This window comes from Microbulbifer echini (assembly GCF_041447225.1).
Lineage (GTDB): Bacteria > Pseudomonadota > Gammaproteobacteria > Pseudomonadales > Cellvibrionaceae > Microbulbifer > Microbulbifer echini.
This window is the reverse complement of record NZ_JBGMEL010000017.1, coordinates 1-94,134: the sequence shown is the minus strand read 5'-3', so window position 1 is coordinate 94,134 and position 94,134 is coordinate 1. Positions and strand designations below refer to the sequence as shown.

The following is a 94,134-nucleotide window of genomic DNA, read 5'->3' as shown; positions in this document are numbered from 1 at the left end:
TTTACTTGATCGTGTCATAGGGCACCTCTGCTGCGTAGTTTATCGCTTAAGAGAGTGTCCGTCGTTGGTGGGTAGGATCAGAGCGATTGGCCAGATAAAATGTGGTTGTCCTTGTTGATTGCTCCGGTTGGTCCTGCTCTTTCTTAATGAAGCCGAAAGTATGTTATTTCGACGTGAATATTCTGCTCTGAGCCTATTTTTTCTTAAGAGCAGTTTGGACTTGGTGCAACCGCATTTAGATTCGGTGCAGTTGAGGCAGGGTTGAAAATTGGTGCTTTATTGACCGGCACTAAGGGTTTAAGGGCGCTTGGGAAACAGTTTTAGGAAGATCTAGACTAGAAATAGATGGCGTACCGAATGACTATGTAAAGAATAATCCGCATAGAATAGTTAGAAGTGAGTCGCCTGCAATTTATTGGATATACCGACAATTTGTTTTATTCAAAGTTAAATGAATCTGTGGGGCTTGGGGTAATAAACTACAAACGATACTATGTCACTTATTGTCATTGGGGCTTAGGAAGCACCAGATGCTGGAACAATACAGCTTATGGCTATGGGATAAAGATGAGCTGGGCCTTTGTTGGGGGAAACGTTCGCGAGAAAAATGGGGGCAGAGTGAAATATTGACACCAAATTATACCTATACCAGGTGTGTGCGCTGCACCGCTGGCATCCCCCCACGGCTTGATTGCCCACGATCTCTATGGTTAGAAATTTATACTTTACAGCTGATAAAGAAAGTCGCTCAAGAATAATTGCTGTCAGAGTAATATTTTGTCATAAAATTATATTTCTCCTCCATGTGCGTAGGCGGTATTCATGCCTTTAGTTTGCCAGTCTTTTGATTCAAGCGGCTGGAGTCTCTTTTCTTCTGTGCTGGCTAAAGAGAGCAACTCAGAAACGATCTATTAAGTGAAAGTTGTCAAACCGATGGCGCTGCCTAAGCTGTCGAATAAATGCACGCCTCAATATCTAATTGACGGTTGAGATAAGGCTTGCAGATTAACCAAGTCATCCTTTTAAGTTCGCTCTGTAGATCAAACCAAAGAGTGTCAGCGCCTGTGTTTTATGCGGTTTTTCAACATTCAGCCGCCTGGGGCAACTCAATTTGTAAATAGGTGACACATAGTGTCACGTTTATACCTTTCTTGATAATTGCCTCATAATGTAATTTATTAAGTGCTGCACAGAAATAATTTGTGACCCCGCTAGAATGCTTTTCTTATTTTCATTTCGCGACTTAATTGGAACTTAATTCTAGTTCGATACCTAACACCAAAATTAGAAAAAGAAGGTACTTTGGCAACTATGGACATATTCTTGAGCAAGAGACTATTGGTATTGGCGTTTACAGCGGCCTTGGCTGCTTGCGGAGGTAGCAATGGTGATACGAACAGTGGTGGTGACCAGGGAGCGGGCGGTGGGTCTGATGATACCGGGGGGGATACACCAATCCCCGATAATGAGCCTTCAACGGTAACAACTGGGGAGGTGGCGAGATCAGAGCTGGAGTTTGCCACGATAACAGCGACGGACATCACGTTACCTAACGCAATGATCAATGCACAGGAAGTTTACCAGCTGGCGCACTATATCGGTCGTACAGATAGTGAACAGGATGAGGAGAATATCGACATTCCTATCCGAAGCTATACGGCAACTTGTGCTACAGATACGGATAAGCCACGGATGTTTGTATCTACGACCTTATCCGAAGGCCAGAAAGCATCAGATACTACCTACGGTTCTGTTTACGAGCTTCAATACAACCCTGAAACTTCCAGCTTTGATCAAACTGGTAATACCACGATTCTAAAGCAGTGTTATGAATCACACGGTATTACAGCCAGTGCAGATTGCTCAAGAGTTGCTGTTTTATGTAACACCGAATACAAGGCTAGTGAGCGCTACGATGTTCAGAAAGACCTAGTAGAGGAGCATGGCACTAGCTGGATGAAAATTGAGGACAATCTCTCCAGTGTTGAAGGTACGGATAACGAAAAGAAATACAACGATCAGATTTGGTTAATGGAGTGGGATAAAAAACCCTTATCCGAAGTACCCAGTGCCTACGTAGTTAACAAAATGCATGGTGGGACTCACTTAGGTGCTCAAGAGCTGTTGTACGTTGAAAATGACAGTAAAGGACGTACGAATTATGCATTCTCCGTCACTGCACGAGTACTTGTTAGCGGTTCCCACTATTCAGCTGGACTGACTGTTATCGAACGAGATGATTGGTCTTTGAACATGTCTGGAAGTGATAATAGGGGTTGGGACTGGGCATGTGGGCATGGACACGTGCTTAATATCCGAGCTTTCTATAACCCTGGGAATGAAATGTTTGGGGCGCTTTGTACCAGTGACGGAAATGAGTACCATCCCTCACCTGGTTTGAAAGCGATTGCCATTAAGATGGAAGATAGTGACTCCTTTGAGGGTACCTATAGCCACGTGGTCCCTACCACAAGTGCAATGATCTCGAATGGCGGAGGGCATACGGTCGTTCCGGTGGATACTAATACCAATCTCTCAGTGGTCGTTTCACCGAAGTATATCGAAGATGAGAATATGAATACATTCTTACAGGATGTGCTTGGTATTGATACCAGTGGAGATGGTCCCTTTGATGACCAGTGTGCAGCAAATGATTATAAAAATTGCTTCTTCGCATATCTTGAGGATAACTATTATGGTGGGGATTACCCACTGATTACCAGACAGGACCTTTACTCTGGTGGCGCCCTGGATAAATCATCCTTAACTCGCGTAGGTATCGCTAAAGTTGATAGCCGAGGCAATATAGAGGGGAATGGCATGAAGTGGCTGGCGGAAGACTCCGATTGCCAAATTAGTGATCCGCAGTTGGTGGATCTGAAGAATGGTCGCTACTTGTTTGGTTACGCACAATTCCAGTGTATTTCCGATAACCTTCCCTACAATCGCAGTTACAACAAGAAAGGCGAGGCCATGCGGATGCTGGTGCCTAAAGCCTTCTATGTGATGGAGATTGATGCGGACTTGAATGTGCTAGAAGGGCCGGTAAGGCTTACCGATTACGGGTGGGGTGGACTGGATGAGCCGATGTATCTAGGTAACGGGAAAGTGGCCTGGAGCTATATCAAGAATCCTACCTTTGAGAATTATATCGGCGGTCAGCAAAACGTGTGGCAAGCGATTGTTTACCACTCTAAAAGTGTGAACTAGCTGTAATCAACCAGGGCAAGGTTATCTTTGCCCTGGGCTTATTTCCATGTAGAGAAAAAGTGGCAAATATGACCTTCAGCTGACAGTTCTTTTCCAGATGCATTAACTAATGCACTTCAGAGTTGAATGCAGATAATAAAAAATCGGTTTGATCTAAATGTCTCCTCCCTTAGTGATCCTGAGTGGGTTGTGCAGTACTGTCTAACTAGGTTGTCTGAACTGAGAATTTATAGTTCTGGCCTTAGATGTATTGTGATTGATGGAGGATTTAGTGGGGATATTGAGTGGGGAGTCCACCGGTGGGATATACATGCCGAGCACGATTACGGTATTTCTGCCAGATTTCAGGGGTACAGGTTTTATGTTGGGCCAGAAGAAACTGGATTGGATAAGGATATAGAAGGATTTATACCTGATGGCCAGTTAAAGAATTTATTAATGGATTTATCCAGTTGGTATATAAGCAAGCATCCAGAAAGGAGGGGTGAGGTGTATGAAGCCCTGATCGATATAGGATATATGAAGAAATAAATAGGGCCAGAAATAAGTACTGGGCTCAAAGTTTACTTTTTTCTTATCGAATGGACGAGCTGCATTGCTGGCAGCAGCCCACAGTTTGATTTCTCATCATCTCTATGGATGGAAAGTTATACTTTCGCCATTGTCAAATATAGCGACCCAGCAGTAATACCCCTCTTCTGGCTCATTCGAATGAAAATAGGTTTGCAATCCTAAGGTTACTGACTATCTCCTGCTTTTCGAGGGCAAGAGTTAGAGTGGGGAATAGGATAGCGTGGTTCGAATCGTGGGTTGTAGCACAAAGGCGTCTATCTAAAAATGGATGATGTTGATTGACCTGGTTTGGGAGGAAGTACTAACAAGATAGCTTCGACAATCACATAACCATGTGGCCTAGTGTTAGTGAGCCTGCATGCCGTTCAAGTAGGAACTAATCATGCTTAACTGTACGTAATCCTGAATTTTAGTCGCCTAATGTAGTGCCGTGACACTTTCTAGGTTTAGGGCTATGTGACACGCAAGCCATCAGCCTCGCAGCAAGAAGACCTTTGTGAAAAAACCTCGCTCCTTGCTCCTTGGTTCTGCTTTTCGGTTTGTGGGTTTTTTTCATTTTTCAAAAATGGACGGTGGTTCCAATACGAGCGTTGTGCTATCGCTGGAAACTCCTCAAAATAAAGAGGTAGATTATCGATCTTGCACAAAAGGGTCGTAGATGTGACTCTATCATGTGTAGGTTTACAGGAGGTTGATTTGTTTGATTCCGTCTTTGGTGTTTAGAGTGAGTGGGTTCAATTATTTCAGTTTGAGACGTTCCATCGCCTAAAAAATTTCCTTGATAATGGATGGCGCAAAAGTCTTATTGCGAATACAGAGGTTGACTTTTTCTGGGAGGTTGAGCGCTATATCATTCTCGATACTAACCAGATGACTATCCCGGTTGCTGTAATTGTATCGAAGAAAGTAAAACCTGAATTCTTTCCTAAATATAGGTCCTGGCAAACGGAGATAAATGAAGTAATAAGGGGTTTCCCGGGGTTTTTGGATTTTAATATTACAAGACCCGTTGAAGGGGGTGCCGGATGAGTGGGTCATCGTGTTTCGATTTGACTCAAATACACACCTGGATAATTGGCTCTGCTCCGTTGAGTGTCAGCATTTGATGTCTCAAGTTAAAGAGTTTTTGGAGGGTATAAGTCTTAAGCGTATCAGTCATGGTTTTGAAGGCTGGCTTGCCAGCACGGGAGGTAAAAACTCTATTTCGGTATCACAGTGGAAGATAGCTATGCTGATTCTATTGGTTTTATACCCAACCGTTATGGTAACCGCAGAGTGGATATCATCGCTGGTCGATAACTGCTCGAGGGCGTATTCAATGTTTTTAACAGGCACATTTGTTGTCTCTGTGCTCACTTGGGTGGCGATGCCTGAAATAACCAGAGTTATTGGGTTTTGGTTATCAATTAAAGCTACAAAGGATTCGAAGAGTAACTTATATGGGGTGCTTTCCATTATTTTAATTTATGTAATATTAGTGTTCACCTTTAATTGGTTACAAAAGTAATTTGCGTACTGTACGATGCAATAGGCTGATTGGGCAATTTGCGGAATCAAGATTCCCTTAGGAAGTGTATAGATGGCCTAAAGTGTTGGGGCGCAGGGTTTTGTCCGGAAGGATTAGACCACTACAGTCTGAAGCGGGAATGGTTAACGGGAGTCTTCTATGCAACCAGAAAAGATGTAATAACCGATGTGAGAGTCTATATAGATTATTGCAGCTCACACAGAATGTATACAGCATTGGGGGATGTGATCCCTGTCGAATTAGAAAAATGTATTAAAGAGGTGTCCAGTTAAGATTGACCACAACAGTGAGGTTAAGTTTGGTGCCTTTGCGCGAAAAATTAAATTTATTCGATCAATCTTTCAGTAGGTTCTATTTGGTGTCAGAATTGTACTGAATCCCATTGATCTCCCAAATTATAATGTGTGAAATTTATGCTGTTGTTTAATGGCATATAGTTCCTCTTGTCAGGGGAGTGATTTGGTGAGCATGAGATGAGGAGGAATAAGCTTATTAAAATCTACAGCTTATAATTTGGCATTAAAAGAAACGTGGTGTTCGGTTTTTGCGTGCACATGTATCGGTGGTTGTTTTAACTTGCAGGTGAAAAATTAAAATGATTTACTGGGTTCCCGCAAAAAAGTTAATTGCCGCAGTAAAAGCTGAATTGCTTGTAAGCTCTCTATCACAATTTTTTTCTGAGGGTTAATTGGCACGGCTGGGGGTAAGGCGGGGTATTACATTGGATTCACCTTTTCAAGGAATTGGAATGAAAAATATTTTATTTATTTGCTTATTAAGTCTAATCTCTTCTGCCGTATTTTCACTGCCTCAGTCAGCGCTGGAGAATACATATTACGCAACTAGCGAAAAGCTTATCCCTGTAGGTTATGAATATTATAGCTGTATTGCGAGTGGGAGCTATCGTACAGGTTACAAAACACCATTTAGAGAGCAAGTTATATTGTATCCTTGTGGCGTGGGGGATAGTGAGGGTGGTCGGGCATCTTGTATAAGTGATGAAGTGTGGGGTGGGAGTAGCCTACAAGAAGCTTTGGATGCATGCCCATAATTCTACTGTGGCGGGTGTTCTGCGGGTATGACCTGTGGAGCACCCCGCTTGCACCAGAAGCGGTTACACGACTTGAAATCGGCTTTCCTTACACTCTCATGGAATGCAAAGGCCAGTAAGCATGAGTAGATTTAAGTAAGAATTAAATGGCTGGCAGCGGAAATTGATTGATCCTTGTATTTCCAAGCTCAAATCTGGAAGATACGGATCGAAACCTATTGATGACCTATTTTGTGTTGAGGGTATCTAGTGGATTATACGCTCTGGCGCACGTTGGAAAGACCTTCCTTCATTTTAACTTTCACTAAGCGCTTGTTGGAGGAGGTCTCAGTTTTGGAAAGAGGATCTTGATGGTGGCAGCTTTGCTAGTTAAAAATGAGGCTGACGTCACGTTGAAAAAGCCATAGGGAATAATTGGAGCCTGAGTAAACTATTGACACTAAGTTATAATTTTCATCGGGTGAGTGAGCAGAGTTTTATTTTTCTGTCCACAGTTTGATAGCCTCATCTTATCAGTAGTATAAAAGCTCCACCTTTACAGTAACTATAAAAAGCAACTAATAAATAATAAGCTTTCAATGACATGGTCGATGTGTAATAAGACGCGCGCTTTTGAATTACTTGCTACTCCTTTCTTAATAGGAGCAGGAAGTGCAATATTGAGTCAGTGTGGATTGCTGAAATTTGGCCAGATGTGAGTATTAAAAGGTTCGATGCAAGCAAAGTTCCACAATAATAGACGAATAGGTAAGTTAACTGGGAGTAGATCCAGCCCCGGAAATAAAAATAATCAGCAGTTGACGGCGTTCACCGCGAGTCCGCCGAGGGAGGTTTCCTTATATTTGCTCTGCATATCGATACCGGTCTGACGCATGGTTTCGATCACGCTATCCAGCGGTACGATATGGGCGCCGTCGCCGCGCAGGGCCAGGCGTGCGCCGTTGATGGCTTTGACTGCGCCCATGGTGTTGCGCTCGATGCAGGGAACCTGCACTAGCCCGCCAATGGGGTCGCAGGTGAGTCCCAGATTGTGCTCCATACCGATCTCTGCAGCATTTTCGATCTGTTGGTTACTGCCGCCTTCCACGGCGGCCAGGCCGGCGGAGGCCATAGAGCAGGCGACACCAATCTCGCCCTGGCAGCCCACTTCGGCAGCGGAAATGGAGGCGTTTTTCTTGAATAACATGCCGATAGCGCCGGCGGTAAGCAGAAACTTCACCACCTGATCTTTGAGTTCACCGTGTATTTCCGGATCGTGTACAAACTCTACGTAATAGGCGATGACGGCGGGGATCACTCCGGCGGCGCCATTGGTGGGGGCGGTGACGATGCGTCCGCGCGCGGCATTTTCTTCGTTTACCGCGAGGGCGAAAAGGCTTACCCAGTCGAGAATGGCGAGGCCGCGATTACGCTCTTCGGTAGTTTGTTTGCTCAGCTCCCGATAGAGCTCAGCTGCGCGGCGGCGAACCTTCAGACCGCCAGGCAGAATGCCATTTTGTTGGCAGCCCCGCTCGATGGAAGCATCCATGACTTTCCAGATATTCCATAAGCGGTCTTTAACTTCCTGTTCGCTGCGAAAGGCTTTTTCGTTTTCCATGGCCAGTTTGGCGATGGTCCAGCCGTGGCGTTCGCAGACATCCATCAATTGTTCGGCATTGTTGAAGTCGTAGGGCAGCAGGGTGGCGATCTCCTCTTTGTGGGCGAAGTCTTCCTCCGAGAGAACAAAACCGCCGCCGATAGAGAAGTAGCTGCGCTCAAAAAGCAGCTCTTCGCCGGAATATGCTTGGCAGGTCATGCCATTCGAGTGCTGGGGAAGAAACTCCTCCATGTGGAAGAGCAGATCGCCATCGCGCACAAACTGAATTTTATGGTCCCCATTGAGGGGCAGGGCTTGCTCCCGGTGGATGGCCTCCATTCTTTCCTCGATGCTATCGACGTCGATCGTATCGGGGGATAGGCCCTGAAGTCCCATAAGTACAGCCATATCAGTACCGTGGCCGACGCCTGTGAGGGCCAGTGAACCGTAGAGGTGTACCTGGACGCGGTCGGTTTTGGCGAGCTGGCCGCGCGAGCGCAGATCCTGTACAAACTGGCGGGCGGCAACCATAGGACCCACTGTGTGGGAGCTCGAGGGGCCAACACCAATTTTGAACAGCTCAAATACGCTAATACTCATAAAATTTCTCTGCGCTGGGCCCGCACGTAATTGCGGCCCTCCCTAAAGGATATAGTTGCACCATTTGGGGGCGCACTTTGCCTCACAAGACGCAACAATCAAGATGGCAGCGGCTATTCCGTACAAAATTCTATTTGTAATGGCTTTTGCGGAATTTATGAGTTCTCAGGCTCTGGCAGTGATACAAGCTACGGCGCTTCCGCGACCAAAACGGCGCGTTTGGGCGCGGGGTGACCTTCCACCGTTTTGTCTGGCGATTGCGGATCGAGGAAATCTGCCAGGGATTCAAAATGCATCCAGTCGGTGCGGCGCTGCTCCTCCAAGGTGGTGGTGTTCAAGTCTACCGTCCTGGGGTTGCGGAAACCGCATTTACGCAACCAGCTCTCCAGGGTGGCACAGCTGGGGAAGAACCACACATTGCGCATTTTTGCGTAGCGGCCCTCGGGCACCAGACAATCTCCCAGCTCACCATCAATCACCAGGGTTTCCAGTACCAGCTGGCCGCCGGGACGCAGAGTGTCGCGCAGTTCGCGCAGGTGATCCATCGGGGAGCGGCGGTGGTAGAGCACGCCCATAGAAAAGGTGGTGTCGAAGGTGCGCAGGTTGGGCGGCAGGGCCTCAATACCGAGTGGTAACAGGTCCACCGGTTGGTCCTCGCCGAGGTATTTTTTCAACGCGTAAAACTGCGCAACAAATTTTGCTGAAGGGTCTATGCCGATCACCCGCCGCGCGCCGGCGCCAAGCGAGCGCCAGCAGTGATAACCGTTGCCACACCCCACGTCCAGTACCAGCCTGTTTTGCAGGGGGGTCAAGTGCGGTAGCACCCGATCCCATTTCCAGTCTGAGCGCCATTCAGTATCGATGGGCAGGCCGAAAATTTCCCAGGGGCCTTTCCGCCAGGGGTGCAGTTTTCTCAGTTCCCGCTCCAGTTGCAGCAGCTGTTCGGCTGTTGCATCACTGGGGTTGCCGATACGCACGCTATTGGCGAGCTCAATTGCGGAGGGCGTAATATCCGGTAAGGCTTCAACCGCCGCACGCCAGTCGGGTAGGTCGCCCCAGCGGTGTGGGCTCAGGTTCTCGGCCACCTGCTGAGGCAGTTGAGCCAGCCAGCTGCGTAGCTCCGGGATGTGTTGCAGGCCTTGGTAGAGTTGGGTGTAGTCAATCACGGGGTACTTACTTGTCGGGGCTGCCCTTGATCGCGATCAGGGAGGCAAAGTTAAAACACTGGAACCAAACATCCACACTGGTAAAACCAACACCTTTCAGGCGTGAGCGATGGGTGTCGAGAGTTTCAGGGATCAGCACGTTTTCCAAGGCAGAGCGCTTTTGTGCAATTTCCAGGGCGCTGTAGCCATTGGCGGCTTTGAAGGAGTGATGCAGCTCAATCATTAGTTCATTGTGGGCCCTATCGGCGAAATCCACCTTTTCAGAAATGATCAAAATACCGCCGGGGCGAAGGCCCTGGTGGATCTTGCGCAAGATTTCTTCACGCTCCTCAACGGGAATAAACTGCAGGGTAAAGTTCAGCACCACGACAGAGGCATTTTCGATCGCTACGTTTTGTAGGTTGTCACAAATGAGCTGAACCGGGACTTCGCCACTGTCGGCGGCGAGAACTGTGCGCGCTTGCTCGATCATCGCCTGGGAATTATCCACGGCGAAGATTTCACAATCCGCTGCAGGGATACGGTGGCGCATGGCGAGTGTGGCTGCGCACAGGGAGCTGCCCAGGTCATAGCAGCGGCTGCCCGCTTGGGCGTAACGCTCTGCCAGGGTGCCGATCATAGCCACGATGGTGGTATAGCCGGGTACCGAGCGCTTGATCATGTCCGGGAAAACTTGCACCACGTGGCGGTCGAATTCAAAACCGGCTACCTGGCCCAGTGGGTTCGCGTAAATATTGTCTTGTTTGCTCATCGGAACTTCGCTAGAGGATAACGGCATTTAACCGGTGCAACCCACCCTGGCGAGTGCTTTTGGGTGGAATGCCGGTAAAACGGGGCACCCCTCCGGCTGGAAATCCAACTGGAGGGTGCTGGGCTCAATTACAACTTTTCTTCCTGTAGATTGAGTTTTGCGGCCGCGTCACTGCCCTGGGGGCCGGTGACGATGGCCGTACTGGCCTTACTCGGCGCCAGGTAAGTGGTGCCAACGCGTTGCAGATCCTGCAAAGTCACTTCGGTCACTTGCTTGCGGAACTGCTGGCGCACGGCGTGGCTGCGCCCGTACAGACTGGAGTGGAAATTCTTCTTGGCCTCACCGGCGGGGGAGCCGGGTTTATCCAAGCCACCAACCACGCCGAGAATAGCTTCTTCCACCTGCTCCTCTTTGTGATTGCCATCGGCCAGCCACTGCACAGAGGCATCGAAGTCTGCCAGGGTTTCGCCCATGCGTGGGTCACGGTAGGAGTAGAAGCGGAATACCCCGATATTACTGTCGTGCCCGGCACCTCCGCCGTAGGCGCCGCCTTGCTCGCGGATGGTGCGATGCAGGAAGCCGTTGCGCAGGAAGCCACTCAATACGGAGAGGGGCGCGGCATCCGGATGGGACATGGGTACCGTGGCGTAGGCCTTGGAGCAGAAGTTGACCTGGCTGTTGGCTACCCAGAGCTCCTGAACCTGTTTGCGCTCAAAGGGCGCGTTCGGGTTGGCTGCGGCAGCACTGGGGGTGGAAATCAGTGGCGACAGGGCCTGGCTGAAATCGCCCAGTTTGTCCTCTTCGCCAATCAGTAGGAACTGGCGCGGGGCAGCGAGGATTTTCTGGTGGATAGCTTGGAAGTGTGCGGAGAGTTTTTGCAGGCCGTCTTTTTCATCCAGACCCAAGACCAGTGCTCTCAGGTTGCGCAGGCCGAGAAGGCCGCCGCTGGCGTGGCTCTCCCAGGCCGCGCGGTTATAGCCGGCACTTGCCGCCGCCATCGCCAGGGCATGGCCGTTGCCGACAACCCCCTGCTCGCGGCGGGCCAGGGTCTGCTGCAGCAGCTCTTTGATACGTGCGTGTTCGTCGAAACGCACTTGCGCCATGGTGGCCTGCATCAGCTCGGTAAGCTCGCCCTGGTTACGCGAAAGCGCTTTCCCCGATAGGATAAAGTGGCCGGACAGGTGGTCCAGATCATTGATAGCTGTACGGCTGCTGGTAAAGCCGTGCAAGGCACCGGCGACACGGGTCTGCCACTGCTGCACGTCCAGGTAATCTTTGTCTGCGAGACCAACCTCACTGAGCACCTGGCAGTAATAGGGCACCAGGGCCTTTTCCTCTTCGGTGAACTCCGGTAGGGCGCAGACCATTTGCTGGTAAACCAGGCCATTGGTACCGGCGCTGTAGCGGGTAAGTTTTTGTTCACCGAGAGTGATCGCCTCACCCTCGGCGTCGGGCATTTCCGCAGGGATATCTTCCACGCCCACTTTGGGCAGGATGGAGGCGTCGTCTTCGCGGTTCTGACGGTCTGCCAGGGCTTTGGCGGTTTCAATAATCTGCGCTTGTTCCCGCTCGCTAAGGCGTTCCTTGATTTGTGCCAACTGGTCTTTTTCCGCTTGCTCACGGCGACCTGCCAGTTTGTCGTCCGGGCTCATTACCAGGCGCACCCGGTGCTGGTTTTCCAGCAGCAGTTCGCGCGCTTTGTCGGCGATAAACATCGGGTCCTTGATCTGCTCGCGGAGTTTCTCGAGGGTGGCATCAATATTCAACAGGCCAACCGCATCGCCGCGGTGGGTAGCACCAGTAAGCGCGGTGAGAATCAACTGTAGGCCGTAGGGGAAACCATCGCCGCCGATCTCACGCTGTTGTAGCTCTAATTGATGTAGGCTGGCCGCTACCTGTTCGTAGGGGATGCCTTTTTCGGCAACGTCTTCCAGTACGGCGAGGACCTGTTTTTCCAGTTCGTCGGCGCGTTCGCGCTCACTGCCTTCGATACCACAGACAAATACCAGTTCGCGCTGTGAATCGTCCAGCCCCACCAGAGGAGAAGGGGAGGTGCCCAGGTCGGTGGTTTCCAGAAGCTTCATCAATGGGGAGGCACTGTTATCCAGCAGTACACCGGCGAGCAGGTGCGCGGTGAGGGCCTCTTCGAGATCGGTGACATCACCCAGTAGCCAGCTCAATACAATGTGGGCTTTGGCTTCCAGGGCTTCGCCGCTCAGGGGGTAGTGCTCTTCCACTTTAAGCGGGGACTGGTAGCGGTCTTCGCGGCCGACTTCGATCGTCTTGTTCAGCTTCTCAAATTTATGCAGCGCTTTTTCTTCAAAAGCGGCTTGGTGCTCGGCAGCGGGGATATCGCCGAAGGTCATAAAGATGGCGTTGCTCGGGTGATAGTGGCTGCGGTAGAAAGCCACCAACTCTTCATAGCTAAGCTTGGGAATATCCGCGGGCTCGCCACCTGAATTGTAGTGGTAGGTCGTGGTGGGGAAGAGGTATTTACTCAGGGTGTGCCATAACTGTGAGCTGACCGAGCTCATCGCGCCCTTCATCTCGTTAAATACCACGCCCTTGTAAACCAGTTCGCTGTCGGCGTTTTCCGTTTCAGAAAATTCCAGGCGGTGCCCTTCCTGGGCAAAATCCAGTGGGTCTAGAGTTGCGAAAAATACCGCGTCCAGATACACATCAAGAAGGTTGTTAAAGTCCTTGCGGTTCTGGCTGGCGAAAGGGTAAGCGGTCCAGTCTGAACTGGTGAAGGCGTTCATAAAGGTGTTGAGTGAGCGCCGAATCATCATGAAGAAAGGGTCGCGCACCGGATATTTATCACTGCCGCACAGCGCGGTGTGCTCGAGAATATGTGCCACGCCGGTGGAATCGTGGGGCACAGTGCGCAGTGCCACCAGGAAAACATTTTCCGGATTGTCGGCGGCAATGTGCAGGTGTTGAGCACCGGTGGTGGTGTGGCGGTATTCCTCGACGCGCACGCCGAGGGAATCGATTTCTGCGCTGGTAACCAGCTCAAACGCTGGATGTGAGTTGTTCAAAAGACAGCTCCCGGGAGTTATAGGTAATTTTCTGGCCAGACAGTGCAGCCGGCGAAAGGGCGCTATTCTACCGCTTGCGCACACCGGAAAGACAGTGTTGACAAGGATGTCAGCAAGGCGAAGACTTCACCTGCCGAAGCCCCGGCATAAATGTAGACGAACAGGGAGATAGAGGTTGTCCTGGTTGGATATCGCCAGCGTCACTGGCTTTTTTATTACATGGGTGGGTTACACCGTATTTGCGCGAAAAAAAGCTAAGGAAACCTGGTGCCTTACTTCTTCTCTGCAATGGTATCGGGTGGAGTGGATGCTGCGCATGCTCGATCGCGATATGCGCATGGCGGATACGGCGATTCTGAGTAACCTGGAGCGGGTGATCGGTTTTTTTGCCTCTACCAGTATCCTTATCCTGGCTGGCCTGGTGACAGCCCTGACGGCGAACAAGGCTGCCATCGAGGTGCTGACCAGTTTGCCGTTTGCCGAGCCCACCACGGTTGAGCAGTTTGAGCTCAAAGTGATGTTGCTGATCCTGATTTATATTTTCGCCTTTTTCAATTTCACCTGGTCGCTGCGTCAGTACTCCTTTGCCAATGTGTTGATTGGGGCCGCGCCGCCACCCGAAGCGGGCGAGCTCTCGGAGACCGAGCGCCGTCGTTTCGCCATCAGTACCGCCAAAGTGATCGATCACGCCGGGCACAGTTATAACTACGGCCTGCGCTCCTACTACTTTTCCATGTCGGTATTGGGTTGGTTTATTCACCCGTTGCTGTTTATTGTCGGTTACGTCTTCGTGGTTTGTGTGCTGTATCGGCGTGAGTTTATGTCGCGCGCGCTCAACTCCATTTTGGCGGCGCGAGAGGGCGGTTTGGAACGCCAGCAGAGGAAGAAGTTTAGTGAAAAACCGTGAAATTCTGGCGCTCTTTAATGAGCTTGCCGGAGTACGGGGATGGGAAAACCTACATCCCGCAAAAAATCTGACCATGGCATTTTCGGGAGAAGTGGCGGAATTGGGCCGCCACTTTCTTTGGCGCAATCAGTGGTATGACAATCGTGAATTTGCCCCCCTAGTGGATGGCGAGGGCAGGGCTCCGGTAATGGATAGGCCGTTGGCGTTGCGAGAAACAATTGAAGAAAATTGGTGCCGCTGTGACGAAGTGGCTGTAGGTAGAAGCGCCCATGAGTGATACACGGTACCGCGATAGAAATTTTGATGATTTGGCACACCGCTTTCGCAATCGTATTTACGGCGGTCTCAAGGGGGACATACGCCTGGCCGTCTTGAACCGGGATCTCGCTACGATCGTCAGTCAGGCCTCGCGCACACTAAAGGTTGTGGACGCCGGTGGTGGCCAGGGACACTTTGCCATGGATCTGGCGGCCGCGGGGCACCGGGTGTACCTGGCCGATATATCGGCACAGATGTTGGAACACGCCGCAGCGGAAATTGAGGCGCGGCATCTGCACAAGCAAATCACGCTTTTACACGAGCCCCTGCAGGGGTTGGCGCAGATGGAGGCGCTGCGGGATACAGACCTGGTGATTTGTCATGCAGTATTGGAGTGGCTGGAGGAACCGCAGCAGGCCCTGCAGCAGCTGCGCAGTCTGCTTAAGCCGGGTGGCCACTTGTCGCTGACCTTCTACAATCGGCGCGCGCTGGAGTTTCGACTGTTGCAGCGCGGCAGCTTTCGACAGTTGGAACGCAATATCGGTGAGAATTATTGGGGCGGCCACTCGGGCAGTCTTACCCCGCAAAATCCACTGCTGTTGGAGTGGGTGAACGAATGGCTGCAGCAGGCCGGATTTGAAGTGACCTGTCACAGCGGCATTCGCTGTTTTCATGATTTTATGACGCCGAGTATTCGCGAGAAGTTGCCGGCTGCGGCAATCGTGCAAAAAGAGTTGGAGTACTCACAAGAGGACCCCTATCGCCAGCTGGCGCGTTATGTCCATCTTCTCTGCCGGGTGCCCGAATAAAACGGAGTCGAGATAGGCATGCCGTGATCAAGGAGAGCGTTGATCACAAGGTGCGCAGCAGCAGCTCTTTGGCGGCGTTTACTCGCGAAGCCAGATAATCGTTGCCGCCACGATCTGGGTGCAGCTTCTGAATCAGTTTGCGATGAGCACCGACAATTTCGTCGCGTCCGGCGCCAGGGCTGACTCCCAAGATCCGCCGCGCCTCGTATTCACTCAGGGGCGGACCCTGGTCGGCTTGGGTGGTCTTTTGTTCTGACTCGGGTTGTTCCTGCTCCCGGTGGGGCTCCTCTTGTTGCTGCTGGTCCTGATATTGCCGATTGCGTGCATGCCGTTCAAAAAATGGCGCTAACCAGGGCATCAGGCGTGTCAGTTGGTTCAGTAGGCGGCCCAGTACCGGCAGGATCAGCAGCACCGCAGCGCCAACCCAGTGCAGTCGCCCGCTGACTGCCAGGAGTACTACGACCACCGCAGCGATCATTATGGTAATAAAGAAAATTTGCTTGCGCTTGTTTCCCGCTGAACTCGATTTGATTTTTTGCCAGACGTACCAGGCGGCGATTACGATAAGCAGCAGAAGAATTAAACGTGCCAATGGCGGCTCCTTAAGTTTTACACTTGCCAAGATTGGGTCTGGGGCTTAAATATCTCTCCGACCCGTTGGATCGTCGGGTTACCATAAGCCGAATCGGGCCCCCTCTACTCTGGGCGTATTCGCGGCTTGTGGCTATCCTGATTGAAGAAAAATTCAGCACTTGAGATAACAGTATGCAATACGACAAATTTCAGATTCCGGATGCGGATCAGATTTTGCCCGGCCGACCACAGCCGATGGAAATTACTGGCGTTCATTATGTCAATGGGAACCCTATTCAGGAACCATTCCCCGAGGGCATGGAGACCGCGATATTTGGCATGGGATGCTTCTGGGGGGCGGAGCGACTGTTTTGGGAGGTCGATGGTGTTTACGCTACGGCGGTGGGCTACACCGATGGCGCTACGGAAAATCCAAATTACGATGAGGTGTGTAGCGGCCGCACTGGGCACGCCGAAGTGGTTAAGGTGGTCTTTGACCCCAAGCGGGTAAGCTATGTGGAGCTATTGAAGACATTTTGGGATATGCACGATCCTACCCAGGGTATGCGCCAGGGCAATGATGTTGGTTCCCAATATCGCTCCTGTATTTTCTGCACCCATGAAGGGCAGCTGAAAGAGGCGGAGGCCAGCAAGGAGGCTATACAGGCGGCTCTGGATGATAAACAGCAGGGTAAGATCACCACGGAAATCAGCATGGATCAACCATTCTATTACGCCGAGGAATACCACCAACAGTACATGGCAAAAAATAAAGAGGCTGTTTGCCCGATCCTGCGCAACCCCATACATAAATAATAATGATGCCTACCTGAGCGGCGCTAGGAGGGCGGTGAATGGATTCCGCCTTCCTCACCCTCAGAATTTTACCTGTCAAAATCCTTTCTGAAGTCCCTTTCGATTCCATCGGTGGCGATCGAACGGTGTGGATCAAGCCGTGCGAATCTTAAATGTCTGGTTCACTTTCCACTCCGCTGGTGAGCACACCAATCGCTCCAGCTACCGGGGTAAAGCTTGGAATCCTGGCGGCCAGCCAGATACTGGGCAAAGAAATTCACGCAAGCGGTTACGCCGGAGCCACAGTAATTCAGAATGGGGCGCTCACCGGCGAGGGTGTTCCATAACGCGCCGAGCGTGGCCGGCGATTTCACTTTACCCCTCTCGTCGGTTATTTGCCGCCAGGGCTGATTGATGGCACTGGGAATATGTCCGGCAATAGGATCTATAGGTTCGCGTTTGCCCGCAAAGCGATCTTCATCGCGGGCGTCCACCAATTGCCAGGGCGCAGTGCCCAGTGAGGTTTTGAGTGTTTCGTAGTGGACTAGGAGATTGTCCTTCGGCTTGGCCGTGAAATCACCTTTTTCCGTCGGTGCTGGCGCAGTGGTGTCCAGTGGCAAGCCGGCCTCGAGCCAAGCTTGCAGTCCGCCATTTAGAACCTGCACTTGGGGGTGGCCAAAGAAAAAAAACAGAAACCAAGCGCGTGCGGCAAAACCCAGGCGATTGTCGTCGTAGACAATCACCGGGGTGTCGCGATGGATCCCGAGCTTGCGGGCATATTGTTGGAACTGAGCGCTGGGCGGCATAGGGTGGCGCCCGCCAAACTGCTGTGTTGGGGCGGATAGGTCCCGGTGCAAGCTCGCGTAGTGGGCGCCGGGAATATGTCCGGTGGCATAGGCCTGGGCACCGCTCTCTTTATCGGCAAGGTCGTAGCGGCAATCCAGGATTACCGGGGCCTTGGCTGTGATCAGTGCTTGCAGGTCTTCCGCTTCAATAAGCGCGCTACTGTGATTTCTCTCCATTTTTATCCCTTTGCTGTTCCATTGCCGGCGATGTTCTAGGGACTACTTTCTGCGGCTGGTATCCCCACGGAAGGGGCCTGCGTATCGTCGCTTTGGGGCGGCGTCTCTTGCTCTTCCTTCACCTGATCGGCCAGCTCCTGCTGGCGACAAAGTTTAGTGGGTTCTGTCTGGTCGCTTTTAGGGTTGTCGAGAAAACGCGCGGCCGCTTTTTCTGCGCAGCTGCTGGCGGAAATAATATCGTGGGCCAATTGCGGAAATAGCAGCCACTGATGATTGGGTAGTGCTTTGCGGGCGGAATCCACATCGTCTGCGGACAGGACCGGGTCGAGCCCGCCGTGGAGCACCATCACCGGGGCCGGAGTGGCAATTGGCTGGGATTCCAGCAGTGGCGCGGCGGGAATTGCCCAGATGCGACACTGTAGCTGTAATAAGTTGAGATCTGAGCGCACAGCGCCACCGAGGATACCGGTGCTTGCAGCACTTGCGCGGGCCTGGTCGAAGTCGACAAAAGGGGCCTCCTCATAGCAGAAATGGCTGACGCCGGCGGCGTCGCCAAAGTAGGGGTCGAGCACTATTTCCATAAAGTGGCCGATGGACTTCTGTGCGGGTTCCAGGCCTTCATCGCCAGTATTTTCCAGCCCCTCGATTAATTTCGGCAGCTCACTGTAAAAGTTCTCGTTATACAGTGCCTGGAATAGCACGCGCAGCAGGCGCTGGCCGGTGAGGACAAAGGGATAGGGCTGGTTTGAATAGCGGTGCTTGATGGAAACAGTGCGCGGTTTTTCATCGAGGGTCTGCACTAGGTTTTCCAGGCGGCGACGCAAATCCGGGTAGCGGCTGTTGCACTTTTTGTCCTCGATGCAATGTTTCAGGCCGCGCTCATAGGCCGCTAAAGAGTCCTGGGCCAGCTGCTGGGTGTAGGCAATATTCGGGAATACGGCGCTGTTGAGCACCAGGGCACGCACCGAGTCGGGGTAATCCCGCGCATAGGTGAGGGCGTAGCGGGAGGAGTAGGAAACGCCGTAGAGGTCGAGTTTGTCGATCTTCAACCGTTTGCGCAGTTCATCCACATCGCGGGCGATGACCGAGCTATTGTACTGGGCCATATCCGCGTCCTTGCTCAGGCGGCTGTAGCAGCGCTCCATACTGAAAGCGAATACCCTGGATTCCTCTTCTGGGGAGAGTTTGCGCTGAAAGGCGGTTTGCGCGTCGTCAATAAATTCGCTGCAGGTGAGACGCGGTCGCGCCATGCCTGTGCCGCGGGGGTCTATCACGATCAGATCGCGGCCATCCTCAACAGTCATAGCCGCGTAATTTAGCCACAGCCAGTCGCTGGCATTTTCTGGTTCGAGGCCCATGCTGGCTCCGGGCCCACCGGCTCCGAGGTGCAACAGAGGCGTCTTGTTCGGGGCTGGGTTGTTGGCGCGAAAGCGAATAACTGGGAAGCGAATTTTCCGCCGGGTGGGGTGAGCGTAATCCTCCGGCACTTCCATCATAAAACACTGGGTGGCGGGCCAGCTGTCGTCGGTTTTAAACCAGCAGGACCTGGAAACCAGGCGGGTGTGGCTTTTTGGCGCTTTTGTCTCTGGTGAGCCTGCCTCCGGCTCAGACCGTTCACAGGCGCCGATCAGCAGGCTGAGAAAAATGATTGAGGCGGTCAGTGGGCGGAAATTTCGCACTAAAAGAATTCCTATGAGCAGAACCTGTAAGCAGAAAAAGGTTCAGGTGTTTTTGAGTTGGGCCTGGACCCGATCAATGATTACCGAATCGAGCGATGGGTGCGGAGAGGTTCCATCGCAGAGCGGCCAGACGGATCGATAGGGTGACCAATACGGCTATGGCGATGACTAAATCTCCCGGCAACTTGCCACTGGCATCCAAAGCAACCAAAACGGCGGCCCCGCTGAGGGCTGCGGTGGCGTAGATCTCGCGCCGCAGTAGTAGGGGAATATCGCCAGATAGCACATCGCGTATTACTCCACCGAAGGTGCCGGTCATCATGCCCATAACGATGGCGATAGTGGGAGAAAAACCCAATTCCAGCCCTTTTTGTGTACCGATTACCACAAAAACCGCGAGACCGATGGCATCTGCCACCATCAACAGGCGCATAGGTACCTGTAAATAGCGTATCAGGTAAAAACTGACCACACCGGTGATTACCGCGATCCACAAATAGTAGGTGTCTTGCAGCCAGAATACAGGGATGTTGAGGATGATGTCCCGAATGGTCCCCCCTCCAGTGGAGGTGGCACAGGCGAGTACCACGGCGCCGAATAGATCCATTTGCTTGTGCCCCGCGGCCAGTACACCACTGAAGGCAAAAACCGCTATGCCGATCAGGTCGAACCAGTGCAGCAGCTCATCCATATCGTCTTAACATCCACAGGTTGGAAAAGCGGGGAGAATAGCATTACTGATTTGGCAAGGGGAGGGAGCGATCGACGCTGCAGGTTAAGAGACAAGCCGTCTAACCGGACGGATTACGACATTTCCAAATCGGATACTCGGGAATCAATGGAGAGGGGCGCACCCGCTGGTTGCCGGTGCGCCTCAGTGGACCTTAAACGAACGCCTGCAGGCCGGTCTGAGCGCGGCCCAGGATCAGGGCATGCACGTCGTGGGTGCCTTCGTAGGTGTTTACGGCTTCCAGGTTCATCACGTGGCGAATCACATGGAATTCGTCGGAGATGCCGTTACCGCCGTGCATATCGCGGGAAATACGTGCAATATCCAGGGCTTTTCCACAGTTATTGCGCTTCACCAGAGAGATCATGGTGGGGTCGAACTGCTTGTTCTCGTCCATGATGCGACCAACGCGCAGGGACGCCTGCAAGCCCAGGGTGATCTCAGTTTGCATGTCGGCCAGTTTTTTCTGGAAGAGCTGGGTCTGGGCCAGCGGGCGGTTGAACTGCTTGCGGTCCAGGCCGTACTGGCGGGCCGCGTGCCAGCAGAACTCACCGGCACCCATGGCACCCCAGGAGATACCGTAGCGGGCGCGGTTTAGGCAGCCGAAGGGACCGCGCAGGCCGCCGACTTCAGGGAATTTGTTTTCTTCGGGAACGAAGACATTGTCCATCACGATCTCGCCGGTGATGGAGGCGCGCAGGGAGAACTTGCCCTCGATCTTCGGGGCGGATAGTCCTTCCATGCCTTTCTCAAGCACAAAACCGCGGATGATATCTTCGTCATCCTTCGCCCAAACCACAAAGACGTCGGCGATGGGGCTGTTGGTGATCCACATCTTGGCGCCGCTGATACGGTAGCCGCCGTCCACTTTTTTAGCGCGAGTCTTCATGCCGCCGGGATCGGAACCTGCATCGGGCTCGGTCAGGCCGAAGCAGCCGACCCACTCACCGCTGGCGAGTTTCGGCAGGTATTTCTGTTTCTGTTCTTCGCTGCCGTAGGCGTAGATGGGGTGCATGACCAGGCTGGACTGCACACTCATGGCGGAGCGGTAACCGGAGTCTACGCGCTCGACTTCCCGTGCTACCAGGCCGTAGGAAACATAGTTGAGACCGGCACAGCCATAGCCTTCGATGGTGGAGCCCAGCAGGCCCAGCTCACCCATCTCTCGCATGATTTCGCGGTCGAAAATTTCGTGGCGGTTGGCCTCCAAAACCCTCGGCATCAGCTTGTTCTGGCAGTATTCGCGCGCGGCGTCGCGCACCATACGCTCTTCGTCGGTCAATTGCTGATCCAGCAGCAGGATATCGTCCCAGTGGGCGAGTGGCTGATGTTTACTCATGGCTTGTCTCTTCTACTTCCGTTATTAATCGGCACCGGGGCCCGCCGCCAGTCCGGCAAAACCTGCTGGATTTTGACAGGGGCCTCGGCAAGAGCCCCGCGACAAATCCCGGTGACCATTCAGTTATTGTGGCGCATCATACCTAAGTCGCCGCGCCGGGGCACTCCCGCAGGCGGCAAAATTTAAGCTGAGTTTAAAGTCACTGTGTAAACAAGGGTAAAACGCATTGCGAGGTATTTTGACGAGCGGATAATGCACGCAATAATTCCCTGTTTTTTCTAGATTTAAATTCATTTACGGTGATTTTTCTTGCGCTTTCCCCGTGTTTTGGCAATTTGTGTTCCGCTGTTGGCCAGCTGTACAACAGCACCTCCCGAAGCTGTTCCGCCGCAAAATATTTTGCCGCTGCCAGTGGCGTTTAGTGATAGTGGCAGCGTGGTGGCCGAGGTGCGCTGGTGGCGCGGGTTTGAAGATCCTCAGCTCGACCAGCTGGTGGCGCTGGCCCTGGGGGACAACCCGAATCTGCAGGCCAGTTACTGGCGCCTGCGCCAGGCGGCCGCCGCAGCGCGTGGGGCCCGCTCCGGCCTATGGCCGAGGTTGACCGCGCGGATTGAAAATACCGAGCAGCGCTACTCTTCCGGTGAATTCACCGCCCCCTCGAACGAGGGCAACAGCTGGAGCACCCGTATCGCCGCCAGTTACGAGGTTGATCTGTGGGGGCGGGTGCGCGCTGGTGCCAGTGCCGCCGAAGCGGGTTTCCTGGCCCAGGAACAAAATTTACAAACAGCCTCTTTAAGCCTCGCCGCGGAGGTATCGTCCAACTGGTTGGAGTTGCGCGAACAGTGGGGGCAGCGCGACCTGCTGCTACAACAACTGGAAACCAATCGCCAGTCCCTGCAAGTGCTGGAGTTGCGCTTTGGGCGAGGCGTCAGTGATGCCGCCGATGTACTGCAGCAGCGTCAGCTCATACAGCGCTCTGAACAGGAGCTAGAGCAAGCCGGTGCCAATATTGATGTGCTCGAAGTGCAGCTGGCGACTTTGCTCGGTATTACCCCCTCTCAATTGCACAGTTATATCCACAGGGAGGCGAACCTGCCTCTGTTACCAGCCCTGCCCGATACAGGGATTCCCTCCCAGTTACTACTCCGGCGCCCGGATGTGCGCGAAGCGCAGCGCAAGCTGTTGCAAGATTATCACCTCGCCGATCAGTCCTGGGCGAACCGCTTGCCGACGTTGAGCCTCTCCGCCGTGGCCAGCAATGGCACGAGCCTGATCAGTGACATTACCGAGAACTGGTTACTGGCGATTGCCGCCTCTATCGAAGGGGTCATCTTCGATGGCGGCGCACTGGTTTCGGCACGAGAGCAACAGGATGCGGTGTTACAGGAGGGCTGGGCGCAGTATCGGGAAACGGTAAATCAGGCGCTGTCAGAGGTTGAGCAGGCCCTGATTCGCGAGCGTGCTTTGTCCCAGGAACTGGCACACTTGCGCGAGCGCGAGCGGTTGTCTGCTCTGATCGTGGAGCGGCGCAACCGGGCCTATATCCGCGGTGCTGTCGATTTTCTCAATCTGCTCACGGCAACCATTGAACAGCAGAGCCTGGCGCGGGAAGTGTTGTCCGCCGAGCGTCAGCGATTGCAAAACCGAGTCACCCTATATCGCGCACTCTCCGGGGGATTGCCCCAGGAAGACCTGCCCGCGCCGGGGCCTGTAGATCTGGAGCTGTACCTGGAGGGAAATAGCTGATGTTAAAGAAGTTCAAACCGCGCCTGTTGATACCGGTTGGCCTGCTGTTATCAGCATTTGTACTGGCCAGCTGGATGATGCAGGAGAAGCCTAGGGTCACTCGCGGGGAGCGCAAAGCCCCACCGCCGACGGTGGACATCGCCGTGGCCGAGCAGGGCAGCTTCCCGGTTACCCTGAGCGCACTGGGGAAGGTGACCGCGCGCGAATTGGCGGAGTTACAGTCTTTAGTGGATGGGCAGGTGGAGTGGCTCGACTACGACCTGGGACCGGGAGCGGTGTTGCCCGAGGGGCAAATCTTGCTGCGCATAGACACTGAGCCCTATCAACTGGCCCTGAAATCCGCGCAGAGCACCCTGGCCGGGCGCCGTGCGGAGCTGCAGCAGGAAAGAGGACAGCAGCAGGTGGCACAAGAGGAGTACGCGCTGCTCGGTAGCACGCTCGGTGATGCGGACCGCGCATTGGTACTGAGAGAGCCGCAGCAGGCCGCAGCTGAGGCCGCCGTGCAGGCGGCAGAGGTCGAGGTGGCACTGGCGCAGCGCAATCTCCGTCTCACCGAATTGCGCGCTCCGTTCGACGCCTTGGTAGTGGAGCGGAATGTGGATGTGGGTGATCGCGTCTCTCCGGGCAATACGCTTTACAGCCTGGCCAGTGCCAGCCGCTTCCAGATTGCTGTTGAAGTGCCCGCTTCGCAGCTACACCGCTTAACCAGTGGTGATACAGAGGTGCGTATTTATGGAAGCCAGTGGCCTGCCGGCATCTATCGCGAGGGAGAGTTTGTTCGGGTGATTCCGGTCCTGGAGGAGCAGGGGCGCCTCGCGCGGGTTTTGGTCGAGCTGGATGACCCCCTGTCGGTATTGAATCCCTCCCAGCCGCAGCTCTTACTCAACGACCTTGCTCGGGTGGACATTGTCTCTCGAAGCGAGGAGGCGCTGGTGCGTATCCCCCTGACCGCTTTGCAGGATGGCAATCTGGTCTGGGTAGTGCGGGACAACCGTACAAATATCCTGCCTGTTGCTGTCGCTTATATCAGTGACAACTTCGCTGTACTTGAGAGTGGCCTCAGCGGTGGTGAGGCCCTGGTAACTACCCGCCTGATCACGGTCACCGATGGTATGCCGGTGCGGGTTGCTGCGGATGCCCCGCGGGGCGAGGGTCTGCCCGCGGAGGCCGCCGCCTCAGTACCCAAGACTTCGGAGCTCGGTCCCCAGGGGCGGAAAGCCGGAGGCGCCAATGACTGAGCGCAATAGAAATGAGGCCGGCATAGACACTCGCCGCGGCGCCATTGCCTGGATGGCGCGCAACCATGTCACCGCAAATTTGCTGATGCTTGTTTTGATTGTCGGTGGCCTGGCCTTTTCTCTGGTGGTCAAAAAAGAGGTCTTTCCCGAGTTCAGCCTGGATATGGTGTCGGTTTCTATCTCCTATCCCGGCGCCAGTCCGGAGGAGGTGGAGCGGGGCGTGCTGGTGGCCGCTGAGCAGGCGGTACAGGGCATTGTGGGAATTAAGGAGATGCGCGGCGCTGCCAATGAGGGCAGTGCCTCTTTAATCTTGGAGCTGGAGGGCGATGCGGACGCCAACTTGGTTTATCAGAACATCCAACAGGCTATCGATTCGGTCTCAACCTTTCCCGGCGATATCGAACGCCCCCAGGTAAGCCTGGCCGAGCGTAAGCGCGATGTGCTGGATCTTGTCCTGCACGGTGATCTGGATGACCGCAGTCTGCGCGCCCTGGCGATGCAGGTATACGACAAGCTGGAGGCCCACAGGGGCATCACCCAGCTGGAGACGCGCGGTATGCGCAACCTGGAAGTGGCGATTGAGATTCGCCGCGATGACCTGCGGCGCTACGGCCTCACCCTGGCCGAGGTGGCTGCCACGGTAAAGAATGCCGCGGTGGATATTCCCTCCGGCAGTGTGAAGTCCGATGCAGGCGAGATTCTGGTACGGGTCACCGAGCGGCGTGATTGGGCGCGGGAGTTTGGCGATGTGGTGGTCACCCGCGGCAGCGGTGGAGGCCCAGTCTATTTGCGCGATATGGCCAATGTCAGCGATGCCCTCGAAGACGAGGCGCGCAATATGGTGTTTAACGGTGAGCCCGCGGTCAGTATCAAAGTGTATCGCGTGGGCGATCAAACACCGATGAGTGTCAGCGAAGCGGCGCGGGAGGTGATCGAGGATGTCAGGGAAAACCTGCCGCCGGGGGTGACTTTGACCATTCGCGATGACGATTCCGAGATCTTTAAAGAGCGCCTCTCCCTGCTGCTGAAAAACGGTTTTATCGGCCTTCTATTGGTGTTTGTCGTGCTCGGTGCCTTTTTGGAGCTGCGCCTGGCGTTTTGGGTCACGCTGGGTATTCCCACTAGTTTCCTCGGGTCGCTGTTGTTCCTGCCCGGGCTGGACGTCTCGATCAGTATGGTGAGTATGTTCGCCTTTATCATCGCCCTGGGTATCGTGGTGGATGATGCGATTATCGCCGGGGAGAATATCCATGAGTGGCGCCAGAAGGGCTATAGCAACCTGGAGGCTGCCATCGCCGGTGCGCGCCAGGTGGCGGTACCACTCACTTTTGCCATCCTCACCAATATCGTCGCCTTTATTCCCCTGATGGCGTTACCCGGATTTATGGGCAAAATTTTTGGGGTTATTCCCTTTGTGGTGGGCTCGGTATTTATTATTTCCTGGGTGGAGGCGCTGTTTATTCTGCCGGCGCATTTAGCCCACTCCCGCCGTCACTATAAGAGCCCGCGGGCCCGGCGTTTTGCCGCACGGCAGAAACTGTTGGCGCGAGGGCTGGACCGCTTTGTACAGCGGCGTTTCCGGCCGTTTCTGAATCGGTGTGTGGCGCACCGCTATAGCACCATTGCCGTGGCTATTGCCATTTTGCTGGTGGTTGGAGGCTACGCGGCCAGTGGTCGTATGGGCTTTACCCTGATGCCGAGAGTGGAGCGGGATTCCGGCCGTTTTGCCGTGACCTTTCCCACTGGCACCGCCCAGTTTCAGTTGGAGAAGGCGAGGGCGCAGATTATCGAGGCCGCCGATAAAGTGCTCGAGCAGTATGACCGCGATCAGGTTTTTCTCGGAAGTCGAGGTTTGATCGGGGATGATGCGGTTCAGGTGGACACCTATTTTGTTGCAGCGGATCAGCGCCCCTTCTCAACCGGGGAGTTTGTGCGCCAGTGGCGCCGGGAAGTGGGGCCGATCGCGGGCTCGCTCAGTGCCATCACCGCCTCTGATCGCGGCGGACCCGGTGCCGGCTCTTCCCTTACCGTAGAGCTACGCCACACAGATACTGATATTCTGGAGGGGGCCGCATTGCGTCTGGCCAGTGAGCTAGAGCAATTCCCCAATGTGAGCGACATCGATGCGGGTATCTCGCTGGGTAAAACTCAGCTGGACCTGACCCTGACAGAAACGGCCAAGAGTTTGGGCGTTTCGGCCGAAGAAATCGGTCGCCAGTTGCGCGCCGCTCTTTATGGGGCCGAGGCACTGCGTCAACAGCGCGGTCGAGATCAGGTCAAGGTGATGGTGCGTTTGCCGGAGAGCGAGCGGATCACCTTGGACGATGTACACAATATTATGATCCGCGCGAATAATGGTCTGTGGTTGCCACTTCTTGATCTTGTCGAGATAGATCAAGGGCGTGCCTATGCCAAGATTAATCGCCGCGAAGGGCGTAGGGTAACTACGGTTACCGCCAATGTGGAGCCCAGCGACCAGGCGGCCTTGGTGATTAATGCCCTGGATAACAGCGTGATGCCGCAGTTGCAGGCAGAGTTTCCCGGCCTCGCGATTTCCTATGAGGGCCGCCAGGCGGATGAGCGGGAAGGGCTCGCCTCGCTGGGGCTCACTTTCCTGCTGGCGATGGCCGTGCTGTACCTGCTTTTGGCAATTCCGCTGAAAAGTTATATTCAGCCGCTTATTGTAATGATCGCCATTCCTTTTGGGGTAATTGGCGCTTTACTCGGTCATTTGGGCATGGGTTACGGCCTCAGTATGGTAAGCCTGCTGGGTATGGTGGCGCTCGCGGGGGTGGTGATCAATGACACTCTGGTAATGATTGAATACAGCAATCGGCTGCGCAGCGAGGGGGTTGATCTGGAGACGGCAATTAAGCGCGCGGCGGCACGCCGCTTCCGCCCGATCGTGTTGACTACGGTGACCACATTCTGCGGCTTGATGCCGATGATTTTTGAAACCTCGGTGCAGGCGCGCTTTATGATCCCCATGGCGATCTCCCTCGGTTACGGGATTCTAGCCGCCACCGCTATTTCGCTGTTGTTAGTGCCCTGTCTGTATTTGATGCTCGGTAAAGATATCCCATGGCTGCTGATGCGTTTGAAAAATGCGGCTAAGTCCCTCTCCGGATTGGTTCGGGCGTGAAGATGATGTGCTTCTGCTGATTCATGGCGTCAACTGCGCAGGCCTCTCCTGCGCAGTGTGTCCTAATGGAGATTGTACAGGGAAGATGCATGATCAAGATTAACCGCTAAGGGATACGTGAATCACACCAACCAGTTCAATGAGCGTTAGGGAGTTGTCTATAGTACGGAACTAGAGAGTGGGTTAGTTTTTCTTCCGTCATAAGTGGTCAATCCGAGAAAAGGCAGTGAGCACGATCAACCCTCTGGTGACCGAATCTTGGGTATAAGCGTCGTTTTGTCGGACGTGACAACAATTATTTCGATCGAGAATCAACTTAGCTTACAGGCTAGGCAGCCTTTAATAAGTCTCAAAGGATTCCGTTGGCAAGTTATTGTCGAGGGTGACAATGAAAATTCTAATTTCAAGCTTGTCGATATCAGGTGAGCGTCCCATAGCCGGTCTTCTGTATTTGCTTGGTACAGCGGTAGCCCTGTCACTGAGCTTGCTTTTGAGTTTCCCTGTAGTCTCGGTTGAAGTCGGTGCCACGGAGCGGGGTCAGGATAACCCCTCCACCGGTGTCCCCGCGGATTTTCTGCGCAAGGAGTTAGCGGGCCGGGAGAACCTGGTTTGGACGGGGCATACAATCCCCGATACCGACTCGTTTGCTGCAAGCTTGCTCGCGGCCTTTATTTACGGGGGCAAGCCAGGGCTGCCCGGTGCACTTAACCCGGAATCTCGTTTCGCGATTGACGAGTGTGATGTCGACGAGCCTGAGGTCATTGAGGATTTCTCTGGTATGACGATGGGGTTGGTCGACTTCAATCAGAGCACACAGTTACCACCCGGCACTGATCCGGACTCGATCGCAGCCATCATCGACCATCACGCGATCGGCGGGTCGCCGATCAATATTCCGAATGTGATTACCATTGAAATCAGACCTTGGGGATCGACGGCAACAATCTTGGTGGACCATGCGCAGAAGCTGGGCATTGAGCTACCGGTTCCGCTCGCGTGTATGGGGCTTGCGGCGATTCTTTCGGATACGGTTAACCTGACATCACCGACCACTACTGTATACGACAAGGCTTATGCCCAAAAACTGGCAAAGAGAGCGGGCATAACTGATATCAATCAGCTTGCAGAGCGCATGTTGCTCGCGAAGTCTGATTTAGGTGGATTGTCGGCCAGGGATATCGTTTTACTCGATTACAAGAATTTCGAGTTCGGTGGGAAAAAGGTCGGCATTGGCGTTGCTGAAACGCTGACCGCTCAGCAGTTGATTAACCGGCGATATCAACTTAAATCTGCCATAGAAGCGCAGAAAAAAGAGAGTGGTGTTGATCACTTGTTCTTTGCGATTGTCGATACCCGAGACAATAAATCTTATTTGCTCTGGGGTGATGATGAGGACAAGCATATCGTGGTCTCGGCTTTTGGTGGAGACATCAAGGACGACATGCTGGTTGCTGACGGTGTGATCTCGCGCAAACGCCAAATTGGACCCTCTATTCAAAGAGCCGTAGAGAAACTAGGGGCCGATTGATTGGGTGTGCTGCGGCAATTGTGCGGAGTTAATCCCTGCGCAGTTCGTCCTTGGTGGCAATGGGATTGGGGAAGTTCATCACCACAATGTAAGAGGAAACCAGAAAGGTCAGAATGGCGGTGGCTTGTATTAAGTGAGAGGCCTCGCTCCCGATCAGGTTCTGACCAAAGGCGAGCAGGGCTATCAGCAGGGAGAATTCGCTGATCTGCCCCAGGCGGAAACCGATATCCCAGGCCAGTAATTTGAGCTCACTGTGCCCCCCCAGTAGGTATCGGAAGACCACCGGCTTGGCCAGCAATACCACGGCTGCGGTCACCAGCGCCGGCAGCAGAATTTCTGGCAGCATGGCGAGTTTAAACTGGGCGCCCAAGCTAAAGAAAAACAGGATTAAAAAGAAGTCCCGAAGGGGTTTCAGGTTGAGGGCAATGTATTGGGAAATACGGCTTGCCGCGAGGGTAATGCCGGCGATAAAAGCGCCGATCTCCCGCGATAGCCCTAAGGTTTCAGCAAGCTCGGCCATACCCATGCACCAGCCCAACGCCATCAAAAATACATACTCGTGAAAGCGATCGAAACGGCTAAACAGCGGCAATAGCAAGTACTTCACCACGACCCAGGCAAAAGCCACTAACAGTGGTAGGGCACCGAAAGACAGGGCTATCTGCCCAAGGTGCACATCCCCACTGCTGTCGCTCAGCAGGATCATCAAGCAGACGATGGCGACAAAATCCTGGAATAACAGCAGGCCCACCATTAACTCTCCGAGTTTCTTGTGGTGCAATACCGTGGTGGGGAGCAGTTTGATACCGATAATCGTGCTGGAGAACATCAGGGCCATACCGATGATCCAGCTTTCTGTAGTCGTAAAACCAAATAATTGGCCGATGCAAAAACCAATTCCGAGAAAAATGGCACAGCTCAGAATGCCTACAAAAGTGGCTTTGCGCAGCACAGAGGCCAGTGCTTGCGGCTGCATATCCAGCCCTAAGAGAAACAATAGGAAAATGATCCCCACGCTGGACATATCCGAAAGTAGGCGCAGGTTGTCGATCACCGCCAACCCCGACGGTCCCAGTAAAACACCGAGAGCGATATAGGCAACGAGTAAGGGTTGGCGTCCAAAAAGCGCCAAGGTGGCGACAATTGCCGCGCCGCTAAAAATCAGAAAGAAGGATTGAAATAGAGAGCTGTCCGCCACAGGTCATCCTTGAGAGTGAGCGAGATCTCATCATTATCCACAGATGGGCGAACAGCTAAACCCTTCGCGATGCGGCCCCCTCGGAATTACTCCGGATTCTCCGAGGGAATAGGTAACTCAGTGGTACTTTTGATTTGCTCCAGGGCAAAGTTTGAAATGATATCGCTGATGCCTACGTGCCGGATCAACTCCTTGTAAAAGCGGTCATAGGCGGAGATATCGCCCACAACCACCCTGAGAAGGTAGTCGTAATCTCCAGCCATGCGGTAACAATCCACCACCTCAGGGAGCTGTGCCACATGTTTGGAAAAAGCATCAGCCCATTCCGGCGTATGTTGGTCGGTTTTGACTTGGGCAAAAACCGACACCGGCAAGCCGAGTATCTCCGCATTGAGCAGTGCGACTTTGCGGCGGATGATGCCGCTTTTCTCCAACTTCTGTACCCGGCGCCAGCAAGGAGTTTTGGTTAGACCTACACGCTCGGCCAGCTCCTCAATCGAAAGGCTGACGTCCGATTGCAGAATAGCGAGCAGGTGCCTATCAATCGCGTCAAGTGAGGACATAGTGCTACAGCGCTCCCATAACCAAAGGCCTTGTGTCCCTGCGTATCCTTTCGGGCCATCACTGGCATTGCCCCGGCGGTAATTTGATGTTCTGGGTGGTTACAAGGCTGGCAGGTCGTTTGCCTCCTCCTTTACCACCTGACGTAACGATAGGCTCAGGGCAATTGCGCCGGTAGTGGAATTTTCCCCAAGTGCAATGTGAATGAGAGCACTTTGTGCAAAAGGGAATCGGGGGCTGGCGGGTGGGTGAGGGTAGTACTGTTTCAATCAAAGAGACGAACCGGGCGCCACGGTGGCGCCCGGCCAATGCGTCAGGCAGCGTTCTTTGGTGGGAAGCGGGGCTCGAACAAACCGAGTTGAATGGCCTCGCGCACCTTGGCCATCAGATCGATTTCGGTGAGTTCCTGCAGCTGCTGTAGACTGCTCAGCACATAGTAAATCGGCTGTACTATATCGATACGGTACGGCGTTCGCAGGGCATCGATCGCAGTAAAGTCGAAGCGCTCAGGCTGATTACTGAAGGCGTACAGGGTTTCCTTGGGCGAGGAAAGGATACCACCGCCGTAGATACGTAACCCATCCTCGGTGTTGAGTAGGCCGAATTCCACGGTAAACCAGTAGAGCCGTGCCAGGTAGGCGCGTTCTTTGGGGCTGGCCTTGAGGCCCAGCTGCCCGTATTTCTCTGTGAAATTGGCAAAGGCCGGGTTAGTCAGCATGGCGCAGTGGCCAAAAATCTCATGGAAAATATCCGGCTCTTGTAGGTAATCGAACTCCTCAGGGGTGCGAATAAAGGTGGCAACCGGAAATTTGCGATCGGCGAGCAGGCCGAAGAAGGTTTCGAAGCCGATCAGTGCGGGCACCCGCGCCACTTCCCAGCCGGTCTCCCGGCGCAGTACTGAGGAGACTTCCTCGAGTTGGGGGATGCGATCACGGGGCAAGTCGAGCAGCTCAAGACCGTGCATATACTCATCGCAGGCACGCCCCGGCAAAATATCCAGCTGGCGCTCAATCAGGCGCTGCCAGGTTTGGTGTTCCTGCTCGGTGTACTCGATAAAACCTTCAGTATTGGGCTCTCGAGCCACATACTTGGTGCTCTTCTTGGCGGCTTCATTTTTCATAATTTTGTCTCCTGCGACCCACCAGTCCGATTAGTGACGAGGCTTGTGGCTGTGCCGCTGAATCCTTGTTGTTATGTGTCTTCTGTATTTTTAGTCAGGGTCCTGCCTTCAGGGGAGGCTTGGCAGCTAAGTATTGTGCTCTTTGCCACAAACCTTTTACACTTTCTGTAAAGAAATGTTTACAGGTGGGCCGGTGAGAGTTGAGATAACCTGTACGAATCGTGTGGGCATTTTGCATGAAATTATGCAAATATTCGGTGAATATCGCATTAATGTCACCTCGGGAGAGCTGGGTGGTGACAGTGGCGACAAAGTCTATTTGCTGGCGCCAGGGATGCTTGCCACCCAGTACCAGACCATTGAAAAGTCCCTCTATCGTGTACCCGGAGTTCAGAGAGTCAGGCGTATATCCCTGCTGCCCCTGGAGCGGCGCTATTTTGAACTGGACACATTACTGCAGCATGTTACAGACCCAGTGCTAAGCGTTGATCACGCGGGCCGGGTTATCGCGGCAAATGTTGCCGCCGCACGCGCCTTTGGAGTCAGCTTGGACCGCGTGCCCGGATTACAGTTACAGCGTTTCCTGCCGCTGATGCAGGTGGCCGAACTACTGAGAGATTTTGCGGTGCCCCGTTATGGTCTCCCGGTGGTGGTGCGTGGGCAAAATTTTCGTGTAGATTGGTCGCCTATCGCTCTGGATAAGCCTGGAGATGTGGATCCCCTTGCCGGAGCCGTTTTGCGTATGCAGCCGTGGGAGAAAAGTGAGTTTATCGCAGGCCTTCCCCGGCCCGTGGCTTTATGGGATTTTGATCTGCGTCGTGAGAGTTGCCTGCAGTTGCAGGATCTTGCCGAGCTGGGCTCGCCACTGCTGATTTACGGTGAGGCGGGGAGTGGCAAGACTACCTTTGCTTGCGCGGTGCACTATTTGTCCCCTACCGCTGCCCGTGCGGACTGCCATCGCATTGTGCCGCAAGACGGAAAACTGGAAATACCCAAACACTTGCGCGCCAGTGGGACGCTTATCCTGGACGACTTACACCTTTTAAGGAGTGAAGCCCAACTGGCCGTACTGCGTCACTTGCGAAGTCTGCCTTCTTCTATTCGCTTGGTGGCCACTTGTACCGCTCCCCAGTCCTTGGTGCCGGCCCTTGCTCAGCGATTTAGTGCGCTCTGCATGACGCTGCCGCCCCTGCGCAATATGCGCCCGGTGCTGCCGCGCTTTGCCGAAACACTGCTTAGGCAAGAGCTTCCTGAGCGGGAAAGGCCGGATATAGGTGCGGAGGTACTCGATTTAATCCGGCGGCAGGACTGGCCAGAAAACTTTAATGGCCTGCGAGACTATTTGATGGCTGCTGCAGGTAGTTGTGAGCGCCGTAGTGCCAGCGCCATTGCTCTTGAGGACGTGCCGGATTTAACGGCACAGAAAAGTTTGTCCTTGCGGGACTGGGGCAGGGGACTTAGTTACAGGGAGATGATGGAGCAGCTGGAGCGATCTTTGCTCAGCGAGTTACTGGTGGGGCGAGCCTCCACCAGGGAGTTGGCCAAAGAGTTGGGGATTTCCCATACAGCAGTCGCCAACAAACTGCGCAAATACGGTTTGTCGGCGCAGAAGAAATAATCTGATTCAGCGCTCTATACGCCCCAGTAGCATATCCTTAAACATCACAAAGTCCCCAAGAAAGCTGTAAAAGGGGTACTTAAAAGTAGCCGGGCGATTGTGCTCAAAAAAGAAATGCCCAATCCAGGCGAAGCCGTAACCAGCTAAAGGGGTAGTGGCAAGCCACAGCATATTGCCGGTGGTGATTGTGGCGATCACGGTAGCGAACACCAGGCTGGTGCCAATAAAGTGCAATCGGCGGCAGATTCGGTTGCGGTGCTCTTGCAGGTAGAACGGATAAAAGTCGCGGAAAGACTCGAATTTTTGGGCTTCTATAGCGGCCATGCTATGCCTCCTTATTTTTATTGCACCAGCAGTGTAAGGCGAATTCCGCAGTCTTCCAAGTTGGGCGCCCCTCGGTAATATCTGTTAGTCTGCCGCAAAAATGTATCGGGGATACACCCCGTATTAGCGAAACGAGGAAGTTATGGCAGGACCACTCGCGCATCTCAAGGTACTCGATCTCAGTCGTATTCTCGCAGGTCCCTGGGCCGGACAGGTTTTCGCCGATTTTGGTGCGGAAGTGATCAAAGTAGAGCGCCCTGAGCGTGGCGATGACACCCGCCACTGGGGGCCTCCCTACCTCAAAGATGCCGCGGGCAATGACACTGCCGATGCCGCCTATTACCTGAGTGCCAATCGCGGTAAAAAATCCGTTACTGTGGATATTACCACCGAAGCTGGCCAGGACCTGATCAAAAAGATGGCCGCCCGTTGCGACATCCTTCTGGAAAATTACAAGGTGGGAGGTCTCAAAAAATACGGCTTGGATTATGACTCCATCAAGGCGATTAACCCCGGAGTTATTTATTGCTCCATTACCGGCTTCGGCCAAACCGGGCCCTACAAAAACCGTGCCGGCTACGATGCCATGATTCAGGGTATGGGTGGGTTGATGAGCGTAACAGGTGTTCCTGAGGGGCAGCCAGGTGCCGGCCCGCAAAAAGTGGGGGTGGCGGTCGCTGACCTGATGACGGGCATGTATGCCGTTTCCTCGGTGCTTGCCGCCGTGGTACATCGGCAGCAGACTGGAGTGGGGCAGCATATCGACCTGGCCCTGCTGGATACCCAGGTAGCCTGGCTTGCCAACCAGGCGCAGAACTATCTTACTTCCGGTAAAAGCCCTGCGCGCCAGGGTACCGGCCACCCCAATATTGTGCCCTATCAGGCCGTACCTTCTCAAGACGGCTACTTTATGTTGGCCGTGGGCAACGATGATCAGTTCAGGCGTTTCTGTAAGATCGCTGGTATAGAACCGCTGGCTGAGAACCCTGCTTACGCGAGCAACTCCTCACGTGTCATGGCCCGCGATGAACTGATACCACAAATCGAAAACGCCACCCGCCAGCAGAATTCCACCTGGTGGTTGGAAAAGCTCAGCGATGCCCATGTCCCCTGTGGGCCAATTAATACTCTGGAAGAGGTTTTTGCCGATCCCCAGGTGCAGGCACGCGGCATGGTGGTGGAGCAGGAGCACCCGCAAGCCGGAAAGGTAAAAACCGTGCGTAACCCGGTGATCTTCTCCGAATCGGCCCTCGATTATCAACAGGCCCCGCCAGTATTGGGTGAGCACACTGAAGAGGTTCTGCGCGACTTATTGGGGCAAGATGAGGCGCAAATTAATCAGCTGCGGCGTAATGGCGTTGTCTAATTACATTATCGCCCGGTAGCCTGTTGAGCCGGGCTCAAATTACGATATTGAGCCAGATATTGCTGGGAGTGAGGCAAAGAATACCTCGCTCTCGGGACACGCCGCGAATACATCCCTTAAGGTTTGTATTTGGCATCCAAGCCTCATAGGGCCGAGAGTGGGGGATTTCTTGCCTAGGCTTTTAAAACGAATAGCACAGGGAAGCGTTATGCAACTGGACCACTTCAATATCACCGCACCTCGAGATCAGCTGTTGCGCGTACGAGATTTTTATATACAAGTCCTTGGTCTCACCGAAGGCGAGCGGCCGAACTTCAAGAGCAATGGTTTTTGGCTCTACGGCAACGGCAAACCAATCGTTCACCTGATGGAAGGCGAGGTTTCTGAAAAGCAACCTGCTAAGCCCTACCTGGATCACGTGGCTTTCCATACGGATGATCTTCAGCCGATAAAAGAACGATTGGATTCAATGGGCATTGCCTGCAGGCAAATGGATGTACCGGGCCGCAACCTCAGGCCGCTGGTATTTTTTGATCCGGTGGGGATTAAGGTTGAGGTGAATGCGCTGGTATGAATGCTCACAAGTTCCTAAACGGCCGGTAAAGTCTGACTACAACAGATCCATAGCCACGACACAATAGCCGCTAACCAACATGAGGGTACTGCGACGGGTAAGCTACAGCATGGTGAAGAAAGGAGCATTTGGGGAGGTTCTGGTTACGCGGGAGTGGAAAGTTGAGGGCTTAAATCTAAAGATATAGAGTGGTACATAGCAGAGAAATGAAGTCGCTTAAGGCACCGTCCGAATTTTTCTGAGTTGCGAAAGGTAGAAAAATAAAGACGCAGGTGGGGTGAAAGTAGAACATCCATTCCGATATATAAATAATTTCTTTGGCTATGGAAAAGTACGTTATTGAGATTTAGGAAAAACACTCGATGTTTGTTTTTGCTGGCCAGATTTGCCAACGCGTTAAATCGGTTAAATGCTGATTTAAGCTAGTAAAAATGGAGATGGCTGGGCATGCGAATTAAAATTTCGAGTTAAAAATAGCCATTTTCGCTGTGTGAAGCATGAAGCATGATGTAAGGCTAAAGGTTAATTTTTCAGAGCATCCCTGAAATGGTCCAATTTGAAAGACGGGCCTTTCACCATACTTAAACGCTCATCACGCGCGATATACAGAGGGTTCTTAGCTTGGTTGCCTGGGATTGCTTAGCGTATACGCTGTCGAATTAAAAAAAGTTTAGAATTTCTGGAGTTTTCTTCATATCGGTATGAGCGGGGTTGAGATCTACTTAAGTCGTACAGGTGACAAGGTCTCTTTCATCTAGTGAAGCCTGAGATTTAAATTGCCCCTCCAAAAAAGCGAGCTGTACATTTTTTCTCAGCGTTGGTCTGACACTTGGGTGCTCATAGGCTGGACCTTATGATATGGTCCCCGCGAACTCATGGCTTTGTAGAAAAATTGAACAGCTGGGTAGGTTTTCTGATCTTTCAGATAGGTAAGGCTGATTCTATTTTAACAATATGTTAGCCTTTGCATGGATTAGTTATTTATCTGCCGAGTAGCTTAAATAAGCATCAGTGTTAACAGGTTTCTACATTCAATTAAGTGGGGCTTGTAACTTGATAAGTTAGGGACGTCCTGTCTAGCGTAGGATATCGTAAGCTCCGCTTGTGAAGTATTTTTTGGATTTATAGAATATGAGAGCTTTAAAAATATCGGTCATATCGGTCTCAATCTTATTTTCTGGTTGTACACTTTTTCTTGGTGAGCCAGACCGTAGGGTTGAGCGATTTAGTGATTGGGAATTATGCACAGAGTTAGCGGATAAAACTTTTAAATATCACTCTGAGTGGCATTGGGCTATAGCAAATGAAATTAAGGGTCGTGATCTGGAGTCCTCAGATAGGTGTAAGTCAACGTATTCTGCGAGGATGAATCGCTTTATGGCTAAGAGCAAGACTAAGCCTATGTCATTTGATGATGCCCTGAACCATGATTTTAATTAATTTTATCATAGGAAATCTAAGGTAAGGCTCGTATATCATGGGGTCTTGCATTCGACTCTGAAGTGTATCACCCTTTAGGCTGCTGCGGCAGCCGTATTTTCACCTAAATTCTGCCTGGGAGTTTTATAACCCAACGTTTTTCTGGGGTGATTATTTAAACGTTCAACAGCCGCTTCGACATTTGTTTGGCTCACAAACTTGAACTCCGTATTTAGCGGAAAGTACTAGCTCAGCAAGTCATTAGTGTTCTTTTTTAGACTTCTCTCCCAAGAGGCATACAGATGCGCACTAATTGTTTATACGACTCAAATAGTGCAATGGTAGCCTCGGTGAGCAATTCTACGGTTTTGCGCTCAGCCTGCTGAGAGAGTGAGTTTGCTCTTGCGATCTACAGTATTGTCCAGTGCATCACTATGACTTTTACCTAGAACAGTATCAATTTCCCAGTCTCCGATGCGGAATTTATCATCACAATTTGTGGTCGCTGGTCGCTGGTCGCTGGTCGCTGGTCGCTGGTCGCTGGTCGCTGGTCGCTTTTGATAGTGTTCTTGATGGTGACTTTCCATTCGCTGGTTTGTCGTAGGGCCTATCGCTTCTCCGCAGGTTCTCATACAGGGCCCCGCCACGCTGCTTTTCAGCCCAGGCATACCGGTAAATGGTTTCATGGCAGATTGACAGGTTTTTTTCTGCTCTAGTTAGTCGGAAATTTTCTTTGGGCTCCATTGGCGTTTCAGCTTGCTCTCAATCCGTGCAGTGTACTTGGGTAGCATTTTTGTAGACACTCTTGTCTATATAGGCCGCACTTCAGTCATCCGTGGGCTTGCTTATAGCGGCAGCGATTGCCTCCTCTATTGAGGGCTAATTCCCTTGGGGTCGGAAGTTGTGGATATATTGAGTTTGTGTAGCTCAGTGAATTTAGCTTTATTGCTGAGTACAGAGATCGGGACATACAATTTTGCCTCCCCATTTCTAAACCATAAAGGATCATTAACAGTTGCATCTGCAGCGTTAGAGTTTTCAGTAAGCTTATTGCTGAGTGATAATCTAAGTTTGCTTCCATCGACAGTTAGCATTTTAATATCGGTTGCTTTGCTTGGAGTTACATCAGTCGGGTGCCCCCAGGAATGAAATAATGGCTGCCCCGTACCAATAAAGCTGTTAGCTTCGGATGCATAGTCGCCAGAGTGTATTGCTTGATCATTTGAATTTTAAAGGTCAGATTCGTGAATTACGATATAGAGCTGGCGATATACTCAGGTGTTGCCAACTATAGCCTGGTGTAAGCCATCACGGGCGTTGAAGTTCCTTGCCACGAGTTTTGGTTTGTTTGGGAAGCTTACCTCTAGCGTGGTTATAATCGCGGGGGCTGAGGAATAAGTTCGATCAACGGTTTATGTCGCGTAGCTGGCCCCATTTAAGTCGAGGCCAGGATATTGTATGTCAGTGTTAGACGAGTCGAGCTTTTGAGTTTCGTACTTGAAAGTTTTGGCGTGTGTCTCAAAGGCTAAAAGAACTGCGGAGATTGTTGTTGCTGTAACGGCGTGTTTAAAAAACATATAGATCTACTGTTAAAATTCTAAATTATTTGCACCAAGAAATTTCTACTAGTAGGTAATGCAGTTCCGATTAACTTGGTGCTCCAAGAGAAATCACATATCAATAAGAAATCCTCAAAGGTGAGATGCAACCAATAATAGAGCCAAATAACTTAAAAATAATTCATTCAAGGAGCGTTCTATTAAATCGCTGCTTGATGATATGCCTGCCGATGCTGGGTAGGGTGGCTCTTGTCCAGGCCGTCTCTCCATTCGCCTATTGATCTCTTCATCTGTACTATACCTGTGTTAAAACAGCATGCAGTGTGACCGAGCTCTAAAGCTCAGTTCTCGCTGTCGGGATTTATAAGGAAAATAATGATGAAGCGTATTCCTGAGCCATTCCGTATCAAGATGGTTGAACCGATCAAAATGACAACCCTGGCCGATCGGGAAGTCGCCTTGGCGGAAGCCGGTTTGAACCCTTTCTTGCTGCGTAGTGATGATGTTTATATCGACCTGCTGACCGATTCCGGTACTGGCGCTATGAGCGATAACCAGTGGGCTGGTTTGATGTTGGGGGATGAGTCCTATGCGGGAAGTCGCAACTACTACAATCTCTGTAATGCGGTAGAGCATTTTTTTGGTTATAAATTAACCGTTCCCGCGCACCAGGGGCGTGGCGCTGAGCAAATCCTGTTCCCCGCCTTGATAGAGCGTATGCGCCAAGTGCGTGGCGGTACTACGCCGGTATTTATTTCCAACTATCACTTCGATACCACTGCGGGCCATATCGAGCTGAACGGGGGTAAGGCGATCAATGTGGTGGATGAGCGCGCGTTTGATACCTCGATGGCTTATGACTGGAAAGGTAATTTTGACTTGGACAGGTTAGTCCAGACCATTGAAGAACATGGAGCGAACAATATTTGCGCGATTATCACCACGATAACTTGCAATAGCTCTGGTGGGCAGCCGGTCTCTATGGCCAATATGCGCGCGGTGTATGAGATCGCTACCAAGAACGATATCCCGGTGGTTATCGATTCGGCGCGCTATTGTGAGAATGCTTACTTTATTAAGCAGCGCGAAGACGGTTATCAGGATAAGTCGATCCTGGATATTATCCGCGAGATGTATCAGTACGGCGATATGCTGACCATGTCTGCCAAAAAAGACCCAATGGTAAATATTGGCGGCCTCTGCTGCATTCGCGATCATGAGGAGCTGTTTCAGGCTGTGCGCACCCTTTGTGTGCCTATGGAAGGCTTCGTAACCTATGGTGGCATGGCGGGTCGCGATATGGAGGCATTGGCGCGGGGCCTTTATGAAGCTGCCGATGAAAACTTCCTACATTATCGCATCAGTCAGGTAGCCTACCTCGGTGAGCGTTTACGCGAGGGGGGGGTGCCTATTCAGTATCCGACAGGTGGTCATGCGGTGTTTGTAGATGCCGCGAAGATTCTGCCGCATATCCCTCCAGAGCAGTTTCCCGCACAGGTATTGACTAACGCTCTGTATTTGGAGGCGGGAATCCGTGCGGTGGAAATCGGTTCCTTATTGTTGGGGCGGGATCCGGAAACCGGTGAGCAAAAAAAGGCCGATCTGGAATTAATGCGGCTGACGATACCGAGGCGTGTCTACACCAATGATCATATGGACTATATTGCCGACGCTATTATTGAATTACAAAATCGAGCGCACGAGTTAAAAGGTTTGACCTTTGAGTATGAACCACCGGTACTGCGGCACTTTACCGCTAGATTTAAAGCGCTCTAATTCACTTTCTGGCTTGAGGAAAAGGGCTCCTTCGGGAGCCTTTTTCCTCTTCGTGGAGATTGCGGCTTGGCTTTCACTAAGCCCCATATTCACAACCCTCGGGCATCTGGATAGCGCTTATTAAAGCCTGCTGAGCAAGAATACCCTCTCAATTTTGACCATTAAGTCTATTTTTCCTATTGAGAGGCGGGTCTTATTGCTATTTAATTAATCGAGCAATTAACTAAATAGGGGATCAGGGTGACCGTAACTACACCCAGCTGCGGCCGTGGCCGCGGACGGCCAAAGGACCCAAAACGTGAAATGCAGGTGCGTGAGGCCCTGATGCAGTCCACTTATGTACTCCTTCGTGATAAGAGTGTTCGAGACATATCTATCCGCGAGATCGCCCTGGGAGCGGGGGTGAATTCCGCCATGATTAGCTATCACTTTGGCGGAAAAGAAGCGCTTATTATTGAGGTGATGCGCAGCCAGTTTATGCTGTACGGCCCCGAATTCCTCAATACGGGGCTGGGCGGCAAAGAGCCTTCTGTTGAGATGTTAAAAGAGGCTATGGCCCGAATTATTCGTCTCTATATTCGAGAGCCCTGGATACCTCGTTTGATTGTGAGCGAGGTGGCAGCTAAACCTGGCCAAATGCGCGACCTATTTACCCGCAGGCTGGCTTCTGAGCTGGGACCGAAGCTGCGTGAGCTGTTAGATGTGCTCCAGTCTAGCGGTCATCTGCGCCAAGACCTTGATACTAATCTGATGCCCATTTCCTTTATTAGCCTAATTGCTTTCCCGTTCGTCACTGGCGATCCCCTCAAAAAGGTGTTCGCCTTTATGCCTGATGAGAGTAATGGGGAAAAGTGGATAGAGCACTCGGTACAATTTCTACTCCATGGAGTGGCGAACACTCCTATAGCCGTAGATCAGAAGAATAAAGGATCTAACTGAAACACCGATGAATCGCCATCTAGTGTGATCAACGCGAATTAGCATCTTGGCTATGGTGTTTGTAATGTACAAGCACCCGTCTGAACACGACGCAATACAAGTAATGATCGTCAGGTTCACGCCCTGGATGTACAGCAACTGCGAGCCAAGGCCGCTACTTATAGTGAGGCAACACCCAACCCTAAGAGTGATCGCAGAAAAATTATCCCCTCTGCTGCCCTGGCCCTAAAAGTTGATGAGCATGCTCTTATCGTTGAGTGAGAAAGAGTTGGCGCTCAAGCAGGGGGCCGTATCAACCTGGTCTATGACCCTGGAGGAAGCGATGGATAAAGCACGCGATACCTGGCGCGAGGACCTTAGTAAAATTCTTTGAGTGATCGTCATTCTCAACTAAAAACCCCCTTCTAAGCACGGCAGGCTGCGCCATCGCTGGCTCAGAGCTGGACGAACTAAAAGCACTTCCATCCGTTGATAAAATAGATCCATTGCTACGAAGGTGTTGTGAGTGGTTTACACCGGGGTAAACTTCAATGAATCGTACACTGGCGTGCAACCGCACCCCTCCAATCTAATGCCAGCCATGTTGACAACCAGCTACATACAGCCCACCAGAGGATGGAGATTGATGAGGTCAAATACCGTGGGAAAAGTTATGGAATCCAGGCGTGTGGGTGCGTAATTCTATAGGGTCCTCAGACACCTCGACGAGTTGGTAACTGTCTACCCGGCTACCATGTAGTGAGTTCTCATGAATGCTGTGGTGGTTCTTAAAATGAATGGGGCTACGCCAAAACCAGCATGATAATAGCGAGCGCAATGTAAAGGTATACGCCGAAAAAGCCGAAGTAGATCCAGTTCAGGAATCCTTTCTGATGGCACTCGCTGAACGTTCTTCGGTCTTTATGTGGCCCTGTAAGAGGTAGTGGGGGCGAGAATTTGTCGTTGTTTATAGCGAACATACCTCTCTTGAGTAAAAAAATGCCTATTTGCCTATTTGCCTATTTGCCTATTTGCCTATTTGCCTATTTTAATGGCAAGCGAGTTAGGCGCTTTAGTTAACCCTAGTGGTTTCATGGAAAAGTTGGAAGTTGTTATCGATAATTTAATGCGGGACTATAAAAAATTATTACTTTCGTGAAAACTGGGGGTGTGTTTGTTGTCTGTATTTAGTGTGTAGCCCATATATTCTCTTTCCCTAAGCAGTCAATGATGCTATTGCAAGATTAACAAAAAGGTAAGTAAAAATAACAACGAAGATAAGGTGAGAGGGAGTGGTATTTGTTGTTAAAGAATAGCGTCTGGCTGGGCCTGTGTAAGGTGGCTCATATTATTTCTGGGTCGATTTTTCTCTAGGTGTTTAGGCTATATAAATTCTGAATTTTCATGTGCTACTCTGATATTTGCCAAGTGCAGCAGGGCACTCTGCGTGAAGGTTGGTTTATTTTCTATTGCTAAATACTCCTTTTTCACGTAGGGGAATAATGGCGAAGTTTTGGTGGTGCATCCCCACTCCTTTGCTATACGCCGGAAGGAGTAGTGTGTGATGTTAAAAATTAATATTCCGTCAGTTAAGGTTTTTGTCGTTATATTAATTGCGGTAGTGTTTGCTGTCGCCGAAAAGCGTTTTTCCATATATCCTTACGAAGTGGATAGGAACTATGAGTATCTATTTGATAATACAAATGCAACAGTAACTCATCTTGCTTTGAGGGGCGGTAAGTTCACGTTGCCTAAAAGGGATGATGTAAATCGATCAACCTTTCTCGAGTTAAATGTTAATACGACATTTATGGGTGAGTATCTCCAGCCTGGCGTAGAGGTTGGCATTGGAGATTCAACTATTACTCAGTATTTTGAGCATGGTGCAAAAGGGATTCGATATATCAATATTAGCTCTCTGTCTTATGGTGGGGGAGAGGAGGTGAGTTTGGATGGAAAACATACTTCAATTAATGATCAATCGGTGCGGCTGATAGATTTCAAAAATCCTGATATAAAAAACCTCAAGATATTTGTTCTTGCGCCTCATCCTGATGATGCCGAAATAGCAGCTTACGGGTTGTATAGCGATAATAAAAACTCATACATTGTTACGGTTTCTGCAGGAGATGCTGGGGAGTATAAGTATGATGAAATATATGAAAATAAGGCGCAGCATTATTTAAAAAAAGGAGAGATAAGAACCTGGAACAGTATTGCGGTGCCATTGCTGGGTGGCGTAAAACCAGAGCAAGCTATAAACCTTGGTTTTTTTGACGGTACAATAAGGAGAATGTTTAAAAATAAAGCCAGGCCGGTAAGTGCGATTTTCACAAATAGTTCGGATATAAACACTTACAGAAAGATGAATGTTTCGAGTCTTAGCGCTGGGTTGTCTGGGGGGGCGGACTGGAACTCTCTAGTAGAAAATCTTCGGTACTTATTGCTGGCGATAAAGCCAGATCTAATAGTTGCACCATACCCGCTTTTAGATAGTCATGATGATCATAAATTTTCATCGGTTGCATTATTTGAGGCAATAAAAAAGGCTGATATCCGGGCTGGGCATCTATACTTGTATTCAAATCATTTTTCTCTAAATGATTACTTTCCCTACGGTAAAGAAGGTGGGGCTATTTCGCTCCCGCCTAACTTTGGGAGTGAAATATATTTCGATAGTGTTTACTCCCACCCATTGTCCCTTTACAAGCAAAAAGAAAAGGTGTTTGCTTTGGAGGCAATGAATGACTTAAGGCTGGATACTGAGTGGCGTTTTTTTAAAGGAAGCGTTAAAAACCTTTTGCGAAATTCCAAAAATATTATTTTGGGCGAAGAAAATAGTTATTATAAAAGATCAATTCGGTCGAATGAACTTTTTTTTGTGGTGGATATAATTAATGTCTATGATGAGGGTGTTTTAAGTAGTCTGATAGGCGAGTTGTAGGATGTTGTTGATCGCTGCACTTCATTTTACCTGCTTATTAATGGTTTGGAAAATTAAGCTAAGCTTGGTATTTCTTGAGTGCTAAAATTATCCATCGGACTAGGTCTGTCAAACATTCATATCTAATATTTCTCATAGGGTAGAGTGGGAATTTTTATCTCTTCAATTCATTTGAGAAAATCTGTGTGAGTTATTCGCCGCGAATTGTAAAGGAGGTGTAGTGATTTGGAGGTTTTTGAATCTTCCTACTATAAAACTATTGGGGTATAGGTTATTTGGGTGAGCGCGAGTTAATGCCTGTTTGAAAAAAATAATAAACTGCTGGAGGCTGTCTGATTTTTAGTAAGTCACTTATGCGAGCAATTTTGCGAATAGCCGACTGTTCTGTTGCCTCTATTCAGTTATATGCATCTGAGATATTTTGGGGGCTTTTATTATTCCGGTGGTGGTCAACTTTTCCTTTCTTCGCGAAGTCAAGCTAGGTGTGATTACCTACTCGTACCGACATAACAGCATCTGCAGCTGAGCGCTTTCAGTACAGTAGGCAATGTATGTTTGAGTTTGCAGGGGTCGGTTTGATCCTACCCTCTGAAGTTGGCCGGCTGACTTTGAGTGATATCGTCGTGCTCAGCGAGATCAGGTGAAATAATGACCAAGTCATCAAAGAAACGATTTGCTCCAAGTTCCGGCTTGAGGCAGCGCAATTTGCAGTTGATCAGAATGACATGCTGAAAGAGGCTTGTGAAGGCATGGGGGTTAGTAAATCCACCATGGCGTCATGGGTCCGCAAGTTGCGAGCGGAACGAGCTGGTAAAGCTCCAGAGGGCGCTGCTATCACGGCCGATCAATTGCGTATTCAGAAGTTTAAAAACAGAGTGGGTGCTGGAAATCGGCTACAAATTATTCCCCTCGGCACAACAGGGAAACGCCAGTTACATCATAGGTTACTACAGCCAAATAAGGCCTCACCAAAACAATGTTGGGTTGCCACCCAATATGGCGTAAGAAAAATAATGGAATGCTCAAAGTTCGGTGGTCAAAAAAGTTGGCTGCTACAAGTTGCCCTGGTGTCTTGGTTGGGCTGAGCTCTATACCCAGTAGGAAATAGGTAAGATAGCTACCAGGATATGCCCGTTTCATCTCTGAAAGTGCTTGTTACATAGCTAGCTTCCTCTATGCCTCTTTATCCTTTCATCGTAATCACTTCTATGGCTACCCCGATGTCCTCCAAAAGTTTGTAGCTTATAAGTCTTTTGGTGTGTGTTGCTCTATTGCAGCTGTTAGCTTCTGGTTGAAAAATGATCAAGTCTCAGGTCGATACTTGCTGAAACATACAATTTGACCGGCTGCGACACTTGTCGCATACTTGTGCATTGTGTAGCGATTGTGCGTCTTGAGTCATAAGAAGAAAATCAATGAAAGAAACCAAACCCTCTCCCTCAGAACTCTCCTTGCTGAAAGCACTTTGGAAGCAAAGCCCACTAAGTGCTCGAGAAATACATGAAAAGGTGAAGTTTGAACTCCAATGGTCTTATTCCTCGACCCGGAAAACGCTAGACAGAATGCGTGATAAGTCGCTGGTAATACAGTCAGAGGTGCACGGTATCCAAGTTTATAAAGCTGCCCTCGATAAGGTCGAGACACTTGCCAAATATGCTACCGACTTTGCGACGCGGGTTCTTGAGTTGGATGGTCCTCTTCCTATCGCCATGTTTGCTAATAGCAAGTTAATGGATGAGAGGGAATTAGAAGAGTTACAAGAAATGTTAAATAGCTGGCCAGATGAAGATTAAAATGGAGGTTGTGAGTTAATATGCTGGAAATAATATCTTCTCTATCCCCCTATGCACTCAACCTTCTAATTGTATCTATTTTTACCCTTTTGTGGGTCTGTTTCATCTATATTTGCGTGCGTAGTTTTATTTCTTTAACTGGCGCCAAGCTAAGGGTTATTCATTATTGGCGGAGCTTCTGGCTGTGCGCTTTATGTGTAATTAGCTTGCCATTTTTCCTTGCACAATGGTTAGATCTTTCAGCGGCGCGCCTTATTCCTGAGTTAAGCTATGATCTGGTATTACCTGCTGCAGTTCCAGACCCGAACCAGAACGAAAGTCCTGTAGCGGAAAATAGGACACTAACGCTGAACAGTGTCGATACTTTCGCAGCTTGCTGGATGATTTTATATGTTGGTGGGGTATTTTTAAGTCTGCTATTGATGCTTCGAAAGCAGTATAGACTGGCGAATGAGCTGGGGATATCTGGTGAAGTTGTTTTTAATAAGCAGGTTGTTGGCGACCTACTGTGCAGGTCACAATATGATTACCTGGCTAAAAATAATATTGAGGTGATTTTTACCAAAGCTAAATGCTCGCCATTTGTCTTTGGTTTAATTAATCTAAAACTCGTTTTGCCAAGCTATTTAATGTCGATGGATGCCCGAGAGAAATCGCTAGTCATTGAGCATGAGCTAACCCACATCAAAAGGCGTGACCCGATATTGATCATGTCTGTTCATATATTGGGTTGTTTTTTGTGGTTTGCTCCGTTTATTCGGTGGTTTAAAGAGCAATTTCTGTGGGCTGTTGAGCTTAGCTGCGATCGGCAAGTGTTGAGGCGCTCTGCTTCTGGGAGTGGAAAAATATATGCTCGGGCAATGTTGCGTACGCTACGACAGTGCGCGGAGACTGCTAGCTATAAAGGGGGTGTCGCTTTTTCAACATTTGATACAGTCAGCCAGGTCTCTTTCTTTAAAAGAAGAATGATAAATATTATGGATGCTTCACATGGAGGTACGCCCCCTGAGAAGTTGAAGCTGGGAGTGTTAAGGGTATCACTTATCTTCTTTACTTTGCTTTTTACTGTTGGTGGAGTTTTAGTTAATCCTGGTTTGTCGGCAGCTAGTCCTGATGGAGGGGGTTGGATAGTGCCGATTCAGAATGCCCGTGTAAGCAGCCAATTTGGTGATTTGAGCTCCATTAGAAAAAATCCGCATCGAGGTACCGATTTCGTAGCAGCGCTGGGGACGGTGATAGTGGCACCTGCTGGTGGCGTTATTGTTGTTTCAACCGATCACTATAAGCATAAGAATTACGGAAAAATTATTATTATTGATCATGGAGATAACTCCCAGACACTTTATTCACACTTAGATTCTAGGGAGGTAGAGGTTGGGCAAAAGGTAAAAGCGGGTCAGAAAATTGGAACGGTTGGTGTTTCTGGAAAGGTAACCGGTCCTCACCTTCACTTTGAATTAATAGAGCATGGTGAGCGAGCCAATCCTGAGCATTTATTGTCCCTGTGGTTTGGTTGATGTATGGAGAACCTGCAATCTAAATCTGTACTAAATGCGCAGACTCCCTGTCAGTATTCAATGGTCTATGGAGGAAAGATTCGTAAGTTTATTGCCATCTTACTAGGGATTTTTCTGTCGCTAAAGTTGGTGGAGGCGAAAGCTCCTTCCCAGAGTGCAGATATTTATAAGTTTAACACTGGTGTTTTATCAAAAGTTTTATCTTTTGAGTCAGATCAAACTCCTTTAATGTTAGTTGAAGGGGCTATTGATACTTTAAAATCACAAGCTACTGCTGTTGCCACAGTGAATGCGGTTGATTTGGAAAAGGATGTTTTTCTTTCTAAAAATCAAGGCCTACTATCCTTGCTGGCTGAAAATATGATCGTGCGTGAGGATGCTATTATAGTTGTGCGGATCTTATCAAAGTACCTCGATGTGAATACTCTAGCGGTTGGGGAGAGATTTCGCTTGGTATTTGATGGGCGATCACGGTTTCAGAGTATTCGTGTAAGCTTGGGATTTGCAGAGAGACTTGAGGTTAAGAGGGACGATCAGGGGTTTTTCGCTGTAAAGTATAAGAATTCAACCACCTTGCAGAGCCATTATGTTGAAGGTGAGATTGCCGGGAGTTTCTATAATACCGGGCTAAGGCTTGGTTTATCTCATGCAGCTTTAGCAAAGTTGAATGAGATTCTAAGTTATGAAATAGATTTTCAACGTGAGATTCTCTCTGGTGATCAATTCACTGTGTTCTATAACACGGTGCGGGACGACATAGATGGCAGTGAAATTTTTCATTCCATCAAGTTTGCGGAATTGGCATTGGCAAATAGCATAGTGACACTTTACCGATATCAAGATGAAAAGTCTGGAAGCGTTGATTACTACCACCCTGATGGGAAAAGTTCGAGGAGCTTTCTAATGAAAACTCCACTAGAGAATGCACGGTTATCTTCCTATTATGGTAGGCGTAAACATCCCGTTCTGGGGTATACCAGAATGCATAATGGATTAGATTTCGGTGCGCCATTGGGGACTCCCATACTGGCCGCTGGAGATGGAATAGTAGAGAGGGCTTCTTACTTTGGTAGTTTTGGGAATTATATCCGAATTGGTCATAGATCAGGTATTCAAACTGTTTATGCGCACCTGAAGGGTTATGCTAAAGGCATTAAATCGGGTGTAACAGTGGAGCAAGGGCAGGTGATAGGCTTCTTGGGTGCTACGGGTAGAGTTCAGGGTCGGCATCTGCACTATGAAGTTCATAAAAATGGTAAGGCAATAGATCCTCTTGGATTGGATCTTCCAGCTTCAAATAATTTAACGGGAAAAGCACTGGAGGTTTTTTATAAGCATATCGATCATGTTAATAATGATTTGAGTGTTTATAGGTAGTCGCTGTTCTAGGGAGGGTATCGCTAGGTCAGTGTGAGCCGAGCAATCTCTCGATTAAGCCAGTCATTAGCTGTTCCTCTTAGATTTCGGGGCTATCTAGTTTCTGAGTGTTTTTGTAGGATTCCTTTGTGTGGTTTTCCTCAATTTAATGCGTCAGGACGGATAAGCATTATTTTAAGATTAATAAAGGTAGAGGTTGTATGTTTAGGTTTGTGTTCACGGTGGTAATTTTCTTTTCATATTTTCAGGTCGCGGCTGAAGAGGTTGTGGTTCGGGAATCGAAAAATTTTGAAATAGAGGGGGGTAAAATATTTACAATTCAGTCAAAAATACTGGGGCGTAAATATGATATATACATTAAAACCCCATCAGGGTACTCCGAGAGGAAAAATACAGGGAAAATATATCCTGTACTATACCTTAATGACGGGCCCTATACTTTTAAGGTGGCTGCTGGCATTGCACACTTGAAAAGTATGGATAAGTCGATAATGGTTGGTATCGCTTTTGCCCATGGCGAAAATGGTCAATTTAGCCGGGTTCGAGACCTCACTCCTGTTTTGGATCCAAGTTGGAAGCGCTATAAAACTGGAGGTGCGCCAGAGTATTTGAGGTTTATTGAGGATGAAGTTATTCCGTTTGTTGAGGAGAACTATCGGGCCAGCTCCTCTAGAAGAATCTTGGTGGGTCAATCTCTTGGGGGGTCTTTTGGTGCCTGGGTATTATTGACCAAGCCTGAATTATTTTCCAGCTATATCCTAACAAGTCCATCGCTTTGGTATAAAAATGAAATAATTTTTGACCTTGAGGAAGCGTACTCAAGAACGCACACTTCCCTGAATGCTAATGTATATTTAGCGACGGGTGCTCTGGAAACTACTGAGAATGACAGGGTGCGAAATGATATGGTCAGCGGGCATAGGAAGTTTGTTGCGCGTTTAAGGTCGAGAAAATTACAAGATTTTCATCTTGAAGATGAAATAGTAAGCGGGGCTGATCATTACTCAACATTCCCGGTTGGATTAGCGAAGGGTCTCAGGTGGATCTATCAAGATCGGTGGGGAATGCTATAGTTATCAGTTGGCGTGACGAGCAAGTCATTTCATTCTGTTCTTTTCAGGGAGCTTCTGAGAATCTGTAATTGAAAATTATGTTCTGAGTTTTAAAGCTGTCAGTCAATGACTTTTCCATACCCAGTGCTCAGGGATTTTTCGGGGGTTACCCATAAATAGAGGCGTCCCACGGCTGACCAGAATAGGTCGAGCGAGCAGAGAGAAAAAAACTCAGATCTGAGCTTGCTCTGCGAGCTGCTTGACTTAAGTGTGTAAAATAATATTTAGGTGAGGGTTAAGTAGGGTTTTTCCCTGCTGATGTGGGGCCCATTAATTTTGGAGTCCTTTGTGAAAGATTAATGTGTTTATAATTTTTCAGTATATCAAATCTCAGGCGTACCAACCACCTCAGCTTTTTTCCGGGATTTATGTAGCGCAGGGCTGTTAACGAATGCCTCCGCTTTCTCTTTTGAGGGAAATTTGTGAATAACGGTAATATCACTCGTATTGTCCACATCCCGATAAATGGATGTATCGGTGGCTCCCATTTCTTCGAGGGTAGGCATAAAATCTGTGAGAATCGTTTTCCACTTATCAAAGTCTTTCAATTTGGCGTGCATGAATAAGTAGATCATTGCAGGTAACTCCGGTAGTGGATTAGCGTTGTGCTATCGGTGAGATAACTATAGCACTGGATGATCTGCGTTCGTGTGGACGTTGGTATCCCGACAATGAAGATTGCTATTCAGCATATTCATTGTCGGGTCACTGGGGATAGGTCTTCAGATTGTTGCGCTTAACTTGCGCTGACTATATTCCCATTACTCCAAGTTTGCAGCCTTTGTTTTTAATTTTAACCCAGCTACTCATGAAGTTCACCGGAGATGTATAGGCTTCATAGATAACGGCTTGTCCCCATGGCGTCACTGCGCCTTGCATGGGTTTGGAGTAGGAAAATGCTTCCATTACCCAGGCGCTCTTTGTGACGCAATCTCCGGAAGTTGGGAAGTTGGAGGTTAGTGTTGGCTTGTGATTGTAAACCAGACTGGTGGCATTCAATAGTTGTTGAGCTCTGTTAACGACGGTGGCTACCTCGGTATCTGTTGCAGGATGAACGTAAATTGTGATGTCGTTGGCTGAGCTTGGGTAGAACATAACATCATTGACTGTGTTGTGAGTTTGACCTGTTGCCGAGTTTTGCGCCCAGGTTTGCCAACTACTATCACAAACTTCATCCCAGCTCTGTAGGCCATTTGCGTTCACTACAAATGGTGAAACGTGCCCGCCTCCGATCGTCTTCTTTATGTTGCTTAATGACGTTAGAGTTTTTCCTGCTTGTATCATCACGCCAATGCAGCGCATATTGGCTTGAGTGACTCCCAGAGCGGCGCTTAAATCAGCCAGCATGTCATTGCTGCTGGTGGCGACAGTACGATTCCGGACAATGTTGGGCATGGTTTGTTCTCCTTGTCTATATCGAGCGACTGAAATTTTTCTTAAAAAATGTTCTAGATTAACAATCTAGATGTGATGTTCACAAAGGGCGAGGACCTCGCATGCTACCTTATGTCGAATTTTTTTTAGTTTGTTGGGAGCGTTTTACAATTTTTTTGATTCGCTAGTTTTTTTATCTTCTGTGCGGGGTGTGTTTTTCTCGTTTCCGCCTCTTTAATAAATCGTATTAAAACGAAAGGCCCACGATTGGTTGTGGGAGAAGGTTCGGGGAAAGCGTTGCTGGAAATGTCACTTCTATCGAGTGGCATAGAATTCTCCTTGGAAGCGGCTATGCCTTTTGGTGCCCACCTGTAAGTTGGTGTTTGGTATACCAAGGTGCGGGAGCTCATTTGTTAGGGTGGCTAGGTTTTTTATATTTCTTTTTTTGTTGAGAGAAATGATAACTATGTCCTGGCATGTAACGCAACAAGTACGATCGTTGGGTTGTTTTATTGTAGAAAATTCGAAGATCTCCGAGTCAAAATTTCACATTGTTAAATTTTTCGTCGCTTTTGGTAACCGCTATTAAGTTAACGGGAGGTGTTAATCAAAAATATTCCACATGCCTGTTGGGTGGCTGCTTGCTTAAGGAGGTGGGTCGAATGGTGTCATATGTTTTCAATGTTAGAGTCTGACGCATAAATAATCTTGCTGGCAGGTCATTTACGGTTGGTGCCTGCAAAGTCAGTTTCTTTAGTTGGTTTGGCGAAATGGATTAATGGTTAGCTTTTAAGATTTCTTCTATGGCGTACTATTTCTAAATTGACTTGCGTCAATTTTGAATTTGAGTGAAGTGATTTAGGTTTTTCTTTGCGTTGTTTTTGAGAGGTCTGTCCGGAAAAGGGATTTATGGGATTGCTTTAGTAAGCTTCAGCGTTACGCTGGCTGAGAGCCTTTTTAAGGCTCGGGCGTGGTTGGCTCATTTAGGTTTTACTGTTTAAACACCCATAGGACGTTATGCGATCCTCAAAAAATTAAAGTGAATAACCAGTATGGATAGTAAAAAAACACCCGATAAAAAAAATTGTGAAGAAGGCGTTACTCGGCGAACTTTTACCAAACGCGCACTTCAGGTTGGCTTGGCTGCGGGGGCTGCAACCACAGGGTTAAGTGCAGCGGTTTCCGGTAGCGCTAACGAATTCCATGATGTTTACGACTATGTGATTGTTGGCTCGGGGGCGGGTGGCGGCCCACTTGCGGCAAACTTGGCCAGGGCAGGATTCTCAGTGCTGGTTCTCGAGGCGGGAGCCAATGATTCCAGCGACGATACACACAATATCCCTGCTTGGCACCCTTTTGCATCAGAGGATCGTAAGTTAAGCTGGGATTTTTTTGTTAAGCACTATGCGGATCTCAATCAACAAAAGTTGGATAGTAAGTATGTGGCAGGGAAGGGGATTCTTTACCCTCGGGCCGCTACGATTGGTGGTTGCACTACCCACCATGCGTTGATCACTGTCTACCCCCACAACAATGATTTCGATCGTATTGCGGAAAGTACTGGTGACAGCTCCTGGGAAAGCTGGAATATGCGGCGCTATTTCCAGCGCATTGAGCGCTGTGAGTATGTGTCTCGTCCGATCTTTTCGAACCCTTCACGTCATGGGTTTGATGGTTGGTTGCCCACAAATCGCGGTAACCCGGCTTTGTTGTTGGAAGATCCGACCATTTTAAAAATCGTCAAAGCGTCACTGGCCAAATACGGTTTGGAGGGGGCGATTGAACAGATTATTAAAGGCAAGCTGAACTTGGATATCAACCACTGGGATGTTGCCAGTGGACAGGAGGGGCCGTTCATTACACCGATGGCTGCGGATAGTCGGAGTAGACGCAGTGGTGTCCGTGAGCATTTGCTGGATACTCAGGCTATTTATCCCAGCCTGCTGCATATTCGCACTAATGCCTTGGCGACACGTGTGCTGTTTGAGGGCAATACGGCGGTTGGCGTGGAGTTTCTGGACGGCGCGAGTTTGTATAAAGCAGATCCTTATTATGATGAAGGCGGCTCCGCGGGTACTCTACGTCAGGTGCGGGCCAACCGGGAGGTTATTCTATCTGGAGGCGCCTTTAATAGCCCGCAGCTGTTGAAGCTTTCCGGAGTGGGTCCTGCGCATGAGCTTCGAGACCATGGTATTGATCCAATCGTTGACTTACCGGGTGTGGGTGAAAATCTACAGGACCGCTACGAAGTGGGTGTGGTTAGTGAGATGACTGAGGATCTGGCTTTATTGAAGGACTGTACTTGGGGGGAGGAGGGCGATCCCTGCTTGAACCGCTATCGCTACGGCTGGCTGAATAAGGGGCCTTATAGTGGTAATGGCCCTGTGCTTTCCCTGGTAAAACGCTCTAAGCCTGATCTGGAAGACCCAGACCTGTTTATCTTCGGTGTACCTTCGGACTTCCACGGCTACTTCCCGGGGTACTCTGAGGCACTGAGAAATTATAAGGACCGCTTCTCCTGGATCGTACTGAAGGGCCACACGAATAATACGGCAGGTCGGGTAACCCTGCGTTCATCTGATCCGCGGGATACTCCAGATATTAATTTTCACTACTTCGGTGAGGGTAATGATACCTCGGGAGATGATCTGCAGGCGGTGATTGAGGGGGTGAAGATTTCCCGGGATATCATGTCCGGTCCAGTTGTCAGCGAACGTGTATCGAGAGAAGTGTTGCCTGGCGCTGGAGTGCAATCAAATCAGCAGATTGGGGACTTCGTTAAAAATCAGTCCTGGGGTCATCATGCTTCCTGCTCGAACAAAATGGGGCCGGCCAGTGATCCTATGGCGGTGGTGGATAGCAAATTCCGCGTACATGGCACCAATAATCTGCGCGTGGTGGACGCCTCGGTATTCCCGCGCATCCCTGGCTTCTTTATAGTGGTGCCGGTTTATATGATCAGTGAGAAGGCTAGTGATGACATTATTGCGACAGCCACAAGCCAGAGTGTCTAAGTTAGTTTCTACTAGGATTTAGACGGTAAAAGAAAAAGCCCCGCACGGCGGGGCTTTTTTGCATCAGAACGCAATGTTCTTGGGGGTACGCGGGAAGGGGATCACATCGCGGATGTTGCCCATTCCGGTCACGTAGGACACGATGCGGTCAAAGCCCAGCCCAAAGCCCGCATGGGGGACTGTGCCGTAGCGGCGCAGGTCGCGGTACCAATCGAGGTGTTCCTTGGGAACCTCCATTTCATCCATGCGTTCGTCGAGTTTTTCTAAGCGTTCTTCGCGCTGGGCACCGCCGATTATCTCGCCGATTCCCGGCGCCAGCACGTCCATGGCGGCAACGGTTTTGCCGTCGTCATTCATGCGCATATAGAAGGCTTTGATATCCTTCGGATAGTTCATCACGATAACCGGCTTCTTGAAGTGCTTTTCGGCCAAGTAGCGTTCGTGTTCGGAAGCCAGATCGATACCCCAGGATACGGGGAACTCAAACTTCTCTTTGCACTTCTCCAGGATTTCGATCGCTTCGGAGTAGTTGATACGCGCGAAGTCATTGTCGACGATATTTTCCAGGCGGCTGATAGCCTCCTTGTCGATACGCTGGGCGAAGAAGGCCATATCGTCGGCGCGCTCTTCGAGTACCGCCTTGAACACGTACTTCAGCATTTGCTCAGAGAGGTCGGCCACATCTGCGAGATCGGCAAAAGCTACTTCCGGTTCCACCATCCAAAACTCTGCCAGGTGGCGAGTAGTGTTGGAGTTTTCCGCGCGGAAGGTTGGGCCAAAGGTGTATACCTTGGACATGGCCAGGCAGTAGCTCTCAACATTCAGCTGGCCCGAAACGGTGAGGTAACTCTCCTCGCCAAAGAAGTCCTTACTGTAATCAATTGCACCCTTATCAGTACGTGGAAGATTTTCCATATCCAGGGTGCTTACGCGGAACATCTCACCGGCACCTTCACAGTCGGAAGCTGTGAGAATCGGGGTGTGCACGTAGAGGAAACCGTTTTCATGGTAGAAACGGTGAATAGCTTGGGCGATACAGTTGCGCACACGGGCCACTGCACCACTGACATTGGTGCGAACACGTAAATGCGCGTGCTCGCGCAGGTGTTCCATAGTGTGGCGCTTGGGTGACATGGGGTAGGTGTCTGGATCTTCCACCCAGCCAACTACTTTAACTTCGGAGGCCAGTAGTTCGATGGACTGGCCTTTGCCCTCGGAGGGCTTGACGGTGCCGATAATATCCACCGCGCAGCCGGTAGTTAGGCGCTGCACTTCTGACTGGTAATTGTGCAGGCGGTTCTCGGCGACCACCTGAATGGGGTCAAAGCAGCTGCCGTCGTGTACCGCCAGGAAAGAAAGGCCGGCTTTAGAGTCGCGACGGGTTCTTATCCAGCCCTGCACGCGAACTTCCTCGCCTTCGCGGCCACTGGATTTCAATAGGCTATCTACGGATTCGACTTTTACTGTCATTTCTATCGGTTTCTCGCTGGTCCTGAAGGTGGTGTTCTGCCAACTTGCCTAAAAGCTGACCACTCCACCAGGGTGAAGTTACGGCGGGCATATTGACGTGTTGCCGTGGGGAAATCCAGCCCCTTGATGATTTGGGGAGTTGCTGCCATAGGGATTGACGGCAAGGCGCGTCGGGCAGTCCCGCAACATCAGGGTGTGAGTTGGCTTGTTGATTGAATGGGGGTGGGGAGGAGGCCAGGCCTGATAACAGTGGACCTGGCGTGATCTCAAAACGACTTAGCCGCGCGGTTTCTTTACCGTGTGTAATACGGTATCCCGTTCGAAAAAGACATAGAAGTCATTGTATTCCCAGCGGGTAATGGCGGGCTCACCGATGGGACCTTTGATGCTCAGGGGTTCACCCAGGTGCGTGCTGATATCGTTTTTCTTCATGCCGCGAGCTTCACCAAAGGACAGTTCCTCGATCTGGGATTCCAAAGGGATCTCCAGGGGTTTTGCCTGGGCGCCAAATGCCAAAAGAAGTGCCACGGTACCAGCGATTTGGGCCACTCCGTTGCGATTTCTGCTGAACATTTATTCTTCTCCGATTTAGGTGTTCGAATACGCCAAGTTATTAGAACAGAAAAAATGCCAAAACACTTGGATTTCTTCACGTTTTTAGACTGCATTCGGTGACTTTGGAGGAAAAAAGGTTCGGAGAGCTTATGACGGTGTGTGCTAGGCTGACAATTGGGCTTGATCCTCGGGGCGAGCATGGATGCGACTCTCAAAAACTTTCTCTGTTCTAGGTCTGCTGCTGGGCGCTATTTTCTTTGCTCTCTCCCTTACTCCCTCACTGATCCCACGCAGTCCCTTTATGCAGGGGGTTCTCGCTGGAACAGCTTTTACTTTTGGCTATTTCATAGGTGTGTTTGTCCACTGGCTGTGGAATTACCTTGAACTTCCCGATATCCCAATTGGCCATGGGGTGCGCAAGCTCCTCAAGCGATTGGCATTGGTTGCCTGTGTTAGTCTGATTTTTTTCTTTCTTTGGCGAGGAGTTCATTGGCAGAACTCGGTGCGCGCCCTGATGGGCATGCAGCCCGTTACTGGGGCCGGCCCCTTCACTGTAGGTTCGATGGCCCTGCTCATTTTTTTGATCTTTTGGGTCATGGGTAAAGGGTTTCGCCGAATTATTCGTATCGTTACTGAGCATCTCGCAAGGCATATACCAGATAGGGTGGCTTTACTCGTTGGATTACTAGTGGCTATCGGACTCTACTGGGGCATCTTAAATGGTGTGCTGCTCAATGCGGGACTGCAAACAGTCTCGTTTATCTATGAAAAGCATGATCGAGCTATCGCAGAGGGAATGAAGGCGCCCGAGGACCCAGACAAAACTGGGGGCGCTAACTCACTGTTGTCTTGGGACAGTGTCGGGCATCAGGGACGACGTTTTTTGACGCTTGGCCCGACGGCTGAAGATATTCGAGGGGTTGCCGGGCTGGGCAGGGAGCCCATTAGGGTTTTTGTAGGGCTGCGTGCGGCGGAGACCTCAATGCAGCGGGCTTTTCTTGCGCTTGCGGAATTAAAGCGGGTCAATGCCTTTGAGCGAGAGATACTTCTGATTGCCACACCCACCGGAGCTGGCTGGGTTGATCCGGGGGCGGTAAATACCTTGGAGTTCCTCTATCGGGGGGATGTGGCCACGGTGGCAGCCCAGTATTCCTATCTGCCGAGCCCCATTGCCTTGTTGACGGATGATCAAAAGGGACTGGTATCGGCCAGAGCGCTGTTTAAGGTGATTTATGAATACTGGGAGGACCTGCCCGTGGATACCCGCCCGCGGTTATACCTTTTTGGCTTGAGCCTTGGTGCTCAGCTTTCCGAGGACTCCTTTGATTTCTATGACATCATCGATGACCCGATTGATGGTGCCCTTTGGGCCGGGCCGCCATTCGGTACCGGCATCTGGCGTACTATAACGGACAACCGTGATCCCGGTACTCCGGCCTGGTTGCCACAGTTCAAAGGTGGTGAGATCGTGCGTTTTGGCAACCAGTACGGAGGTTACTTGGGGCAGGAGCCCTGGGGGCGCTTTCGAATCGCCTTCTTACAGCACGCCAGTGATCCAATAGTCTTCTTCGACTTGCGCTGGATGTTGCAGAAGCCCGACTGGATGGAGCGCCCCAGGGGGCCGGATGTGTCACCGGATCTCCAGTGGTTCCCGATAGTGACGATGTTGCAATTAATCGCCGACCTGAATCTCGGGATCGCGCCTCTGGAGTTTGGCCATCGCTATTCGCCCGATGGCTATGTGCTCGCCTGGATGGCTCTGACCGAACCGCCCGACTGGAGCGAGGAGGAATTGAAACACCTGCGGGATAAACTAAAAACGTACCCGGTGCGATAAAGCGATATTACTGCCAAGTTTTTGAGTTTTTCTTTTTGTGGTTACGCCCAATTACTAGGCCCGGTGGTGTGCGTATTCGGCTGGGGTAAGCGCTATGCTAGTCTGACGTTAGACACGGTCTCGTGGGCAGGCATGAATGCGAAAGACAATCGCTTTTTCAGTTTCTGGCCTGCTGTTGGGGGCCGTTTTTTTTGCTTTTAGCTTGACCCCTTCTTTGATTCCCCGCCCCACCTTTGTACAGGGCATTCTTTCCGGTGTGGCTTTTACTATCGGCTATTCCTGTGGCGTATTTTTTCGTTGGCTTTGGAGGTATTTGCAGATTCCCGATATCCCGCTAACGCTTCAACAGCGGCAATGGTTGAAGCGCCTGGTGGCAGCCTTTGGTGCCTGCCTGATATTGGGGTTTCTCTGGCAGAGCACTCACTGGCAGAACTCGGTGCGCGTGTTGATGGGGATGCGTGCAGTTTCAGGGGGTAGTCCCGTTACTATTGGAGTCGTTTCACTCGTTGTATTTCTCTTCTTCAGGTCGATGGGTAAAGGTTTCCATAGGGTGGTGCTTGTCGTGTCTGCGCGTTTGCAAAAGAGCATTCCTGACCGCGTGGCAATACTCGCTGGGTTGCTTGTAGCCTTGGCGCTTTACTGGAGCCTCTTAAGTGGGGTTTTACTGAAGTTGGGCCTTTACACAGTTTCCATTTTCTATGAGCAGTTAGACCAGATTACCGCCGAGAATTTACCTCCTCCGCAGGATCCCTATAAGACAGGTGGGTCGGACTCCTTGCTGTCCTGGGGCAGTGTGGGGCGTGAGGGGCGTAGATTTATGTCTCTTGGGCCTACCGCTGAGGATATTTGGGAGATCGCAGGGGAAGGGGTGGACCCTATCCGGGTCTATGTGGGGTTGCACTCAGCAGAAACACCGCAGCAGCGTGCTCTCTTGGCGCTTGAGGAGTTAAAGCGGGTTAAGGCGTTTGAGCGGGAAATTTTGCTGATCGCAACGCCGGTCGGGGATGGATGGATCGACCCGGGTGCAGTGAATTCTCTCGAGTTCCTATACCGAGGTGATGTGGCTACCGTAGCGGTACAGTACTCGTATTTGCCGGGTCCGATAGCGTTGTTTACAGATGCGCAGGCAATAAGGAAATCGGCTCGCGCGCTATTCGAAGTGATTTATGATCACTGGGAAGGCCTGCCGGTTGGTACTCGTCCAAGGCTTTATTTGTACGGACTCAGTTTAGGAGCCAAGCTCTCTGAAGGCTCATTTGAATTCTTTGATGTTATCGATAATCCCATAGATGGTGCTCTTTGGGCTGGCCCTCCTTTTAGTATGAGTGCGTGGCGGTTGATTACCGACAATCGCGATCCGGGTACTCCCGCCTGGCTCCCGCAGTTCAAAGGAGGGGAGGTGGTGCGCTTTGGTAATCAATATGGTGGCTATTTGGGGCGGGAGCCCTGGGGTAGATTCCGAATAGCTTTTCTCCAGCACGCCAGTGACCCGATTGTTTTTTTTGATTTTCGCTGGGCGTATCGCAGGCCTGAATGGTTGGAGTGCCCCAGAGGGCCCGATGTCTCTCCAGATCTGCGGTGGTTCCCTGTTGTCACTATGTTGCAGTTGTTGGCGGACTTCTATGTTGGGGATACCCCGCGAGATTTTGGGCATCGCTACACGCCAGCGGGATACACTCTCGCCTGGGTCGCGCTGACTGAGCCTCCAGACTGGAGTGAAGCCGAGTTGCAGCGCTTACGGGCGAAGCTAAAAACCCTCTCTAAACGTTGAAGCTGCCTAAATACTTGGATTTCTTGACTATTTTCCGTTTAAATCGACGCTATGTTAAAACCTGTCCCCCTTTATATCGGCCTGAGATATGTGGCTGCCCGCCGCCGGCAGCAGTTCATTTCTTTTATCAACGGCTTCTCCCTGGTCGGCATGGCACTAGGTGTTCTTGCTTTGATCGTTGTGACTTCTGTAATGAACGGCTTCGATCGTGAGCTAAAAACACGAATCTTGAGTGTTGTTCCCCATGGCTTCGTTGAGCGCGATGGCGGCCTGAAGGAGTGGCAGGGGGTTGCGCAGGAGCTTGAACAGCAACCCCACGTGGAGGCCGCGAGCCCATTCGTGAAGGGATTTGCCCTACTAAGTGCTTATGGCGATAGCCACGGCGTCGAGTTCCAGGGGGTCGACCCCGAGGCGTTGCGCAATGTCTCCAAGGTGGGCGAAAACATGGTGATGGGGAACCTGGATGAGTTACAGCCGCGCAGCTATCGCATTGTGCTCGGTCGTATTCTCGCTCAGCAACTCAATGTGCTTCCCGGCGAATCGGTCATACTGACCCTGCCGGAAGTTGCGATAACCCCCGCCGGTATCTTTCCCCGCACCAAGCGCTTTACCGTTGCCGGAATCTTTTCGGTCGGTGCCCAGGTGGATCAGAGCGTGGCCCTGATGAACATAGAGGATGCGGCCCGGTTGATGCGGATGTCCGGAAAAGTGCAAGGGCTGCAGCTGCGTTTTGACGATATGGATAATGCTTTGGGAAGGGTTGCCCCCTATGCGGCCGCGCTTGGTGAGGGCTTCAGTGGCGAGGACTGGAGTCATTCTCAGGGCAGCCTGTTCCAGGCGGTGAAGATGGAGAAGACGGTGGTCACACTGATGTTGATGATCATTGTGGCCGTGGCGGCGTTCAACATTGTCTCTGCCCTGGTGCTGATGGTGGCCGATAAGCGCTCCGATATCGCCGTGCTGCGAACCCTGGGCCTAACCTCGCGTCAGATCATGGCGGTATTTGTTGTACAGGGTAGTGCCATCGGCTTGATAGGTGCCTTTAGTGGCGCGTTGCTGGGAATTTTGATTGCGCTCAATCTCACCGAGATGGTGAGCTGGATAGAGAACCTGTTGGGCGCCAAGATATTTGATCCACGTGTATTTTTCGTCAGCTATCTGCCTTCGGAGTTCCGTATGGGCGACGCGCTCGTGGTGCTTTCTGCGGCGGCGGGTATGAGTTTACTGGCGACCCTGTTACCTGCCTGGCGAGCGGCGCAGATAGAGCCGGCAGAAGCTTTGCGCTATGAGTAAATTTCATATAAATCAATCGATTATGTGGAATTTACAAAGTGATATCTAAGAATTTGAAAACGGCACAAACTGATGAATAGTCGAGTGGAAATAGATACTAAGCAGGCGAGACCGGCTCAGGCTCCCAGTGAGGCCGTACTGGCCTGCCGACAACTGCGCAAGCGTTATCGCCAGGGGGGCCGGGACCTTGAAGTATTGCGTGGCGTGGAGCTGCAAGTAGAGCGGGGCGAGAAGCTCGCCATTGTGGGGGCGTCCGGTTCAGGAAAATCGACGCTGCTGAACTTGCTCGGTGGCTTGGATACCCCAAGTACCGGCGAGGTCTGGGTCGCGGGACAGAATCTTGCGGACCTAAATGCCAATCAGCGTGGTTGGCTGCGCAATAGTAGTCTGGGTTTTGTCTACCAGTTCCACCATCTGCTCAATGAGTTTAGCGCCCTGGAAAATGTGGCTATGCCTCTGTTAATTGGCAAGCACAGTGTGGCGAGTGCGCGATCCGAGGCCAAATCTATGCTTGAGGCCGTGGGTCTCGGCGAGCGAATCGATCACAAGCCTTCGCAGCTCTCCGGTGGTGAGCGACAGCGGGTAGCCATTGCGCGGGCTCTGGTGACAAGGCCCGCTTGTGTCTTGATGGATGAACCCACTGGTAATCTGGACAGGGCCACGGCGGGGGAAATTCACAAGTTGATGGATCGCCTCAATCGCGAGATGAGTATCAGCTTTGTGATTGTGACCCATGACCCGGACCTGGCTGCAGCCTTGGATCGCTGCCTGCACCTGGTGGACGGTGAGCTACTCAGCGATTGGCATCAGGGTAATCATGTTTAAGCCACTTCCCGCCTTTATTGGCCTGCGCTACGCCGGCGCCCAGCGCCGCAACGATGATTCTGCAGGCTTGGTTTCCTTTATTTCTGGCCTCTCCATGATTGGGTTGATACTCGGTGTCGCCCTGATGATCGTGGTGATGTCGGTGATGAATGGCTTCGACCGCGAGCTGCGTGAGCGTATTTTGGGCATCATGCCCCATGCCACGATCTACAACGCCAGTGCAGAGGTGGATTGGCCAGCCTTGCGGGATCAGTTGGCAGCGGATGCCCAGGTGCAGTCCGCAGCTGAGGTCTGGCAAGTGAATGCATTGGCCCGCCGTGGCGCTGAGGTCACGCCACTGTTAGTCCAGGGTGTAAACCCCGAGACGATCGTCAATGTCTCGAATATCAGTGATTTTCTCAGCCCCGGTGCTTTTCCGGCGATGCTTAACGAGTCCGAACCCGGCGTGGTTCTGGGGCGCGGCATTGCCGAAAAGTTGGGGGTGGAGCAGGGGGATTACCTCTCCCTGATTGTGCCGAATAACGATGCCGCCTCCGGCAGTCGCCGCGCAGCCCGTGTGGCGGGTTTCCAGGTATCCGAAATATTCCACTCCGGTACGGCTCTAGATCAGTCACTGGCACTGGTCTCATGGGGGCAGGCTCAGGAATTGGCCGGAAATAGGGGCGGCGCGGGCATTCAGCTGCGTATGACAGAGATGCTTGAGGCCAACTGGATTATGCGGCGCCTGCTGAAGGAGTTGCCGCGCGATGGTTATTACGGGACCGACTGGAGCCGTACCCACGGTAATCTCTACCAAGCGATTCAGATGTCCCGCAACCTGGTGAGTTTGCTGGTACTACTGATCATTGCCATTGCGGCTTTCAATGTTGTGTCTACCCTGGTGATGGTAGTGATCGACAAGCACACGGATATCGCCATTTTGCGCACCATGGGGGCGAGTACTCGGCAGATTCTACTCACTTTTGTCAGTCAGGGCGCTTTGGTCGGCTTGGTGGGGGCTCTTGTCGGGGGCGCCCTGGGGGTGCTGGGAGCCCTCACAGTCACCGATTTGGTGGTTGGCCTGGAGTCTGTATTTGGTGTCCAATTCCTGAAGTCGGACGTCTACCCGGTGGACTATTTGCCATCGGAGTTGTCCTGGCCTGATGTTGCCCTGGTGGTAGGCGCTGGTTTCCTACTCAGCCTTTTGGCCACCTTGTACCCCGCTCTGCAGGCCAGTCGCGTACAGCCCGCCGCAGCCCTGCGCAACGAATAAGTCGCGCCGTAACCACGCCCCAAAGTAAGTTGACAGTTTTTTGGGGCGGTAGCGTTGTTCGCCGGGGAAGATTGCAGTGATAGGGCCTGGCTGTGGTTGTTAGCAGTGTGCGCTACTGCCAAGTCGGGAGGGCTCAGGTGAGCTTAATGGGTTTCCAGTCGAGAGTGCCTGCAAAAGTCAGCTGACCGCGGAGCGTCGCTCCAGTCTCAATTTCCACCGCTTTACGACATGCCAGCGCCAAAGCGCGCGCATAGAAAAGTAGGCCAATGTAGCGAAGAAGATGCCGGCGAGCAGGGAGCCGATAAATAGCGGCATCCAGATTTTACCCACCTCACCCGTTAACCACTCCCAGGAAAGCTCAATATTGAAATCCACTGGCGGCGCGCCCAGAATCCAGGCGCCGAGCTTGTAGGTACTGTAAAAGATTGCGGGCATGGTGACCGGGTTGCTGATCCATACCAGGATGATGGAAAGCGGTAGATTGCAGCGCAACCAGAGTGCGAGCAATGCGGCGATGACCATTTGGCCGGGCAGGGGCAGGAAACTGGTAAAGACACCAACGGCAAAGGCGACTGAAACCGAATGTCGGTTCAGGTGAAATAGGTTGGGATCGTGGAGAAGAGTCCCCAGAAACTTGAGCCCATTCTTGGCTCGGATTTCTTCGGGGCTTGGCAGCCATCGCCTGATAATACTCTTCGGCATAACTCTGTCTGAAACCTGGGTGCTGGCAGCCTTGTCAATGAGCGCTGTACCGGGGTTTGGAAATTCTATCGTCGGGATTTTTTCCCTACCCCAGATAAGCATAGAGCGCCCGCGGTGGTTGGGGCATGCCGTATCTGGCGCGGGCGCTATTATGCCCACTTAACGGTGGCAAGACTACTACCGTGATAAAAGTCATTTAGCGCCACACATTGTCAACAATTGTTCGTATCATATCGAGTTGACGCCCAGGTCTCAGTGATTTAAGGTCTGCGCAACTTAAAAATTGTCGACAATATTAGAGATTGATGGGTGTAGCCGAAGTGAATAGCCCTCTGCAGGAGCCACATCAGAGCCTGGCTGAACGCTTGTTTTTGACCTTGCGCGCTGAAATTGTGGAGGGGCAAATCCCTTCTGGCAGTAAAATTAGTGAGCCTGAGCTGGCTCGCCGATTCAATGCGAGTCGCGGTAGTTTACGGGAAGCCTTGATGCGCCTGGAGTCACTTGGGCTGCTGGAACGCCGGGTCAATGTCGGTGCTCGGGTGGTCAAACTGAGTGAACGCGGCCTGCTGGAACTCTACGAATTGCGTGAGGCTCTGGAGGGGATGGCTTGTCGGCTCGCCGCCGAGCAGCGCAGCGAAGAGGACCTACTGGATTTGCGCCAGATGCTCTCCCGCCATGAACAACAGGAAGAATTACAGGCCGGTAAGGCTTACTTCCAGCCGGAAGGGGATTTCGACTTTCATTTTCGTATTGTGCAGGCTTCTAAGAATGATCTGTTGATCGACACCCTGTGCAACCGTCTTTACTACCGTGTTCGTATGTATCGCTACCAGCTGGGTATGGCCAGTCCCAGGGCTCAGCGCGCGTTCCGTGAACACAGCCACATTATCGAAGCCATTGAAGCGGGGGATGGGGAGCTGGCCGAGCTGTTGATGCGCCGTCATATCCGTGCTTCTAGGCAAAATATTGAAAATAAACTGAGGTAGAGTATGAGCCAACAGCCATCCGCCGGCGCGCGTTTTCGCAGCGCACTCGCTGAAAATTCACCCCTGCAGGTCGTAGGCACGATCAACGCCTACTCCGCCATCATGGCAGAGCGTATCGGCCACAAGGCAATTTACCTCTCTGGCGCTGGGGTTGCCAATGCGTCCTACGGCCTGCCGGACCTGGGCATGACCAGTCTCGATAATGTGCTCGAGGATGTGCGCCGCATTAGCGCTGCCAGCGAACTGCCGCTGCTGGTGGATATTGATACCGGCTGGGGCGGCGCCTTCAATATTGCGCGCACCATCAAGGAAATGATCCGTGCCGGCGCCGGTGCGGTACATATCGAAGACCAGGTGGCGCAAAAGCGCTGCGGGCACCGTCCGAATAAAGAAATCGTTTCCAAGCAGGAAATGGTGGACCGAATTAAGGCTGCAGTCGATGCGCGCACCGATGACGACTTCTTTATCATGGCTCGGACCGATGCTTTTGCCCAGGAAGGGCTCGAGGCGGCGATCGAGCGCGCCCAGGCCTGTATCGAGGCTGGAGCTGACGGTATTTTTGCCGAAGCAGTGACCGAGCTGGAGCACTATCGTGCATTCAAGGATGCCTTGAATGTACCGATTTTGGCGAATATCACCGAGTTTGGACAAACTGAGCTGTATAACGCCAAAGAGTTGGGCGAAGCGGGCGCAGATATCGTACTGTATCCGCTGTCGGCGTTTCGGGCCATGAACCGAGCGGCGGAAAATGTGTACTCCAGTATTCTGCAAAATGGTGATCAGAAAGCGGTTGTGGACACCATGCAGACCCGTGAGGAGCTGTACGATTACCTCAATTATCACGTGTTTGAGCAGAAGCTCGACGATCTGTTTAAGAAGTAAACCACCGTACCAGCCGTGTGTAATGCTGGCTCGGGCCCAGGGTTCGGGCAGCTTAAAAGGCGGTTTTCGGGCGAATACAGAAATAGTGTCTACAAAAGGGGAATAAGGAAGATGGCAGAAAAATCATTAAGCGGTGCCGGTCTACGCGGCCAGGTAGCGGGAAAAACTGCACTCTCTACCGTAGGTAAAACCGGCTCCGGCCTCACTTATCGCGGCTACGATATCAAAGACCTGGCGCAACACTGTGAGTTTGAGGAAGTTGCCTACCTGATTTTTTACGGAGAGTTGCCCACCAGTGCTCAGCTGGCTGAATATAAAGCGCTGCTGAAAAGCATGCGCGGTCTGCCGCAAGCGTTGAAGGAAGTTCTCGAGCGGATACCCGCCGATGCGCACCCGATGGATGTAATGCGCACAGGCTGCTCCATGTTGGGCAATCTGGAAGGAGAGGAGTCCTTCGCACAGCAGCTGGAAAAAGCCAATCGTCTGCTGGCCGCTTTCCCCTCCATCATTTGCTACTGGTACCGCTTTACCCACGACAACGAGCGTATTGAAACCGATACGGATGATGACAGCATCGGCGGTCACTTCCTGCATATGCTGCGCGGTGAGAAGCCGAATGCGTTACACGAACAGGTGATGAATGTTTCCCTGATCCTCTACGCAGAACATGAGTTTAATGCGTCCACGTTTACCGCCCGTGTTTGTGCCTCAACCCTCTCCGACCTGTTCAGCTGCATTACCGGTGCGATCGGTACCCTGCGCGGCCCTCTACATGGCGGTGCCAACGAAGCGGCAATGGAAATGATCGAACGCTTCGCCAATCCGGATGAAGCGGAAAAAGGGCTGTTGGGAATGCTCGAGCGCAAAGAGAAGATTATGGGTTTCGGCCACGCGATCTACCGCGAGTCTGATCCGCGCAACGAGATCATCAAAGGCTGGTCTGAAAAGCTGTCTGAAGATGTGGGCGATACCGTGTTGTATCCAGTATCTGTGCGCTGTGAAGAAGTGATGTGGCGCGAGAAGAAGTTGTTCTGTAATGCAGACTTCTTCCACGCTTCCGCTTATCACTTTATGGGTATTCCCACCAAGCTGTTCACCCCGATCTTTGTAATGTCCCGCCTTACCGGCTGGGCAGCACATGTGTTCGAGCAGCGAGCAGACAATCGCATTATTCGCCCGAGTGCCGAGTATGTCGGTGTTGAGCCCCGCACTGTGCCTCCAATTGCCGAACGCGGTTAATACACGCCCAAGTGGACGTGAGGCGTACCTGGTGCGCCGTTCCCACCGCTGCCGAAACCCGGCGGCAGTGGGGTCTTCTCTGAAGAGCTCAGATTTAACTAACCTATTCGACTGATTTACCAATCCACGTTACCAAGCTATGAATACTGATTACCGCAAATCACTGCCGGGTACAGATCTCGATTATTTCGATACCCGCGCCGCCGTAGACGCAATCCAGCCCGGTGCCTATGCCAAACTGCCGTATACCTCACGTATTCTGGCGGAAAACCTGGTGCGCCGCTGTGAGCCGGAAAAACTGATTGACTCCCTCAAGCAAATTATTGAGCGCAAGCGCGAGCTGGATTTTCCATGGTTCCCTGCGCGGGTGGTTTGCCACGATATCCTCGGCCAAACCGCGCTGGTAGATCTGGCCGGCCTGCGCGATGCCATTGCCGAGAAAGGCGGAGATCCTGCCAAGGTAAATCCAGTCGTTCCCACCCAATTGATTGTCGACCACTCTCTTGCGGTGGAGCACCCCGGTTTTGAAAAGGATGCTTTCGAGAAAAACCGCGCGGTGGAAGAGCGCCGTAACGAAGACCGCTTTCACTTTATCAATTGGACCAAAACCGCGTTTGAAAATGTCGATGTAATCCCGCCCGGCAACGGCATCATGCATCAGATCAATTTGGAGAAAATGTCTCCAGTGGTGCAGGTGCGCGAAGGCGTAGCCTTCCCGGATACCTGTGTCGGTACCGATAGCCACACGCCAATGGTTGACGCTCTGGGTGTGATTTCCGTCGGTGTGGGTGGCCTCGAAGCCGAAAGCGTTATGCTTGGCCGCGCCTCTTATATGCGCTTACCAGATATCGTCGGTGTAGAGCTGACCGGAAAATTGCAGCCCGGCATTACCGGTACCGACCTGGTATTGGCTCTGACAGAATTCCTGCGCCGTGAGCGCGTAGTGGGTGCCTATCTGGAATTCTATGGTGAGGGTGCTGCGAACCTGACTCTGGGCGACCGCGCTACTATTTCCAATATGACGCCGGAATATGGCGCTACGGCGGCCATGTTCTCTATTGATGGACAGACCATTGATTACCTGAAGCTTACTGGTCGCGATGACGAGCAGGTAGCGCTGGTGGAGCAGTTCGCCAAGGAAACTGGCCTCTGGTCCGACACCTTGAAAGATGCCGAATACGAGCGTGTGCTGAAATTTGACCTCACCAGCGTTGGCCGTAACCTGGCGGGTCCGTCCAATCCTCATGCACTGTTGCCGGCCTCTGAACTGGCCAACCGCGGTATCGCCAAGGCCTGGGAAGAGAAAGCCGGCGAGATGCCGGATGGTGCTGTAATCATTGCAGCCATTACCAGCTGCACCAACACCAGCAACCCGCGCAATATGATTGCCGCAGGTCTGATTGCCCGCAATGCGAACAAACTCGGCCTAACCCGCAAGCCCTGGGTGAAATCCTCCCTGGCACCGGGTTCCAAGACGGTAAAAATGTATCTGCAAGAAGCGGAGCTGTTGACAGATCTGGAGCAGATGGGCTTCGGCGTTGTGGCCTTTGCCTGCACTACCTGTAACGGTATGAGCGGTGCCCTCGATCCCAAAATCCAGCAGGAAGTGATCGAGCGCGATTTGTATTCAACCGCGGTACTCTCTGGTAACCGCAACTTCGATGGTCGTATTCACCCCTACGCCAAGCAGGCGTTTCTGGCTTCACCGCCTTTAGTGGTGGCCTACGCGATTGCCGGTACCATCCGATTCGATATTGAAAAGGATGCGTTGGGGTACGATGCCGATGGCAAGCCAATCACCTTAAAAGATATCTGGCCCAGCGACGAAGAGATCGATGCGATCGTGCGTCAGAGCGTAAAACCACAGCAATTCCGCGATGTGTATATCCCTATGTTTGAAGAGCGGGATGCAGCGGAAGAGCGGGGGCAGGCCCTTTATGATTGGCGCTCAATGAGCACCTATATTCGCCGCCCGCCATACTGGGAGGGCGCACTGGCCGGAGAGCGCGCTTTGAAAGGGATGCGCCCGCTGGCGGTGCTGGGAGACAATATCACCACCGATCACCTGTCTCCCTCCAATGCAATTTTGGCCAGCAGTGCCGCCGGCGAATACCTGGCGAAAATGGGCCTGCCGGAGGAGGACTTTAACTCCTACGCCACTCACCGTGGTGATCACCTCACCGCGCAGCGTGCAACGTTTGCCAACCCAAAACTGCTCAACGAAATGGTGCGCGATGACAGTGGCGAGATTCGCCAAGGCTCCCTGGCTCGTATCGAGCCGGAAGGGCAGGTTACGCGTATGTGGGAAGCGATCGAAACCTATATGGATCGCAAGCAGCCGCTGATAATCGTTGCCGGTGCGGATTATGGTCAGGGTTCCTCCCGTGACTGGGCCGCTAAAGGTGTACGCCTGGCTGGGGTGGAAGTGATTGTTGCCGAGGGCTTTGAGCGTATCCACCGCACCAATCTGATCGGTATGGGTGTACTGCCGCTGGAATTTAAGCCGGGGACTACCCGCGAAACCCTGGGCATTGACGGGACTGAGACCTTCGACGTACTGGGTGAGCGTACGCCGCATGCCACCCTGACCTTACTGATTCACCGCACTAATGGTGAAACTATTGAGGCACCGGTCACTTGCCGCCTGGATACCGCAGAAGAGGCATCCATTTATGAAGCGGGCGGTGTTTTGCAGCGCTTTGCCAAAGACTTCCTCGAAGCAGAGGCGACGGTTTAAATGTTGAAATTTGCTCCTCAAGTCAAAATCCCTGCGACCTACATGCGCGGGGGCACCAGCAAAGGGGTTTTCTTCCGTCTGCAAGACTTGCCCGAAGTTGCGCAGGTGCCGGGAGAGGCCCGTGACAATTTACTGTTACGCGTGATTGGCAGTCCCGACCCCTACGGTAAGCAAACCGATGGGATGGGCGGCGCCACTTCGAGCACTAGTAAAACGGTGATCCTGTCTGCCTGCGATAAGCTCGATCACGATGTGAATTACTTGTTTGGCCAGGTTTCCATCGACAAACCCTTTGTTGATTGGAGTGGTAACTGCGGCAATCTTACCGCCGCTGTGGGCGCCTTTGCCATTAACAGTGGCTTTGTGGAGCCCTCTAGAATTCCGCAAAATGGCATCTGCACTGTGCGAATCTGGCAGGCCAATATTGGCCAGACCATTGTTGCTCATGTGCCGATCATTAACGGTGAAGTGCAGGAAACCGGCGATTTTGAGCTGGACGGCGTCACTTTTCCGGCGGCTGAAGTAAAGATTGAATTTATGGACCCCGCCGATGGCGAGGGCGCCATGTTACCTACCGGCAACCTAGTGGATGATCTGGAAGTGCCCGGTGTTGGTGTACTTAAGGCCACTATGATCAACGCCGGTATTCCCACGATTTTCCTCAATGCGGAAGAAATGGGTTATGCCGGCACCGAGCTGCAGGAGGCGATTAATAGCGATGGCAAAGCGTTGGCCATGTTTGAAACCATTCGGGCCTATGGTGCGGTAAAAATGGGATTGATCTCCTCTGTAGAGGAAGCAGCAGCTCGTCAGCACACGCCCAAAATCGCCTTTGTGGCCAAACCGCAGGAGTATATTGCCTCCAGCGGTAAAAGGGTCGCTGCGTCGGATATCGATCTGCTCGTACGGGCTTTATCGATGGGTAAATTGCACCATGCCATGATGGGCACGGCCGCCGTGGCGATCGGCACCGCGGCCTCTATTCCCGGAACTCTGGTCAATATTGCCGCTGGTGGTGGTGAACGTAATTCAGTCTGCTTTGGTCACCCCTCGGGTACTCTGCGTGTGGGTGCTCATGCGGAAAAAGTGGATGGGCGGTGGACCGCGACCAAAGCCATTATGAGCCGCAGTGCGCGAATTCTGATGGAAGGTTGGGTGCGCGTGCCCGGTGATTGTTTCTAATATCGGTTTGACTACTGCTTTGGAGGGGCAGGGATGCGTCTCCAGAGGACCCTACTTTCACAAGGGTTTAACTTAAGCAGGTCGCTCCCTTTTTACTTTCGTAGACTCCCAGGCAGCTTTCGGCTAACGTAGGCTGCATCCGGAGTTCCCATTCTGCCTCTGGCCAACAACCGGCCGCAATCGTACTCGGGCCTTACTCTGTTTCTCATTAAGAATACAGATTGATTATTAAGCGAGTGCTCTTGGCGAAGTTTCCACCCATCGTCGCGCCTCTTATCAGTAGGAAAATAACTTGGTAGCAGCCAAACTGTTGATGTCGCTGGGTGGCGATAGCACTTTCGATGAAACTCTATTTGCCTATATTACTCAGGATCTTACCGAGGAAGGCTATAGTATTCGCCACGCGGCACTTCCCGAATCCCTCTCCAGTGCGCTCCTTGCCTATCAGCAGAAAATAAGTGGAGAAAAATTTATTGATGCGGGGATTGGTCGAGGAGACGATTACCTTTTGAATGAGTTTGTCCGTACCGATGAAATTAGTTGGATCACCGGAGAGCTCGCCACAGGTAGGGAGTGGATCAACTGGGCGAGTCAGCTGCAGGTTTATCTCAACCGACGCCTTTTCCTTGGGCTCTTTTCTTTCGAAAGCCATTTCTCCCACTATAGGCCAGGGGACTACTACAAAAGGCACTACGATGCATTTCGCGGAGAGGCCACCCGGGTGCTTTCTCTGATTGTTTACCTCAATCCCAGCTGGAATCCTTTGGATGCTGGTGAGCTGGTGCTCTACAAAAATGATCAAGATAGGATCGGGACCAAAGTAACACCGTTAATGGGAACGGTGGTGACTTTCTTGAGTGAGGAGTTTCCCCACGAAGTACTGCCTGCAAATCGGGATCGCTATTCTATTGCCGGTTGGTTCCGTGTAAATACATCTGTAACCGATCGAGTTGACCCGCCCCAATAAAATACCGCCCCCACGAGGTTGATGATGAAGGCGTGCTTACCGGGGATATTGTTGCAGAGCCTGCGGTAGTTTATCGAACTAAGAATACAGCGCGTGTAGAAATCAAAGGCTTAGAGCTGGGATTTGATTGGGCTCCTTATCCAAATGGGCATGTCAGTGGTTTCGCAACTTGGTTGCGAAAAGAGATCACCTCAGATTTTGTAAATCGCTGGAATTTCAATAATCAGGCCCTGTTTGAACTGGAGGACTGGGCTGCGGCTCATGACGACAGTAATGATGATCTGTGCCGTAACCTGAAGAGTAATGAGTTACCCGTTTCACCTCGGTACAGCTTTACCATCAACTATGATCACACATTTGAAATGGCGGATGGCAGCCGGGTTATTCCATTTATTGGAGTTCACTGGGAGGATCAGTCTTACCTGACCTACTGGAATGTGGATAAACATGATTTCCCTGCTGATAAAACTTCAACTTTTGACGATAGCCGAGATGCATTCTGGATGGTTAATGCTTCCATCCAGTATGTGAGCGCCGATGACCAGTGGAATGTTGAAGCCTTTAGTAATAATATCACTGATTAAGTGGTTCCTTATTATGCCGATGGCAGTGATGGCCTGGTATCCGGTCCATTTCCCACACCGGTAAACTATGGTTTTCGCTTTAACTACAGTTTTTAAGGAATACACCCAATAAGGTTTCCTCATGTCCGAGCAGCCCTAGGTTGCTCGGACTTTTTCGTTCTGTCTTGTGCTACCTATAGCGGTTGTCGTAATCTCAGATCGCTAATAGATGCCAGTGGGTTTGTCTGATGAATAACACTGCTGGGTAAAAGTTTAACGATTAATGAGATTATTCTTATGTCAGGAATAGAAATTAGTAAAGAGCGTAAGTCTGCACTTGTAGAGAAGGTAAGGGGTTACCTCTCTGAAGAGTTTGACCTGGAAGTTGGTGGCTTTGAGGTGGAGTTCTTTATTGATTTCCTTGCCAAGGAAATGGGGGCAGGCTTCTATAATCAAGGATTGCATGATGCACAAGCCATTGTGTCTTTGAAATTGGAAGATATCTCTGATGCTATTTATGAGATTGAAAAGCCTGTTAATTAACACTGTCGTTCTTCGTTGTGTGTGTAAGTCAAGGGGAAAAAGAGCTGCTGGAATTTGCAGCTCCTGTTTGAATAAGGGTTGCTGGGGTGTTAATTTTGAACGGTCTTTTCGGTCTGAATAAATAGCATGGCGGAAAAAACCAGAATAATGCCAGGAAATAGGGCAGCGTTGAATTCTGACATTCCCAAGAGCAGGGCTAGTATCAGAACAAAAACTGGGTTCAAGAATCCATAAGCGGCCACCTTAGTCGGGCCAATTTTTAGTGTGCCGAATTGCAATAGGAAGAAACTCATCAATGTGGTAAATAGCGCCAGGTAGAGTAAGCCCCCATAGATCTCAAAAGATACATTTTGCCAATGTATTTCACTTAGGCCGGGTAGGGCTAGTAATAATAGCCAGAGGGCACCGAACAAAATCACCCAGAAGGTCATAACTTCCGTGGGTTCGCCCGAATGAATCCGTTTAACTAACGGGTTATAAAGGCTAAGTGAAATCGCCCCAAACAAGAAAATCCAGTCCCCCTGGTTTAAATCCAGTGCCATTGCAGCAGTTATATCTCCCTTAAAGACGATCCAAGCTGCACCCAGGGTTCCAAGAAGTAACCCAATAACTTTCCGAGTACTACTACGCTCGCCATTTACTATTAGGGCGAATATGGCGGTCATCGCGGGGACCGTTGTAAAGAGCGCTCCGGTATTAATCGCTGAAGTCTGTTTTAGCGCTTCAAACATACACCAAAAAAAGGTGACTAAAGGGATGCTTAGCAAAGCATAACGTACCAATTTCTTTAATTTGGGAAGCTGCAGCCCGTGTCTAAAAAAAATAAAAGGTGCAAAAAGCCCGGCCGCCATTAGGAATCGAATCAGCATCATCACATCTGCTGGAAGTGAGTCTGCGATTAACTTCCCTACGGGGAACGAGCTGGCCACGAAAAAGGTGGTGATCATCATCAAGCCGTGAACCCACCATTGAGAGGGGCCTGATCTTCTAATAGTTGCTGGGTTGATGTTTATGGTTGGTTCTCTCACGACGGCCCCCTCTCTCTATACAGTGAGATAAGCGTAAGCTGTTTCTGATAGAATGATAATCCACGATTAAAGATACATTCTGTTGAGTAAGGGGAAACAGTTGGCCATGGAAAACTTTGGAGCCATACCGGTATTTGTTACCGTGGCCGATACCGGCGGATTTTCACCTGCGGCTAAGTTGCTGGGGATTTCAAAATCGGCAGTGAGCAAACGGATTAGCCAGCTTGAAGCCCAGCTTGGAGTGAAACTGCTACACCGTACCACGCGAAAACTGAGTTTGACGGAGGCCGGAGAGCATTTTTATCAGCACGCGCGCATCGCGCATCAAGCGGCTAAAGATGCCCAGGACGCAGTAACACAACTGCAGGGGGAGCCTCAAGGCCGCCTGCGCATTAACAGCCCTATGTCTTTTGGCAGATTGCATTTAGCGCCCCTCATCCCCGTATTCCTGAAACGCTACCCAAAGATCAGCATTGATATGGTTATGGACGATAAAGTGGTGGATCTGGTCGGTGAGGGCTTTGATATCGCCATTCGAGCAGGTGACCTGCCTGACACCAGTTTGGTTGCGCGGAAACTGGCCCCTTTGCAAAGTGTGCTCTGTGCATCACCGGAGTATCTGAAGGGCTTCGGTACGCCAACCGAACTGGAGCAACTGGCTGAGCACAATTGCCTGGTATTTACCTATTCCAGAGATGTAAAAGAGTGGACTTTTATCAAAGAGAACCACCTTCAAACCATAGAGATCAAAGGTAACTATCAGGTAAACAATAGTGAAGCGTTAAGGGAGGCCATCATTCAGGGGGTTGGAATTGGCCGTTTACCAACTTTTGTGGCTGGGCCTGATATTAAAGCGGGGGCGTTGGTCCCGCTGTTCGAAGAATACCAAATGCCGGCTAAAACCATTTACGCCGTCTTTCCCGAACGGCAGTACATGCCTGCCAAGGTTCGGGCTTTTATAGATTTCGCCATAGAGTACTTTGGTGGCGATATACCTTACTGGGATAACTAGGTTGTAAACTTTTTCTCAACAGTAATTTAACATGGAGGGTTATTATCAGCCATAGGGAAACCCGTTAAGCTTTCTCTCATCGACATTGCCACGAATACTGACACTCAGAGAGAAGATTATGGACTTGTTCACAGCTGTTGAAACACGCCGCTCAGTAAAGCACTACGATACGACAGCCCAGATGTCAGCCAGTGAGTTTTACCACCTTATCCAAGCGACCATGTTGTCTCCCACTTCCTACAACATTCAGCACTGGCGCTTCCTGCGTGTCACTGATCCCACTCTTCGCAGTGAGCTTAAGGGCGCCGCTTGGGGCCAGCAACAGGTGGAAGATGCTTCTGAATTGATCATACTTTGCGCCGATATTAATGCCTGGCGAGATCGTCCTGAGCGCTACTGGGCTGATGCGCCCAAAGAGGCTCGGGAGGTACTGGTCCCTATGTTGACGAACTTTTACGCTGGCAAGCCCCAGCTACAACGGGATGAGGCTATGCGAAGCTGTGGATTGGCGGCGCAGACCATGATGCTTGCGGCAAAAGCGCAGGGCTATGATACAGGTGCGATGGTTGGGTTCGATCCACAGAACGTTGCGGAGCTAATCAACCTGCCTGATGGCTATCTAATTGGAATGATGATTGTCATTGGTAAGGCCAGCAAAACCGCGAATGGGCGCGGTGGCCAGCTATCGATGGATGAGGTTTTGTTTGAAAATCGTTTTTGAAGACAATCCCCGGATAAGTTCTTCGTGCCGCTCGTTCTAACGTTCAGAATCGCTGGCAATCAATCATCTCTCCATAGAGGCTAGGGGATGATTGATTACCTACTCAGGGTGGGGATTTTGCATCTGGTGAGCATTCTTAGCTGGTAAAAAGTATAGCGGGTAGTGGGTGGTGGTTTTGCGAGCGTCACTGGGCCCAAAATCTATTTGCTGAATATTGGCTGTAACTTGATTGATAAAGACTTTGGAGTTTAGAGTGGTGTGAGCCACAGTAATGCTGGAGACTTTGCCGCCGGGCTCAATGGTAAGAATAAAATCAGCTTTACCTGCAAGTGTGGGGTTATTTTTGAGAGCACTTAGATACAACCGATAAAGCGTACCTTTGTGCTTATCGAATACCCTCTGAATTTCATCTTTACTGCGTTCTTGATTGCGCTTGATTTTTTGGGTGTGTGTAGCAAGCTCTATACCATCGGTCTTTTTATCGGAGTATCGAGTTTGGCCATTATGATCGACCCACTTGTGAATTTCCGCACTAGTGGATGTTGCTGACAAGAAAAGGGCAGCAGAAATCCAAATTCTAATGGAATTTTTACTCATATTTTTGTTTTTCCCGAGTATTGGAGGTAACTGATGGGGAAATCCTGCTGATATGTTTTAGGGTTGTTGATCGGGGCAGTGTTTTGGGTCAGTTGTGATGACCAAATACCTCTGCACAGTATACCCATCGACCTCAACTTCTGATTGCAGTGTGCCACCGCATGCTTTTATGGTGTTGGCGGACGCCGAGTTGTCTTTATGGCAGTGAATGTGAATGGGCTCGGCCCCCATTATACGAAGCCGATTAATGGATAATTCCATTAACAATTTTCCAAGCCCTTTGCCTCGGAAGCTGGGCCTGATGCCTAAGCCAATATGTCCACCGCAATGGGCGATGGCATCGTTCAGATAATGGCGGATATTGGTGACACCGACTAACTCACTTCCTTCAACAAGCCAAAGTGTGGTGCTTGGGACATAGCCATCCGGTAAATGGTTACCCGAAGCGAAGTCTTCAAGCCTATCGATTAGGGCTGCAAAGTCAGCATGGTCAAAATCCAGTGGGAAAGGATAGCGCTCTTCATTGCCTAGATCTTCTATGTATCGCCTATAACTGTGTTCATATTGAGCTGACGGGGTGACTAACTTCATTAATTTACCCTTGTGCATGCAGTAGTGGAGACCAAATAGTATTGCATGAGAGCACTTAGGTCTGTTGGGTTGTTATTGTTTCATTCTTATTTGTTATGCATATTTTTCAATAACGCTATGGCTTTGTTTGGGATAGCTTCATAACTCGGATACTCAGGGGGCCTGTCTGCGCAAACTTTCAATAGTTTTAGCGCTTTCTTTTTACTGTTGACTTTAAGATAGGCCACTGCGAGAGAGAGCTGAGCATCTGGTAAGCAGTATTTGGGGTTAAGATCAATTGCTTTTGTTAGAACTTCAATAGATTGCTTCCAGTGATGCATGTCTTGAAGACACAGAGCGTAAGCCATGTGATATCGTGGGTCATCTGATGACGCTGCTAATTTAGCATAGAGTTTTAGAGCCTCAGCAAGCTTTCCTGAATTTTTCAGCTCATAGGCTTCTCGGGTGTTTTATCACTATTCATTTCATTAGCACTGTAATTAGTCCTCAATCCCCACAAAAATCTCAATCCGATCCACATTTCCGCTGGCATCCAACACCGCAATCTGATGCTTTCCTGTTTTTGGACTGAGTTCCAGATTTTGATTACCTAGAGTTTCACCCATAGGTTCACCATTCAGGAACCAGTAGCGTTTTCCCTGCCCGCCAAGAGCACTGAGATTCAAACGCGGTAGTGGGGCACTGGTTCCAGCGGGGCGGTATTGATTGCCGTTGCTGGCGCCGACAATTTTTAGTGGGGAACCATGGGTTGCAGCGGGATTGTCGCATTCGGGTGCGGTTGGGGGGATTTTTTGTGCGCGTGTTTGGCCCGGAAGTAACCAGGCTTCCAGTTCTTTCGGCCACAGGGCGAGACTGTGCTTTTCTGCACTGGCATCCATACAACTGGGTTTTACGCGCAAACCTTGTTGGTTGGCAAAGAAACTATACGTTTGTGCGGCGCGCAGCGGTTCGCCTTTTGTCGGTAATGTTCTGGGAGCGCGACCTTGGATTAGCCAGGCATTGCGCTGTTGGTGGCAGTGTTCCGCCTGAGTGCGTGTTTTCTGGCCACCGAGCGGCCAGCAGATTAGCTCCTGGGTTATTGATTCGGGTTTTGGCAGATGTTGTTGCTTGTTGCCTGGGAGTGCTGCGATGACCGCGTTCAATAATGGCGTGGCACTGATAGAGCCGTAGTAACCTGGTAGAGGAGTGCCATCTGGGCGGCCCACCCAGATACCCACGGTGTAGCTTGGTGTTACGCCGATGGCCCAGGCGTCGCGGTAGCCATAGCTGGTGCCGGTTTTCCAGGCGATATCTGCCTTGTTTTGCCGCACTAAGTTGCGCCAGCGCCGAGAGCCGCCGCGGTTGGAGGCGAGCATCTCGAAAGTAATCCAAGCTGCCTCTGGAGACATCAGATGCCTCTCACGGATGGGCTCTTCCGGTAGGTAGCGTGGCGCGGCGGCCTGGCCATCGCGCGCCAGGGAGGCATAAATGCCGGTGAGTTGATCTAATCGAACACCGACACCGCCCAACGCCATGGCCAGATTGGGTTTGCCACCGCTGGGGAACTGTAGCGATAAGCCGGCATTCTCTAACGTGGCTGCGAGGCGGCCGGGGCCGTAGTGTTCCAATAATTGTACGGCTGGGACATTGAGGGATCTCTGCAAAGCGGCAGTGGCACTGACCGGGCCAGAGAAACCGCGGTGGAAATTCTCGGGTCGGTAATCGCCGTAGAGACGCGGTGCGTCACTGAGTAGTGAGGCGCTGTGAATCAGGCTTTCATCAATCGCCAGTCCGTACAAAAATGGCTTGAGGGTGGAGCCGGGGGAGCGCACGGCCCTGGCCATATCCACATAACCGTATCGGAGCCTGTCGCCGAAATGGGAGGCACCCACATAGGCGCGAACGGCTAAATCGGAATTTTCCATAACCACAACGGCAGCGGAAGTTTTTTGCGGATAGCTGCCCATATGATCGCGCAGAAAATCTTCCAGCCCGCGTTGAATATTGCCGTCGATGGTGGTGTGAATTACCTCTCTATCACCGTTTTTTTCTACTAGCCTGCGCGCAAGGTGGGGGGTGTTCTGTGGGAATGCCAAGCGTTCGGCGTAGACATTTTCGAGCTGCGCACGCTCGACTTCGTCTGTGCTCCAAACATCGTAGGCCTGCAACCTGGTCAGTACCTTGTCCCGTGCTTCCTGAGCGCGATGTGGGTGTCGATCTGGACGCAGGCGACTTGGCGCCTGAGGCAATACTGCCAGAAGAGCTGCTTCGGCGTGGGTAAGGTCGGCGGCCGATTTGCGCAGGTAGAGACGGCTGGCGGCCTCCACGCCTTCTATATTGCCACCGTAGGGTGCCAGGTTCAGATAGAGCTCGAGAATTTCCCGCTTGCTGAAATGCCACTCCAATTGCAGAGCGCGCAATATTTGCTTGGCTTTTCCAGGCAGGGTTTTACGATGTGGGTCCAGCAGTCGCGCCACCTGCATGGTGAGGGTGGAACCACCAGAGACCACATGCCCGTTGCGCAGGTACTGACCGGTTGCGCGAACTAGAGCAAAGGGGTTGATGCCGGGGTGCTGATAGAAGTGGCGGTCCTCATAGGTGAGCAGCGCCTCGATAAATCGCGGCGATACTTTATCTTGGCTAATGGGGTAGCGCCATATTCCGCGATTATCGGCGAAGAAACGCAGCGGTTTGCCGTGGCGGTCGACCACGACCCGAGCGAAGCCTTGCTCTTTGGGTAGTGGTGGTGGAAACATAACATCCAGTATGAGCAGAGTGCCTAACAGGGCGAAAGGCGTGAGCAACAGCACACGAAATTTGCGGCTGCTGCTTTTCCAGATGCCTGTGAACAAGGCTGGCAGTTTCACTGTTTGCCGACAACCCGCATTTGCGCCAGCGGGTTTTTACCGATAGCGAAGCGCTCCGGTTTGTACATATCTTCCACATAGGGCGGCGGCACCTGATAGCTGCCGGGTGTTACCGAACGGGCAATATAGAAAAGATTGGTGGGTTTCCACTTGGACTGGTCCAGTGCAGCGACAAAGCGGTCATCCCGAAACTCCCGATGCTGTACATTGTCCTGGTCGTCCAGCCATTGGGCGATACTCTTACCGTCGAACTCAAGCTCCTCCACTTTGATGCTGTCGGCGAGGTTCTGGTTTTCCAGTTCGAATCCCGCAGGTAACAGGTCCACGGCGAGTAGGTCTGGCAGACGTTGGTCCGCACTGATTTCCAGGCGCACCAAATAGAGCTCACCTTCGCGAACCTCGGCGGGCACCACGCTTGAGCCATCCAGGTTGTGGTAGCTGCGCCTGATTGTGACCCCCTTGTCTGTCACCTCAGAGGGGGCTTGTTTGCTATAGCCATTCGTGGTGATGGCGGCGAAGAGTTTTTCTGTTTGTCCGGTCACTTCGATAGCTTCTGCGGCTTCACGACCATGGAAGAGGGCGTTGTACGGGTTGCTGTAGCTCAATTCACGCAAGCCATCCAGAGTATTCAGCGAGGCTGACCAGTGCTCGCCGCTATTGAGCTGTAACTGAACACCCGCCATAAATACACTGTTGCGCTCCTGGGTACTTAGGTACTGGCGCTCGCGCAGCAGATCCATCATTTCAAACAGCAGTCCCTCGGCCTTATCGGTAGCCAGATTGTGTTCCAGCAGCAGGGAAATCATCTGCGCTGTGTCGCGCAGGTTGGAGCCATAATCGCCGTAATAACTGCGGCGCTTGCGCTCAATGGCGAGGCCTTTCTGCAGTGCCTCCTCGGCCAAAGTGGAATCGCCCATGTTGTGCAGTGCAATGGCCAAGTGCAGTTGCGGCAGGGGAGATTGGGTCAGGTCGGAGCCGTTTTCATACAGGCTACGCAATTGGCCGAGTGAGATTTTTTGTACGCGGGACAGTACATAGGCGGCATAGGAGCGCGCGGCGTAAGCGTAAAAATTGGGCGCACTGCTGTAGCGTTGCTGATAGAAATTGCCGCGCTCGCGGGCATATTCTTGCAGGCGCTTTAGGGTGGATTCCAGGCGTGTAGTATCGAACACAGTACCCTGGTCCCGCGCGCGCAGTAGCAGGTCAGCCACATAAACAGTGAGCCACTGGTTCTCGGGGGATTCCGGACTCCACAGACCGAAACTGCCGTTGCTTTTTTGCATACTGAAGATGCGTTCAATACCAGCGTTGATGCGATCGGCACGTTCGTTTTCATCGAGCGGCTCGATACCCAGTTGTTGTTGTCGCTGTGGCGTGGCCATTACCAGAGGGTAAACACGGCTGGAGGTTTGCTCAAGGCAGCCGTAGGGGTACTGTAGTAAATTGGCCAGATGATCCTGCAACTGCAGTTGTGGGAGACTGTCCAGGGATACCAGGGTCTGTACTGTATCCGGCATCAGTGAATCGAAGAAGCTGGTTTCGGGGCTGAAATTCTCGCCCTGGGCCAGCATGCGCCGCTGTGTGCGGGTGGTTGCCGGCCAGGCTGGACGTACGCCCAAGCGCCACTGGCGTTCGACGGTGATATCCTGGCCGTCTTCATCTACCGCACCATGGACAACCAGCTGGAATTCCGCATCGCCAGTGGCGTCTTTCGCGGTGATAGGGAAGCGTAAGGTTTTGCGCTCGCCATCGGCCAGCTCTAATAACCGTTCACCCATTTCCATTTCCACCGCGCCGACAGATTGCATTTTCACGATGAGCTGCTGGGGGCGACCACTCAAGTTGTTCAAATCCAGTGCCAGTGTGCTGCTATCGGAGGGAGCCATAAAGCGGGGCAGGGCTGCCTGGGTTACCAGCGGAGAGGCGACTGTCATTTCTGCATCAGCGCTCCCGAAACCGTCTTTACTGAAAGACACGGCCATCAGGCGCAGACTGCCATTGAATTCCGGCAGCTGAAGAGCAATTTGTGCTTTGCCTTGCGCATCGAATTCTACCGGACCGGAAAACAGTGAGACGATCTGTACATCGGAATTGGGCTCGTCACCGCCACGGGTCAGTTCTGCATCGCCGCCAAAGCGCTGCTCTAACAGTTTGCCGCTGCTGGATTCGATAATGCGGTGGTAGATATCGCGCACATCCACGCCGTAGCGGCGCTGGCCGAAAAAGGCCTCGAAGGGATCCGGCGTTTCGAAGCGAGTGATATTGAGCACGCCCACATCTACTGCGGCCAAAGTGGTCCAGGCGGTGCCGCCGTTCGCGCCGATGGAATCTTTATCCGCACTTACGGTTATCTGAACCTCGGAGCCGGGCAGGGCGTGCGCGGGTGCTTCCAAGCTCAGCGGCAAGCGCCGAGGCTGCCTATCCAGTGGTAAGTGGGTGAGTCCGAAGGCACGGTTGGGGGCGATACGCGCGTTCTTGTCGGCGGGTCGCAGTGCGGTTACGGAAATATAGGTATCGTGACTGTCCCAGTCTGCAGAAATGGGGATTTCAATTTTGGTGCCCGATTTATCTACTGATACACGTTTGGACCAGAGCAGTTGATCGCTTTCTACCAACACTAACGCTTCACCGTCTGCCGGCGGCACTACCGTGAGTTGCGCCAGATCACCGGATGTGTAACTGGGTTTATCCAGAGATAGCGCCACAGTATCAGGTCGCGCCGCCTGGCCCTTAGCTACCTGATCCTTGCGCCACCAGTAATACCAGTTGCGCCCGGCGTGAAAGCGCAGGCTGCTGGTGGCCCCTGTCAGGGTATCTGTAACTTCCAGGCGGTAGTGGCCATATTCCACTGGTACTGTGAGCTTAAGGGGGGCTTCTTCGGTAAATTGCAGCGAGCGACTGAAAGACTCAAATTCAGCGCTGGAATATTCGTAGTGCCAACCCTGGCTTGCTGAGTATTCCCAAAAATACTGGCGATCTTCGGAGATCAATACCGCGTTTAGAGTACGCTCGCTCACCAGCTTACCCTGCGCATCAGCAACGATAATATCGAACTCCGGTTTGCTGTTGGCTGCGGGGTTTTCCTCGTCGAAATTTGGGCGTATGCCTACCACTGGATGCTCGGGCCATACCAGTACAGGGTGCTGGCGGGTTACCGGACGGCCGCCGGATTCAAACAGACTGGAGAGGAGGTTGATCTTCAGCGGGTTTTTCGCGTGCTTCCAGCGTGAGGGTAGCGGTAATTTCCCCAGGCCCTCGTTATCCAGTTCGATCGTGGGGGCATTAAACTGGCGTGCTGGTAATGGTTCTTTAGTATCTCCAAACAAATAACCTTGCCAGTGTGGGAAGGGTTCGCGGTAATGGCTGACCTGCACCAGGGTTTCCAGGCGGTTATTTGCGGCCGGGGCACCGTACAGGTAGCTGCCTTCGACTTCCAATGTCAGGGCCTTATCGTGCCCCCTTACCAGGCTGTACGCTTCACCCTCCTGTAATACCAACTTCATCCGTTCGGGTAGAAACTCCTCCACCTTGAACGGGTAATTCACTTTACGCCCATCGGCCAGCTCTACGTCCAAACGCCAGTCACCGGTCGGTGCATTTTGCGGCAGGGGAATGAGCTTCTCGTAATATCCCGGCGCGCTGGTGTGCCAGGTAAAAGTGCGCGCACTGGTGTTATCGGGCTTGATCAAGTCCGCTTTGATCGGTAGGTCTTTTAAATAGCGCCCGTCGTAATTGCGTAGCAGGCCGCTAACTTGTATGGATTCTGTGGGACGGTACAAGTCCCGGGGACCGTACATAAAGAACTCCATCGGCCTGGAAGGGCGTTGGCCCAGTTTAAAGTCCGACAGGTCCAGCGCTGGTTCACGCAGATCCAGCATGGAGAAATGGCCGGTATCCGGGTCGCGTGCAACAAAAAAGCGATGGACGCCTTCCTGTTGTTGTGCGAGCACAAAGCGGACATGTCCATCCTCTGAGGTCGTATGTTGCTTAATCAGCTTCCCTTTATTATCCAGCAGCGCCACCTCAATACCTTCCAACGCCCCCCCCTCGTCCAGGGACGAAACATAGAGGTCAACGCTGTCCGGGTAGTGGCGCGCGTGTAGGCCTAGGTTGGTTATCGAGAAGTGAGTGACATCGTAAAGGTCGGTGTTGTACACACCAGCCGGCTGCATCACGGCCACATAGATGCCGGGCTGTTTGAGAGGCGCAATATGGCCGATAGAAAGGTCAAAATCCTGCTGAACATACTTCTCTTTAGTGAGATCAAAGTGCGCGCTATAAACCAAATCAGCCACTCCATTGAGCGCCTGTAACTGGTAGTAGTGCTTTAGGGACTGATTTTTGATCAAGCTGAAGAAGTCGGAATAGTGCTCAGGTTTGACCCGGTGAAAATGGATCTGTACAGCTTCAATGCTGACTGCAGTCACGGGTAAGCCGGGAGTTACTGTGACAGGAAATATACTGCCGTTACTGGAAAAGCTGATGCTTGGTTCAATGCGACGGGTGCGAATTAGCTCTTGCTGCAGCTCCTGAAGCTCAAGTCCGTCCTCGCTGGGCAGACCGGCACGTATCGAGACTTTGTAGCGTGTATTTGGCTCGATATTGGGGAAGTACAGGATCTTCTGGTTATCTGACAATACCCAGCCACCATCGACATCCTTGCCATCTTCGCGGGAGAGGGTCAGGTAGGAGCCAAAATGGGCATTACCAAGCAACGGCTCGGAAAAGATAACGGCAATGGCCCGTGTATCCTTGAACATCCGCTCTGCGATGTGGAGAACCTTGAGAGGGCGATCTGTTGATCCCTGGGTAACAGGCTTGCTTTTGTTTTCGGTCATTGCAACCGGTGCAAGCGCCTCTTCCGATTCATACGCTGGCTCGCTTGTATGGCTTACAGAAGCGACCCTTGATGTAGCGGTTTTGATCTTATCTCTATCCGTTGGGGAAACTTCCTCTGCTTTCTTTTCATCGTTGCTTCGAGGGCCGGTCTTCGCTGTCTCACTAGCATTGCTTGTAAGGCCATCAGTACCCGCCATTTCCGACTTCTCTGGTACGCAGGCTGCAATGAAAAGACAGAGAAGAATGACCGCAATCCAGCGCGGCAAGCGGTGAGGGGGCATGGGTATTTCCTTATTGATCGTTTGAAGCGGCGGATAATTTAGACGGTCTTGAGAGTTGTCTCAAGCTTTCATATTGTGCCGAGTGTTTTGAATCTGGTGTTAAGGATATCTACTTCAATTTAGGATATAAATAGGGCTAATACTCAAAAAACTAGGAGCTTATCGACCACAACCTTACTATCCATGGCTAATGGATCGGTGATGACAAATTCGAGAATTCTGACCAGGAAAAACTTATAGTCTTCGGCTCCTCCAAGTGGTTAGATCTCAATGTTATTGTAGGTGCGCTCACGAAGTGGATGGTCCGCATCGCCCCAGTTTATTTCTTGCTTACATGCCTTTTGGTATCATGGTACTGCCAAAGAACGTTAATAATCTTCCACTCGTTTTTATCATTTTTATATAAGTGCGCATAGTCAATCCACTCATCTACAGATAATTTTACGGATGCAGCTCGGTTATCAATATCAAGTATATCTATATCTATTTTGGGGGAGGGTGGAAACTTGTCGCCATCCTTATTGTAGTTTTCGGCGATCCAAATCATAGCTTCATAGTCTGTCTCCATTATGAACTCCGAACCATCCTTAGCTTTCCAAAAGGTCCTTTTGGCTAATTTTTTATCTAAACCCCTACGCATTAAATTGGGCTTAACTTGGTGTTGGGACTCGATATAGTCGAGCATAGCCCTTTCTATGCTTTTCTTATCATCAGGCGAATGGGCGTTTACAGCGCAAGCTAGTAGGGTAGAAAAAATGTACAGTGCTATTCGATACATAAATACTTCCTTGGATGATTTATTTTACAAAGGCCTAACCTTTGCCCTTATTTTTTCGGTCCGCCTTAATTCAGCTTCGCAGGTACAGTGCTGACCCTCAATGGATTCGGCTGTCGGCCATGCTTGTAGATGGCAAGGCCCTTTTGGAATTTCTAGTCGTTGCTATGGAATGAGGGCATCCATTCGAGAAGGAAATTTCTTTCGACGAGTTATACGGCGCTTTAATTTATACTCTGCTTTGGCAAAGATGACTTGGTGCACGATTCATCGTAGTCTTGACAGATGGCTGAATACTACCAAGTTGGCTCGGAGTTACTCAGAGATTCCCTATATTCGTAATTTCTTTAATTTAACCGCCGTCCCAAAAGCCATAATCTCACAAGACCCTTCCATAATAGCGCTTGTAGTGAAGCGAACACCTACCACGGCATCTGCACCGGCCTGATGGGCATTATCACCAAGTCGTTGTAGGGCAGTATTCCTGGCATCGGTCAGCATTTCGGTATAGCCACGTATCTCTCCACCAACAATACTTTTTAAGCCCGCCATAACATCGCGACCGATGTGCTTGGATTGCACAACATTGCCTGTAACAACCTCTAGAATCTCCAGGATTTCGTTTCCTGGTATAGTTTCGGTGGTTGAGTAGATCATGTGGATTCCTTCGCTAGGGTACGTACATATAGTTAATTGAACATTATTATCCTCCGTGTGATTTCATAAGTAAACTGAGTTGCTTCAAGGTATTTTTCCTGGAAATTGATAGGAAAAATGCACATTTTATGAAGTCATGTTGGAGGTGGCTTCAGGCTTCTTACTGGAAAGTCACGTTACCTTATATACTTCAGTGCGGAGATTGGCGGCCACTTTTTAAAGGTAAATAAAGTGGCCGTGTTGTTTAAAAGCCATTGCCGGCTAAGCATTGTACCAAGGAGGAACAATCCACTGCCCGCCGCGCCAGTCACTGGGTACTAGATTGTTGTACCCTTGCCCCAGACGATTGGGCTTTTCAGTGGAGGGGTTCATTGCCCAACCCTCGGCTAGTGTGACTTTGATACCGGATTTTATACAGAGATCTATAAATTCTTTGAACCCCTGTAAAGTTTGAATAACCACTTCATTGCGTGCAGGAGTAAACGCGATAAGAGGCAAATCAACATCATTTACAAAGGGGCGCGCAGCTTCATCACTGTGCCATAGCACATTTCTTTTGGGGAAGGGCCCCCACTGACTGCCTCTATTACGCGGGATACGAATATTTGCGATAACAGAGTTGACAGTCTGACCCACTTCATAGATCCGGTTGGTCATATTACCGAGCTTGGTACCTTGCCCTTGAGTGGTAAAATATCTCTCGAGTTGGCTTGCGATACGACGACGCTGGGACCAGGCTTGGGTAGTACCAAGCATACGGCGATCATTCCCATACTTGTTATATCTGTTTGCGCCTTGCTTATATGGCCAAATGGCAAATAAATCATAGTCGCCAGTAATGGCGTTAAGAGGATGCTCCTCTCGGAACTGCCGATGTTCGATAGGGTTGGTCATCGCCAGCAGCTATTTCTGCTTGGACTGGAGAGCTAAGATCTGTAGGCGGAGCATTTGATCTATCAATGGAGGCACTTAAAAAGCTTACAAAGCTTGTGAATGAGCTAAAAGAGTATTATTTAAATAAAAATATGGGGGGTTGGAATATTGTGCATTTTATTGCGTCTCCACCTTTCAAAAAATTTGAATGTGAATTTGATTACTCTGTGCAGCTGGATAAGGATGAGATGACTTTTACAGAGTACTCTAGAAGACTTAATCAGGCTTCAAGGATTCACCCATAGATGTTATTGATCGCCTAATAGCTCAGCATATTGTCGGGATTTTTTTGTGTAATGAAGCTGTATGATTTTCATATGATATCTTTGTGGAGGTAATGTTTCTTGGTTTCGGATAATAAGTGTAATTGGTAAAGGAGGGCTTAGCTGGTAGAGTCGGCACCTCTCCCGACCAGGAGAAAGGCACTGATGAGCTACTACCAACTGAGCGAGAACGAACGATACCAGATTTACAGCCTAAGAAAAGCCGGACACTCTCAGAAAGCAATAGCAAAATTGTTAGAGAGACATCCCTCGACGATCAGCTGAGAGCTACGACGCAATATAGGCTTGCGAGGATATCGTCCAGGGCAAGCACATAAGTTTGCAGAACTAAGACGCCAGCAAATGAATAAGGCACAGAAAGTGACTAATGGCGTGTGGCAAAAAATAGAAACCCTAACCCGGAAAGAATTAAGTCCCCAGCAAACTGCAAGCTATTTAAAGAGACATACCGGTGTATCGTTACATCATGAGACGATCTACCAACTAATTTATTTAGATCAGGCAAATGGTGGAGAATTATACAAGCATCTTAGGATTGCATCAAAACCTTATTGCAAGCGATACGGTAAGTATGATCGACGCGGAAAGATCAAAAACAGAGTGTGCATAGATGATCGACCAGCTGTTGTAGAGCGAATGAATCGGATTGGCGATTGGGAAGGTGATACCGTTATAGGCAGGGGCGTGGCGGAGCTTTGCTGACTATGGTTGAGCGCAAAACGTTATTTACTGTTATTGTTAGATTGACGGGCAAACGATCAGACTTACTGGCTGAAGCAGCCGTTAGCAATAAGGTGAGTTTCAAAGATAAAATCAAAACAATTACCTTCGACAATGGTCTTGAATTAGCTGGTCATGAAACGATTGCGGAAGGCTTGGAAGCTGATATTTATTTTGCTCACCCATACTCATCTTGGGAGAGAGGGATTAATGAAAACACTAACGGCCTCATCCGGCAGTATTTCCCAAAGGATGCAGGCTTTAATAAAGTAACAGATGAGCAGGTTCAATTTACAATGGATCGCCTAAACAGTAGACCAAGAGCGAGTCGGGGTGGAAGGTCATCGAATGAGCTATTTATAGGGCTGCAAGATAACCTTCTTGCAGTATGAAAATGTTGAAGTTGTTAATTGAACCCAAGAGGCTAAATTTTCGAAAAAATCTGAAATTAAATCTACCAGTAAAGGTTATTCTTTAGGAGTTAGCATGCTGACTTATCAATCAGGGTCAAAAATTTTTCAGCATGACATAGTAAGTGAGAAGGAAATAGCTGGGTCACATATTGAGAGTGTTTTCAAGGGGTTGGTAAGGGTGAATGAGGTTCTTATTGGTATTTCGAGCTCTGGATATGCATTTTTTGATCCTCAACTCGCCATTGTAAAATCGGTCACCATTGAAATCCGGTATGTGATTTCAGTATATATAACGAAAAATTAATTGTAGTTAGAACTGACTATGACTATTCTCTTTTTCTGTCAAAGTAAGGTATTCAGGATATTTTTCTAGATAAGGTTGTCTGGGGGGGTGATTTTGGAGAGAATATTAGGGTTGAGTCAAATATAGCCTTTACAGTTTCGCTTAAAGTAATTGGTAGGCGAGACCTTGAGTGTGGAGAAGTTAAGTGGTCTGTGGAAATTGCCATTGGAAAATATTTTCCTACTTCTAAAGCCAAAGGAGCGGCTTTAACCTTGAGTGTGATGTCTCAAAATTGGGATGAATTAACACAGGGAGGTTGGGTGTTGAGTCGCTTTGAAGGGTCAATTCCTGATGTTGAAACAAAGCATAAACTTGACGCGTTGTTTACTCGAGTTAATCCGAGGACAGACCTTTCTGAGTCTAAATCTGTAGAGATGAAAAACTGGAGTTCTGCATGGAGTATTTCTGGTAGTACTTATGAGCAATTTAAAGTTTATTTGACAGGTGGAAGTGATTTTGAATACTACTTTAGCAATGGTTTAAGTGATGCTATGAAGGGTAAATTTCAGAATGTTTTTAAGGGCGCCTCAAAGTCATGTGAGTTGTTCAATGCTAACCCCATGTTTTTCGAAGAACATGAAATTCGTTCCCACGAAATGCTCAGTAATTTAGCTAAGAATGGCCAGTTAGTTAACCATCCCACCTTTATGGATTTTGTGCGCTAAAGGAATCTTAGTCAAATGTTTAAAAAGATATTTAAATTTAAGGGTGCAAACAAAGGTTATTTTGCAGATAATGATATACTTATTTTTCAGTCTGGGAAAGAACTTCTACAATTTGATTTGGCGGGTAAAAAAGAGCTGCTTCGCAGTTTTGTAAATGATGATTTTCAGTGTTTTGAAAGAAAAGATGATTTAATTATAGGTATTTCGGGTTTAGGGTATACTCTTTTTGATTCCCAGCTGCATGCAGTTAAGGCAACTCGAGTTAAAAATGGCATTGGTGATTATTGTTTATACAATGGTAATTTGGTTGTGGTGACAACCGATTACGATTATACCCTTTTTCTGCCAAGGCAAGGTATTCAAGATATTTTTTCAGAGAAGGTGCTCTGGGAATCTAATAGTGGTGAGGTTATAGAGGTTGGGTCAAATATAGCCTTTACCGTTTCACGTAAAGGAATTAGTAGGCGAGGACTTGAAAAAGGAGAACTTAAGTGGTCTGTAGAAATAGCTAGTGGAAAATATCTGCCTAAGCTGGTTGGTGTTAGCAACGATGTAGTAGTTTTTTCTTTTAAAGATTTAGACAAAGTGGTTTCCTTTGATGTCGAAACAGGAAAAGTTAAATGTGAGATGGAAACTTTTGCGAGAGGGTTATGCATTGATGAGAAGAAGGGGCTTCTTCATCAAGTGTTAGTTAATTATGCCGCTTATGATTTTTTGACTGGAGAGCTAAAGGATAATTATAAAAATTTTTCTTATTTTAATTCAGCAGGTATAGAGTCGCAAAGGAGTAATTATATTCTGGAGGGAGACCATATAATTACAACAGACCAGAGGGAAGGTGTTGTTGGAGCATTTAATACTGTTACCCACAAATTTGACTGGGTGCACAAAGAAGAAGGTGTCAGTTTTCCATCTCCAGCTCCTATTGTGTATAGAGATCCTTATTTACTAGTTTATGATGACTCGGGGGCGTTACATGTCTTCAGAAAAGAATGTATGTAATATTGAGTATGCTCTCTTAACCTGCATTCAACTCTGAAGTGCATCAGTTAATCACCTGGAAAAGAACGGTCAGCTGAAGGTAATATCTGCTGCTGCTTCTCCGCCAAGAGATTAAGTGATGACAGAAGGCTACCGACAGCTGACCGAAGAGCAGCGATGCCAGATTTGGGCACTAAAGAAAAGTGATTGGAGCCAGAGAGCAATCGCTAGAGAGACTGCGGTTAGCCAACCTACGATTAGTAGGGAATTGGCTCGCAATCGAGGTGGCAATGGCTACCGCTATAAACAAGCGCAACAGATGGCAGAAGAGCGTCGTAGACTGGCGAAAGAGCCAACAAAGATGCTACCCAAGACCATTGCACTGATAGAGTGCAAGCTGAAGCTGCAATGGAGCCCAGAGCAAATTTCCGGCTGGTTAGAGCAAGAAGAAAACCTGCTAATCAGCCATGAAACCATTTATCTGCATGTCTGGGCTGATAAACAGCATGGTGGAGCCCTATACGAAAACTTGCGGCGTAGGGATAGACCCTACAATAAACGCGCGAACGGAAAGTCCACTCGTGGACACATCAAGAATGCCATCAGTATCGAACAACGACCACAGGTTGTCGATGATAAATCTCGTATCGGAGACTGGGAAATTGATACCGTTATAGGTAAAGGCCATAGCTGTGTTTTATACACATCATTTAACCCCAGTTAAAATCTCCGCTGCCTCCATATAATGAAGCAGTTTAGTGTATCCCTGCCAAACAGTTTTAACCCCTGGCTCACCATCCCCTTTACGCCCCAGAAAACCTCCTAGACCTGCCAACATGCGAGTTATCGCCCTCATACTTGGAGGTTCGTTGGGTGGGGTAGTTTTATCTCGCATTATCCATATCATACGCCACTCTTTTTCAGAGTAGACTTTCGTACACGATGTATCAGGAAGCGTTCGTGCTCGTGTTGTCATGGAGTGTAGACGCCACCCAATAATCATATAGATTGCAATACAGTTCAGCATTCGCTGCTCGGTTCTAAAGCGATTACTTTCTATCTGGCATCCGCCTTTCACCACTCTAAAATAGGTTTCAATTTCCCATCGACTTCGATACCACTCAATGATCATCCTCGCTTGCTTAAAGTCCTCAACTGCAAGATCGGTCAGCAGCATCCATTCAATACCTTTTTTGCCTTCTGGTGGGCTTAATTCCTTAGCAAAAACTGCGTAGATAGAAAGAGGTCGTTTTGATTTTCCTTTTCCCTGTAATCTTACTTCTGCAATGGATACACTGACCTTAGCTTCCCTTTCTGGCTCCCTATTCCTTTTGGGGATACCTACTGAGTATTTTCCGATGGACTTCTGTTTGGTCAAATAGTCCCAAAGTAAAGTCTTATCTTCTCCTTCGATCTCTAAACTACGATTAGCCTTGGCTCGAACAATATAGCTTGCACGTCGCTGTTCATTTTGATCTTCAGCTAATTGAAACCACTCATGAATATCCCCCTCTCTATCCGCGATACTCACAATCGTGGTTTCAGGGCAGCGCTCTTGTATCTCACAAGCTGATTCATAATGGTCTAGCCAGCGTCGACTCTCTTTATCTTGTATCGACTTGGTATAGCGAGAATTAGCACTAGATTCTTTATCTCGCTGCCACATGCTACCCTCAATAATTCCCAGATTATTTCTGGATGGTGTTATAGCGATAGACGTATGTAGGAGCTGCTGATTAGTCTCTTTGCGTCGGAGTGTTCCCATTTCTTTGCTTTCTAAATCGGTAGCAAAATTTAGGAAAGTGGTATCCTGAGGGATAAGAACAACTGGCTGAACCTTGATTCTTTCAAGAGTGGCTGATTTATGGCCACTCATAATGGAGTCAAAGCTGACTTTATCATTTTCGATAAATCGATAGGCTGCAAAGGTTTCTGCCCAAGACTTGTTTGCACAGGGAATACTACTCTTTGGGTCGGAACTTAAATTACTGAGAATATTGGACAAGCGCTTATTCAATCGTGTATCACCCATAACCTGATTTTTCACTTCGTCCCTGACCCAGTCCTGCATAATTATCCAGCCAAATCTGTAGCGCCTATACCGTACAAACTGTAACTCATTGATTTTTATAATAAAACTGAAAAAAACTTGTGTATAAAACTTAGGGCCATAGTGGTGCTTTGGTCACCATCGTAGACCGTAAGAGCAAATTTACTCTCTCTCAGCAGGTTGAGCGCAAGACGGCAGAGTTGGTCACTCAGGCTACGATCTCACTACTTGAGCCGTATAAACATTTAGTACATACCATTACCGCCGATAATGGCAAAGAATTCGCCCTGCATGAGAAGATTAGTGAAGCTTTGAATGCTGAGGTCTATTTTGCGCATCCGTATGCCTCTTGGGAGAGAGGCCTAAACGAGAATACGAACGGCCTGCTGCGCCAGTACTTTCCGAAAAATACTGACTTCAGGCTTGTGAATCAAAAAGAAGTAGAAGTGGCTGTTGAACGCTTAAATAATCGTCCCAGGAAAACGTTGGGCTATAAAAGTCCTAGTCAGATATTGGGAGAATATACGGCTGAGGCAGCAACCTAAAGGGTGATGCACTTCAGAGTTGAATGCAGGTAATATTAAGTTGGAAAGTAATAAGCAGAATCTAAAACTTGTAGTGGGCGGTTCATATCTGCTCACTACTGCAACCTAGGGAACCTCTGAATAATTCCGAGCCAATTTGGTAGTATTCAGTTATCCGTCAAGGCTACGATAGATCATGCACCAAGTCACCTTTGCCGAAGCAGAATACAATCTGAAGCGCCGTAAA

At 50.6% G+C, this 94,134-nt stretch carries 71 protein-coding genes and 4 pseudogenes; 46 read left to right on the top strand and 29 right to left on the bottom strand.

The genetic code is table 11. The annotated features are described in order from the left end of the window. Positions 1-1,323: 1,323 nt before the first annotated feature. The 4 genes from ACCI51_RS15970 to ACCI51_RS15955 all read left to right on the top strand — a co-directional run bounded on the left by ACCI51_RS15970 (position 1,324) and on the right by ACCI51_RS15955 (position 6,362). Positions 1,324-3,210, top strand: coding sequence for a hypothetical protein (locus ACCI51_RS15970; RefSeq protein ID WP_371844459.1), 1,887 nt, complete (start codon positions 1,324-1,326; stop codon positions 3,208-3,210). Positions 3,211-3,336: 126 nt separating this feature from the next. Beyond that, entirely contained in the window at positions 3,337-3,741 is a 405-nt protein-coding gene (locus tag ACCI51_RS15965; RefSeq protein ID WP_371844457.1) for a hypothetical protein, read from the top strand. A 1,147-nt stretch (positions 3,742-4,888) separates the two neighbouring features. Beyond that, the gene (locus ACCI51_RS15960; RefSeq protein WP_371844455.1) at positions 4,889-5,290 is read left to right on the top strand and encodes a hypothetical protein; all 402 of its coding nucleotides are present in this window, start codon (positions 4,889-4,891) and stop codon (positions 5,288-5,290) included. A 769-nt stretch (positions 5,291-6,059) separates the two neighbouring features. After that, a complete protein-coding gene (locus ACCI51_RS15955; protein WP_371844454.1) occupies positions 6,060-6,362 on the top strand; it encodes a hypothetical protein in 303 nt (100 codons plus the stop codon). A 790-nt stretch (positions 6,363-7,152) separates the two neighbouring features. Here ACCI51_RS15955 and ACCI51_RS15950 read toward each other — a convergent pair. The 4 genes from ACCI51_RS15950 to ACCI51_RS15935 all read right to left on the bottom strand — a co-directional run bounded on the left by ACCI51_RS15950 (position 7,153) and on the right by ACCI51_RS15935 (position 13,493). Then, positions 7,153-8,538, bottom strand: coding sequence for an L-serine ammonia-lyase (locus ACCI51_RS15950; protein WP_299587925.1), 1,386 nt, complete (start codon positions 8,536-8,538; stop codon positions 7,153-7,155). Positions 8,539-8,726: 188 nt separating this feature from the next. Then, positions 8,727-9,704: a tRNA 5-methoxyuridine(34)/uridine 5-oxyacetic acid(34) synthase CmoB gene (gene cmoB, locus ACCI51_RS15945; protein WP_371844453.1), complete on the bottom strand. Its 978-nt coding sequence runs from the start codon at positions 9,702-9,704 to the stop codon at positions 8,727-8,729. A 7-nt stretch (positions 9,705-9,711) separates the two neighbouring features. Beyond that, on the bottom strand, positions 9,712-10,455 hold the full coding sequence (gene cmoA, locus ACCI51_RS15940) for a carboxy-S-adenosyl-L-methionine synthase CmoA (protein WP_371844452.1): 744 nt from the start codon (positions 10,453-10,455) through the stop codon (positions 9,712-9,714). A gap of 128 nt (positions 10,456-10,583) precedes the next feature. Continuing rightward, positions 10,584-13,493, bottom strand: a complete 2,910-nt coding sequence (locus ACCI51_RS15935; RefSeq protein WP_371844451.1) for an insulinase family protein — start codon at positions 13,491-13,493, stop codon at positions 10,584-10,586. 175 nt (positions 13,494-13,668) lie between these two features. Here ACCI51_RS15935 and ACCI51_RS15930 point away from each other — a divergent pair, with 175 nt between their 5' ends. Genes ACCI51_RS15930 through ACCI51_RS15920 form a run of 3 tightly spaced genes read left to right on the top strand, consistent with a single transcriptional unit; the run spans position 13,669 to position 15,467 of the window. Next, positions 13,669-14,400, top strand: a complete 732-nt coding sequence (locus tag ACCI51_RS15930; protein ID WP_299587937.1) for a DUF599 domain-containing protein — start codon at positions 13,669-13,671, stop codon at positions 14,398-14,400. Next, positions 14,387-14,677 (top strand): nucleoside triphosphate pyrophosphohydrolase family protein, encoded by a 291-nt coding sequence (locus ACCI51_RS15925; RefSeq protein ID WP_299587939.1) that lies wholly within the window; start codon positions 14,387-14,389, stop codon positions 14,675-14,677. Before ACCI51_RS15930 ends, ACCI51_RS15925 begins: the two co-directional genes overlap by 14 nt. Next, on the top strand, positions 14,670-15,467 hold the full coding sequence (locus ACCI51_RS15920; RefSeq protein WP_299587941.1) for a methyltransferase: 798 nt from the start codon (positions 14,670-14,672) through the stop codon (positions 15,465-15,467). Before ACCI51_RS15925 ends, ACCI51_RS15920 begins: the two co-directional genes overlap by 8 nt. A gap of 43 nt (positions 15,468-15,510) precedes the next feature. On the opposite strand, the gene ACCI51_RS15915 is transcribed toward ACCI51_RS15920, so the two are convergent. Continuing rightward, on the bottom strand, positions 15,511-16,059 hold the full coding sequence (locus tag ACCI51_RS15915; RefSeq protein ID WP_299587943.1) for a J domain-containing protein: 549 nt from the start codon (positions 16,057-16,059) through the stop codon (positions 15,511-15,513). A 173-nt stretch (positions 16,060-16,232) separates the two neighbouring features. On the opposite strand from ACCI51_RS15915, the gene msrA reads away from it, so the two are divergent. Further along, positions 16,233-16,856 (top strand): peptide-methionine (S)-S-oxide reductase MsrA, encoded by a 624-nt coding sequence (gene msrA / locus ACCI51_RS15910; protein ID WP_299587946.1) that lies wholly within the window; start codon positions 16,233-16,235, stop codon positions 16,854-16,856. Between the two features lie 161 nt (positions 16,857-17,017). Here the strand turns inward: msrA and ACCI51_RS15905 are convergent, their stop codons facing one another. The 4 genes from ACCI51_RS15905 to ACCI51_RS15890 all read right to left on the bottom strand — a co-directional run bounded on the left by ACCI51_RS15905 (position 17,018) and on the right by ACCI51_RS15890 (position 21,605). Beyond that, positions 17,018-17,857, bottom strand: coding sequence for a sulfurtransferase (locus ACCI51_RS15905; RefSeq protein ID WP_299587948.1), 840 nt, complete (start codon positions 17,855-17,857; stop codon positions 17,018-17,020). 35 nt (positions 17,858-17,892) lie between these two features. After that, positions 17,893-19,536 carry an alpha/beta hydrolase gene (locus ACCI51_RS15900; RefSeq protein WP_299587951.1) on the bottom strand — a complete coding sequence of 548 codons (1,644 nt, stop codon included), beginning with the start codon at positions 19,534-19,536 and terminating at the stop codon, positions 17,893-17,895. Between the two features lie 73 nt (positions 19,537-19,609). Then, complete coding sequence (locus ACCI51_RS15895) at positions 19,610-20,227, bottom strand: trimeric intracellular cation channel family protein (RefSeq protein ID WP_299587954.1); 618 nt, start codon at positions 20,225-20,227, stop codon at positions 19,610-19,612. 193 nt (positions 20,228-20,420) lie between these two features. Beyond that, complete coding sequence (locus tag ACCI51_RS15890) at positions 20,421-21,605, bottom strand: acyl-CoA dehydrogenase (protein WP_299587957.1); 1,185 nt, start codon at positions 21,603-21,605, stop codon at positions 20,421-20,423. A 309-nt stretch (positions 21,606-21,914) separates the two neighbouring features. Between ACCI51_RS15890 and ACCI51_RS15885 the strand changes: the two genes are divergently transcribed. The 4 genes from ACCI51_RS15885 to ACCI51_RS15870 all read left to right on the top strand — a co-directional run bounded on the left by ACCI51_RS15885 (position 21,915) and on the right by ACCI51_RS15870 (position 29,259). Continuing rightward, positions 21,915-23,351, top strand: a complete 1,437-nt coding sequence (locus tag ACCI51_RS15885) for an efflux transporter outer membrane subunit (RefSeq protein ID WP_371844448.1) — start codon at positions 21,915-21,917, stop codon at positions 23,349-23,351. After that, on the top strand, positions 23,351-24,589 hold the full coding sequence (locus ACCI51_RS15880; RefSeq protein ID WP_371844447.1) for an efflux RND transporter periplasmic adaptor subunit: 1,239 nt from the start codon (positions 23,351-23,353) through the stop codon (positions 24,587-24,589). The genes ACCI51_RS15885 and ACCI51_RS15880 overlap by 1 nt, the downstream gene beginning before the upstream one ends. Beyond that, positions 24,582-27,731, top strand: a complete 3,150-nt coding sequence (locus tag ACCI51_RS15875; RefSeq protein WP_299587965.1) for an efflux RND transporter permease subunit — start codon at positions 24,582-24,584, stop codon at positions 27,729-27,731. Before ACCI51_RS15880 ends, ACCI51_RS15875 begins: the two co-directional genes overlap by 8 nt. 388 nt (positions 27,732-28,119) lie before the next feature. Beyond that, positions 28,120-29,259, top strand: a complete 1,140-nt coding sequence (locus tag ACCI51_RS15870; protein ID WP_371844446.1) for a manganese-dependent inorganic pyrophosphatase — start codon at positions 28,120-28,122, stop codon at positions 29,257-29,259. Between the two features lie 28 nt (positions 29,260-29,287). Here ACCI51_RS15870 and ACCI51_RS15865 read toward each other — a convergent pair whose 3' ends face one another. From ACCI51_RS15865 to phhA, 3 genes are all read right to left on the bottom strand, one after another. Further along, on the bottom strand, positions 29,288-30,457 hold the full coding sequence (locus tag ACCI51_RS15865; RefSeq protein WP_299587969.1) for a cation:proton antiporter: 1,170 nt from the start codon (positions 30,455-30,457) through the stop codon (positions 29,288-29,290). A gap of 86 nt (positions 30,458-30,543) precedes the next feature. Beyond that, complete coding sequence (locus tag ACCI51_RS15860) at positions 30,544-31,020, bottom strand: Lrp/AsnC family transcriptional regulator (RefSeq protein WP_299587972.1); 477 nt, start codon at positions 31,018-31,020, stop codon at positions 30,544-30,546. A 311-nt stretch (positions 31,021-31,331) separates the two neighbouring features. Further along, positions 31,332-32,138: a phenylalanine 4-monooxygenase gene (gene phhA, locus ACCI51_RS15855; protein ID WP_371844445.1), complete on the bottom strand. Its 807-nt coding sequence runs from the start codon at positions 32,136-32,138 to the stop codon at positions 31,332-31,334. 193 nt (positions 32,139-32,331) lie between these two features. Between phhA and ACCI51_RS15850 the strand changes: the two genes are divergently transcribed. Beyond that, a complete protein-coding gene (locus ACCI51_RS15850; protein ID WP_371844443.1) occupies positions 32,332-33,756 on the top strand; it encodes a TyrR/PhhR family helix-turn-helix DNA-binding protein in 1,425 nt (474 codons plus the stop codon). A 6-nt stretch (positions 33,757-33,762) separates the two neighbouring features. Here ACCI51_RS15850 and ACCI51_RS15845 read toward each other — a convergent pair whose 3' ends face one another. Then, on the bottom strand, positions 33,763-34,080 hold the full coding sequence (locus tag ACCI51_RS15845; RefSeq protein ID WP_371844442.1) for an Mpo1-like protein: 318 nt from the start codon (positions 34,078-34,080) through the stop codon (positions 33,763-33,765). Positions 34,081-34,222: 142 nt separating this feature from the next. On the opposite strand from ACCI51_RS15845, the gene ACCI51_RS15840 reads away from it, so the two are divergent. Beyond that, positions 34,223-35,446: a CaiB/BaiF CoA transferase family protein gene (locus ACCI51_RS15840; protein WP_371844440.1), complete on the top strand. Its 1,224-nt coding sequence runs from the start codon at positions 34,223-34,225 to the stop codon at positions 35,444-35,446. A 208-nt stretch (positions 35,447-35,654) separates the two neighbouring features. After that, the gene (locus ACCI51_RS15835; RefSeq protein ID WP_299587985.1) at positions 35,655-36,020 is read left to right on the top strand and encodes a VOC family protein; all 366 of its coding nucleotides are present in this window, start codon (positions 35,655-35,657) and stop codon (positions 36,018-36,020) included. A gap of 1,793 nt (positions 36,021-37,813) precedes the next feature. On the opposite strand, the gene ACCI51_RS15830 is transcribed toward ACCI51_RS15835, so the two are convergent. Continuing rightward, complete coding sequence (locus ACCI51_RS15830; protein ID WP_371844439.1) at positions 37,814-38,071, bottom strand: hypothetical protein; 258 nt, start codon at positions 38,069-38,071, stop codon at positions 37,814-37,816. Between the two features lie 1,302 nt (positions 38,072-39,373). On the opposite strand from ACCI51_RS15830, the gene ACCI51_RS15825 reads away from it, so the two are divergent. The 9 genes and pseudogenes from ACCI51_RS15825 (at position 39,374) to ACCI51_RS15785 (ending at position 50,396) form a co-directional block, all read left to right on the top strand. Continuing rightward, positions 39,374-40,774, top strand: a complete 1,401-nt coding sequence (locus ACCI51_RS15825) for a tryptophanase (RefSeq protein ID WP_371844438.1) — start codon at positions 39,374-39,376, stop codon at positions 40,772-40,774. Positions 40,775-41,014: 240 nt separating this feature from the next. Continuing rightward, positions 41,015-41,713, top strand: coding sequence for a TetR/AcrR family transcriptional regulator (locus ACCI51_RS15820; RefSeq protein ID WP_371844436.1), 699 nt, complete (start codon positions 41,015-41,017; stop codon positions 41,711-41,713). 241 nt (positions 41,714-41,954) lie between these two features. Continuing rightward, positions 41,955-42,086, top strand: coding sequence for a hypothetical protein (locus ACCI51_RS15815; protein WP_299589294.1), 132 nt, complete (start codon positions 41,955-41,957; stop codon positions 42,084-42,086). Between the two features lie 1,170 nt (positions 42,087-43,256). After that, positions 43,257-44,636, top strand: coding sequence for a PIG-L deacetylase family protein (locus tag ACCI51_RS15810; protein ID WP_371844460.1), 1,380 nt, complete (start codon positions 43,257-43,259; stop codon positions 44,634-44,636). Between the two features lie 840 nt (positions 44,637-45,476). Further along, positions 45,477-45,641: pseudogene (locus ACCI51_RS15805) on the top strand (IS3 family transposase); the annotation flags it as partial. A gap of 410 nt (positions 45,642-46,051) precedes the next feature. Then, positions 46,052-46,429 carry a BlaI/MecI/CopY family transcriptional regulator gene (locus ACCI51_RS15800; protein ID WP_299588275.1) on the top strand — a complete coding sequence of 126 codons (378 nt, stop codon included), beginning with the start codon at positions 46,052-46,054 and terminating at the stop codon, positions 46,427-46,429. A gap of 20 nt (positions 46,430-46,449) precedes the next feature. After that, a complete protein-coding gene (locus ACCI51_RS15795; protein WP_371844434.1) occupies positions 46,450-47,946 on the top strand; it encodes a M23/M56 family metallopeptidase in 1,497 nt (498 codons plus the stop codon). 3 nt (positions 47,947-47,949) lie between these two features. After that, positions 47,950-49,323 (top strand): M23 family metallopeptidase, encoded by a 1,374-nt coding sequence (locus tag ACCI51_RS15790; RefSeq protein ID WP_371844432.1) that lies wholly within the window; start codon positions 47,950-47,952, stop codon positions 49,321-49,323. Between the two features lie 200 nt (positions 49,324-49,523). Further along, positions 49,524-50,396: an alpha/beta hydrolase gene (locus ACCI51_RS15785; protein ID WP_371844430.1), complete on the top strand. Its 873-nt coding sequence runs from the start codon at positions 49,524-49,526 to the stop codon at positions 50,394-50,396. A 362-nt stretch (positions 50,397-50,758) separates the two neighbouring features. Here ACCI51_RS15785 and ACCI51_RS15780 read toward each other — a convergent pair whose 3' ends face one another. Continuing rightward, positions 50,759-51,010 carry a DUF1330 domain-containing protein gene (locus tag ACCI51_RS15780; protein WP_371844429.1) on the bottom strand — a complete coding sequence of 84 codons (252 nt, stop codon included), beginning with the start codon at positions 51,008-51,010 and terminating at the stop codon, positions 50,759-50,761. Positions 51,011-51,185: 175 nt separating this feature from the next. Next, complete coding sequence (locus ACCI51_RS15775) at positions 51,186-51,830, bottom strand: hypothetical protein (RefSeq protein WP_299588260.1); 645 nt, start codon at positions 51,828-51,830, stop codon at positions 51,186-51,188. A gap of 1,031 nt (positions 51,831-52,861) precedes the next feature. Here ACCI51_RS15775 and ACCI51_RS15770 point away from each other — a divergent pair. After that, on the top strand, positions 52,862-54,823 hold the full coding sequence (locus ACCI51_RS15770; RefSeq protein WP_371844428.1) for a GMC family oxidoreductase: 1,962 nt from the start codon (positions 52,862-52,864) through the stop codon (positions 54,821-54,823). A gap of 63 nt (positions 54,824-54,886) precedes the next feature. Here ACCI51_RS15770 and asnS read toward each other — a convergent pair whose 3' ends face one another. Together asnS and ACCI51_RS15760 are read right to left on the bottom strand one after the other, a co-directional pair. Continuing rightward, a complete protein-coding gene (gene asnS / locus ACCI51_RS15765) occupies positions 54,887-56,293 on the bottom strand; it encodes an asparagine--tRNA ligase (protein WP_371844427.1) in 1,407 nt (468 codons plus the stop codon). Positions 56,294-56,569: 276 nt separating this feature from the next. Continuing rightward, complete coding sequence (locus ACCI51_RS15760; protein WP_299588252.1) at positions 56,570-56,866, bottom strand: hypothetical protein; 297 nt, start codon at positions 56,864-56,866, stop codon at positions 56,570-56,572. 184 nt (positions 56,867-57,050) lie between these two features. Here ACCI51_RS15760 and ACCI51_RS15755 point away from each other — a divergent pair, with 184 nt between their 5' ends. The 5 genes from ACCI51_RS15755 to ACCI51_RS15735 all read left to right on the top strand — a co-directional run bounded on the left by ACCI51_RS15755 (position 57,051) and on the right by ACCI51_RS15735 (position 63,826). Next, positions 57,051-58,685, top strand: coding sequence for an alpha/beta hydrolase (locus ACCI51_RS15755; RefSeq protein ID WP_371844425.1), 1,635 nt, complete (start codon positions 57,051-57,053; stop codon positions 58,683-58,685). A gap of 136 nt (positions 58,686-58,821) precedes the next feature. Further along, complete coding sequence (locus ACCI51_RS15750; protein ID WP_371844424.1) at positions 58,822-60,456, top strand: alpha/beta hydrolase; 1,635 nt, start codon at positions 58,822-58,824, stop codon at positions 60,454-60,456. Positions 60,457-60,507: 51 nt separating this feature from the next. After that, positions 60,508-61,749 (top strand): lipoprotein-releasing ABC transporter permease subunit, encoded by a 1,242-nt coding sequence (locus ACCI51_RS15745; protein WP_299588242.1) that lies wholly within the window; start codon positions 60,508-60,510, stop codon positions 61,747-61,749. 72 nt (positions 61,750-61,821) lie between these two features. Next, positions 61,822-62,574, top strand: a complete 753-nt coding sequence (lolD, locus tag ACCI51_RS15740; RefSeq protein WP_299588240.1) for a lipoprotein-releasing ABC transporter ATP-binding protein LolD — start codon at positions 61,822-61,824, stop codon at positions 62,572-62,574. Next, positions 62,567-63,826 (top strand): lipoprotein-releasing ABC transporter permease subunit, encoded by a 1,260-nt coding sequence (locus ACCI51_RS15735; protein WP_371844423.1) that lies wholly within the window; start codon positions 62,567-62,569, stop codon positions 63,824-63,826. The genes lolD and ACCI51_RS15735 overlap by 8 nt, the downstream gene beginning before the upstream one ends. A 177-nt stretch (positions 63,827-64,003) precedes the next feature. On the opposite strand, the gene ACCI51_RS15730 is transcribed toward ACCI51_RS15735, so the two are convergent. After that, on the bottom strand, positions 64,004-64,528 hold the full coding sequence (locus ACCI51_RS15730) for a DUF2062 domain-containing protein (protein ID WP_299588236.1): 525 nt from the start codon (positions 64,526-64,528) through the stop codon (positions 64,004-64,006). Between the two features lie 320 nt (positions 64,529-64,848). Between ACCI51_RS15730 and ACCI51_RS15725 the strand changes: the two genes are divergently transcribed. The 8 genes from ACCI51_RS15725 (at position 64,849) to ACCI51_RS15690 (ending at position 73,627) form a co-directional block, all read left to right on the top strand. After that, positions 64,849-65,514, top strand: coding sequence for a GntR family transcriptional regulator (locus ACCI51_RS15725; RefSeq protein ID WP_371844421.1), 666 nt, complete (start codon positions 64,849-64,851; stop codon positions 65,512-65,514). A gap of 3 nt (positions 65,515-65,517) precedes the next feature. After that, positions 65,518-66,396: a methylisocitrate lyase gene (prpB, locus tag ACCI51_RS15720; protein WP_371844419.1), complete on the top strand. Its 879-nt coding sequence runs from the start codon at positions 65,518-65,520 to the stop codon at positions 66,394-66,396. Between the two features lie 111 nt (positions 66,397-66,507). Next, on the top strand, positions 66,508-67,635 hold the full coding sequence (prpC, locus tag ACCI51_RS15715) for a bifunctional 2-methylcitrate synthase/citrate synthase (protein WP_299588230.1): 1,128 nt from the start codon (positions 66,508-66,510) through the stop codon (positions 67,633-67,635). A 139-nt stretch (positions 67,636-67,774) separates the two neighbouring features. Beyond that, entirely contained in the window at positions 67,775-70,372 is a 2,598-nt protein-coding gene (acnD, locus tag ACCI51_RS15710) for a Fe/S-dependent 2-methylisocitrate dehydratase AcnD (RefSeq protein WP_371844417.1), read from the top strand. Next, positions 70,373-71,554: a 2-methylaconitate cis-trans isomerase PrpF gene (gene prpF / locus ACCI51_RS15705; RefSeq protein ID WP_371844416.1), complete on the top strand. Its 1,182-nt coding sequence runs from the start codon at positions 70,373-70,375 to the stop codon at positions 71,552-71,554. Positions 71,555-71,846: 292 nt separating this feature from the next. Further along, positions 71,847-72,521 carry a 2OG-Fe(II) oxygenase gene (locus tag ACCI51_RS15700; RefSeq protein WP_299588226.1) on the top strand — a complete coding sequence of 225 codons (675 nt, stop codon included), beginning with the start codon at positions 71,847-71,849 and terminating at the stop codon, positions 72,519-72,521. Positions 72,522-72,553: 32 nt separating this feature from the next. Then, positions 72,554-73,105, top strand: a complete 552-nt coding sequence (locus ACCI51_RS15695; protein ID WP_371844414.1) for a hypothetical protein — start codon at positions 72,554-72,556, stop codon at positions 73,103-73,105. 276 nt (positions 73,106-73,381) lie between these two features. After that, a complete protein-coding gene (locus tag ACCI51_RS15690; RefSeq protein ID WP_371844413.1) occupies positions 73,382-73,627 on the top strand; it encodes a DUF2164 domain-containing protein in 246 nt (81 codons plus the stop codon). Between the two features lie 89 nt (positions 73,628-73,716). Here ACCI51_RS15690 and ACCI51_RS15685 read toward each other — a convergent pair whose 3' ends face one another. Further along, positions 73,717-74,655: a DMT family transporter gene (locus ACCI51_RS15685; protein ID WP_371844411.1), complete on the bottom strand. Its 939-nt coding sequence runs from the start codon at positions 74,653-74,655 to the stop codon at positions 73,717-73,719. Between the two features lie 106 nt (positions 74,656-74,761). On the opposite strand from ACCI51_RS15685, the gene ACCI51_RS15680 reads away from it, so the two are divergent. Next, entirely contained in the window at positions 74,762-75,667 is a 906-nt protein-coding gene (locus tag ACCI51_RS15680; protein ID WP_371844410.1) for a LysR family transcriptional regulator, read from the top strand. Between the two features lie 118 nt (positions 75,668-75,785). Further along, the gene (locus ACCI51_RS15675) at positions 75,786-76,388 is read left to right on the top strand and encodes a nitroreductase family protein (RefSeq protein WP_299588218.1); all 603 of its coding nucleotides are present in this window, start codon (positions 75,786-75,788) and stop codon (positions 76,386-76,388) included. Positions 76,389-76,487: 99 nt separating this feature from the next. Here the strand turns inward: ACCI51_RS15675 and ACCI51_RS15670 are convergent, their stop codons facing one another. The 8 genes from ACCI51_RS15670 to ACCI51_RS15635 all read right to left on the bottom strand — a co-directional run bounded on the left by ACCI51_RS15670 (position 76,488) and on the right by ACCI51_RS15635 (position 87,868). Continuing rightward, positions 76,488-76,985 carry an AgmX/PglI C-terminal domain-containing protein gene (locus ACCI51_RS15670; RefSeq protein WP_299588217.1) on the bottom strand — a complete coding sequence of 166 codons (498 nt, stop codon included), beginning with the start codon at positions 76,983-76,985 and terminating at the stop codon, positions 76,488-76,490. Between the two features lie 57 nt (positions 76,986-77,042). After that, positions 77,043-77,576, bottom strand: a complete 534-nt coding sequence (locus ACCI51_RS15665) for a GNAT family N-acetyltransferase (protein ID WP_371844409.1) — start codon at positions 77,574-77,576, stop codon at positions 77,043-77,045. Between the two features lie 86 nt (positions 77,577-77,662). After that, on the bottom strand, positions 77,663-77,923 hold the full coding sequence (locus ACCI51_RS15660; protein ID WP_371844408.1) for a hypothetical protein: 261 nt from the start codon (positions 77,921-77,923) through the stop codon (positions 77,663-77,665). A gap of 132 nt (positions 77,924-78,055) precedes the next feature. Beyond that, complete coding sequence (gene pbpC / locus ACCI51_RS15655; protein ID WP_371844406.1) at positions 78,056-80,422, bottom strand: penicillin-binding protein 1C; 2,367 nt, start codon at positions 80,420-80,422, stop codon at positions 78,056-78,058. Next, a complete protein-coding gene (locus ACCI51_RS15650; protein ID WP_371844405.1) occupies positions 80,419-85,542 on the bottom strand; it encodes an alpha-2-macroglobulin family protein in 5,124 nt (1,707 codons plus the stop codon). The genes pbpC and ACCI51_RS15650 overlap by 4 nt, the downstream gene beginning before the upstream one ends. 319 nt (positions 85,543-85,861) lie before the next feature. Continuing rightward, complete coding sequence (locus ACCI51_RS15645) at positions 85,862-86,320, bottom strand: nuclear transport factor 2 family protein (RefSeq protein ID WP_371844403.1); 459 nt, start codon at positions 86,318-86,320, stop codon at positions 85,862-85,864. 327 nt (positions 86,321-86,647) lie between these two features. Beyond that, positions 86,648-86,974, bottom strand: a complete 327-nt coding sequence (locus ACCI51_RS15640) for a heavy metal-binding domain-containing protein (RefSeq protein ID WP_299587407.1) — start codon at positions 86,972-86,974, stop codon at positions 86,648-86,650. A 261-nt stretch (positions 86,975-87,235) separates the two neighbouring features. Next, a complete protein-coding gene (locus tag ACCI51_RS15635; protein WP_371844402.1) occupies positions 87,236-87,868 on the bottom strand; it encodes a hypothetical protein in 633 nt (210 codons plus the stop codon). A gap of 65 nt (positions 87,869-87,933) precedes the next feature. Here ACCI51_RS15635 and ACCI51_RS15630 point away from each other — a divergent pair, with 65 nt between their 5' ends. From ACCI51_RS15630 to ACCI51_RS15610, 5 genes and pseudogenes are all read left to right on the top strand, one after another. Continuing rightward, positions 87,934-88,152: a hypothetical protein gene (locus ACCI51_RS15630; protein WP_371844401.1), complete on the top strand. Its 219-nt coding sequence runs from the start codon at positions 87,934-87,936 to the stop codon at positions 88,150-88,152. A 183-nt stretch (positions 88,153-88,335) separates the two neighbouring features. After that, positions 88,336-89,303: pseudogene (locus ACCI51_RS15625) on the top strand (IS30 family transposase). Between the two features lie 516 nt (positions 89,304-89,819). Continuing rightward, positions 89,820-90,332 carry a hypothetical protein gene (locus tag ACCI51_RS15620; RefSeq protein ID WP_371844399.1) on the top strand — a complete coding sequence of 171 codons (513 nt, stop codon included), beginning with the start codon at positions 89,820-89,822 and terminating at the stop codon, positions 90,330-90,332. A 15-nt stretch (positions 90,333-90,347) separates the two neighbouring features. Next, positions 90,348-91,334: a hypothetical protein gene (locus ACCI51_RS15615; protein ID WP_371844398.1), complete on the top strand. Its 987-nt coding sequence runs from the start codon at positions 90,348-90,350 to the stop codon at positions 91,332-91,334. Between the two features lie 118 nt (positions 91,335-91,452). Then, positions 91,453-92,019: pseudogene (locus tag ACCI51_RS15610) on the top strand (IS30 family transposase); the annotation flags it as partial. On the opposite strand, the gene ACCI51_RS15605 reads toward ACCI51_RS15610, so the two are convergent. Further along, entirely contained in the window at positions 92,020-93,384 is a 1,365-nt protein-coding gene (locus ACCI51_RS15605; RefSeq protein WP_371844396.1) for an IS4 family transposase, read from the bottom strand. It abuts the pseudogene before it with no gap. A gap of 95 nt (positions 93,385-93,479) precedes the next feature. On the opposite strand from ACCI51_RS15605, the pseudogene ACCI51_RS15600 reads away from it, so the two are divergent. Next, positions 93,480-93,908 (top strand): annotated as a pseudogene (locus ACCI51_RS15600) (IS30 family transposase); the annotation flags it as partial. Between the last annotated feature and the right edge of the window lie 226 nt (positions 93,909-94,134).

Bases quoted from the DNA above. Each gene is read 5' to 3' on its own strand.
- ACCI51_RS15965 (WP_371844457.1), top strand. From the start codon at position 3,337: ATGCAGATAATAAAAAATCGGTTTGATCTAAATGTCTCCTCCCTTAGT.
- ACCI51_RS15960 (WP_371844455.1), top strand. From the start codon at position 4,889: ATGTCTCAAGTTAAAGAGTTTTTGGAGGGTATAAGTCTTAAGCGTATC.
- ACCI51_RS15955 (WP_371844454.1), top strand. From the start codon at position 6,060: ATGAAAAATATTTTATTTATTTGCTTATTAAGTCTAATCTCTTCTGCC.
- ACCI51_RS15950 (WP_299587925.1), bottom strand. From the start codon at position 8,538: ATGAGTATTAGCGTATTTGAGCTGTTCAAAATTGGTGTTGGCCCCTCG.
- cmoA (WP_371844452.1), bottom strand. From the start codon at position 10,455: ATGAGCAAACAAGACAATATTTACGCGAACCCACTGGGCCAGGTAGCC.
- ACCI51_RS15920 (WP_299587941.1), top strand. From the start codon at position 14,670: ATGAGTGATACACGGTACCGCGATAGAAATTTTGATGATTTGGCACAC.
- msrA (WP_299587946.1), top strand. From the start codon at position 16,233: ATGCAATACGACAAATTTCAGATTCCGGATGCGGATCAGATTTTGCCC.
- ACCI51_RS15905 (WP_299587948.1), bottom strand. From the start codon at position 17,857: ATGGAGAGAAATCACAGTAGCGCGCTTATTGAAGCGGAAGACCTGCAA.
- ACCI51_RS15895 (WP_299587954.1), bottom strand. From the start codon at position 20,227: ATGGATGAGCTGCTGCACTGGTTCGACCTGATCGGCATAGCGGTTTTT.
- ACCI51_RS15890 (WP_299587957.1), bottom strand. From the start codon at position 21,605: ATGAGTAAACATCAGCCACTCGCCCACTGGGACGATATCCTGCTGCTG.
- ACCI51_RS15880 (WP_371844447.1), top strand. From the start codon at position 23,351: ATGTTAAAGAAGTTCAAACCGCGCCTGTTGATACCGGTTGGCCTGCTG.
- ACCI51_RS15875 (WP_299587965.1), top strand. From the start codon at position 24,582: ATGACTGAGCGCAATAGAAATGAGGCCGGCATAGACACTCGCCGCGGC.
- ACCI51_RS15870 (WP_371844446.1), top strand. From the start codon at position 28,120: ATGAAAATTCTAATTTCAAGCTTGTCGATATCAGGTGAGCGTCCCATA.
- ACCI51_RS15860 (WP_299587972.1), bottom strand. From the start codon at position 31,020: ATGTCCTCACTTGACGCGATTGATAGGCACCTGCTCGCTATTCTGCAA.
- phhA (WP_371844445.1), bottom strand. From the start codon at position 32,138: ATGAAAAATGAAGCCGCCAAGAAGAGCACCAAGTATGTGGCTCGAGAG.
- ACCI51_RS15845 (WP_371844442.1), bottom strand. From the start codon at position 34,080: ATGGCCGCTATAGAAGCCCAAAAATTCGAGTCTTTCCGCGACTTTTAT.
- ACCI51_RS15840 (WP_371844440.1), top strand. From the start codon at position 34,223: ATGGCAGGACCACTCGCGCATCTCAAGGTACTCGATCTCAGTCGTATT.
- ACCI51_RS15835 (WP_299587985.1), top strand. From the start codon at position 35,655: ATGCAACTGGACCACTTCAATATCACCGCACCTCGAGATCAGCTGTTG.
- ACCI51_RS15830 (WP_371844439.1), bottom strand. From the start codon at position 38,071: ATGAGAACCTGCGGAGAAGCGATAGGCCCTACGACAAACCAGCGAATG.
- ACCI51_RS15825 (WP_371844438.1), top strand. From the start codon at position 39,374: ATGATGAAGCGTATTCCTGAGCCATTCCGTATCAAGATGGTTGAACCG.
- ACCI51_RS15815 (WP_299589294.1), top strand. From the start codon at position 41,955: ATGCTCTTATCGTTGAGTGAGAAAGAGTTGGCGCTCAAGCAGGGGGCC.
- ACCI51_RS15810 (WP_371844460.1), top strand. From the start codon at position 43,257: ATGTTAAAAATTAATATTCCGTCAGTTAAGGTTTTTGTCGTTATATTA.
- ACCI51_RS15800 (WP_299588275.1), top strand. From the start codon at position 46,052: ATGAAAGAAACCAAACCCTCTCCCTCAGAACTCTCCTTGCTGAAAGCA.
- ACCI51_RS15795 (WP_371844434.1), top strand. From the start codon at position 46,450: ATGCTGGAAATAATATCTTCTCTATCCCCCTATGCACTCAACCTTCTA.
- ACCI51_RS15790 (WP_371844432.1), top strand. From the start codon at position 47,950: ATGGAGAACCTGCAATCTAAATCTGTACTAAATGCGCAGACTCCCTGT.
- ACCI51_RS15785 (WP_371844430.1), top strand. From the start codon at position 49,524: ATGTTTAGGTTTGTGTTCACGGTGGTAATTTTCTTTTCATATTTTCAG.
- ACCI51_RS15780 (WP_371844429.1), bottom strand. From the start codon at position 51,010: ATGATCTACTTATTCATGCACGCCAAATTGAAAGACTTTGATAAGTGG.
- ACCI51_RS15775 (WP_299588260.1), bottom strand. From the start codon at position 51,830: ATGCCCAACATTGTCCGGAATCGTACTGTCGCCACCAGCAGCAATGAC.
- ACCI51_RS15770 (WP_371844428.1), top strand. From the start codon at position 52,862: ATGGATAGTAAAAAAACACCCGATAAAAAAAATTGTGAAGAAGGCGTT.
- asnS (WP_371844427.1), bottom strand. From the start codon at position 56,293: ATGACAGTAAAAGTCGAATCCGTAGATAGCCTATTGAAATCCAGTGGC.
- ACCI51_RS15760 (WP_299588252.1), bottom strand. From the start codon at position 56,866: ATGTTCAGCAGAAATCGCAACGGAGTGGCCCAAATCGCTGGTACCGTG.
- ACCI51_RS15755 (WP_371844425.1), top strand. From the start codon at position 57,051: ATGCGACTCTCAAAAACTTTCTCTGTTCTAGGTCTGCTGCTGGGCGCT.
- ACCI51_RS15750 (WP_371844424.1), top strand. From the start codon at position 58,822: ATGCGAAAGACAATCGCTTTTTCAGTTTCTGGCCTGCTGTTGGGGGCC.
- ACCI51_RS15745 (WP_299588242.1), top strand. From the start codon at position 60,508: ATGTTAAAACCTGTCCCCCTTTATATCGGCCTGAGATATGTGGCTGCC.
- lolD (WP_299588240.1), top strand. From the start codon at position 61,822: ATGAATAGTCGAGTGGAAATAGATACTAAGCAGGCGAGACCGGCTCAG.
- ACCI51_RS15735 (WP_371844423.1), top strand. From the start codon at position 62,567: ATGTTTAAGCCACTTCCCGCCTTTATTGGCCTGCGCTACGCCGGCGCC.
- ACCI51_RS15730 (WP_299588236.1), bottom strand. From the start codon at position 64,528: ATGCCGAAGAGTATTATCAGGCGATGGCTGCCAAGCCCCGAAGAAATC.
- prpB (WP_371844419.1), top strand. From the start codon at position 65,518: ATGAGCCAACAGCCATCCGCCGGCGCGCGTTTTCGCAGCGCACTCGCT.
- prpC (WP_299588230.1), top strand. From the start codon at position 66,508: ATGGCAGAAAAATCATTAAGCGGTGCCGGTCTACGCGGCCAGGTAGCG.
- acnD (WP_371844417.1), top strand. From the start codon at position 67,775: ATGAATACTGATTACCGCAAATCACTGCCGGGTACAGATCTCGATTAT.
- prpF (WP_371844416.1), top strand. From the start codon at position 70,373: ATGTTGAAATTTGCTCCTCAAGTCAAAATCCCTGCGACCTACATGCGC.
- ACCI51_RS15690 (WP_371844413.1), top strand. From the start codon at position 73,382: ATGTCAGGAATAGAAATTAGTAAAGAGCGTAAGTCTGCACTTGTAGAG.
- ACCI51_RS15680 (WP_371844410.1), top strand. From the start codon at position 74,762: ATGGAAAACTTTGGAGCCATACCGGTATTTGTTACCGTGGCCGATACC.
- ACCI51_RS15675 (WP_299588218.1), top strand. From the start codon at position 75,786: ATGGACTTGTTCACAGCTGTTGAAACACGCCGCTCAGTAAAGCACTAC.
- ACCI51_RS15670 (WP_299588217.1), bottom strand. From the start codon at position 76,985: ATGAGTAAAAATTCCATTAGAATTTGGATTTCTGCTGCCCTTTTCTTG.
- ACCI51_RS15665 (WP_371844409.1), bottom strand. From the start codon at position 77,576: ATGAAGTTAGTCACCCCGTCAGCTCAATATGAACACAGTTATAGGCGA.
- ACCI51_RS15660 (WP_371844408.1), bottom strand. From the start codon at position 77,923: ATGGCTTACGCTCTGTGTCTTCAAGACATGCATCACTGGAAGCAATCT.
- ACCI51_RS15650 (WP_371844405.1), bottom strand. From the start codon at position 85,542: ATGCCCCCTCACCGCTTGCCGCGCTGGATTGCGGTCATTCTTCTCTGT.
- ACCI51_RS15645 (WP_371844403.1), bottom strand. From the start codon at position 86,320: ATGTATCGAATAGCACTGTACATTTTTTCTACCCTACTAGCTTGCGCT.
- ACCI51_RS15640 (WP_299587407.1), bottom strand. From the start codon at position 86,974: ATGATCTACTCAACCACCGAAACTATACCAGGAAACGAAATCCTGGAG.
- ACCI51_RS15635 (WP_371844402.1), bottom strand. From the start codon at position 87,868: ATGACCAACCCTATCGAACATCGGCAGTTCCGAGAGGAGCATCCTCTT.
- ACCI51_RS15630 (WP_371844401.1), top strand. From the start codon at position 87,934: ATGGAGGCACTTAAAAAGCTTACAAAGCTTGTGAATGAGCTAAAAGAG.
- ACCI51_RS15615 (WP_371844398.1), top strand. From the start codon at position 90,348: ATGTTTAAAAAGATATTTAAATTTAAGGGTGCAAACAAAGGTTATTTT.
- ACCI51_RS15605 (WP_371844396.1), bottom strand. From the start codon at position 93,384: ATGCAGGACTGGGTCAGGGACGAAGTGAAAAATCAGGTTATGGGTGAT.